102 protein-coding genes and 1 tRNA gene (1 of these 103 running past the window's edge) are annotated in these 115,343 nt (G+C 38.2%); 44 read left to right on the forward strand and 59 right to left on the reverse strand.

Annotation, left to right across the window (positions count from 1 at the left end; all coding sequences use genetic code 11):
- Positions 1 to 158 precede the first annotated feature (158 nt).
- From ACE1ET_RS16485 to ACE1ET_RS16510, 6 genes are all read left to right on the forward strand, one after another.
- Positions 159 to 410: a type II toxin-antitoxin system ParD family antitoxin gene (locus tag ACE1ET_RS16485; protein WP_375729523.1), complete on the forward strand. Its 252-nt coding sequence runs from the start codon at positions 159 to 161 to the stop codon at positions 408 to 410.
- Positions 403 to 702, forward strand: coding sequence for a type II toxin-antitoxin system RelE/ParE family toxin (locus tag ACE1ET_RS16490; RefSeq protein ID WP_375729524.1), 300 nt, complete (start codon positions 403 to 405; stop codon positions 700 to 702). The genes ACE1ET_RS16485 and ACE1ET_RS16490 overlap by 8 nt, the downstream gene beginning before the upstream one ends.
- A gap of 182 nt (positions 703 to 884) precedes the next feature.
- Positions 885 to 2,663, forward strand: coding sequence for a hypothetical protein (locus tag ACE1ET_RS16495; protein WP_375729525.1), 1,779 nt, complete (start codon positions 885 to 887; stop codon positions 2,661 to 2,663).
- Between the two features lie 195 nt (positions 2,664 to 2,858).
- Positions 2,859 to 3,416, forward strand: coding sequence for a toxin-antitoxin system YwqK family antitoxin (locus tag ACE1ET_RS16500; RefSeq protein WP_375729526.1), 558 nt, complete (start codon positions 2,859 to 2,861; stop codon positions 3,414 to 3,416).
- Between the two features lie 148 nt (positions 3,417 to 3,564).
- Positions 3,565 to 4,161 carry a DJ-1/PfpI family protein gene (locus tag ACE1ET_RS16505; RefSeq protein ID WP_375729527.1) on the forward strand — a complete coding sequence of 199 codons (597 nt, stop codon included), beginning with the start codon at positions 3,565 to 3,567 and terminating at the stop codon, positions 4,159 to 4,161.
- A gap of 85 nt (positions 4,162 to 4,246) precedes the next feature.
- Positions 4,247 to 4,690 carry a hypothetical protein gene (locus ACE1ET_RS16510; RefSeq protein ID WP_375729528.1) on the forward strand — a complete coding sequence of 148 codons (444 nt, stop codon included), beginning with the start codon at positions 4,247 to 4,249 and terminating at the stop codon, positions 4,688 to 4,690.
- Positions 4,691 to 4,724: 34 nt separating this feature from the next.
- Here ACE1ET_RS16510 and ACE1ET_RS16515 read toward each other — a convergent pair whose 3' ends face one another.
- Positions 4,725 to 5,495: a TIGR03915 family putative DNA repair protein gene (locus ACE1ET_RS16515; RefSeq protein ID WP_375729529.1), complete on the reverse strand. Its 771-nt coding sequence runs from the start codon at positions 5,493 to 5,495 to the stop codon at positions 4,725 to 4,727.
- Positions 5,496 to 5,508: 13 nt separating this feature from the next.
- Positions 5,509 to 6,783 (reverse strand): putative DNA modification/repair radical SAM protein, encoded by a 1,275-nt coding sequence (locus tag ACE1ET_RS16520; protein ID WP_375729530.1) that lies wholly within the window; start codon positions 6,781 to 6,783, stop codon positions 5,509 to 5,511.
- A gap of 118 nt (positions 6,784 to 6,901) precedes the next feature.
- On the opposite strand from ACE1ET_RS16520, the gene ACE1ET_RS16525 reads away from it, so the two are divergent.
- The 3 genes from ACE1ET_RS16525 (at position 6,902) to ACE1ET_RS16535 (ending at position 10,543) form a co-directional block, all read left to right on the forward strand.
- Positions 6,902 to 7,693 carry a S24 family peptidase gene (locus ACE1ET_RS16525; protein ID WP_375729531.1) on the forward strand — a complete coding sequence of 264 codons (792 nt, stop codon included), beginning with the start codon at positions 6,902 to 6,904 and terminating at the stop codon, positions 7,691 to 7,693.
- A 126-nt stretch (positions 7,694 to 7,819) separates the two neighbouring features.
- Positions 7,820 to 9,265 carry a Gfo/Idh/MocA family oxidoreductase gene (locus ACE1ET_RS16530; RefSeq protein WP_375729532.1) on the forward strand — a complete coding sequence of 482 codons (1,446 nt, stop codon included), beginning with the start codon at positions 7,820 to 7,822 and terminating at the stop codon, positions 9,263 to 9,265.
- A gap of 24 nt (positions 9,266 to 9,289) precedes the next feature.
- Positions 9,290 to 10,543, forward strand: coding sequence for a mandelate racemase/muconate lactonizing enzyme family protein (locus ACE1ET_RS16535; RefSeq protein ID WP_375729533.1), 1,254 nt, complete (start codon positions 9,290 to 9,292; stop codon positions 10,541 to 10,543).
- Positions 10,544 to 11,152: 609 nt separating this feature from the next.
- Here ACE1ET_RS16535 and ACE1ET_RS16540 read toward each other — a convergent pair.
- The 4 genes from ACE1ET_RS16540 to ACE1ET_RS16555 form a co-directional block, all read right to left on the reverse strand.
- Positions 11,153 to 11,227, reverse strand: a tRNA-Pro gene (locus ACE1ET_RS16540).
- A gap of 100 nt (positions 11,228 to 11,327) precedes the next feature.
- Positions 11,328 to 11,858: an RNA methyltransferase gene (locus tag ACE1ET_RS16545; protein ID WP_375729534.1), complete on the reverse strand. Its 531-nt coding sequence runs from the start codon at positions 11,856 to 11,858 to the stop codon at positions 11,328 to 11,330.
- Between the two features lie 46 nt (positions 11,859 to 11,904).
- Positions 11,905 to 12,924 carry a 2-oxoacid:ferredoxin oxidoreductase subunit beta gene (locus ACE1ET_RS16550; RefSeq protein ID WP_375729535.1) on the reverse strand — a complete coding sequence of 340 codons (1,020 nt, stop codon included), beginning with the start codon at positions 12,922 to 12,924 and terminating at the stop codon, positions 11,905 to 11,907.
- 8 nt (positions 12,925 to 12,932) lie between these two features.
- Entirely contained in the window at positions 12,933 to 14,777 is a 1,845-nt protein-coding gene (locus ACE1ET_RS16555; RefSeq protein ID WP_375729536.1) for a 2-oxoacid:acceptor oxidoreductase subunit alpha, read from the reverse strand.
- A 300-nt stretch (positions 14,778 to 15,077) separates the two neighbouring features.
- Here ACE1ET_RS16555 and ACE1ET_RS16560 point away from each other — a divergent pair, with 300 nt between their 5' ends.
- On the forward strand, positions 15,078 to 16,775 hold the full coding sequence (locus ACE1ET_RS16560) for a chloride channel protein (RefSeq protein WP_375729537.1): 1,698 nt from the start codon (positions 15,078 to 15,080) through the stop codon (positions 16,773 to 16,775).
- Here ACE1ET_RS16560 and ACE1ET_RS16565 read toward each other — a convergent pair whose 3' ends face one another.
- A complete protein-coding gene (locus ACE1ET_RS16565; protein ID WP_375729538.1) occupies positions 16,776 to 17,330 on the reverse strand; it encodes a flavin reductase family protein in 555 nt (184 codons plus the stop codon).
- 301 nt (positions 17,331 to 17,631) lie between these two features.
- On the opposite strand from ACE1ET_RS16565, the gene rplU reads away from it, so the two are divergent.
- The 3 genes from rplU (at position 17,632) to serS (ending at position 19,584) form a co-directional block, all read left to right on the forward strand.
- Positions 17,632 to 17,943 (forward strand): 50S ribosomal protein L21, encoded by a 312-nt coding sequence (gene rplU / locus ACE1ET_RS16570; protein ID WP_375729539.1) that lies wholly within the window; start codon positions 17,632 to 17,634, stop codon positions 17,941 to 17,943.
- A gap of 17 nt (positions 17,944 to 17,960) precedes the next feature.
- Entirely contained in the window at positions 17,961 to 18,224 is a 264-nt protein-coding gene (rpmA, locus tag ACE1ET_RS16575) for a 50S ribosomal protein L27 (RefSeq protein ID WP_375729540.1), read from the forward strand.
- A gap of 88 nt (positions 18,225 to 18,312) precedes the next feature.
- The gene (gene serS, locus ACE1ET_RS16580) at positions 18,313 to 19,584 is read left to right on the forward strand and encodes a serine--tRNA ligase (RefSeq protein WP_375729541.1); all 1,272 of its coding nucleotides are present in this window, start codon (positions 18,313 to 18,315) and stop codon (positions 19,582 to 19,584) included.
- A gap of 72 nt (positions 19,585 to 19,656) precedes the next feature.
- Here serS and ACE1ET_RS16585 read toward each other — a convergent pair whose 3' ends face one another.
- On the reverse strand, positions 19,657 to 21,054 hold the full coding sequence (locus tag ACE1ET_RS16585) for a DNRLRE domain-containing protein (RefSeq protein ID WP_375729542.1): 1,398 nt from the start codon (positions 21,052 to 21,054) through the stop codon (positions 19,657 to 19,659).
- A gap of 196 nt (positions 21,055 to 21,250) precedes the next feature.
- Between ACE1ET_RS16585 and ACE1ET_RS16590 the strand changes: the two genes are divergently transcribed.
- Together ACE1ET_RS16590 and ACE1ET_RS16595 are read left to right on the forward strand one after the other, a co-directional pair.
- A complete protein-coding gene (locus ACE1ET_RS16590; protein ID WP_375729543.1) occupies positions 21,251 to 22,093 on the forward strand; it encodes a hypothetical protein in 843 nt (280 codons plus the stop codon).
- Positions 22,090 to 22,908, forward strand: coding sequence for an N-acetylmuramic acid 6-phosphate etherase (locus tag ACE1ET_RS16595; RefSeq protein ID WP_375729544.1), 819 nt, complete (start codon positions 22,090 to 22,092; stop codon positions 22,906 to 22,908). Before ACE1ET_RS16590 ends, ACE1ET_RS16595 begins: the two co-directional genes overlap by 4 nt.
- On the opposite strand, the gene ACE1ET_RS16600 is transcribed toward ACE1ET_RS16595, so the two are convergent.
- The 8 genes from ACE1ET_RS16600 to ACE1ET_RS16635 all read right to left on the reverse strand — a co-directional run bounded on the left by ACE1ET_RS16600 (position 22,898) and on the right by ACE1ET_RS16635 (position 31,981).
- Entirely contained in the window at positions 22,898 to 23,644 is a 747-nt protein-coding gene (locus ACE1ET_RS16600) for a LytR/AlgR family response regulator transcription factor (RefSeq protein ID WP_375729545.1), read from the reverse strand. The two genes, ACE1ET_RS16595 and ACE1ET_RS16600, sit on opposite strands and share 11 nt — an antisense overlap.
- Positions 23,645 to 23,650: 6 nt before the next feature.
- On the reverse strand, positions 23,651 to 24,694 hold the full coding sequence (locus ACE1ET_RS16605; RefSeq protein WP_375729546.1) for a sensor histidine kinase: 1,044 nt from the start codon (positions 24,692 to 24,694) through the stop codon (positions 23,651 to 23,653).
- A gap of 3 nt (positions 24,695 to 24,697) precedes the next feature.
- The gene (locus ACE1ET_RS16610; protein WP_375729547.1) at positions 24,698 to 25,429 is read right to left on the reverse strand and encodes a LiaF transmembrane domain-containing protein; all 732 of its coding nucleotides are present in this window, start codon (positions 25,427 to 25,429) and stop codon (positions 24,698 to 24,700) included.
- Between the two features lie 117 nt (positions 25,430 to 25,546).
- Complete coding sequence (locus ACE1ET_RS16615) at positions 25,547 to 26,122, reverse strand: thioredoxin family protein (protein ID WP_375729548.1); 576 nt, start codon at positions 26,120 to 26,122, stop codon at positions 25,547 to 25,549.
- Between the two features lie 153 nt (positions 26,123 to 26,275).
- Positions 26,276 to 27,190 (reverse strand): homoserine O-acetyltransferase MetA, encoded by a 915-nt coding sequence (metA, locus tag ACE1ET_RS16620; protein ID WP_375729549.1) that lies wholly within the window; start codon positions 27,188 to 27,190, stop codon positions 26,276 to 26,278.
- Positions 27,191 to 27,340: 150 nt separating this feature from the next.
- Positions 27,341 to 28,636, reverse strand: a complete 1,296-nt coding sequence (locus tag ACE1ET_RS16625) for an O-acetylhomoserine aminocarboxypropyltransferase/cysteine synthase family protein (protein ID WP_375729550.1) — start codon at positions 28,634 to 28,636, stop codon at positions 27,341 to 27,343.
- A gap of 299 nt (positions 28,637 to 28,935) precedes the next feature.
- Positions 28,936 to 29,157 carry a hypothetical protein gene (locus ACE1ET_RS16630; RefSeq protein ID WP_375729551.1) on the reverse strand — a complete coding sequence of 74 codons (222 nt, stop codon included), beginning with the start codon at positions 29,155 to 29,157 and terminating at the stop codon, positions 28,936 to 28,938.
- A gap of 115 nt (positions 29,158 to 29,272) precedes the next feature.
- Positions 29,273 to 31,981 (reverse strand): right-handed parallel beta-helix repeat-containing protein, encoded by a 2,709-nt coding sequence (locus ACE1ET_RS16635; protein WP_375729552.1) that lies wholly within the window; start codon positions 31,979 to 31,981, stop codon positions 29,273 to 29,275.
- A gap of 421 nt (positions 31,982 to 32,402) precedes the next feature.
- On the opposite strand from ACE1ET_RS16635, the gene gap reads away from it, so the two are divergent.
- Both gap and ACE1ET_RS16645 read left to right on the forward strand, forming a co-directional pair.
- Positions 32,403 to 33,401: a type I glyceraldehyde-3-phosphate dehydrogenase gene (gene gap, locus ACE1ET_RS16640; protein ID WP_375729553.1), complete on the forward strand. Its 999-nt coding sequence runs from the start codon at positions 32,403 to 32,405 to the stop codon at positions 33,399 to 33,401.
- Between the two features lie 189 nt (positions 33,402 to 33,590).
- Positions 33,591 to 35,855: an aconitate hydratase gene (locus tag ACE1ET_RS16645; protein ID WP_375729554.1), complete on the forward strand. Its 2,265-nt coding sequence runs from the start codon at positions 33,591 to 33,593 to the stop codon at positions 35,853 to 35,855.
- Between the two features lie 70 nt (positions 35,856 to 35,925).
- Here the strand turns inward: ACE1ET_RS16645 and ACE1ET_RS16650 are convergent, their stop codons facing one another.
- A complete protein-coding gene (locus tag ACE1ET_RS16650) occupies positions 35,926 to 36,945 on the reverse strand; it encodes a branched-chain amino acid aminotransferase (protein WP_375729555.1) in 1,020 nt (339 codons plus the stop codon).
- Positions 36,946 to 37,146: 201 nt separating this feature from the next.
- Between ACE1ET_RS16650 and sppA the strand changes: the two genes are divergently transcribed.
- Genes sppA through ACE1ET_RS16665 form a run of 3 tightly spaced genes read left to right on the forward strand, consistent with a single transcriptional unit; the run spans position 37,147 to position 40,792 of the window.
- Complete coding sequence (sppA, locus tag ACE1ET_RS16655; protein WP_375729556.1) at positions 37,147 to 38,907, forward strand: signal peptide peptidase SppA; 1,761 nt, start codon at positions 37,147 to 37,149, stop codon at positions 38,905 to 38,907.
- 12 nt (positions 38,908 to 38,919) lie between these two features.
- Positions 38,920 to 40,011 (forward strand): tetraacyldisaccharide 4'-kinase, encoded by a 1,092-nt coding sequence (gene lpxK, locus ACE1ET_RS16660; protein WP_375729557.1) that lies wholly within the window; start codon positions 38,920 to 38,922, stop codon positions 40,009 to 40,011.
- Entirely contained in the window at positions 39,983 to 40,792 is an 810-nt protein-coding gene (locus tag ACE1ET_RS16665) for a purine-nucleoside phosphorylase (protein WP_375729558.1), read from the forward strand. The genes lpxK and ACE1ET_RS16665 overlap by 29 nt, the downstream gene beginning before the upstream one ends.
- 6 nt (positions 40,793 to 40,798) lie before the next feature.
- Here the strand turns inward: ACE1ET_RS16665 and ACE1ET_RS16670 are convergent, their stop codons facing one another.
- On the reverse strand, positions 40,799 to 42,208 hold the full coding sequence (locus tag ACE1ET_RS16670; protein ID WP_375729559.1) for a CCA tRNA nucleotidyltransferase: 1,410 nt from the start codon (positions 42,206 to 42,208) through the stop codon (positions 40,799 to 40,801).
- A gap of 153 nt (positions 42,209 to 42,361) precedes the next feature.
- Here ACE1ET_RS16670 and trxA (ACE1ET_RS16675) point away from each other — a divergent pair, with 153 nt between their 5' ends.
- Positions 42,362 to 42,718, forward strand: a complete 357-nt coding sequence (gene trxA, locus ACE1ET_RS16675; RefSeq protein WP_375729560.1) for a thioredoxin — start codon at positions 42,362 to 42,364, stop codon at positions 42,716 to 42,718.
- Between the two features lie 26 nt (positions 42,719 to 42,744).
- Complete coding sequence (trxA, locus tag ACE1ET_RS16680) at positions 42,745 to 43,257, forward strand: thioredoxin (RefSeq protein WP_375729561.1); 513 nt, start codon at positions 42,745 to 42,747, stop codon at positions 43,255 to 43,257.
- A 53-nt stretch (positions 43,258 to 43,310) separates the two neighbouring features.
- Here trxA (ACE1ET_RS16680) and hisIE read toward each other — a convergent pair whose 3' ends face one another.
- Genes hisIE through purU form a run of 6 tightly spaced genes read right to left on the reverse strand, consistent with a single transcriptional unit; the run spans position 43,311 to position 47,438 of the window.
- Complete coding sequence (gene hisIE, locus ACE1ET_RS16685) at positions 43,311 to 43,907, reverse strand: bifunctional phosphoribosyl-AMP cyclohydrolase/phosphoribosyl-ATP diphosphatase HisIE (RefSeq protein WP_375729562.1); 597 nt, start codon at positions 43,905 to 43,907, stop codon at positions 43,311 to 43,313.
- Positions 43,908 to 43,922: 15 nt separating this feature from the next.
- Positions 43,923 to 44,678, reverse strand: coding sequence for an imidazole glycerol phosphate synthase subunit HisF (gene hisF / locus ACE1ET_RS16690; protein WP_375729563.1), 756 nt, complete (start codon positions 44,676 to 44,678; stop codon positions 43,923 to 43,925).
- 2 nt (positions 44,679 to 44,680) lie between these two features.
- A complete protein-coding gene (gene hisA / locus ACE1ET_RS16695) occupies positions 44,681 to 45,409 on the reverse strand; it encodes a 1-(5-phosphoribosyl)-5-[(5-phosphoribosylamino)methylideneamino]imidazole-4-carboxamide isomerase (protein WP_375729564.1) in 729 nt (242 codons plus the stop codon).
- Between the two features lies 1 nt (position 45,410).
- Positions 45,411 to 46,010 carry an imidazole glycerol phosphate synthase subunit HisH gene (gene hisH, locus ACE1ET_RS16700; protein ID WP_375729565.1) on the reverse strand — a complete coding sequence of 200 codons (600 nt, stop codon included), beginning with the start codon at positions 46,008 to 46,010 and terminating at the stop codon, positions 45,411 to 45,413.
- A 2-nt stretch (positions 46,011 to 46,012) separates the two neighbouring features.
- Positions 46,013 to 46,558 (reverse strand): TlpA family protein disulfide reductase, encoded by a 546-nt coding sequence (locus ACE1ET_RS16705; protein ID WP_375729566.1) that lies wholly within the window; start codon positions 46,556 to 46,558, stop codon positions 46,013 to 46,015.
- Position 46,559: 1 nt separating this feature from the next.
- Entirely contained in the window at positions 46,560 to 47,438 is an 879-nt protein-coding gene (gene purU / locus ACE1ET_RS16710; RefSeq protein WP_375729567.1) for a formyltetrahydrofolate deformylase, read from the reverse strand.
- A gap of 226 nt (positions 47,439 to 47,664) precedes the next feature.
- Between purU and ACE1ET_RS16715 the strand changes: the two genes are divergently transcribed.
- The 3 genes from ACE1ET_RS16715 to ACE1ET_RS16725 all read left to right on the forward strand — a co-directional run bounded on the left by ACE1ET_RS16715 (position 47,665) and on the right by ACE1ET_RS16725 (position 50,670).
- Positions 47,665 to 48,801, forward strand: coding sequence for an aldose epimerase family protein (locus tag ACE1ET_RS16715; RefSeq protein WP_375729568.1), 1,137 nt, complete (start codon positions 47,665 to 47,667; stop codon positions 48,799 to 48,801).
- Between the two features lie 222 nt (positions 48,802 to 49,023).
- Positions 49,024 to 49,968 carry a mechanosensitive ion channel family protein gene (locus tag ACE1ET_RS16720; RefSeq protein WP_375729569.1) on the forward strand — a complete coding sequence of 315 codons (945 nt, stop codon included), beginning with the start codon at positions 49,024 to 49,026 and terminating at the stop codon, positions 49,966 to 49,968.
- Positions 49,969 to 50,232: 264 nt separating this feature from the next.
- Positions 50,233 to 50,670, forward strand: a complete 438-nt coding sequence (locus tag ACE1ET_RS16725; protein ID WP_375729570.1) for a hypothetical protein — start codon at positions 50,233 to 50,235, stop codon at positions 50,668 to 50,670.
- Positions 50,671 to 50,772: 102 nt separating this feature from the next.
- Here ACE1ET_RS16725 and leuB read toward each other — a convergent pair whose 3' ends face one another.
- From leuB to ACE1ET_RS16750, 5 genes are read right to left on the reverse strand one after another with little or no spacing between them, the layout of a single operon-like run.
- On the reverse strand, positions 50,773 to 51,843 hold the full coding sequence (leuB, locus tag ACE1ET_RS16730) for a 3-isopropylmalate dehydrogenase (protein ID WP_375729571.1): 1,071 nt from the start codon (positions 51,841 to 51,843) through the stop codon (positions 50,773 to 50,775).
- Positions 51,844 to 51,871: 28 nt separating this feature from the next.
- Entirely contained in the window at positions 51,872 to 53,392 is a 1,521-nt protein-coding gene (locus ACE1ET_RS16735; RefSeq protein WP_375729572.1) for an alpha-isopropylmalate synthase regulatory domain-containing protein, read from the reverse strand.
- A gap of 31 nt (positions 53,393 to 53,423) precedes the next feature.
- Entirely contained in the window at positions 53,424 to 54,020 is a 597-nt protein-coding gene (gene leuD, locus ACE1ET_RS16740; RefSeq protein WP_375729573.1) for a 3-isopropylmalate dehydratase small subunit, read from the reverse strand.
- Positions 54,021 to 54,071: 51 nt separating this feature from the next.
- The gene (leuC, locus tag ACE1ET_RS16745) at positions 54,072 to 55,472 is read right to left on the reverse strand and encodes a 3-isopropylmalate dehydratase large subunit (RefSeq protein ID WP_375729574.1); all 1,401 of its coding nucleotides are present in this window, start codon (positions 55,470 to 55,472) and stop codon (positions 54,072 to 54,074) included.
- 26 nt (positions 55,473 to 55,498) lie between these two features.
- Complete coding sequence (locus tag ACE1ET_RS16750) at positions 55,499 to 56,992, reverse strand: 2-isopropylmalate synthase (RefSeq protein WP_375729575.1); 1,494 nt, start codon at positions 56,990 to 56,992, stop codon at positions 55,499 to 55,501.
- 652 nt (positions 56,993 to 57,644) lie between these two features.
- Here ACE1ET_RS16750 and ACE1ET_RS16755 point away from each other — a divergent pair.
- The 3 genes from ACE1ET_RS16755 to ACE1ET_RS16765 are packed head-to-tail and all read left to right on the forward strand — an operon-like array spanning position 57,645 to position 60,451.
- Positions 57,645 to 58,646: a bile acid:sodium symporter family protein gene (locus tag ACE1ET_RS16755; RefSeq protein ID WP_375729576.1), complete on the forward strand. Its 1,002-nt coding sequence runs from the start codon at positions 57,645 to 57,647 to the stop codon at positions 58,644 to 58,646.
- On the forward strand, positions 58,643 to 59,941 hold the full coding sequence (locus ACE1ET_RS16760; protein ID WP_375729577.1) for a 1-acyl-sn-glycerol-3-phosphate acyltransferase: 1,299 nt from the start codon (positions 58,643 to 58,645) through the stop codon (positions 59,939 to 59,941). Before ACE1ET_RS16755 ends, ACE1ET_RS16760 begins: the two co-directional genes overlap by 4 nt.
- 57 nt (positions 59,942 to 59,998) lie before the next feature.
- Entirely contained in the window at positions 59,999 to 60,451 is a 453-nt protein-coding gene (locus ACE1ET_RS16765) for a CoA-binding protein (protein WP_375729578.1), read from the forward strand.
- Here ACE1ET_RS16765 and ACE1ET_RS16770 read toward each other — a convergent pair whose 3' ends face one another.
- The 9 genes from ACE1ET_RS16770 to ACE1ET_RS16810 form a co-directional block, all read right to left on the reverse strand.
- Positions 60,452 to 61,186, reverse strand: coding sequence for a head GIN domain-containing protein (locus ACE1ET_RS16770; RefSeq protein WP_375729579.1), 735 nt, complete (start codon positions 61,184 to 61,186; stop codon positions 60,452 to 60,454).
- 106 nt (positions 61,187 to 61,292) lie between these two features.
- On the reverse strand, positions 61,293 to 62,345 hold the full coding sequence (gene queA, locus ACE1ET_RS16775) for a tRNA preQ1(34) S-adenosylmethionine ribosyltransferase-isomerase QueA (RefSeq protein ID WP_375729580.1): 1,053 nt from the start codon (positions 62,343 to 62,345) through the stop codon (positions 61,293 to 61,295).
- Between the two features lie 64 nt (positions 62,346 to 62,409).
- Positions 62,410 to 63,102, reverse strand: a complete 693-nt coding sequence (gene truB, locus ACE1ET_RS16780; RefSeq protein ID WP_375729581.1) for a tRNA pseudouridine(55) synthase TruB — start codon at positions 63,100 to 63,102, stop codon at positions 62,410 to 62,412.
- Positions 63,102 to 63,887, reverse strand: coding sequence for an undecaprenyl-diphosphate phosphatase (locus tag ACE1ET_RS16785; RefSeq protein ID WP_375729582.1), 786 nt, complete (start codon positions 63,885 to 63,887; stop codon positions 63,102 to 63,104). Before ACE1ET_RS16785 ends, truB begins: the two co-directional genes overlap by 1 nt.
- A gap of 15 nt (positions 63,888 to 63,902) precedes the next feature.
- On the reverse strand, positions 63,903 to 64,160 hold the full coding sequence (locus ACE1ET_RS16790) for a DUF3098 domain-containing protein (RefSeq protein ID WP_375729583.1): 258 nt from the start codon (positions 64,158 to 64,160) through the stop codon (positions 63,903 to 63,905).
- A gap of 17 nt (positions 64,161 to 64,177) precedes the next feature.
- A complete protein-coding gene (locus tag ACE1ET_RS16795) occupies positions 64,178 to 65,056 on the reverse strand; it encodes a cell division protein FtsX (protein WP_375729584.1) in 879 nt (292 codons plus the stop codon).
- Between the two features lie 30 nt (positions 65,057 to 65,086).
- A complete protein-coding gene (locus tag ACE1ET_RS16800; RefSeq protein WP_375729585.1) occupies positions 65,087 to 67,564 on the reverse strand; it encodes a YfhO family protein in 2,478 nt (825 codons plus the stop codon).
- Positions 67,565 to 67,714: 150 nt separating this feature from the next.
- Complete coding sequence (wecB, locus tag ACE1ET_RS16805; protein ID WP_375729586.1) at positions 67,715 to 68,794, reverse strand: non-hydrolyzing UDP-N-acetylglucosamine 2-epimerase; 1,080 nt, start codon at positions 68,792 to 68,794, stop codon at positions 67,715 to 67,717.
- Positions 68,791 to 70,086: a glycosyltransferase family 4 protein gene (locus ACE1ET_RS16810; protein ID WP_375729587.1), complete on the reverse strand. Its 1,296-nt coding sequence runs from the start codon at positions 70,084 to 70,086 to the stop codon at positions 68,791 to 68,793. The genes wecB and ACE1ET_RS16810 overlap by 4 nt, the downstream gene beginning before the upstream one ends.
- A gap of 138 nt (positions 70,087 to 70,224) precedes the next feature.
- Between ACE1ET_RS16810 and ACE1ET_RS16815 the strand changes: the two genes are divergently transcribed.
- Genes ACE1ET_RS16815 through ACE1ET_RS16825 form a run of 3 tightly spaced genes read left to right on the forward strand, consistent with a single transcriptional unit; the run spans position 70,225 to position 72,842 of the window.
- Positions 70,225 to 71,373, forward strand: coding sequence for a glycosyltransferase (locus ACE1ET_RS16815; RefSeq protein WP_375729588.1), 1,149 nt, complete (start codon positions 70,225 to 70,227; stop codon positions 71,371 to 71,373).
- The gene (locus ACE1ET_RS16820) at positions 71,354 to 72,193 is read left to right on the forward strand and encodes an alpha-1,2-fucosyltransferase (RefSeq protein ID WP_375729589.1); all 840 of its coding nucleotides are present in this window, start codon (positions 71,354 to 71,356) and stop codon (positions 72,191 to 72,193) included. The genes ACE1ET_RS16815 and ACE1ET_RS16820 overlap by 20 nt, the downstream gene beginning before the upstream one ends.
- A 10-nt stretch (positions 72,194 to 72,203) precedes the next feature.
- Positions 72,204 to 72,842 carry an O-methyltransferase gene (locus ACE1ET_RS16825; protein ID WP_375729590.1) on the forward strand — a complete coding sequence of 213 codons (639 nt, stop codon included), beginning with the start codon at positions 72,204 to 72,206 and terminating at the stop codon, positions 72,840 to 72,842.
- Between the two features lie 506 nt (positions 72,843 to 73,348).
- Here ACE1ET_RS16825 and ACE1ET_RS16830 read toward each other — a convergent pair.
- The 6 genes from ACE1ET_RS16830 to ACE1ET_RS16855 all read right to left on the reverse strand — a co-directional run bounded on the left by ACE1ET_RS16830 (position 73,349) and on the right by ACE1ET_RS16855 (position 82,634).
- A complete protein-coding gene (locus ACE1ET_RS16830; protein ID WP_375729591.1) occupies positions 73,349 to 74,347 on the reverse strand; it encodes a glycosyltransferase family protein in 999 nt (332 codons plus the stop codon).
- A 30-nt stretch (positions 74,348 to 74,377) separates the two neighbouring features.
- Positions 74,378 to 75,358 carry a glycosyltransferase gene (locus tag ACE1ET_RS16835; protein ID WP_375729592.1) on the reverse strand — a complete coding sequence of 327 codons (981 nt, stop codon included), beginning with the start codon at positions 75,356 to 75,358 and terminating at the stop codon, positions 74,378 to 74,380.
- Positions 75,359 to 75,683: 325 nt separating this feature from the next.
- On the reverse strand, positions 75,684 to 76,484 hold the full coding sequence (locus ACE1ET_RS16840; protein ID WP_375729593.1) for a sulfotransferase: 801 nt from the start codon (positions 76,482 to 76,484) through the stop codon (positions 75,684 to 75,686).
- Between the two features lie 269 nt (positions 76,485 to 76,753).
- A complete protein-coding gene (locus ACE1ET_RS16845; RefSeq protein ID WP_375729594.1) occupies positions 76,754 to 78,211 on the reverse strand; it encodes a lipopolysaccharide biosynthesis protein in 1,458 nt (485 codons plus the stop codon).
- Between the two features lie 407 nt (positions 78,212 to 78,618).
- Positions 78,619 to 80,343 carry a (E)-4-hydroxy-3-methylbut-2-enyl-diphosphate synthase gene (gene ispG / locus ACE1ET_RS16850; RefSeq protein ID WP_375729595.1) on the reverse strand — a complete coding sequence of 575 codons (1,725 nt, stop codon included), beginning with the start codon at positions 80,341 to 80,343 and terminating at the stop codon, positions 78,619 to 78,621.
- A gap of 44 nt (positions 80,344 to 80,387) precedes the next feature.
- A complete protein-coding gene (locus ACE1ET_RS16855) occupies positions 80,388 to 82,634 on the reverse strand; it encodes a RelA/SpoT family protein (RefSeq protein ID WP_375729596.1) in 2,247 nt (748 codons plus the stop codon).
- A gap of 1,026 nt (positions 82,635 to 83,660) precedes the next feature.
- Here ACE1ET_RS16855 and ACE1ET_RS16860 point away from each other — a divergent pair.
- From ACE1ET_RS16860 to ACE1ET_RS16870, 3 genes are all read left to right on the forward strand, one after another.
- Positions 83,661 to 84,164: an RNA polymerase sigma factor gene (locus ACE1ET_RS16860; protein ID WP_375729597.1), complete on the forward strand. Its 504-nt coding sequence runs from the start codon at positions 83,661 to 83,663 to the stop codon at positions 84,162 to 84,164.
- Positions 84,165 to 84,167: 3 nt separating this feature from the next.
- Entirely contained in the window at positions 84,168 to 86,093 is a 1,926-nt protein-coding gene (locus ACE1ET_RS16865) for a T9SS type A sorting domain-containing protein (RefSeq protein ID WP_375729598.1), read from the forward strand.
- A gap of 243 nt (positions 86,094 to 86,336) precedes the next feature.
- A complete protein-coding gene (locus ACE1ET_RS16870; protein ID WP_375729599.1) occupies positions 86,337 to 86,720 on the forward strand; it encodes a hypothetical protein in 384 nt (127 codons plus the stop codon).
- 46 nt (positions 86,721 to 86,766) lie between these two features.
- Here ACE1ET_RS16870 and ACE1ET_RS16875 read toward each other — a convergent pair whose 3' ends face one another.
- The 8 genes from ACE1ET_RS16875 to ACE1ET_RS16910 form a co-directional block, all read right to left on the reverse strand.
- Entirely contained in the window at positions 86,767 to 88,047 is a 1,281-nt protein-coding gene (locus ACE1ET_RS16875) for an MFS transporter (RefSeq protein ID WP_375729600.1), read from the reverse strand.
- The gene (locus ACE1ET_RS16880) at positions 88,031 to 89,341 is read right to left on the reverse strand and encodes a SpoIID/LytB domain-containing protein (RefSeq protein ID WP_375729601.1); all 1,311 of its coding nucleotides are present in this window, start codon (positions 89,339 to 89,341) and stop codon (positions 88,031 to 88,033) included. The genes ACE1ET_RS16875 and ACE1ET_RS16880 overlap by 17 nt, the downstream gene beginning before the upstream one ends.
- A complete protein-coding gene (locus ACE1ET_RS16885; RefSeq protein ID WP_375729602.1) occupies positions 89,338 to 90,351 on the reverse strand; it encodes a DUF4922 domain-containing protein in 1,014 nt (337 codons plus the stop codon). The genes ACE1ET_RS16880 and ACE1ET_RS16885 overlap by 4 nt, the downstream gene beginning before the upstream one ends.
- Positions 90,323 to 91,783: a glycosyltransferase family 2 protein gene (locus tag ACE1ET_RS16890; protein WP_375729603.1), complete on the reverse strand. Its 1,461-nt coding sequence runs from the start codon at positions 91,781 to 91,783 to the stop codon at positions 90,323 to 90,325. Before ACE1ET_RS16890 ends, ACE1ET_RS16885 begins: the two co-directional genes overlap by 29 nt.
- A 1-nt stretch (position 91,784) precedes the next feature.
- The gene (locus tag ACE1ET_RS16895) at positions 91,785 to 93,329 is read right to left on the reverse strand and encodes a glycoside hydrolase family 10-like protein (protein ID WP_375729604.1); all 1,545 of its coding nucleotides are present in this window, start codon (positions 93,327 to 93,329) and stop codon (positions 91,785 to 91,787) included.
- A 102-nt stretch (positions 93,330 to 93,431) separates the two neighbouring features.
- Positions 93,432 to 95,441, reverse strand: coding sequence for a helix-hairpin-helix domain-containing protein (locus tag ACE1ET_RS16900; protein ID WP_375729605.1), 2,010 nt, complete (start codon positions 95,439 to 95,441; stop codon positions 93,432 to 93,434).
- A complete protein-coding gene (locus ACE1ET_RS16905; protein WP_375729606.1) occupies positions 95,411 to 96,208 on the reverse strand; it encodes a PorV/PorQ family protein in 798 nt (265 codons plus the stop codon). The genes ACE1ET_RS16900 and ACE1ET_RS16905 overlap by 31 nt, the downstream gene beginning before the upstream one ends.
- A gap of 12 nt (positions 96,209 to 96,220) precedes the next feature.
- Positions 96,221 to 96,922 (reverse strand): ComF family protein, encoded by a 702-nt coding sequence (locus tag ACE1ET_RS16910; RefSeq protein ID WP_375729607.1) that lies wholly within the window; start codon positions 96,920 to 96,922, stop codon positions 96,221 to 96,223.
- Between the two features lie 66 nt (positions 96,923 to 96,988).
- Here ACE1ET_RS16910 and ACE1ET_RS16915 point away from each other — a divergent pair, with 66 nt between their 5' ends.
- From ACE1ET_RS16915 to mtnP, 4 genes are read left to right on the forward strand one after another with little or no spacing between them, the layout of a single operon-like run.
- Complete coding sequence (locus ACE1ET_RS16915; RefSeq protein WP_375729608.1) at positions 96,989 to 97,858, forward strand: metal ABC transporter solute-binding protein, Zn/Mn family; 870 nt, start codon at positions 96,989 to 96,991, stop codon at positions 97,856 to 97,858.
- Between the two features lies 1 nt (position 97,859).
- The gene (locus tag ACE1ET_RS16920; protein ID WP_375729609.1) at positions 97,860 to 98,612 is read left to right on the forward strand and encodes a metal ABC transporter ATP-binding protein; all 753 of its coding nucleotides are present in this window, start codon (positions 97,860 to 97,862) and stop codon (positions 98,610 to 98,612) included.
- Positions 98,605 to 99,414 (forward strand): metal ABC transporter permease, encoded by an 810-nt coding sequence (locus tag ACE1ET_RS16925; RefSeq protein ID WP_375729610.1) that lies wholly within the window; start codon positions 98,605 to 98,607, stop codon positions 99,412 to 99,414. The genes ACE1ET_RS16920 and ACE1ET_RS16925 overlap by 8 nt, the downstream gene beginning before the upstream one ends.
- Entirely contained in the window at positions 99,411 to 100,151 is a 741-nt protein-coding gene (gene mtnP / locus ACE1ET_RS16930; protein WP_375729611.1) for an S-methyl-5'-thioadenosine phosphorylase, read from the forward strand. The genes ACE1ET_RS16925 and mtnP overlap by 4 nt, the downstream gene beginning before the upstream one ends.
- Here mtnP and ACE1ET_RS16935 read toward each other — a convergent pair.
- A complete protein-coding gene (locus tag ACE1ET_RS16935; protein WP_375729612.1) occupies positions 100,148 to 100,732 on the reverse strand; it encodes an HNH endonuclease in 585 nt (194 codons plus the stop codon). The two genes, mtnP and ACE1ET_RS16935, sit on opposite strands and share 4 nt — an antisense overlap.
- Positions 100,733 to 100,816: 84 nt before the next feature.
- Between ACE1ET_RS16935 and ACE1ET_RS20665 the strand changes: the two genes are divergently transcribed.
- From ACE1ET_RS20665 to ACE1ET_RS16945, 3 genes are read left to right on the forward strand one after another with little or no spacing between them, the layout of a single operon-like run.
- Positions 100,817 to 101,269 carry a DUF2851 family protein gene (locus ACE1ET_RS20665; RefSeq protein ID WP_473774480.1) on the forward strand — a complete coding sequence of 151 codons (453 nt, stop codon included), beginning with the start codon at positions 100,817 to 100,819 and terminating at the stop codon, positions 101,267 to 101,269.
- 16 nt (positions 101,270 to 101,285) lie between these two features.
- Positions 101,286 to 102,074: a DUF2851 family protein gene (locus ACE1ET_RS20670; RefSeq protein WP_473774481.1), complete on the forward strand. Its 789-nt coding sequence runs from the start codon at positions 101,286 to 101,288 to the stop codon at positions 102,072 to 102,074.
- On the forward strand, positions 102,071 to 103,096 hold the full coding sequence (locus ACE1ET_RS16945; protein WP_375729613.1) for a potassium channel family protein: 1,026 nt from the start codon (positions 102,071 to 102,073) through the stop codon (positions 103,094 to 103,096). Before ACE1ET_RS20670 ends, ACE1ET_RS16945 begins: the two co-directional genes overlap by 4 nt.
- A gap of 9 nt (positions 103,097 to 103,105) precedes the next feature.
- On the opposite strand, the gene ACE1ET_RS16950 is transcribed toward ACE1ET_RS16945, so the two are convergent.
- The 3 genes from ACE1ET_RS16950 to ACE1ET_RS16960 form a co-directional block, all read right to left on the reverse strand.
- The gene (locus ACE1ET_RS16950) at positions 103,106 to 104,185 is read right to left on the reverse strand and encodes an LptF/LptG family permease (protein ID WP_375729614.1); all 1,080 of its coding nucleotides are present in this window, start codon (positions 104,183 to 104,185) and stop codon (positions 103,106 to 103,108) included.
- Positions 104,186 to 104,194: 9 nt separating this feature from the next.
- The gene (gene tgt, locus ACE1ET_RS16955; RefSeq protein ID WP_375729615.1) at positions 104,195 to 105,325 is read right to left on the reverse strand and encodes a tRNA guanosine(34) transglycosylase Tgt; all 1,131 of its coding nucleotides are present in this window, start codon (positions 105,323 to 105,325) and stop codon (positions 104,195 to 104,197) included.
- A 123-nt stretch (positions 105,326 to 105,448) separates the two neighbouring features.
- The gene (locus ACE1ET_RS16960) at positions 105,449 to 106,456 is read right to left on the reverse strand and encodes an aspartate-semialdehyde dehydrogenase (RefSeq protein WP_375729616.1); all 1,008 of its coding nucleotides are present in this window, start codon (positions 106,454 to 106,456) and stop codon (positions 105,449 to 105,451) included.
- Between the two features lie 115 nt (positions 106,457 to 106,571).
- On the opposite strand from ACE1ET_RS16960, the gene ACE1ET_RS16965 reads away from it, so the two are divergent.
- The 3 genes from ACE1ET_RS16965 (at position 106,572) to ACE1ET_RS16975 (ending at position 111,712) form a co-directional block, all read left to right on the forward strand.
- Complete coding sequence (locus ACE1ET_RS16965; RefSeq protein WP_375729617.1) at positions 106,572 to 109,301, forward strand: lamin tail domain-containing protein; 2,730 nt, start codon at positions 106,572 to 106,574, stop codon at positions 109,299 to 109,301.
- Between the two features lie 227 nt (positions 109,302 to 109,528).
- Positions 109,529 to 111,052, forward strand: a complete 1,524-nt coding sequence (gene gpmI, locus ACE1ET_RS16970; RefSeq protein WP_375729618.1) for a 2,3-bisphosphoglycerate-independent phosphoglycerate mutase — start codon at positions 109,529 to 109,531, stop codon at positions 111,050 to 111,052.
- A gap of 60 nt (positions 111,053 to 111,112) precedes the next feature.
- Positions 111,113 to 111,712, forward strand: a complete 600-nt coding sequence (locus tag ACE1ET_RS16975) for a DUF3109 family protein (protein WP_375729619.1) — start codon at positions 111,113 to 111,115, stop codon at positions 111,710 to 111,712.
- Positions 111,713 to 111,818: 106 nt separating this feature from the next.
- Here ACE1ET_RS16975 and ACE1ET_RS16980 read toward each other — a convergent pair whose 3' ends face one another.
- From ACE1ET_RS16980 to ACE1ET_RS16990, 3 genes are all read right to left on the reverse strand, one after another.
- On the reverse strand, positions 111,819 to 113,492 hold the full coding sequence (locus tag ACE1ET_RS16980; protein WP_375729620.1) for a nucleoside kinase: 1,674 nt from the start codon (positions 113,490 to 113,492) through the stop codon (positions 111,819 to 111,821).
- Positions 113,493 to 113,624: 132 nt separating this feature from the next.
- A complete protein-coding gene (locus ACE1ET_RS16985; RefSeq protein ID WP_375729621.1) occupies positions 113,625 to 114,578 on the reverse strand; it encodes an N-acetylornithine carbamoyltransferase in 954 nt (317 codons plus the stop codon).
- A gap of 121 nt (positions 114,579 to 114,699) precedes the next feature.
- Positions 114,700 to 115,343 carry the 3' portion of a glutamate-5-semialdehyde dehydrogenase gene (locus tag ACE1ET_RS16990; RefSeq protein WP_375729622.1) on the reverse strand. The gene runs 607 nt beyond the window's last position, so only the last 644 of its 1,251 coding nucleotides appear in the window; its start codon lies beyond the right edge, outside the window — the gene reads right to left on this strand; it ends in the stop codon at positions 114,700 to 114,702.

The raw sequence follows: 115,343 nt of genomic DNA on the forward strand, positions 1-115,343 counted from the left end.
AGGCTGCCTCTTTTGTCCTGACAGTTCCTTTCCCATCGGAAAGAAACTGCCACGACACCATACCGCGGGAACGTTGTGTAATTTCATAAAATACAATTCAAGTTAAAAGGACTTGATAATTATACCAAATATTGGTACTTTTGTAAAAATTGACAGTTATGAATAAAAATACATCTATAACACTCGGACAGCATTTTGATTCTTTCGTTCAAAGCAGTATTTCGAGAGGAAGATATAAAAATGTTAGCGAAGTTGTCAGAGCTGGCTTACGTTTACTTGAAGAAGAAGAAAGTAAAGTAATCGCTTTAAAAAATGCAATCCAGGAAGGATTATATAGCCCACGAATTGAAGACTTCGACTTTGACAGTCATTTAGAAAAATTAAAAGCTGAAAGTAAGAAAAATGGCTAAAGTAATTTTTAGAGAAAAAGCCATTAATGATTTATCCGATATTTGGAATTACACTACATTTAGATGGTCTGAAAATCAAGCTGACAAATACTATGACGCAATAAAATCAGCTTGTAAGGAAATTGGAACAAATCCTAATCTTGGGAAAAAATATATTGAAATAAGTCGTGAATTATTAGGTTATAAATCTGGAAGACATGTTATTTTTTATCACGCAATCTCAGACAATGAAATTGAAGTTATAAGAATTTTACATGAGCAAATGGACCTGAAAAATAGACTAAAAGAATAAAAACTACACCTAACACGCTGTCATACTTCATGGCAGTTATATTTAAATAAAATACTTAAACGTCCGCGTTCTGCTGCATTCGTCTGACAGTACACAGCGGGAACGTTGGCAACCATTTAAATGAAACAGTGCAATTTTAAAATAACGTTAAATATAATTTTGATTATAGTTTTCTGATTAATATGAAATTCTATAGATTACTATACTTATTCGTCTTTCTGGGATTTTTAAGCTGTACTTCCAAAAAGAATAATGAACCTACTAATGATTATGGAAACTTAAAGATTAGAGGTTGGAACATTTTGTCAAGTGAAATTGAAAAAGGAAAAGTAGCCCTCAATTCTGCTGAATACTATAACATCAATCATTTACAACTTTCTCACGAATTGATAATGGATTTAAAAGATGTGAGAAAAAAGAAAAAACTAAAGGCAACTTGTAAATTGATTAAAAAAGCACATCGATCAGGTATTCAAAGTGTATTGGTATGGGATCATGCCATATATAATCTTGATTACTATCCAGATAAATTTAAAAACAAAGAAGGCTTAATCAATTTAGACGATCCTGAGTTTTGGAAATGGTTTAAAAATGATTACAGGTCAATGCTGGATTGTATACCTGATTTGAACGGTATAGTTCTTACGTTTATAGAGACAGGTGCTCGCATTGAAAATCAATATTCTACAAAATGGACAACAGATTCAGAAAAGCTGGCAAATTTAGTAGACTCAATTGCAAGCGTTGTAATTGACGAACGGAACATGCAACTCTATATTAGAACATTTATGTATTACAAAGAAGAATTGAATGCTTTGATAGATTGTGTCAATTTGATTAGAAATCCAAAGGTTAAAATTATGACCAAAGAAGTCCCTCATGATTTTTTCCTTACCCATCCTGTTTCTACATTTATAAAAAAATTTGATAAGGAAGTGATAATTGAATTTGATTTGGGTCATGAATATAACGGACAAGGAGTAATTGCCAGTATCTTACCTGAGGTAACAATTAATAGATGGAAATACTATGCAAAACAAAAAAATGTAATTGGATATATTGCTCGTACTGACAGATACGATAAATCCCAAAACATTGGCAGGCCAACTGAAATAAACATTTATGCGCTTAAACGAATTTCTGAAGATACTTCACTCTCAGCAGAGGTAATAACAGAAGAATTTATAACTCAAAAATATGGAGAAAAACTAGTCCCATATTTAAAAGATGTCTTCCTTGAGACAGATGATATAATAACCTCTATATTTTATACTTTAGGCCTGCATACAAATTCTCATAGCAGGCTCGATTTTGATTACCAAAGCAATTATTCCAGGCATTGTAGTGGGAAATGGTTAGACAATCCAACTGTTAAAGTTGAGCATAATGTGAATAAAAAATTTCACTACTGGAAAGATATAATTGAGCATTTATCTCCTGCAAGATATAAATCAAAAGAGATAAGCCCTGGAATACAATCTATTCTATTTAGAGAAGCACCTTGGGTAATTGATAGCAATTGGGTTAGTCCTAGCGAAAAGATGAATAAAGAATATCTTAATTATATTATTCGTGAAAAGGAATTTGGAGTGGAAAAAGCCAAATGGGCTGTGAACAAAATATTAAGTGCAAAACCATATTTTACCTCTAAAAGTGATTATAAAGAACTGATTTCTTTATATGAAAGAACATTATTAACAGCAAAATTATATTATTATTCGTCTAAAGCTTATTTTGGTTTTAGATGCTATCTTAATGAAGGTGAGTGTAAAGAGCTGAATTTAATAATTAAGGATGGATTATCGGGTATAAAATCGACATGTGAAGAAATGAATAAGTATCCAAATAAAGGGCATCATGGACAATTTTACTGGATTAAGGACATTGATAGAGCGAATAAATTGTATAAAAATATTACAGAGGGTTGGGGTACTTATGATAATAAGAAATTTGATTTATAAAAAAAAACGGGTGGCAACACGCGGTCATAGTGCATGCGGTTCTTTTAAACAAAACATATCAACGTTCGCAGTTGTCACTTTCGTCCTGACAGTTCCTTTCCCGTCGGAAAGAAACTGCCACGACAGCATACCGCGGGAACGTTGTGCCGCATACTACCCCATCCTTTATTAAGTTAAAATTTAAAATATACAAATATGAAATTTATTATTACTCTGATTCTTAGTTGTTCTTTAACGATTTCATATGCTCAAAAATTAAAGCATAAAGAATATTATGATAACGGAAATCTTAAAGTGGAATATTCCGGGAAAAAAGAAAAACCTGACGGAATTGTAAAGATTTATTATCCGACTGGAGAACTCCAAGGAGAATTAATGTTTAAAAAAGGTAAACAGTCTGGAATATCAAGAATCTATTACCAATCTGGTAAAATTCAGAAAGAAATGATATTTAAAGATGGCTATCAAGTTGACACTATGAGAATATATTATGAGAGTGGTCAATTACATGAATTGAGTATTCTCAAAAATGGTAAAAAAAATGGTTCTTATAAAAGCTACTTTGAAAATGGACAACTTGAAATTGAAGGATACACCAAAGACAATTTGATTCATGGATACTGTATTTATTATAAAGAAAATGGAGATATATGGAAAAAAGGTGAATACGATATGGGAACTCCGGTAGGCAATTGGATTGAATATGACGAAAATGGTGTTACTTCAAAAAAATACCCAAAACCCGCTGAATAAAGTACGACGGCACAACACGCAGTCATACTGCATGGCAGTTATTTTAAATAAAAACAATTTAACGTTCGCGGGCAGCTGCTTTTACCATGACAGCCTGGCGCGGGAACGTTTGCCAAGATGAGAAAACAATAGCAAACTATTATCACCAATGAAAAATAAAAAAGTATTACTATTTCTTTCACAAGGATTTGAAGAATATGAAGCCGGAGTATTCACCGACGTTATTGGTTGGAGCAGGGAGTTAGGAATTGAACCTGTTGATATGATAACTACAGGACTTAGACCAGAGATTAAATGCAAATGGAACTTAATAGTCCGCCCTGAGATTGAATTTGACAAAATAAATATCGAAGATTATGATGCACTGGCAATTCCAGGAGGTTTTAAAAATTCCGGATATTATGAAGATGTCTTCGATGAGCGGTTTCAGCATATGATACGTGAGTTTGATAATGACAAAAAAATAATTGCCGCGGTTTGTGCCGCAGCGGTACCAGTGGCAAAATCAGGTGTTTTAAAGAATAGAAACGCTACCACATACGATTTATCGGACATATATGGACGAGAATACCTTGCAGATTTAGGCGTAAATGTGCAAAACAAACATATCGTGATTGATAAAAATATTATAACATCGACCGGCCCCGCAACAGGTTTAGATGTTTCGTTTAAATTGTTGGAAATGTTGACATCAACCAAAAATGTAGATGAAGTAAAAAAATATATGAGATTTACGAATAAATGAAAATTGCCAGACTCAAACATGGGGTATAGTGCATACCGACAAACAGTTAAATTATTAGCTTATAAATTCCTTGAAATCATATACTATGAAAACAAAAACTTTTTTATTACTCCTCACCTTATCTTTTTCACTGCATTGTTTCGGAACGGAACCTACTTCATTAGTTCAAAAGGATGTTTTACTATATTACAGCACAAACTATTCCCTGATGCAGGATTCCGTTATAAATACCGATAATGAATTATTGCTTCGAAATGCAGGTCTTGAGCTGATCAAAGCAGAAAGAAAGTTATACCTGGGCGTATCATTTATGGCATTGGGAGGAGTAATTTACCGAATAGGACAAGGAGATAAAAAAATGAATGTACTGGGGATAGGTCTTGGTGCATTTGGGGCGCTATTTTCTCTTGAATATGTATACCACGTTGGTAATGCCGGAAGAATTTTAAATGGGATAGGGACAAAAGCCGGCAGTGGCTTACGTATAAAAAGCGATGAAAACGGGATTGGCCTTGCATTTAGGTTTTAACGGGACACTAGTGAATACATTTATCTTTTAAAGATTATCCAGATTGCTTTTCAGGAAGATATTTCCAGAACCTTTTAGGCAAAAACTGCATATGGAGTCTGGGATTAAGCCTTTCCCTGATGCATATAGCATCGAAATAGGTTTTCCAGAGTGTCTGAAACAGTTTCTCGTCTTCAGCCATAATGTGTTCATCAATCTTTCCGGAAACAGGATTCACTGCACTTTCACTAAACGTAATTTCCTGCGTTTCTTTCATATCATAGTAAAATCCGTAATTACGTCCTGTATCGTAAATTACCCATTTCTGATCGGTAAACCGGTTTTCAAAATGGCTGATAGTTAACGGTAATACATTGTACTTCGGATCAAAAGAAGCATAATATATATCGTCAACTGTCTTCTGGAACCGGACAAACATTAAGATCCGCTCAGCTTCGCGGCCCACCATTTTATTTACCTTGTAAATTTTCAGCACAGACTCATCCCTAAAATCAGATTCAGTATTTGATGGCGATGCAAATGCTCTTTTTATGTAATTTAATAGTACCTGTTCAATATCAGTTTGCTCTGACAGAAAAACCCTGAATAACATCTCACAACTTACACCGGATATTTTTTTATGCAAGCCTGTCCAAACTCTTTTGGCTTTTTCCCTGTCGCTGATAACTTCGTAATCCGGAATAAAAATCTGCATCTGCTCCGGTTTTTTCCCAATAATTACTTCAGGAAATATTTTGAGATCGAAACAGTCGAACACAAGGGTAAGAAACCCTTCAAAAGTACCATCGTAAGTCCATATATTCATAAGTTCATCCTCATCAAGTCAGATTATCGGTAAACAGCTTCAGCTGTCCTGCAAATTTGTCCTTCTTCTTGTTCGGTTCATTTTTAAGAAACAACTGCTTCATATTTTCTGGCTTAATCTCGTTAATAGTAGGTGAACCAAGCTCATTACAGCTTATAAAATACTGTGCCCGCTTCATTACCACACCCATTTTTTTAAGCTGACCCGAATGAATTCTGCCATACCTTCTTGAAGCAATAATAAGTTTAGCAGATTTTACGCCAATTCCCGGCACTCTCAGAATCATTTCATAAGGCGCCCTGTTGATGTCTATCGGATATATTTCAGGATGCCTGATAGCATAACTCAGTTTTGGATCAATATCCAGATCCAGATCGGGATGATTGTCATTTACAATCTCATCCACCTGAAATGCATAAAACCGGATCAGCCAATCGGACTGATACAAACGATTTTCCCGCACCATATACGATTTACCTGCTGCCGGTAACCTACTGTCATTTGTGTTCACCGGAACATAACCCGAATAATATACACGCTTCAATTTTTGCTCGGTGTAAAGTACCGAAGCCAGATTAAGGATCTGTTTATCGTTATCGGGCGTGGCTCCAACTATCATTTGCGTACTCTGACCGGCCGGCACAAATTTTGGGGTAGAACGGAATTTTCGTATTTCATCCTTATTCGCAAGAATGCCCTGATGAATGGATTTCATCGGCGTAAAAATGCTGGAATAATCCTTTTCCGGCGCGAGTAATTTCAGATTTGTTTCTGTGGGAATTTCAATATTTACGCTGAGCCGATCCGCATAAAGGCCTGCTACCCGAATAAGCTCAGGACTTGCTCCCGGAATACTTTTCAGATGTATATACCCGTTAAAGCGGTGAACGTTACGTAACTCCTTAGCCACCCTCACCATTAACGACATGGTATGATCCGGACTTTTTACAACTCCGGAACTTAAAAAGAGACCTTCAATATAGTTTCTTCGGTAAAATGAAATGGTAAGTTCTGTAAGTTCCTCCACAGAAAGAGATGTTCTCTCCACATCATTGCTTCTGCGGTTTATACAGTAGGCACAGTCGTACATACAGTAATTGGTCATCATTATTTTAAGCAACGAGATACAGCGTCCGTCCTCTGCAAAACTGTGACAAATTCCCCACGGAGAAGCATTCCCAATACCGTTGGCTGTATTTCTCCTGTTGCTTCCGCTTGACGCACAGGACACATCGTATTTGGCTGCGCCGGAAAGAACTTCCAGCTTTCTTAATACATCATCCTTCATTATTGAACTTGTTTGGGATCTTTCGGATCAGACTGCTTGAATCCTAACCGGATTTTACCTAAATTTGTTATCAAATTTACTAATTATTTTAGTATACTAATAATATTAGCAATATTTTATGGACCATTTTTTAGGATCAAACATTAAACATTTACGCAAGATCAGGAATCTGACACAGGATCAGTTTGCAGACAAAATGGCTGTTAAGCGCTCCCTTATAGGATCTTATGAAGAAGGCAGAGCTGTGCCCAAACTGGCTGTTTTAAGGTCTATAGCGCTATATTTCGATGTAAGCATAGACAATCTTGTAAACAGGGACTTAAGTCTGGAAGAAAATACAGATAACCTTGCTCATACTCCTGACATTGGAGGAAAAGGTTTGCGGGTTCTGACCACTATTGTTGACCGCGACAACAAGGAACAAATCACACTTGTACCGGTCAAAGCATCTGCAGGATATACAAGAGGTTACACCGACCCGGATTTCATTGAAACACTGCCAAAATTTAACCTTCCGTTACCCGAGCTCCAAAACGAAAGAACTTACAGGGCTTTCCAAATAAAAGGCGACAGCATGGAACCCATTCCATCCGGTGCATATATTATTTGCGAATATTTGCAGAACTGGAAAGAAATAAAGGATGGACGTACGTATATACTGCTCACATACGACGACGGCATCGTTTATAAAAGGGTATACATGCAGGATAACTCAACACTGCTCCTAAAGTCCGACAATCCGGAATATGATCCCTACACCATGCCGTTGAACACGGTTATGGAGGTTTGGAAAGCGCTCGGCTATATCTGTTTTTCTCTGCCGGAACCAGATGATACGAGCCTGAGGAAACTCACCTCAATGGTGTATAAAATGCAGGATGAACTGGAAAAACTAAAAAAGAAAGAGTAACGAATTACCTCGCTTCGCTCCGTGATCCCGTTTGGGGAGAGATGCTCATAAAACTGTTTTGTTTACAACAAAAAATGTATTATTTTATCTGACTAATTTCATGTCATTACATATTACTTTTTTGCCATGTCTAAAAATATATCAAAACAAGCGGGTTCCATTTCAAGAAGAAACTTTGTAACAGCAACCGGAACTTTGGCTGCCGGAATAATGCTGGCACACCCTGCATCCAACTTGTTTGCAAGAGGCGGTGTTCAGAACTTAAAGAAAAAAGTTGCCCTTGTCGGAACAGGTATCAGAGGTATTAAAACGTGGGGTAAGTTCTTAACGGGAAATTACAGCGATGTGGTAGAATATGTCGGATTATGCGATATAAACCCGGGAAGAGTTGAATATGCAAAAAATTTTCTGGGATTAGACTGTAAAACCTTTACCAGTTTCGACGACATGATCTCTTCTGCTAATATTGATCTGCTGATTGTGACCACAGTTGATGCAACTCACGATGAATTTATTATTAAAGGATTAAATAAGGGGATAAATGTTGTCACCGAAAAACCGATGACTACAGACGAGAAAAAATGCCAGGCTATAATCGAAGCCGATAAAAACAGCAGTGCAAAACTGATCATGGGATTTAACTATCGTTATGGTCATCTTTTTACAAAACTAAAAGAATTGCTCTTGGAAGATCATATAGGGAAATTAACTTCTGTTGATTTTAACTGGTACCTGAATACGTATCACGGTGCTTCATATTTTAGGCGCTGGCACGGAGAACGCGATAAAAGCGGGACTCTATTGCTGCATAAATCATCGCATCATTTCGATCTGCTAAACTGGTGGATTGGCTCGGATCCTGTTGAAGTGCATGCCTTTGGAGGTCTGGAGAAATATGGAAAAAACAACGCCTTTCGGGGAAAACGTTGTATGACATGTGATCATCAGGATTCCTGTCAGTTTTTTTGGGATATGAGAGAAGATAAAAATCTAATGAAACTTTACTATGAAAATGAAAAATATGACAACTATATAAGAGATAACTGCCTTTGGAGAAATGAAATTGACATTTTTGATAAAATGGCTGTCCAAATTAAATACGCCAATAATGTACAGGTAAGCTATTCTCTTTCAGCCTATTCTCCATACGAAGGATTCAGAATTGCTTTTAACGGGTTGAACGGCAGGCTGGAAACCTGGGAAGGAATTCCATCTATGGAAAGTATTCAGGAAGATCAGTCACAGTTGCACGAAAAAGAAATGAGCCAGAATTCTCATACAATGGCCGGGTTAAAATTCCATGAAATAATCATGCAGAAAAACTTTAAAGATTATAAGCGTATAGAATTCCCATACATAAGAAGTGGGCATTGGGGAGGCGATAAGCTTATGTTTGATGCAATATACAGGAACCAGATTATTGATCCCGACCTTCATCATGCCGCAAATGTGCGCGATGGATCAATGGCTGTTTTAATTGGAATAGCAGCCCGTAAAAGTATCGATGAAGACCGGGCCATTAAAATTGCCGATTTAACAAGTCTGGTTCCCCGCGAAAATAAATGGATATAAGCATCCCCTAACTAATTGATTCCAATGGAAACTAATAGGAGAAATTTTATAAAAACAGCTTCAGCTGCTGGTTTGATCCTACCGTTTACCTCCTGCTCTGATTTGGGAGCAAAAACCGGCGAATTCGAAGAAGAAAAGCTTACAGAAATATGCAATAAACCTGTGCTGAATGTAACCTCGTTGAATCAACCCGTTATTATAGAATCAATGGAGTTACTTAGATTAAACGATACGTATTTCGTGCGTACAAGATCCAAAGATGGCGCAGAAGGGATTTCTGTAACAAATAAAAAAATTGATGTGTTGTACCCTATTCTTCTTAAATTAATCATCCCATTTTTCATCGGAAAAGATGCCCGCCAAATTGAAACTCTGCTTGACGAATTATACGTATCCAACAGCAATTACAAAATGCAGGGACTGGCGTTATGGTGTTGCGTTGCCTGGGCAGAAGGCAGTATTATAGACCTGTTGGGAAAAACCGCCGGGAAACATATCAGTTACTTCTTCGGAAACAGGGTAAGGGAAGCCGTACCCATATATGTTGCGAGTGGCAACAGAGGTACAACACCTGTGGAAGAGATCGATATATTACAGCAAAAAATCGCAGAAACCGGTGCAAAAGCAGTAAAATTCAAAGTTGGCGGAAGAATGAGTCGTAACAAAGATTCAATGCCCGGACGCTCTGAAAACCTGATCGAACTATCCAGAAAGATTCTTGGAGATGATATCACCATTCAAGCCGACGCAAACGGTTCCTATGGTGTAAAAAAAGCCATTGAAATTGGCAGAAGGCTTGAAGCGATTAATGCCTATTTATTTGAAGAACCTTGCAGATTTGATAATACCGATGAAACAAAACAAGTGGCAGATGCATTAAAAATACCCATTTCAGGAGGTGAACAGGAATCCAGTGAATACCGCTTTCGCAAAATGATTGCAGATAATGTTCTGCAAATTGTTCAACCCGACTTACATTATTACGGTGGTTTTATTCGTACTACCAGGGTTGCACGAATGGCAGAGGCAACAGGCAAGCCCATAACAATCCATATTTCGAACCGGAATGCAGGTTACGCCGAAATGGTCAACTTTAGTAGCTTCACGCCAAATATTGGTCGTTTTCAGGAATTAAAAACCGGAATGGAAGCTACGGCAGATTTATTTGAACCAGTCATTCAGGTTAAAAACGGATTGCTTAATGTTCCTACAGCTCCTGGTTTAGGAATGGCTCACGCCGAATATGCATTAAAAAAAGCAGTACCGATTAAAAGCTGATAACCTGAACGAGCTGCATACAAAATTTGTATTTCCCAATTAAATCCTCTGCGTTTAATATTTTAAACCCGCTGATTTTCAATGTCGGGACTAAGGAATTACCTCGCTTCGTTCGGTGATCCCGTTTGGGGGAAGATGATCAAAAAGCCGTAAGCACTACGTGCTTTGCTTTTTTTTGTTATACCTGCTCGCTGAAACAAGTTTCGCTCAGAAGGAATTACCTCGCTTTGCTCGGTGATCCCGTTTGGGGGAAGATGATCAAAAAGCCGTAAGCACTACGTGCTTTGCTTTTTTTGTTATACTTGCTCGCTGAAATGAATTTCGATCAGAAGGAATTACCTCGCTTCGTTCGGTGATCCCGTTTGGGGGAAGATGATCAAAAAGCCGTAAGCACTACGTGCTTTGCCTTTTTTGTTATACTTGCTCGCTGAAATGAATTTCGATCAGAAGGAATTACCTCGCTTCGTTCGGTGATCCCGTTTGGGGGAAGATGATCAAAAAGCCGTAAGCACTACGTGCTTTGCCTTTTTTTGTTATACTTGCTCGCTGAAACAAGTTTCGCTCGCAGTATAACAAAAAAAGCCCTTCACATCTGTGAAAGGCTTTTTGTCGAGGTGGAGGGATTCGAACCCCCGACCCCCTGCTCCCAAAGCAGGTACACTAACCGGACTGTGCTACACCTCGAAAATTTTAGCTCTTATCGTTACAAAAGCGGATGCAAAACTATAACTTTTTTTTATTTCTACAAACAGAATTACACGATAGTAATGAATAAAATCACATCTTACTGTTTAAGAGATAAATAGAAATGCCAGATTACAATTCCCGCCGTAATAGAGACATTTAAGGAATGTTTGGTTCCAAACTGAGGAATCTCAAGACAACCATCTGATGAATTCACAACTTTCTGCTGCACTCCTTTTACTTCATTTCCCAGAATCACTGCGTATTTTTCACTTCCTGAAGGCTCAAATTCATCAAGGCTTATGCTGCCCTCTGCCTGCTCAACAGAATACACCGTATATGCTTTATTTTTTACATAGTTCACTGCATCGAGCGTATCTTCAAAGTATGACCACTCTACAGCATCTTCTGCACCCAAAGCCGTTTTATGAATCTCTGTATGCGGAGGAGTTGCTGTAATGCCACATAACACAATCTCTCTGATCCTGAAGGCATCAGATGTACGAAATACGGAGCCTACATTATTGAGGCTCCGTACATTATCTAAAATAATAATAAGTTCTGCTTTTTCGGCTTCCTGAAATTCTTTAACCGATATGCGGTTCAGTTCATCAATTTTCAGTTTTCGCATATGCTAAGTTTTTGCAAAGATGAACGTTTTGAACCTAAAATAAAAACTATTCTACTTCCCAAACACTGCCTGCACGGGCAAGCTCTTCAAATTTTGAGATCTTTGAAACAGCCTGAACATCTTTTATCTGCTGCACAAGATTATCGTCGTAAGTAGATGCTTTAACTGCACGTATAACACCCAGAGCAACAGGATATTCAGGATATTCCATATTAGCCAGTACGCCATGCAATATTGAATCACGCTCATAGGCATCATGTACCAGAATATCATCCAAGGTCACCCCGTCTTTACCAATCTCAACCACTTTCAACTTCATGCTACAGTCAAGCATAAGCCCCTTTTCGTTGTTTTGACCAAACAACATGGGCTTTCCATGCTCCAGCAATATTGTACGGTCCGCCCTGTGTGCTTTATCGGTTATAGCGGCATGCGTATCGTCATTAAATATCACACAATTCTGGAGCACTTCCACAACCGATGTCCCTTTATGTTCTTGCGCTGCAACCAACACATCATGAGACAATTTCAGGTCGGTATCGATTGAACGGGCAAAGAATCTGCCGCGTGCTCCCAATGCCAGTTCTCCCGGACGGAATGGATATTCGATGGTTCCGAACGGAGAAGTTTTTGAGATAAAACCTTTTTTGGAAGTCGGCGAATACTGTCCTTTAGTTAACCCATAAATCTGATTATTGAAAAGAATAATATTGATATCGACATTTCTCCTTACTGCGTGTATAAAGTGATTTCCCCCGATAGCCAAGGCATCACCGTCCCCGGAAATCTGCCATACTGTTAAATCAGGATTTGCAATTTTAACACCTGATGCAATTGCTGCAGCACGTCCGTGAATGGTATGAAAGCCGTAGGTATTCATATAATATGGCAAACGACTTGAACAACCAATACCAGAGATAACAGCGACATTGTCCGGATCAATACCGATGGTAGCCATTGCCTTATGTAGCGTATTAAGGATTGCATGGTCACCACATCCCGGACACCATCTTACATTCTGATCACTTTTATAATCCTTAGGGGTGAATGTTTCTTTAATCTCCATAATAGCTATTATAAATATTTTTTAATTTCATTTTTTATATCCTCAACGGCCAACGGTAAACCTTCAATTCTGTTGAACTGATGATAAACCGGACCCGGTATAGTCATGCGCAGATAATCCACGAATTGTCCCTTGTTAATTTCGCAAACCACAATTTTCTTGTATTTCTTCATGATGTCCACCGTGTTCTTTGGCAAAGGCATAATATAATTAAAGTGCGTATATGCCACTTTTATGCCCTCTTCATGCAATTCTTCAAAAGCGGTGGTCAGATGACCATAGGTTCCTCCCCATCCTACCATCAGAATATCAGATTCCACATCACCAAGAACCTTCTGCTCTGGTATAAATTCGGCAACCTTCTGTACCTTTTCCTGTCTGATGTCAACCATTTTCTGATGGTTAGCAGGATTATGCGAAATAGCACCTGTTATAAAATCTTTTTCCAGACCTCCAACACGATGACTGAATCCCGGTGTTCCCGGAGCTGCCCAGTAGCGGTTCAGCCTTTCCGGATCACGCTGCATTACCTTCCACGACTCACGCATTTCGGGTGTAACAACCGGAACTTTAATATCTGGAAGTTCTTCCATTGATGGAATACGCCATGGCTGTGAACCGTTAGCAAGAAATCCGTCTGTCATTAAAATAACCGGTGTCATATGCTCCAGAGACAGTTTTGCAGCCATAAAGGCATAATGAAAACAATCTGATGGTGTGCTGGCCGCAATCACAATGGCAGGGCTTTCACCGTTTCTGCCATACAATGCCTGACGAAGATCGGACTGCTCTGTTTTGGTGGGCAATCCGGTTGATGGCCCTCCACGCTGAACATCTACAACCACTAGAGGTAATTCGGCCATTACAGCCAGACCAATTGCCTCGCTTTTGAGTGCGAGACCAGGACCCGAAGTTGTTGTTACAGCCAGATCTCCGGCAAAACTTGCCCCTATAGAAGTCGATATTCCCGCAATTTCATCTTCAGCCTGAAATACTTTCACGCCAAGATCTTTTCTACCCGAGAGTTCCTGCAGAATTTCCGTTGCAGGCGTAATGGGATAACTTCCCAAAAACAATTCTTTTCCACTCTTTTCTGATGCAGCGAGAAAACCCCAGGCCACGGCCTGATTTCCGTTAATATTGCGATATGTTCCTTTTTCCTTTTTCCCGGTTCCAACCATGTAGGATGGTGTCATTGCCTGGATATTTTCTCCATAGTTAAATCCATCCTGCAAAACCTTAATATTTGCCTCAGCAATCTCAGGTTTTTTCTTAAACTTACGGTGGAGCTTTTTCTCGATATATTTTAACGGCTGATTGAATAGCCAGGATACCAAACCAAGGGCATACATGTTTTTACTGCGTAGTACGGTCTTGTTATCAAATCCAAACTCTTTTAAACTGTTGGCAGTCATTGTGGTAATCGGAGCTTTTACAATATTAAAATCGCCCAGATGATCCTCCACAATGGGATCCATGGTTTTATAACCGGCTTTCTCCAGATTCTTCTCCGTGAATGCATCCACATCGAGAATAATGGTTCCTCCCGGTTTTAAATATGCTTTATTGGCTTTAAGAGCAGCCGGATTCATTGCAATCAGTACATTAGCAACATCACCCGGTGTATGAACAATTTTTTTTCCAAGATGTACCTGAAATCCACTCACACCACCAATCGTTCCCCTTGGTGCACGTATGTCAGCCGGATAATCAGGGAAAGTTGATATATCATTTCCCAATTCTGCTGATGATTCGGAAAACAGCGTTCCGGTCAATTGCATTCCATCACCGGAATCACCAGAAAACCGAACAACAACGTCCTCTAACTCAATTGGTTTTACGCTTTTAGGCATTACTCAATATAATTTTACAGATTATAACATGTTACTTTTCTCAAAAAAACGATGCAATTAAATGAAAATTCTGCATTTAAAATATTAATTAAGGAATACTTTACAACATATTTTGTTTTTTATATATATTCTTAATTAGGAAGTTACGAATATTAACAACATCCAACGTTTGCAAATATCTTTTGAAATAGTATTTTTATATTACCAATGACTGTAGAAAAAACACATCATAGCTTCAGCCGCAGACTATGGAAAAAATTTTTTATTTGGCGGCTGAAGCATATTAGTGACCGGCAATTTATGGCTTTTCTAAGTGTATTTGTCGGAATACTTACCGGTGTTGGCGCTGTAGTCATTAAAAAATCCGTTCATTTTATTCACTCGAATATTCATCGGTTTGAAGCCGGAAACTGGTGGTATATATTTATGCCATTAATTGGGATAGGGATCGCCCTGTTATTCATGAAATATATTATCAAAAGACCTGTACGACATGGGGTTCCAAACGTGCTTTACGCCAAGGGTAAAGCCAAAGGTTTCATGCGCGCTCACAACATGTATTCTTCCATTGTAACCAGTGCACTTACTGTAGGATTTGGTGGATCGGTAGGTCTTGAGGGTCCAACGGTTTCAACGGGTGCTGCGATAGGTTCAAATGTTGGTCGTTTCCTTCATCTCAGATTACGTGAAGTGATACTCCTGCTGGGATGTGCTTCGGCCGGTGCCATGGCAGCAATTTTCAAAGCACCGATTACAGCTATTGTTTTCGCTCTTGAAGTCATCATGCTTGACCTCACCATGGCATCTATCATTCCTTTGCTTCTGGCGTCTGTATCCGCTGTTCTGGTTTCTTATTCCCTGACTGGACAGGATGTATTGTATCCGTTTACTGTAGAAGATGGTTTTGTTTTGAAAGATATTTCCTACTATATTCTGCTTGGTGTTGTAACCGGTTTTGTTTCCGTGTATTTTAAACGCATTTACGTGTTTATTACCAGCATCTTCGAAAATATGAAAACAAAAATCAAGCGACTGATTGTTGGAGGGCTTGTTCTTGGCGGGATTCTGGTTATTTTCCCATCACTCTACGGTGAAGGTTACGAAGTTATCAACTCCTGTCTGAAAGGGAACCTTGAATACCTGTTTACCGATACAATTTATAGCTCATTCAAAGGGAATCTTTATCTCACCGTTGCAGTTTTAGTTGCGGTAGGACTTACCAAAGTGATTGCTACAACAATATCATTCGGGGCTGGTGGTGTAGGTGGCATATTTGCACCAACACTTTTTGTCGGTGTGCATATCGGACTGGCTTTTGCACTACTGGCGAACCAACTGGGACCTCACACCATAAACATCAATAATTTTGCCCTGATGGGTATGGCCGGAATGATATCGGCAGTTTTACATGCCCCTTTAACCAGCATCTTTCTAATTGCTGAACTTTCAGGAGGGTACCAGCTCTTTGTCCCACTTATGATCACTTCGACACTATCGTTCTTTATTGTACGGCTATTCGAAAAGCATTCTGTTTATACCTACCAGCTTGCCAGCAGAAAGGAACTGATCACTCACCACAAGGATCAGGCTATATTATCGATGATGGAAGTTCACAAACTCATTGAAACGGACTTTGCAACAATTTCGCCTGATGCCACGCTGGGAGATTTGGTTCATGTGATTGAAAATGCGCACCGGAATTTATTCCCGGTTGTGGATGATGAAGGCAAATTACATGGCATGGTAAAAATGGATGATGTCAGAAAAATCATCTTTAAACCAGAATTGTACGATAAAGTGAAAGTCAGCGAATTAATGTATATGCCGGAACACTTCATAAGCCCCGATGACAGGATGGAAGATTTGGTGGATAAGTTCAGCTCGTCAGCCAGGTATAACATTTGCGTCATTGACAACGGTAAATACCTTGGATTCATTTCAAGAGCCAAAGCATTTACCGCCTACCGTTATCAGATGAAACGGCATTCACAGGAGTAATTACAAACTGTTTATTTTCCAGGCATCAGCATATTCTTTTCCGATTGTCCGGTATTTATTGTCAGGCATTGTCAGAATGATGCTTTTCATTTTATTATAATCAGGATTTCCGTTGGTCAGCATTTCCGGATCACACCATACAGAAGTTATTTCACCAACAATCCATAAATTTGAAGGCAGAATTATCTTTTCGACCAGCTTGCATTCAAGATTCAACGGTGCGTTTTCTATAAGCGGTGATTTTTTCTGGTTTCCGAAAGTATAGTTAAATACGTCTGATTTATCCGTTCTTTTGGCAGACACCATACCCACATAATCCGTTTCTCTTGTCAGGTTCTTTCCAGGGATATTTACACTGAATTCTTTATTTAAAAGTACTGCATCACCTGTTAGCCTGTGTTTACTTATGGCAAATCCAATCATTGGAGGATCAGCATTTACACGTGACATCCAGGCAATTGTGGAAAAATTGGGTTTCCCCTGAAACATGGTCCCAACAATGGCAATAGGCATTGGCAGGTACACATTTAAATCAATATTCTTCTTTAAACCCATAATAATGATAATTTTGCAAGTAAAATATAATGTTGTGACAGATTTAAAATAAATCCTTTAAATATAGAAAGTTTTTTCCATGTTCTGCCAGGAAGCAAAAGGAATGATTAATTTATCTTAAAAGAAATTCAACCAAATTAAAATTTTAACTACATTGTGCTTCCAAAAATAAAATAGTTTATTACTTTTGCAGCCCAAATCTTTTTGATCTGGAACAACGAATCTTCCAACGGGGCTCTTAAAAAGAGATCGAAACGCATGATCCGCCTCCTGGATTTAACAATAAAAATGTAATTAAATTATGTACGCAATTGTTGAGATAGCAGGTCAGCAGTTCAATGTAGAGAAAGGAAAAAAAATCTACGTTCACAGACTTGAACAGGAACAAGGAGCTGATCTTGAATTCGACAGAGTATTATTAGTTGACAACGACGGAAAAGTAAAAGTAGGAACTCCGGTTGTTAAAGATGCAAAAGTTAAAGCTAAGGTACTCGATCATGTAAAAGGCGATAAAGTTATCGTTTTTAAGAAAAAGAGAAGAAAAGGTTATAAAGTGAGAAACGGACACCGTCAGTATTTTTCACAGATTGAAATCACAGAAATCGAAGCTTAACTCCAAAATTATAAATTATGGCTCATAAGAAGGGAGCAGGTAGCTCAAGAAACGGACGCGAATCGGAAAGTAAACGATTAGGCGTTAAAATCTTTGGTGGTCAGTTTGCCAAAGCAGGTAACATTATTGTTCGCCAGAGAGGTACAGTTCACCATCCTGGTAAAAATGTTGGAATTGGTAAAGACGATACACTTTTTGCATTGGAAAGCGGTATTGTTGTATTCAAAAAGAAGCAAAACGACAAATCTTATGTTTCTGTAGAACCTACAGTAACTGAGTAACAGAAAAAAATTTTAATGATATCAGATCTCCTGAAATTTTTACCTTTGCGTAAAAATCAGGAGATTTTTTTATTAAACACATTTTTACATGTTGACACTTAAATATATTTCCGAAAACAGAGATGAAGTTATAGACCGCTTGCGGGTAAAAAACTTTGATGCTCAGGAATTGGTAGACGAAATCATTGCCGCAGATAAAAAACGCCGTGAACTAAAAAGTGCTTCCGATGATGCCCAGGCTGAAATGAACAACCTGTCGAAACAGATCGGACTACTTTTTAAAGAAGGGAAAAAAGAGGAAGCAGAGAATGCAAAATCAAGAACTGCCGAACTAAAGGAAAATATTAAGTCGTTAACTACAGAACTTGGAGAAATCGAGGTCCTGATTCAAAACAAACTGGTTCTTCTCCCCAACCTACCACACAACTCTGTTCCAAAAGGAAGGAATGAGGAAGATAATGAAATCATTCGTCAGGGTGGTGCGGTTCCGGAACTTGAAGCCAAACAACCGCACTGGGATCTTATCAAACAATACGACATTATTGACTTTGAGCTGGGAACCAAACTTACGGGAGCAGGTTTTCCTGTCTACAAAGGCAAGGGAGCCAGGTTGCAACGTGCGTTAATCAACTTCTTTCTCGACGAAGGAGAGAAAGCAGGCTACAGGGAAGTTCTACCTCCAATCGTTGTAAATGAAGATTCCGGATTCGGGACAGGGCAGCTTCCTGATAAAGAAGGCCAGATGTACCATGTTACTGTCGATAATTTTTATCTGATTCCGACGGCTGAAGTTCCTGTCACCAATATTTACAGAGATGTAATAATTCCTGAAGAACAACTGCCTGTTAAAAATATGGCATACACGCCATGCTTCCGTAGAGAAGCCGGATCATGGGGTGCACACGTTAGAGGTCTCAATCGTTTACATCAGTTCGACAAGGTTGAAATAGTTCAGATCCAGCATCCTGACAAAAGTTATGATACGCTGAACGAAATGGTAGCCCATGTGGAAGGAATCATTACAAAGCTGGGACTGCCTTACCGTATTGTTAAACTTTGTGGTGGAGATATCAGTTTCACCTCTGCCCTTACATTCGATTTTGAAGTTTATTCGGCAGCACAGGAAAGATGGCTGGAAGTAAGTTCAGTTTCAAACTTTGAAAACTACCAGGCCAACCGATTGAAATGTCGCTATAAAGGGAAAGATATGAAAAAACCGGAACTGACTCACACTCTGAATGGTAGTGCTCTGGCTTTGCCACGTATCGTAGCAGCCTTGCTTGAAAATAATCAGACTAAAGAAGGCATCAAAATTCCGGATGTTTTAATTCCGTACACTGGGTTTTCTCTAATAGACTAACCGAATAAATATTATAAGATACAAAAATGGGACGGCCGGTCGGTCGTCCCATTCCTTTCTACTTCACTACTTCTACGGTAAGGTGTAGTATATTTTAATACTTGGTCTCATCTGCTCATAATCATAATCACTTGAAGCAAAAGTTATGCCACCGGGTACATTTTCAGGATAATGTTGCAGCATAAATCCGTAAACCGGTGTATTTATCTGCCAGGATTTCTTAATTAATTCTGTAATATCATACACCCTGAGCGATGAACTCATCCAGGGTCTGTAATCCAGGTACATCATAACATCATCAATTGTTTTGGGTTGATTCTGCCATGTAACCTCGTGTTCATCCCATGGTTCCACCACAGCTTTCAGTACCCCAATATTCATGGTATCCATGTTTTCATCAAACGGAACCTCAACAACGCCCAGTAAATGCAGTGATAATTCTATTTTTTGAATAGCGGCAGATTTAGGCAGAGCATTATCAAAATCAAACCGCATTAAACTGCGTTTGGTTCGCATTACGGCAAGAATTGGTTCGCTTAAAAACGATGCTGACAATTCTTTTGAGTCTCCGAAATTCTCTGCAGAATTCAAATCCGTAATCAACGCATCATCTGTTGAATCAGGTGAGGTCCTGATAATTATCTCATGATAGTAATTTGAATTACCAACCGTTATCATTAATGGACTATCTTCCGTAGCCCGGAACAGTTGTTCGTAGTTAAATTCCAGTGTAGCACTATACATTTCGGTTTTCACCCTAAAAATATATGTTCCTGACTTATCTCTAAGTACGATTTTATTTTTACCTGCGGTAAAGTCAAACTTGTAGACATAGCCATCGGGATCTGTAATAATAACTCTTGCAGGTACCAGATTGAGTGGTCTTTCTAACAATGGATTATCTTCATAAACCAAGGCATAAAATACCAACGGATTTATAATTTGGATCCCAAAACTGATATACCCAAACTGATCCGGTGTCTGGCCGTTTACAGGTATAACCTCCACTTCTAAATTGGATTCTGCTCCCGGAACAATCTTAAAGTCAATGGGCAACGGATGATTCACCAGGTAAGCCAGTTCAGCACCATATCTGGGTGAAGCATAAACCACTTCTCCACTGGAATTTACCACCATGAACTCTGTCAGAAAATAATGACCTTCGTTTAGTTCAATCTTTTCACTTATATATTGATTGCCAAAAACATATAAAGGCAAAATCTTTTTGTCAATAATAACATTACTGTCGCCATCGGCAATGGAAATTAAAAGATTTAAACGCGTAGCAGACGTTGAATCATCAAATGCTGCTGATTTAAGCACAGTATTAAGCTCCTCACCAAGAACTGAAAAACCAACTTTTCCTGTCCTTATATCCTGAGATGGTTGCCTTTCACATCCTGCAAAAAGCATTAAGACCAACATCAGCAGTAATGCAGATTTTCCTCCGAAGCATAAATATGACTTCATAATAATGAACTTTAGGTTAACTTTTGTCTTAAGAAATTTACGGAACTAATTATTCTATTTATACAGACGAAAATGATAATCAAATGGTTGCATTAAGCTCTACTTTCTTTTGCATTGATGACTTTTGCACACGGAATAAAAAATTTTTACAATTTATTCTGGATAAGATTAGCATAGGATTGCTTATTTTTGAGGCATGATCCTGATTGCAGACAGCGGCTCCACAAAAACATCCTGGGCGGTTATAGCCCCCAACGATGTTAAATTGATCACCACCCCGGGAATTAATCCGGCGCTACATCATTCCCATGCTATTGAAAGCGTTATTCAATCTGAGCTACTCCCGGCTTTGGGAACTTATAAAAACAAAATAGATCTGGTAGCGTTTTACGGAGCCGGCTGCAATACGTACGGCTGCAAAATATTATCAGACATTTTACGATCAGTTTTCAACTGTGAAATAGGCTGTAATTCAGATTTGGCAGGAAGCGCCATTGCTACTATTGGAAAAGACGAAGGCATTGTATCCATATTAGGCACAGGTTCAAATTCAGGATTATTTATCAACGGAACTTTGAAAGAACATGTACCATCACTCGGATACATTTTGGGAGACGAGGGAAGCGGATCATATTTGGGCAAACAACTCTTGGCTGACTTTTTTAAAAAACAGTTACCACAAAAACTAGCGATTGACTTTGAGAACTTATATCACCCCATTGAATCAGAAGTAATCAGTGCCGTTTATCGCAATACAAAACCCAATCAGTACCTGGCATCTTTTGTTCCCTTTATCGTTTCTAATATAACTACGGAATACTGCCATAACCTGGTAAAAAGTTCCTTCATCCATTTTTTTGAACGCAATATTTGTTCCTATACAGATTATCAAAACTATCCGTTATCATTCACAGGATCTGTTGCATTTGGGTTCAGAAAAATACTCCATGAAACAGCAGAAGAATTTGGAATGAAAACCATTCATATCCTGCAAAATCCAATTGAAGGCATGATACATTATTACAAACAACAACTATGACAAACAGCATCACAGAATCCGATTCTTTTCATAAAAATCTTGAAACCAAAAGTGTCAGCGAATTACTTGAACTTATTCACGAAGAAGACAAGAAGGTATTGCCTGCCGTCGAAAAGGAGATTCCCAAAATCAGAGAATTCGTGGAAGAACTGGTAATGCGCATGAAACAAGGCGGACGACTGTTTTATATTGGTGCAGGAACCAGTGGAAGGCTTGGCGTAGTAGATGCATCAGAGATTCCTCCGACTTTTGGCGTTGGCCATGGTGTTGTAATCGGCCTTATTGCCGGTGGCGATGGCGCCATAAGAAAAGCCGTAGAACATGCCGAAGATGATGAAGACCAGGGGTGGAAAGACATTTTAAATTACAATCCCAATAACCTTGATACCGTTGTTGGGATAGCAGCATCCGGCAGAACTCCCTATGTAATCGGGGGCGTAAAAAAAGCCCGGGAAAACGGACTGCTGACAGGCTGTATCACCAGTAATATTAATACAAAACTTGCCGAAGCCGCAGAATATCCTATTGAACCGATTGTGGGGCCGGAGTTCGTTACCGGATCAACCCGGATGAAAAGCGGAACGGCTCAAAAACTCATTCTGAACATGATAACCACTACAACGATGATTCAACTGGGACGCGTACGGGGCAACAAAATGGTAGATATGCAACTTACCAATCAGAAGCTGATTGAACGTGGCACGCGTATGATTCTAAATGAGCTGCAGATAAATTCAGAACAGGCAAAAAGCCTTTTGTTGCTTCATGGTTCAGTGAGGGAAGCTATCGATTCGTACAAAAAAACTAAAAATTAAGCACTTCTTTCAACCTTTTAGCACCACTCTTACTGGTTTTAATATTTTCACCACATTTTAATTGCAGAATAAACGTTTCCTTTTCGTAACGTTCCATTCGCTTAATTTGCTGTGTATTTATGATATATGACCTGTGCACTCGGATAAAATCATTTTCGGGCAGGTTGTTTTCAAAATAATTCATGGTAGCTTTTTTCAGAAAACGCCCCCGGACCGTATAAAACATCACATAATCATCTTCTGCCTTGATATAATGAATATCTTCAACCGGAATAATTTCAATCTTTGAACGATCCTTTACCACAACACGATTTAAGGTTTCACTATTATCCCGGATATCCTCCAGAAGTTTTTCTACTTTCTGAGGTTCTTTCTGCTGTAATCTTTCATTTGCCTTTTCAAGAGCCTGATTAAAACGTGCAGGAGTATAGGGTTTCAACAAATAATCGATGGCGTTCTGCTCAAAAGCCTTTAATGCATACTGATCGTAGGCAGTAATAAAAATCACATGTGGTTTTTCCTGATCCTCCAACAGTTCCAGCATTTCAAAACCGGTAAGTTTAGGCATTTGAATATCCAAAAAAACAAGATCCGGTGAGTGGTCCTTAATGGCCTTGAATCCGTCGAAACCGTTATTACACTCGTCAACAATCTCATATTCTTCCATCTGTGACAAGAGCTTTTTAACTAATTCCCTGGCGGGTTGTTCATCATCAATTATTACACAACGTATCATATTTTCTTAAATTGGAATTGTAATTACAGCTTTAAATGTATTTTTTTCTTTAATGGTTTTCAGCAAACCTTTTTCATTAAATACAAGTTCTAACCGGTCTGAAACATTTTGCAAACCAACACCTTCTCCTTTTCTCGGAACAGCTTCAGGATCAAAGGTATTACAAATTTCAATATAAAGCATATTATTTTTAAACTGTGCTACTGTTTTGATGACCACCGGATCGAGACTCTCATAAACGCCATGTTTGATAGCATTTTCATAAATAGGCTGAAGGATCATCAAAGGCACCTTAACATCACAAACTGCCTCATCAATTTCCTCTTCCATGATCATTTTATCCCCAAATCTCAAATGCTCCATATCCAGAAACTTACGGCAATTCTCCAGTTCATCACAAAAGGTCACAAGTCCTTCATCTCCCCTTCTTAGCGAATATCTTAAATAATCTGACAGTTTCGCAAGCATATTACTTGCCCTGTCAGGATCGTACCCTATGAGATAATTTACAGAGTTTAGGCTGTTAAATAAAAAATGAGGATTGATCTGTGCCTTTAAAGCATTTAGCTCACTTTCACGCACAAGCCGCTGCATTTTTTCCTCATTCAGTTTTTTCTCCCTGTTTTCACGGTAAATTAATATAAGGTAGCATGTACCAAATAAAACAAGATAATAGGATAAGCCAATGGCGACCTGTTCTGTAGTTATATAGGTTTTAAATACTTTGGCAGGATATATTGTAGCAAACAGGTTTATAATATACGTTGTTGAAAAGATCCATATCCCGACAACAATAGTTGCACCGAGAATCTGACTTGAAGCGACACTCCAGGAATCTGCCTTTCCAGGACGATTATAGACTGTAAGCGGCCATACCAGCAAACCCAGGAACGAAAAAATAACTGTAGACGCCACGGCATCTACAGTTGCATGCTGGATTGGATAGTGTGTTTCAAAATAGAGCCAGAGAAGGTGAATAACACCTACTATAATCCAGACTCCAAAATAGATTATTGTATTGATCCGGCTATTTAGGAAGGGATGGCCCATGATTTAAATCGATTTAATTTCTCCTCCTCCGAATATTGCCACTCCTTTTATAATCAGCGTACTTTCAGTATCCCTTATCCCATCAAACCGTTTTGGCCTCAAGTCCTTAAATCCGCCCAGTATACCGGTAACCTCTAATTTAACATTCCAGTTGGCAGGAATAATGAGTGTATTACCACCAAATATGTTGGTCAGCTCAATCACCTGTATCCCGGGAGCTAATCTGGCACCCGTCAGATCAATTTTGGAGCCACCGAAAATAGCAGTTGCCTCACCACCTTTAAATGACTGGCTGTCAATTTTTACATCACTCCCCCCAAATATCGCCACATTATCAAGTATATCAGTCGAAGAAATGTCTTTATAGTTTCTGAATCCCGGTCTTCTGACGGTTCGGTTCAACACCATACTTAAACCAATAAAAATAACCAGTATTGGCCAGAATATCTGCCATAAACGAATTGAGAAATCATATATATCGTTTAACAGAAAAAATCCACCTATTAAAATAAGTATGGACCAACCAACACCCTGTCCTTTATTGCCAACCAAACCAATTAAACCAATAGCAATCAATAAGACCTGCCATGAGAAGAGATAATCCGCAAATTCCGGATTTAATTTTCCTAAATTTCTAAGGAGCCATAAAACTCCAAAAAGAATAGCAACTAATCCGAAAGCTATTTTTCGCCTGTTTGCTGCTTTTAGATACTTTATTGTTTCATGTGTTTCCATAACTCGTCTTCTTATACAATTAATTACAGTTCAAATATAAAACCATATATGGCATGGTTCCAATAATTAATCGGTAAATGGGGATTTTTTAGATGGTAAATGAAGCACACATGAAATTTAAAATGGCGAGATGCCTGATTTCCATTTTATATTACATCCGGAACTTGGATTCTGATCTTCTTTAGGAATGACCTTTCCATCGAGTACCTGATCCAAAGCATCTGCTAAATCTGTTCCGGTTGGTTGCATCCCGTTTTTATGGTTCGATTCATCAAACCTGCCATGATAGACACAATTGGCCTCCTCATTAAAAATGTAAAAGTCCGGTGTACAGGCTGCTTTATAGGCCTTTGCAACCTGTTGGGTTTCATCGTACAGATATGGAAAAGGAAAATTAAATTCCTCAGCTACAGTTTTCATATTTTCAGGAGAATCATCCGGAAAGTTCTCCACGTCGTTGGAACTGATTGCAATAAAACTTACACCCTCAGAAATATATTTGTTTGCAAATCGGACAATTTCTTCACGAATATGCTTAACGTATGGACAATGATTGCAAATAAACATCACTACTGTTATCATTCCTGAACCAAGATCGGAATAAGAATAAAATTTACCCGATGTTACTTCCTCTAATTTGAATTCCGGAGCTTTCTCTCCCAATGAAAATTCCTGCGAAAATGTAAAACTCATAATATGTATTTTTATCGTACTTCTGTATATTCCAGTTTCTGTAAAATAAAATCACAAAAACTTAACCAAATACGCTTATTTAAATGGAATAACATATCAAACCGTGAAGCGGTTTAATATAACAGACTAATTAACACTTAAATGAGATAATTACTATTCTGAATCAAGATCGTAAGGCGTTTCCTGATAAACATAGTAATTTAGCCAGTTGCTAAACAATAAATTGGCATGACTTTTCCATCGCACAACCGGTGGCTGAGACGGATCATCATTCGGATAATAATTCTTTGGCATTTTAATATCGAGGCCTTTCAAAATATCCCTTTTATATTCCTGATCCAGGGTATTTGGAGAATATTCTGTATGACCGGTTATAAAAAACTGACGCCCGTTTTTCCCCATAACAAGATGTACTCCGGCTTCTTCAGAAGTAGAAATAATTTCAAGTTCAGGAACTTTTTTAATGTCCTCTTCCCTTACCTCAGTATATCGTGAATGAGGTGCAAAAAAGAAATCATCAAACCCCCTGAATATTGGAAGTTTTGAATCCGAATATGTATGTCTGAACACACCCGATCTTTTTTCATTCAACATGTATTTCGGGATTCCGTAAAAATGATATAAACCGGCCTGTGCGCCCCAGCAAATAAACAGGGAAGATGTTACATTATTAACAGACCAGTCAAAAATTGTTTTAAGCTCATCCCAGTATTTTACTTCTTCAAAAGGCAAATGCTCCACCGGAGCACCCGTAATAATCATACCATCATATTTTTTATGCTTAATGGTATCAAAATCATGATAAAAGGCTTTCATATGCTCAACCGGGGTATTCTTGGGTTTATGCCCCTTGATCCGAAGAAAATCCACCACAATCTGCAAAGGCGTATTACTCAGCAATCTTATCAGGTCCGTTTCTGTAGTAACCTTTAAAGGCATAAGATTCAGAATAACAATACGTAACGGACGGATATCCTGCTGACTTGCCCTGGACTCATCCATTACAAAAATGTTTTCTTTTTTTAAAGCCTCAATAGCCGGCAGTTTATCTGGCAGATTTAATGGCATAATTAAAAATATTTAGCAGTCCGCAATATTGCGGACTGCAAAAATAGTGAACTTAAACCGATTAGATTAAAAATAATCACATTTTTCAAGATGCATATTCACCGGGTGACACTGCATTTTCCATAAAATTTAGTCACCCGGTGACTAGATTCAGATTTTTTGAAGTGCCTGTTCAATATCTGCTTTGATATCATCAATATGCTCAATGCCAACCGATAACCTAAGCTGGTCCGGCAAAATTCCTGCGCTCAATTGCTCCTCATCACTAAGTTGCTGATGCGTGGTCGAAGCCGGATGAATAATTAATGTTTTGGCATCACCAACATTGGCAAGATGGCTGATAAGTTCAAGACTATCAACGAACTTTGAAGCTGCTTCCTTCCCCGCTTTCAATCGGAATGTTAACACACCTCCAAAACCATTTTTCAGATATTTTTTAGCCAGCTCATGATACTTACTACTTTCCAATCCCGGGTAATTTACGGCTTCTACTGCAGGATGATTCTCAAGCCATTTAGCAATCTCAAGTGCATTCTGAACTGTTCTTTCCAAACGCAATGAAAGTGTTTCCAACCCCTGGATCAAAAGGAAGGAATTAAAAGGGCTGATAGCTGTACCAAAATCACGCAGTCCTTCCACGCGTAAGCGTATGGCATATGCAATATTCCCGAACGGACCGTCTGCGCCAAACACATCATTGAATACCAAGCCATGGTATCCTTCGGATGGCTCCGAAAATTGTGGAAATTTTCCATTCCCCCAATTGTAATTACCGGCATCAACTACAACACCACCTATTGATGTCCCGTGTCCACCAATCCATTTTGTGGCTGATTCTACAACAATGTTAGCACCATATTCTATTGGCCGAAGCAGATAACCTCCAGCACCAAACGTATTATCTACAACCAGCGGAATGTCATACTTTTTCGCAAGAGCACCTATTTTTTCCCAATCCGGTACATTAAAGTTCGGATTTCCCAGGTTCTCTACATAAATTGCTTTCGTTCCATCATCAATAAGCTTCTCCAAAGATTCAGATGTATCGTCCTTTGCAAATCTTGCCTCAACGCCCAAACGTTTAAAAGACACTTTAAACTGGTTATGCGTTCCGCCATATAAAAACGGAGAAGTAACAAAATTATCTCCTGCCTGCAGAATATTGTTGAGGGCAAGAAATTGAGCAGCATGTCCTGATGATGTTGCAACAGCTGCCACTCCACCTTCCAGTGCCGCTATTCGCTTTTCGAACACATCCGTTGTTGGATTCATTATACGGGTATATATATTCCCGAATTCCTTAAGCGCAAATAAATTTGCACCATGTTCTGAACTATTGAATACATAAGAACTTGTCTGATAAATAGGAACCGCCCTGGAATTAGTAGTCCCATCCGGTTCATGCCCAGCATGTAGCTGTAATGTTTCAAAGTGATAATTAGCCATGATTATAATATAATTTGAAGTTAGATATACAAAAATGTAAGAAAAGATATACTATGGATATTGAAAGAGGGACCCTCCTTCACTGAATTAAATTAGCGCATGAGCATGCGCATTCGCATACACATACAGTCATCTGTACTGATACAGTTGAAAGTTGAAATTATATAATCTGTATGTGTTTTCATATGGGCAAAATAAATGAAGATTTGTTAGTTTGCCAAACAAAAGTTTTAAAAATTTAGAATTTTAACAATTTAGACCAAATAAATATAGTGTTGCCGCGCATAAAAAAACAGGAACTAGTCCTGTTTTGTATCTCTGTATTTTTTTATACCATATGCCGTTGCCAAACCTAAAAGCAAAAGTACTCCACCGCCCACCGGTGCACCCGGTCCGGGAGGCAAAGGCCCCGGAGCTCCATATATTGTAGTAGGTGGCTTTTTACCTTTATCAGGCAGGTCAGCTGCCTTAACTATCCCAAATAAAGAGATGAGTATTAGCAGCATTAGTATTTTTTTCATCCAAACTTTCATTCACACAAAGCAATAACCTTGATTGGACCCTTCTAAATCCTCGCCAAAAGTAGAATAATTTAATTTAACAAAAAAATAATTTACTATTAGCTTCATATTAGATTTATCTTAAAAACAATCGTTTTGTAAAGCGCTTATTGTTACTCTCATAATTAACAATGACAAACTGAGGCTGAATATCACTTACTCCAATAACATTGTCAATACTATTAATTGGCTTTTCAAGCAATACTTTCCCAGCCACATCATAAATTCTCACATTACCAATTTTATACTTTTCAGAAGTATTAATATAAAGATTACCAGTATTGGCATACATCAGGACTTCATCCACCTGCTCTTCTCCAATTGCGGTTGAACTACCTACCACATGCACAATCAGTCTGCTTTTCTCTACTAACTGATCCATGTAAATATTTATTGTATCATCATCATTCAAATTGTAAAATGTTCCATCCTGCTTATCCTCCAGAACATATTCAAAATCTCCCATGGAATCATCAATTTTAAATGCCAGTTTATAGGTATCAATTTCAGGCACAGAAACCATTAATGGCACCTCCTGGGTTGGATAATCGTAATAAGAGAAGCTGTTAATTGATAAATCCGTATTTCCTTCTGTAGTATATATCTGAGGGGCTACATTTGAAAGATTCTTCAATTTGTATGCGTCATACTTACCTTCAAACAGTAATCCTGCATCTTCCTTATGACGAATATATGTTTCGTCATAATATTTTTCACCATCCCTGAAAATAGTTGTTTTCAGATAGTGTTTATCCTCAAGTGTTGCATTTTTAAACTTAACATTTAAGTCTATTGACAGCAATGAACTTGACATAAGCAATGTACCTCCTGTTTGATTAGCTTTTGCAAAAAAGGCCTGCACCTGTGGAACTTTTTCAGTTGTTCCATCAATTGGATCACTTGGTATTACAAAATAATTTTGAAACGCATTACTATAAAAATACGAAGCCTGATCCACATAGGTCACATCAGCGCCGACCCATGAAAATGGGGCCAGATATGGATTTGATATCAAATTCCACCCCTTATCCGCATCAGATCCTGTAGTTGTATAAGATAAGGCAAAGTTTTTATTTGGGGTCACCACAGTACCAACAAATACAGCTTTTTGTGGCACGTCGCACCAAACAATATACCCTGTGCCACCTGTCAAATTTCCGGAATTCACTGATTTCCAAACATAATCACTATGTCCGTTTGTTGCCCTTTCAACCTCATCATGGTAAAACACCCAATAATCCCCGGCGCTGTAAGTATAAGCAGAACCTGACCAGGTAGAAGTTCCTAATGATGCTCCCGGTATTATAGTAGCAACATCTATATTTTGTACAGGAATACCCAAAAAATTCCATTGCCCTCCAAAAAGATATTGCTCAGTTTCTATAGTCCCAAAAAAAGTATTTGCGTTCAAAAACTGACCTGTTCCCGTAGAATTGCTCATTAAATATAGTTTTTTCGCTCGGAACAAACTTGAGTTTTTAAATGCACCAAAGTTACCGATAACAACATCCACTGTAGATAAGTTCGTTAACGCTGAACTAACCGGATAATTGGTATTAGAACAATTATCAACAATAACATATGAATTTAAACCTGATGGTATTGCACCTGATGTCCAGTTTGAAGCCGTTTGCCAACTGGTATTAGTCGCCCCGGTCCAAACATTAACGGAAGAGGTTGTTTCAATTGCCCCTAATTCCGACCTGCTCCTTCTCGTAATACCATTCTGATCATCAACAGGAAAATTATTTCTTGCGCGTCCGGCAGCAACACGTATTCCATAATCCGTGAGATCCAGAGTTGGCACTGTACCGCCATTATTATATGCAAATGTAGATGTTACAATATCATAAGGATAAGGCTCGTAATAGTTATCTCCATTATACGTAATTCCTCCTGAAATTACTTCCAATAAGTTTCGGTCTCCTCCTATAACGATCCCAACTGATCCCCCAACGTCATATGATGAGTTATCAACTATAAGATTATTATACTGCGTTACGCTAATACCAGAGCTATTAACATAAAAGCCTCCGGAACCGTTATGAGCGATTGTATTGTTCTTCATCAAAACAGAAGTTCCACCAAGGCCAGCTGTCATATATATAGAACTATTTCCGGTTGCATGGTTTCCAAATGTACTGTTTGTCATATTAAGATTTCCACTCCCGTCTTCTATATCGTAGTACAAAGCAGTACCGTTTCCACTACAGGAATTAGAATTAAAACTTGTTTTATTTATCGTACAGGCAATTCCTGTCCCTCCCCAATCATTTCTATGGTACATGCCTCCCCCATTGCTTCCTGCAGTGTTAGCATTAAAATACACGCGCTGTAAAGTTACAGTTCCGGAAGTTATATATAATCCACCACCATCTGTAGTTGCAGAACAATTTGAAATTTCTACATCACTAAGCGTTAAATAATACGGAACATATGCATATACACCTCCACCATCTGTACCTGAACCATTTGTAACAGACAAAGACTCTATGATTAAAGCTTCAAATACATCAACATAAAAAACCTGATTTGTTCCTCCGCCGTCTAAAATTGTTACTCCGGGCCCGTTCCCCATAATTGTAAGCTCCATTCCGCCAAACGGATAAAGAGGAGATGTAATATTATAAGTTCCTGATGCTAATTGTATTGTATCCTGGTAACCTGCCCCATCCATCGCAGTTTGTATATTTCCTCCTAAAGGCACATTTATGACAGCAGCGTTTACTGGTTTACCTAATAAAAATCCAAATAATACCCCAAAAATTATTAATAGCCTTTTCATAAGACGGTTATTTGTTAATCTCACAAAGTTAACAAAATATTAACAATGACAAAACTAATTCTGAATATTTTCTGATTAAAACATACAAAAAACTATATATGTTCACAATAATTATGACAAAGGTATATTTTTAATATATTTGTGCACATTAAGATTGCAATTTTAACGTAAACAATTTAAGAAATGAAAAAATTATTGGTTTTTGCTGCGGTTGTTCTGGTAATTGTACTTTCTTCCTGTAAAACTTCCGAAACTTGTCCAAAAGCATATAGCGAAATCTTACCATCAGAGTTAGCCGAATAACTTCCTTTCATATTTTAACTCTTTTTTCATATTACAGTCTAACAAATATTTGATATTATGGACTGTAAATTATAATTTTGCGCCGGAAAAAAATACGAACTATATAAATTTTTAAGCAATGATTAAAATTGGTATTAATGGATTCGGACGTATCGGTCGATTCGTTTTCCGTGTAGCTGTTGCTACAGAAGGTGTTGAAGTTGTAGGTATCAACGACTTAATTGATGTTGACTACATGGCCTACATGTTAAAATACGACTCAACTCACGGCAGGTTTAAAGGCACTGTTGAAGTAGTAGATGGCAATCTTGTTGTTAACGGAAAAACAATTCGCGTAACTGCTGAACGTAATCCTGCAGATTTGAAGTGGGATGCAGTAGGTGCAGAATACGTGGTTGAATCAACCGGTCTTTTCCTTACTGATGAAAAAGCTCGTGCACACATCACTGCCGGTGCTAAAAGAGTTGTAATGTCTGCGCCTTCAAAAGATGCTACTCCGATGTTTGTAATGGGTGTTAACAATGACACTTATGCAGGTCAGGATATCGTTTCAAACGCTTCATGTACTACTAACTGTTTAGCTCCTATCGCTAAAGTTCTGAATGACAAATTCGGTATCGTTGAAGGTCTTATGACAACAGTTCACGCTACTACTGCAACTCAGAAAACGGTTGACGGTCCTTCTATGAAAGACTGGAGAGGTGGACGTGGTGCTGGTCAGAACATTATTCCTTCTTCTACAGGTGCTGCTAAAGCTGTAGGCAAAGTAATTCCTCAGTTAAACGGTAAACTTACAGGTATGGCTTTCCGCGTTCCAACTCCGGACGTATCAGTTGTTGACTTAACCTGCCGTTTAGAAAAAGGTGCTACTTACGAAGAAATTTGTGCTGCAATGAAAGAATATTCTGAAGGTGCAATGAAAGGCATCCTTGGTTATACTGAAGATGCAGTTGTATCTAACGACTTCGTAGGGGAATCCTGTACTTCTGTATTCGATGCAGGTGCCGGTATCAGCCTGAACGACAACTTCGTTAAAGTTGTATCATGGTATGACAATGAAATGGGATATTCTACAAAAGTTGTTGAGCTGATTCAGCACATGGCAACAGTAAAATAATTCCAGATTACAATATTAATTAAAAACCTGATCAACATTTGATCAGGTTTTTTTGTATCTATTTGTTCCGGCATTAAACGCTTTTAAATTTGATTTGTTATATCAGTTAGACCTGATAAAAGGAGGTCTTTTAACTAAAGTTTTTAATTTTACCTTTGCATTACTTACTTTAAAACAAAATTTTAAATTATGGTTTTCGATATTGATATGATCAGGAAAGTTTATGCTGGTTTTCCAGAAAAAATTGAGGCTGCAAGAAAAGTTGTTGGGAAACCTCTGACACTTGCTGAAAAAATACTTTATGCACACCTGTGGGATGGCAAAACAGATACAGCTTTTGTACGTGGAAAGTCTTATGTTGATTTTGCGCCGGACAGAGTCGCAATGCAGGATGCTACAGCACAGATGGCCTTACTTCAGTTTATGCAGGCTGGGAAAAAGAAAGCAGCAGTTCCTTCAACAGTTCATGCCGACCACCTTATTCAGGCAAGACTGGGAGCTGATAAGGATCTTCAGGAAGCATTAAACAAAAATAACGAAGTATTCAATTTTTTATCATCAGTATCAAATAAATATGGAATAGGTTTCTGGAAACCCGGAGCCGGAATCATCCATCAGGTTGTACTGGAAAATTATGCTTTCCCCGGTGGCATGATGATTGGAACTGATTCACACACTGTAAATGCAGGTGGTTTGGGAATGGTTGCTATAGGTGTTGGAGGAGCCGATGCCGTTGATGTAATGGCAGGAATGGCATGGGAACTGAAATTTCCAAAACTTATCGGCGTAAAGCTGACAGGTAAACTCAACGGCTGGACTGCTCCGAAAGATATAATCTTAAAAGTTGCCGGAATTTTAACTGTTAAAGGCGGAACCGGGTGTATTGTTGAATACTTCGGTGAAGGTGCACAATCCTTATCATGTACAGGTAAAGGAACCATTTGTAATATGGGTGCTGAAATTGGTGCAACCACATCAACTTTCGGATATGATGATTCCATGAGAAGATATCTGAAAGCTACAGGAAGAGAAGAAGTTGTTGAAATGGCAGATGAGGTAGCTGAACATTTGACCGGTGATCCTGAGGTTTACGCTAATCCGGACAAATACTTCGATGAACTTATAGAGATCAATCTTTCAGAACTTGAGCCTCACCTTAACGGACCCTTCACGCCGGATCGCGCAACTCCGGTTTCAAAAATGAAAGAGGTTGTAAAAGAGAACGACTGGCCACAAAAAATTGAATGGGGTTTGATTGGATCGTGTACCAACTCATCTTACGAAGACATCTCGCGTGCTGCATCTATAGCACAACAGGCAGTAGATAAAGGACTGGCCCCAAAAGCAGAATTTGGAATCAATCCGGGATCTGAACAAGTGAGATATACTGTTGAACGTGATGGCTATATCGATATCTTTAAAAAGCTGGGCACAAAAATATTTACAAACGCCTGCGGTCCATGTATCGGACAATGGGCAAGAACAGGTGCCGAAGAAGGAAAGAAAAACTCTATAATACATTCTTTCAACAGAAATTTTTCTAAAAGAGCCGACGGAAACCCGAATACACATGCATTCGTTTCGTCGCCTGAAATTGTAGCTGCTGTTGCCATTGCAGGAGATCTCACATTTAATCCTATTACGGATTATCTGACTAATGACAAAGGTGAAAAGGTAAAATTTGATCCACCACACGGATGGGAGCTTCCTCCAAAGGGATTTGACGTGGAAGATGCCGGCTATCAGGCTCCGGCTAAAGATGGTGGCGATATAGAAGTTGTTGTAAAACCGGATTCAGAACGACTTCAACTTCTTACACCTTTTACCCCATGGGACGGAGAAAATCTTTCGGGGGCAAAACTATTAATCAAGGCTCAGGGGAAGTGTACAACAGATCATATTTCAATGGCAGGACCTTGGTTGCGCTATCGTGGTCACCTTGATAATATCTCGAACAATATGCTTATTGGTGCAGTAAATGCATTTAACGGTGAAACCAACAAAGTAAAAAGTCAGCTTACCGGTGATTATGGAGAAGTGCCCGCAGTACAAAGACAATACAAAGAAAAGGGCATTCCTACAGTAGTCGTTGGTGATCATAACTACGGTGAAGGTTCGTCCCGGGAACATGCTGCAATGGAGCCGCGTCACCTTGGCGTAAAGGTTGTATTGGTAAAGTCATTTGCGCGTATTCACGAAACAAACCTGAAAAAACAGGGTATGCTTGGAATAACATTTGCAGATGAAGCGGACTATGACAAGATACAAGAAAATGATGTGTTCAACTTTATTGATTTAAAGGATTTTGCTCCGGACAAACCATTAACAGTTGAGGTAGTACACGATGATGGTTCAAAAGATGTGATCAAAACAAATCACACTTACAACGCACAACAGATTTCATGGTTCAAGGCAGGATCTGCATTAAACCTGATTAAACAACAATCGAAATAATCATTGCGCAATGCATAAAAAAAGGGTTTCGTATATACGAAACCCTTTTTCTTTATCTTCTAAACATAGTTTAATCTATCACAGTCACCCAACCGTAATTATCAGGTTCCAGACCATTCTGAATATCTCTGAGTTTTTTATACAGTTTCTCTGAAACCGGACCTGGCTTGCCATCCTTTGAATACACAAAAGACTTATTTAAATCTGCATCGTCTATTCTTGCGATAGGACTGATTACTGCGGCCGTACCACACATACCAACTTCACTAAATGATTCCAGCTCTTCATATGGCACTCTTCTTCTAACAACTTCAAGTCCCATATCTTCAGCAATCACCATCAGACTTTTATTGGTTATTGATGGTAAAATGGACTTCGATTCCGGGGTAATATACTGGTTGCTTTTTATTCCAAAGAAATTAGCCGGTCCGCATTCATCAATGTATTTCTTTTCTTTTGAATCCAGATACAATACCGCGCTATAACCTTCGCTATGCGCCTTCACGCCAGATCGCATGCCTGCAGCATAATTCCCGCCAACCTTAAGATTACCAGTACCCTGAGGAGCTGCACGGTCAAATTCCCGCATAATAACCACAGGCGTAGGCTTGAAGCCCTCCTTAAAATATGGCCCTACCGGCGTTACAAAAACCATGAATAAATATTCATTGGCCGGTTTTACACCAACCTGAGAACCCGTGCCAATCAATAACGGGCGTATATATAATGCTGCTCCCGAACCATAAGGAGGAACATAATCTCTGTTCAATTCGACAGCCTTAACCACAGCTTCCTGAAACAATTCTGAAGGAACTTTTTCCATCAGAATTCCATCGGCGGAGCTTTGCATCCTTTTTGCATTTTCATCCATCCGGAAAATACGAATTTTCCCATCCTCTCCCTTGAAGGCCTTCAACCCTTCAAATGCCTCCTGTCCATAGTGCAGACAAGTGGCCGCCATATGTAATTCTATTTTATCGGAATCGTGCACCTCCAGCTCTCCCCAGGCTCCGTCACGATAATAGCAGCGTACGTTATAATCGGTTTTAATATAACCGAAATTTAAATTCGACCAATCTAATTTTGCCATACTTTTGGAAAAATAATTTGAGAAAGCGAATGTACTAATTTTAAGTGATAACTTTAATGAAATTTATCATAAATTGCACAAACGACACCTAAATGTGCAATTACAATAGTTTTAAGTCTAAATCCGTGTAAATAAACTTAAAAAGTATATTTTTGTTCTTAACAACTAATCAACCCCGATTTATAACCAAAATATGAAGTTATGAAAGACTTTTTTAAATACGTATTAGCATCCTTTACGGCACTTTTCGTGTTCTCAATCATTGGTTTCTTCCTTACATTAATGGTAATTGGTGGCATTGCAGCAATGGGTGAAAAAGAGGTACAGGTGAAGCCAAACAGTGTACTTAACCTGAAGATTCAGGGCCAGATAGTAGAGCGAAAGATTGACAACCCTATCGAAGATCTGATTTATTCTGAACAGGATCAAATAAGGATGATGGGACTTAATGAAATTCGTTCTTCCATTTATAAAGCCAAATTTGATCCGAATATCAAGGGTATATATCTGAATCCCGGTTTATTCTCCTGTGGAATCTCAACAGTAGATGAAATCAAGGATTATATTGAAGATTTTAAAACAACCGGCAAGTTTGTCATCGCCTATTCAGGTAATTATTCTCAGTTGGGATACTACCTGGCCGCTTCAGCAGATAAGGTTTATATGAATCCTCAGGGCATGCTTGAATTAAGAGGTTTATCTGCCAATTACACCTTTTTTAAGAAGGCTATGGATAAACTGGGAATTGAGGCTAATATTTTCAAGGTAGGGAAATACAAATCAGCTATTGAACCATTTATAAATGACCAGATGAGCAAATACAGTAAAGAACAAAGCGAAGTGCTGGTGAATTCGCTTTGGGGAACACTGAAAGACAGACTGGCTAAAGACAGAAATATAACTGATAAGGTACTGGATGATTTTGCTCAGGAGGGAATGATGTTATCCAATCAGGAAATGACAGTATCATCAGGTTTGATAGATGATTTAAAGTACACCGACCAGATCGTTGCAGAATTAAATGACTCCTGTGGCAGAAAGGAAACGGCTGAGCCTAATTTCATTTCGTTACAGAAATACACAAAAGCAAATGTTAAAACTGACAAAGAATATTCAAGAAATAAGATCGCATTTATTTATGCTGCCGGAGGTATTGATGATGGTTCAAACGATGGTATAAAATCCGGCGAACTTGCCGCATCCATCAGAAAAGCCAGAACAGATTCAACCGTTAAAGCCATTGTTCTCAGGGTCAATTCTCCCGGTGGCTCCGCATATGGTTCGGAACAAATCTGGCGTGAACTTGAGTTAGCAAAGGAAGGAAAACCGCTTATAGTTAGCATGGGAGATGTGGCTGCATCAGGTGGCTATTACATTTCATGCAATGCCCATACAATATTGGCACGTCCTTCAACCATTACCGGATCAATCGGTATTTTTGGCATGATCCCGAATTTCAAGGGGCTGACTGACAAAATCGGGGTAACATTCGATGGGGTTAAGACCAATGAATATGCCGACCTGATGAGTGTTGTAAGGCCTATGACCCAAAGCGAAAAAAACATGCTACAGGCCTGGGTAGAAAGAGGCTATAATACTTTTCTTACCCGTTGTGCAAATGGCAGGAACAAAACGATAGAAGAAATAAACGAAATTGGGCAGGGACGTGTGTGGAGTGGAGAAGATGCAAAAAATATTGACCTTATAGACAAGTTTGGCGGAGTGAATGATGCGATTAACCTGGCAGCCGAGATGGCCGGTCTGGAAAGTTATCGTTTGGTCGAACTTCCTGAACAAAAAGATTTTTTCCAGCAGTTGATAGAGGACCTTTCAACAGAAGTCAAGACCAGTATGCTTGAAATGCGGATGGGCGAAAATTACGAGATCTACAAAAAATTAATTCATTATAAAGGGCTTTCAGGTTTACAGGCCAGAATGCCATACGAATTGAACATTCAATAAGCAATCGGATTTATGCCCGACAGGAAGAAACTTGCTATATTTCTCTGGCCGTTTTCTCTTTTGTACCAAATAATTGTTACATCACGTAACCTGTTATTTGATTGGGGAATCATAAAATCAGAGAAATTTGATATTCCTGTCATATCCATTGGAAATATTACAGTTGGAGGAACCGGAAAAACACCACATACCGAATACCTTATCCAGCTATTACAAAACAGATTCTGCCTGGCTGTTCTAAGCCGGGGATATAAGCGTCAAAGCAAGGGATTTGTATTGGGATCACGCAAATCCACAGTAAAGGATATTGGTGATGAACCCCTACAAATAAAACGTAAATTCCCAAAAATAACTGTGGCAGTAGATGCCAAACGCAAAGAAGGGATTCAGACTCTTTTAAACCTGGGAGAAGAAACAAAAAAACCGTACGATGTTATTTTACTGGACGATGCCTATCAGCACAGATATGTTGTTCCGGGTCTCTCTATATTAATTATTGACTATAACAACCCGATTGACGAAGACAGAATTTTACCTGCGGGGAATCTACGCGAACCAGAAAAAGAGAAACACAGAGCGAACATTATCGTCGTTTCAAAATGTCCTGAAAATTTAAAACCAATTGATCTCAGGATCCTTAAAAAACGTTTTAAAACATCTTCACATCAAAGCCTGTATTTTACGGGTTTAAGGTACAGCGAGCCACAATCCGTTTTTAATCATACCAGGTTATTTGAAAGTATAAATGAAAATTCTACGGCATTAATAGTTACGGGAATTGCAAATCCTGATATTTTTAAAAAACATATTGACGGCGTTGTCAAAAAGTCGGAGCTACTTGAGTTTCCGGATCATCACCAGTTTACCCAAAAGGACTTTGACACTATTTTAAAACGTTTCAGAGAAATTGAAAATTCTGACAAGGTTATCGTAACAACTGAAAAAGATGCCATAAGACTGATTGAAATTGAACAAATTATACCGAAAGAAATTAAATCAATATTATATTATATTCCCGTCAGAGTTGAGTTACTTTATAACGGGAAAAAGGAATTTGATAAAACTATTTTAGATTATGTTAGCCAAAATAAAAGAAACCGCTGATTTCCTGAAAAAAGAAGAGTTTGTATCTGACGTTGCCATTATTCTGGGAACAGGATTGGGTGGTCTCGTGAATGAAATTAAAATTGAAAAAACCATTCCTTACGATAAAATTCCGAATTTTCCGGTATCAACTGTTGAGGGACATGAGGGAAGACTTATTAAAGGAAAAATCAATGATAAAACCGTGTTGGCCATGCAGGGTCGCTTTCATTATTATGAAGGATATGACATGAAAGAAGTGACTTTCCCGGTGCGTGTTTTTAAATTTATTGGAGTAAAAACCCTGATGGTTTCCAATGCATCCGGTGGTTTAAATCCCGATTTCAAAGTCGGTGATATTATGGTTTTAAACGATCATATCAACCATTTCCCCGAACATCCGCTGAGAGGAAGAAACTATAATGAACTCGGCCCCAGATTCCCGGATATGAGCCAGGTATATGATCCTGAACTTATTAATACAGCTTTTGATATTGCGAGTAAAAATAATATCCAGTTAAAAAAGGGTGTATATGTGGGAACCTCCGGTCCAACTTTTGAGACACCATCGGAATACATGTATTTCAGAAAAATGGGAGCTGATGCTGTGGGCATGTCCACTGTTCCGGAAATTATTGTAGCGCACCATATGAGTCTGCGCTGTTTCGCCATTTCTATCATAACAGACAGTGGTGTTCCCGGGGAAATTGTAGAAGTTTCGCACGAAGAGGTACAACATGTTGCCGCAGCGGCAGAACCAAAAATGACTCAGATAATTAAAGGTTTGGTAGATTCACTTTAACAATCCTTAGCGGATGGGTTCCAGGCCCATCCCCTCAGCGATCTTCAGCATATATTTTCTGGCTTCATCGTATTCGTTAGGGATAATGCCGTCCAGGATGGCGTCTTTTATGGCTGATTTTATATCGCCAACTTCCTTACATGGTTTCAGATCAAACGTATCCATTATCTCCTCGCCGGTAACCGGTGGTTGAAAGTTTCGAATTTTGTCCTTTGACTCAATTTCTATCAATTTATCGCGTACCAGTTTAAAATTATTCAGGTACTGCTTCACCTTCGCCTCGTTCTTTGAAGTAATGTCGGCTTCACAGAGGTTCATCAAATGATCGATATCATCACCTGCCTCGAACAACAAACGCCTCACCGCAGAATCCGACACGGTATCCTCTGCCAACACAATTGGTCTCATGTGGAGATTTACCATCTTTTGTACGAACTTCATTTTTTCGTTCAGTGGCAGTTTCATGCGCCTGAAAATATTCGGGATCATTTTTGATCCCACAAAATTATGGTTGTGAAAAGTCCAGCCAAGATTATCATCAAAACGTTTGGTTCTGGGTTTTCCTATATCGTGTAAAATTGCAGACCATCTTAGCCACAGATCGTCGGTAACCTTCGACAAATTGTCCAAAACCTGTAAAGTATGGTAAAAATTATCTTTGTGAGCCACACCTGATTTTGCATCCACACCTTTCATGGCTGCCAGTTCCGGAAAAATAAGCTGCAAAAGTCCCGTTCTTTCCAATAATACAAATCCTGCGGATGGTTTTGATGAAAGCACGATCTTATTTAACTCATCTACGATCCTTTCTTTGGAGACAATACCAATCCTTTCTTTATTCTTTTGAATAGCGTCAAAAGTTTCCGGATCTATTGAAAAATCCAGCTGGCTTGCAAATCTTACAGCCCGCATCATGCGCAAGGGATCATCCGAAAATGTGATATCCGGATCCAACGGGGTGACAATTCGTTTATTTTTGATGTCTGTCAGACCGTTAAACGGATCTAACAGCTCCCCAAAATTTTGCTTGTTCAGTGAAAGTGCCAGTGCATTAATGGTAAAATCACGCCTGTTCTGGTCATCTTCCAGAGTTCCACTTTCTACTACAGGCTTTCTACTATTCCTGCTGTACGACTCTTTTCTGGCTCCAACAAACTCAATCTCCAGATTATTAAGTTTTATTTGTGCAGTCCCGAAATTCTTAAATACATGCACACTGACATTTTGTCCTAATCTTTTTGCACATTGCTCTGCAATCCTGATCCCGTCCCCCAGTACAACAACATCAATGTCCTTCGAAGGCCTTTCAAGGATTATGTCACGCACATAACCACCTATCACAAAGCATCTCACATTTTCCTCTTCCGAAATGTCCGAAATTACTTTAAAAACCCTATGTTTGAGATATCTTATCATTTGTTAATCCATGAACAACGAAACAGATGATATTGTTTCAGCTTAAAAGGTGACAAAATTAAAAGATATTTTTTAATATAGATGTCAGCAAATTTTTTCTGGCACATATTTTGATATATAGATTTTTATATATTAATTTAAAAAAAATTTACGATGATTGAGCATTTAACAGACGAGACATTTAAATCAAAGGTTTTCAACTGGGTAGAAAATAAAGATTGGAAATTTGAAGGAGAAAAACCTGCAGTAATTGACTTTTATGCAGATTGGTGTGGGCCATGTAAGATGGTAGCTCCTATTCTGGAAGAACTGGCCGATGAATATGCAGGCAAAATTGATATCTATAAAGTTGACACGGAAGCTCAAAGGGAAGTTTCTTCTATATTTGGTATTCAGAGTATTCCTTCAATTTTGTTTGTACCGGTAGACGGACAACCACAGATGGCTATGGGTGCACTGCCAAAAGATACTTTCAAAAGAGCTTTTGAAGACGTATTCAATGTAAAATAATCCTTTAAAGGAACAAAACAACAAATATGAAAAAGAGTATTAAAAGCCTGGCAATAGCATTAGTTTCAGGTTTCGTTTTGATAAACTTCTCTTATTGCTCGAACAAAGCAAAAGGTGAAACCAAGGAGAAGAGTGAGGTGATAGATGCACTGCCTAACGAAGAGGCAAATGCAGGTGTAATCCATTTAACATCTGAAACATTCAGGGATCAGGTTTTTGATTACGTTAATAGTAAAGAATGGAACTATAAGGGTGACAAGCCTGCTATACTTGACTTTTACGCTGACTGGTGTCAGCCATGTAAAATGTTAGCACCGCACCTGGAAGCTATTCAGAAAGAATATAAAGGCGAGGTTCAGATTTATAAGATCAATACAGATGAAAACCGGGAAGTAGCCGGTGCTTTTGGAATTCAGAGTCTGCCTACTATTGTTTTTGTTCCCAAAGAAGGACAACCACAGGCTGTTATGGGTTACAGACCACAGTCAGATCTGGAATCAATTATTACAGAAGTACTTAAAGTTGAAAAACCAGAATAAGAATAAAGTAAAAAATTAAAAATCCGGTTTAAACAACCGGATTTTTTTATGCGTTATTTTTTATGGCGTTTTCTGAGTTCTTTAGCAACGTCTTCAATCCTGTAACCCTTATATGTCAGCATGACAATCAGGTGGTACATTAAATCTGCTGCCTCCATTATCATTCCTTCATCGGTACCGTTAACGGCATCAATAATTACCTCAGCCGCTTCCTCTCCAATTTTCTGGGTTATTTTATTAATCCCACGATTGAAAAGTTTAGTTGTATAAGATCCCTCCGGCATCTTTTCTTTGCGCTTCTCAATAAAATCCTGAAGCTGCTTGATAAACATAATGTCCTCACTGTTCTTTTCATTCCAGCAGGTATCAGCACCTGTATGGCACACAGGACCTTTTGGTTTTACCTTGATCAGTAAAGTATCATCATCACAATCGGATAAAATACTGACAACTTTAAGAAAATTACCGCTTTCCTCACCTTTTGTCCATAATCTTTGCTTTGAACGGCTGTAAAAAGTAACCAGTTTTTCATCAACTGTTTTATTATACGCCTCTTCATTCATATAACCAAGCATTAATACCTTGTTGGTTTTTGAGTCCTGAATGACCGCAGGAATGAGGCCGTCACCTTTTGCAAAATCAAGTTTCATGTTATTGTTATTAAATTATAATCTTACTGGTATTCCTTTATTATGCAAATATTGTTTTAAATCTTTAATTGCAATCTCTTTATAGTGAAAAATACTGGCTGCCAGACCGGCATCAGCTTTTCCCTTTGTAAAAGTATCAACAAAATGGTCCATTGTACCTGCACCTCCGGATGCGATAACCGGAATTGATAAATTCTCTGAAAGAGTTCTGAGCGCATCGTTAGCAAAACCATTTTTCGTCCCGTCATGGTTCATACTGGTAAATAATATTTCACCTGCTCCGCGCGATTCAGCTTCCTTTGCCCAGGAGAACAACTCCTTATCGGTTGGAATTCTACCTCCATTAACAGTTACAGTCCAGTGATTGTTTGCTTCCCTTGCATCGATAGCACACACCACAAACTGATTCCCAAAGTTTTTTGCCAGATCACTGATCAACTGAGGATTTCGCACAGCAGATGAATTTACAGAAATTTTATCAGCACCCGCATTAAGTAATGCTTCAGCATCTTTCAATTCGCTGATTCCACCACCAACGGTAAACGGAATATTAATATGATGTGCAATTCGTCCAACCAGATCCACAAAGGTTTTTCGCCCTTCGTGCGTTGCCGTAATATCCAAAAAAACCAATTCATCAGCACCTTGTTGCGCATACAAAGCGCCAAGCTCCACAGGATCACCCACGGCCTTAATACCCACAAAGTTTATTCCCTTTACAGTCTGACCATCTTTAATATCAAGGCATGGTATAATGCGTTTTGCTAACATATTTATGCATTTAATATATAGCGATTAATTTCCGCCAGAGAAATTTTACCCTCGTAAATCGCTTTTCCGGTAATTACTGCCGGCACATTATTTTCTTCAAGTTCAGTTATATCTTTAAACGAACTTACACCACCGCTTGCAATCAGATATAATCCTGGTATTTCATGCAATAACGATTTATACAACCCGGTTGAAGGCCCCGTCAGCATTCCATCCCTGCTTATATCGGTTGATATAACTTTACGGATTCCCTTTTCAACATATCGCTTAATAAACGATCCGATTTCCATATCGGTATCTTCTGTCCAGCCGGTTACAGCTATTTTGTTGTCTTTGGCATCAGCCCCCAAAATAATTTTTTCACCGCCATATGCATCAATCCATTTCTGAAAAGTTTCAGGATCTTTAACAGCAATGCTCCCACCGGTTATCATTGCCGCGCCTGAATTAAATGCAATTTTCAAATCGTCGTTTGTTTTCAGTCCGCCTCCAAAATCAATGACCAGATTAGTTTTTGAAGCAATCCGCTCCAGTACTTTCCAGTTTACAATATGTTTTGCTTTGGCGCCGTCCAAATCAACCAGATGCAAACGACTTATTCCGTTCGCCTCAAACTCCAGTGCAACCTCCAGTGGATCTTCCCTGTAGGTGGTCATTTGGGAATAATCTCCCTGGCTCAACCTCACACATTTGCCATCAATAATATCTATTGCCGGGATTATTTCAATCATTTTACAACGCTAAAAATGCTTTTAAAATCTTTTCACCTACCGATCCGCTTTTCTCAGGATGAAACTGTGTAGCGTAGAAATTATCTTTCTGTAAGGCAGAACTGAACGAAACAATATAGTCTGTAGATGCAGCCGTTTCGTTTGACAACTCAGCATAATAGGAATGCACAAAATAAATGTACTCTCCGCTAATTTCTTTCGGTATAAAACTATTTTCAGGAACCGAAAGGCTGTTCCAACCCATATGAGGAACCTTGGTCACATTCTCCATTCCCGATTCTGGGCGAAACAATTTTACCTTATTTTCAAAGATTCCGAGGCAATCCACATCATTCTCCTCAGAATGGCTGCACATAAGTTGCATACCAAGGCAAATCCCTAAAACAGGTTGTTTCAGTTCTTTTATAAGCTGATCCAATCCGTTTTTTTGCAGGTAAGCCATGGTTGTACTGGCCTCACCCACGCCTGGGAAAATAACCTTATCGGCGGCTTTTATTTTGTCATGATCGGCAGTAATTTCAGCTTCAACACCCAAACGGCTAAGTGCATGATACACCGATCGTATATTTCCTGCATTATATTTGATAATGACAACATTCATTTTCACTGCTCAAGAATTTCTGCAATTTTTTCTTTCATGGCATCAAACTCCTCCCTGTTGAAGAGCCTGGTCAGGTAAACAATTTTGCCGGTTTTATCGATAATCACATTTCGTGTTACTCCGGCTTCTTTTAGCGCAATCCTGGCAAAAATATCTGCTCCAGGATCCAACGCCAACGGATATGTAATCCCAACTGTTTTTCCAAACTCCTGAACCTTATCAAGAGGCTCATCCCGATCCACACCAGCAAGGAAAAAATCGTTCCTGGATTTATATTTCTGCCAAATCTCACTTTCGATAAAAGGCATTTCTTTTCGGCATACACTGCACCAACTGGCCGTAAACTGGAGCATCACGACCTTCCCCCGAAGTGATGCAAGAGAAACGGTATCACCACTTACTAAATGAAGTACTAAATCAGGAGCCATTTGTCCAACTTCCACAATATAGCCTCTGTCATCTTTCGACACTACTTCTCCGTTTGAAACTTTAATACCAAGTCCAACGAATAATACGATCAAAAACGCGTATGATAAAAATGTTCTCATTCTAACTAAATACTACTGTTCTGTTTTTATACACCAATACTTTCCTTTCCAGATGCTTTTGTACGGCCCTTGATAACACAATTTTTTCAAGGTCTCTGCCCTTACGTACCAGGCTTAAAACTGAATCTTTATGGGTAATCCTAACCACATCCTGTTCAATGATCGGACCGGCATCCAAATCTGAAGTAACATAATGACTGGTGGCACCAATAATTTTCACCCCCCTCTGATGTGCCGCATGATATGGCTTGGCTCCCATAAAAGCCGGCAAAAATGAATGGTGAATATTTATAACCCGCTCAGGATAATTCCCAATAAAATCTGCCGAAAGAATCTGCATATACCTGGCAAGTACAATAAAGTCGATCTCATTTTTCTTCAGTAAAGCCAGTTCAGCTGCCTCCACTTCATCCTTGGTTTCTTTTGTCACAGGAAAATGGTGGTAGGGTAGTTTAAACTGTTCTGCCACATGCGCAAGATCATCATGATTGCTTATAATCAACGGAATCTCCACATCCCATTCGCCGGCAGCATGACGCGCCAGTAAATCGTAAAGGCAATGCGGCATTTTAGACACCATAATTGCCATTCGTGGTTTTCTGTCGGAAAAATATATCCGCCACCAGGTAAGATTGTATTTGATTCCAAACAATGTTTCAAAATAATCCTTCACCTTTTCCTTTGGGATCACAAAACCTTTCAAGTCCCACTCTATACGTGTGTAAAATATACCCTCCTCCCTGTCAACATGCTGATCAAGGTAAAGAATATTTCCGTTATTTTCGTTGATAAATTCAGTAATAGCAGCCAGAATTCCCTGCTTATCCGGACAATGCATCAACAATACCGCTGTCTCCCGTCCGTTTTTATCACCAACCATCTTCTTTAACTTTATTATTGGTTTGCAAAAATAACCAAAAGCATTTAATAAGTAGTAATAATTACGCTAACAGTTGTAAAACAAACATATTAATCACTCATCAATTATTTTTCACGCCATGAGTAAAGATGTATTAAGCCTTGTATTACCATAAATTTGATGTTTGATTACATCAAAAAACATAGTATCTTAGCTACTCAAATTAAATACAACAAATTCCAGTATTATGAAAACACTTTTTAAAACAGTATTCATTTTAACAGCTATAGCATTAATACATTCCTGCGCGCCCAAAGCCCCGGCTAACAAAGCAGGAATTGATCCTCAGGCTTTCAATAAAGTGGTGGACGGGAAACAGGTTTCGCTTGTAACACTGACCAATAAAAACGGTCTGGAAATGACAGTTACCAACTTCGGCGCTAAGGTTGTAAGCCTTATGATTCCCGATAAAAATGGTGAATTTACAGATATCGTTTTAGGATTCAATAATATTGATGACTATATGACATATGAACCATATTTCGGAGCAGCCATAGGTCGTTACGGAAACAGGATTGCGAACGCTGAGTTCACCTTGAATGGAGAGGTATATCACCTGTCAAAAAATGATGGCAACAATAGCCTTCATGGTGGTAAAAAAGGATTCAATGCTGTTGTATGGGATATGGAAAAAGTTAATGACCATACCGTTAAATTCACCTATGTTTCAAAAGATGGCGAAGAAGGATATCCCGGCGATCTAACAGTTCATATGACTTACCAGCTGACTGACAATAATGAATTTAAAATCAATTACGAAGCAACAACAGATAAACCAACAGTTTTAAACCTGACACATCACAGTTTCTTTAATTTGCATGGCGAAGGTGACGGAACAATTAATGACCTGGTTTTATACATTAATGCAGATAATTTCACTCCGACTGATTCAGTTTTAATACCAACAGGCGAAATTATTCCTGTTGCCGGAACACCTATGGACTTTACTACGCCAACGGAAATTGGTGAACGCATAAACGATGACTATACGCCATTGATACTAGGGCACGGATATGATCACAACTTTGTTTTGAATCAGCCTGAACCAAAAGCAATGGTATTAGCTGCCAGTGTTTATGATCCGGTCAGTGGTCGTTACATGGAAGTACATACAGACGAACCAGGAATTCAGTTCTATGGTGGTAATTTCCTTGATGGAACTGTAATTGGTAAAAGTGGAAATGCCTATAACTACAGAACCGCATTGTGTCTGGAAACACAGCATTTTCCAGACTCACCAAACAAACCAAACTTCCCGACAACTGTATTAAACCCGGGTGAAACCTATACACATACCTGTATTTATAAATTCGATGTAAAATAAATCTCTCATTAACATATAAAAATAGCCCTCTATTGAGGGCTTTTTTTATCCTTAAAACTGCGTAAAGCTTCTACAAAATTCATATTATTTCCACAATCATATCATAATTTCCCATAACGTCCAATGCTGGCACTCTTTATTTATGCCGATTAAGCCGCAATACAATTAATTGGCATAATATTTAAACATATCCATACCATATACAAACTAAAACTTAATAGCATGGATAAATTATTCACATCTGATTTCTGGGAAAAAGTAATAAGTACATTATCAAACTGGGTCATAACAGAACTCCCTTCCATTGTAATTTTGATTGTCTTGCTTATCATTTCACTCAAAGTAATGGCATTTTTCATAACAAAACTGAGAGATATTCTGGCAAAACGTGCGATAAACCAAACACCTGATGAACCCAATACAGAAGCAGAAAAACGTTTAAATACATTAATGGGAATTCTTAGAAAAGGTGCTTCCGTGATTATCTGGGCTGTTTTTATAATGATATTTCTGAAAAAAATAAATATAGACATAGGTCCAATTTTAGCCGGTGCAGGTATCCTTGGTCTCGCGGTAGGCTTCGGAGCTCAGGAATTGGTACGGGATTTCCTGTCCGGATTTTTTATCTTGCTTGAAAATCAGATCAGAACCGGAGATGTAGCCATCCTAAACGGCACGGGTGGCTTGGTTGAAAAGATTGAACTCAGAACTATAACCTTACGTGACATGGCAGGTGTGGTTCATGTGTTTCAAAACGGTAAAATTAACTCCCTATCAAACATGACAAAAGAATGGTCGGCTATGGTTTTTGATATTGGCGTTGCTTACAAGGAAGATCTGAATCAGGTTATGAAAATCATGAAGGAAGTTGCGGAGGACCTGAAAAATGATAAGGAATTTGAAGATAAAATACTTGAACCGATGGAAATATTCGGACTCGACAGTTTTGGTGACAGTGCACTTGTTGTGAAAGGGAGAATTAAAACCAAACCTATCCAACAATGGACAGTTGGACGTGAATACCGTAAACGTCTGAAAGAAGCTTTCGATACACAAAATATAGAAATCCCATTCCCTCACCAGACTATCTACTGGGGTGAAGAAATTGATCCGCTAAGATTAACAATGGAGAAAGCAGAGGAACATGCAAAATCAGCCAGAAACTGAAACACGAATGCCTATATAATTTTGAAAAGGAGCCACAGAGCTCCTTTTTTACTCTGATTATCATTTCACCACGCGGCTTAACATTTATTTATAGTGATTCAATGCAAACGATAGGTTAATCCAAATTACACAATTTAAATACTTTTCTCCCTCTCCGATTTTAATATTATTTAATTTTATTGTTTATTTTTTGTTAATTTTAATTTATTTTTTCTTATATTTACAATAAATATAAAACAAATTATTATCGAAAAAACTTTTACTATGAAATCCAATATCCTATTTACGTTTGTTCTGATCACACTTCTGTTCTCCCTTAGCAGTCTGGGAAGCAACAGAAATAAAGCAGAAGCTAATGATACAGCTCCGGTCGAAGAACTGAAAGCAAATGCATTAACGCCAAAGGCGACATATATTCAGGGAGAGCTTGAAGTGATTACAATGGAAAGTGTTGAGACGCATTCTGTTCGTGTTTCTGCTTTTCCGAATCCCATCAAACAGAATATTACCTTACTTACTTTTGGGAAAAATAGTGAAGATCTCAGATTCCTCCTTAAAGGACAGGATAAGACATTGCTTGAGAAACAGATTAAAAACTCAAAGGAAAGTATAGAAATAAAAGATTACGAATTTGAAACATGCTATCTTTCAGTCTACAAATCAAATGAGCAAATCAAAAAATACAAGATTATAAAGCATTAAAGTTTACCTTGTTGAATGGTTGGATTCAACAGGTTTTGGGTGATTACAGTTACATTAAAAAAGCTGCCTTCCCGGGCAGCTTTTTTTCATATTTTTCTTCGCTTAAGCTCTTTTTATAAAACCAACAAGCCAGTCACCCACTTCTGAAGTTTTTGCGGCCTTCGATTTATCATTAGCAATATCTTCCGTTACAACTTCGGCATCCATCGATGCATTAACAGCCTGCCTGATCAACGCACCTTCATCCATAAGATTAAATGCATATTCAAACATCATAGCTGCCGAAAGAACAGTAGCAAGAGGGTTTGCAATGTTTTTACCTGCAGCCTGTGGATAAGATCCGTGAATTGGTTCAAACACACTGGTATGAATACCAATAGAAGCAGATGGCAACATACCAAGCGATCCCGTAATTACAGATGCTTCATCTGTCAGGATATCACCAAACATATTTTCAGTCACCATTACATCAAAATTTTTCGGCCACTGAATAATCTGCATTGCAGCATTATCAACAAACATAAACTCGGTTTTGACATCAGGATATTGTGGTGCAATCTCCTGTCCGACTTCCCTCCACAGACGAGAAGTTTCCAGCACATTTGCCTTATCAACAATTGTCAGCTTCTTATTGCGTTTCATAGCATATTCATATCCCAGATGGATGATGCGTTCTATTTCTTCACGCGTGTAGGTATTCGTATCATATGCAGTATTCCGATCTTCTGAGCGCCCTTTCTCCCCAAAATAAATTCCGCCAGTCAGCTCCCTGATACACATAAAATCCGCATTTTCAACCAGATCCTTACGTAATGGTGACTTATGAATTAATGACGGGAAAGTTACTACAGGGCGAAGGTTCGCATACAAACCGAGCTTTTTACGCATTAACAGCAGTCCCTGCTCCGGTCGTACAGTTGCCTTTGGATTATTATCAAATTTCGGATCACCAATAGCGCCAAACAATACTGCATCTGAGTTCATACATAGCTCATGTGTGGTATCAGGATATGGCTCCCCAACTTTATCAATTGCCGAAGCACCTGTAATACCAAATTCATACGTTAATTCATGACCAAATTTTGCACAAACGGCTTTTGTCACTTTCAATGCCTGATCAACAATCTCAGGACCTATCCCGTCACCGGGAAGAACTGCAATGTTTAATTTCATTTTTAATATTCCTTTCTGATTTAATCTCTTAAAATGTTTCGATGAGGTTCAGCATTTTCATGGTTGCTTTAATAGCTGCCTCTGACTGGTCAACATCCAACCCACGGGTTTTAAACTCCCTGTTGTTATATGACCATAGAATAGTGGTTTCAACAAGTGCATCAGTTCTACCTCCGGGAGGAATAGATACCGAGTAATCCATTAATACGGGATGTTCCTTTTTAAGCCTTTTATAAATTTTCCACACTGTTTTCATAAAAGCATCATACTGACCATCTCCGGCACTGTTATCTTCGTAAGTTTTATCGTAAATCCTGATTTTTACATTGGCGATTGGCTTCAAACCATATGTCAGAGACAGAGAATAATTCAGCACCTCAATATTACTTTCATGTTCACCACTTTCCAGAACGTCAGCAATAATATAAGGCAGATCCTCTTTTGTTACCCGTTCCTTTTTGTCTCCCAGTTCAATTATCCTCTGAGTCACCCTCTTCTGCGAATCCAGATCCAGATCAATCCCCAACTCCTGAAGATTTTTCTGAATACTTGCTTTACCTGATGTCTTCCCAAGCGCGTAAGAACGTGTTCTGCCAAACCGTTCAGGTAAAAGATCGTTATAATAAAGATTATCCTTATTATCACCATCCGCATGAATTCCGGCACATTGGGTGAACACAAATTCACCAATAAGCGGCTTATTGGCAGGTATCCGAATCCCGGAGAATGTCTCAACCATTTTACTCACCTTGGTGATTCTGGACTCGTCCAGGTTGGTCTCTACTTTTAACTGATCATGTAATACCCCAATTAAACTCGATAACGAAACATTACCTGCCCGTTCTCCCATTCCGTTTACGGTTCCATGCAAACCACTCACCCCGGCTTTTACAGCACTAAAAGCATTGGCTGCTGCCAGATCGTAATCGTTATGCCCATGAAAATCGAAATGTAAATCAGGATAACGCTCAATCATGTTGCTGCAATACCCGTAGGTCTGATCCGGATTCAGAATTCCCAAAGTATCCGGCAACATGAACCTTTCAATGGGTTCATCTTTTAATCCAGCCACTAGCTGAAAAACGTACTCCGGTGAATTTACCATACCGTTTGACCAGTCTTCCAGATAAAGGTTAACCTGTATTCCCTGAGATACGGCATAAGCAATTGTATCCTTAATATCGGCAATATGCTGTTCAGGTGTTTTTCGCAATTGCTGGGTTACGTGCCGTAATGACCCCTTGGCAAGCAAATTCAGCACCTTACCACCGGCATCACGAATCCAGTCCACCGAAATTTTACCATCAATAAACCCCAAAACCTCTATTGAATTTAAAAACCCATGCTCTGAGGCCCAGCCGGTAATTCGTTTAACAGCGTTAAATTCCCCTTCTGAAACCTTTGCCGAAGCTACCTCCAGACGATCAACCCTGACCTCCTCAAGCAGTATCCTTGCAATGGTTATTTTTTCATTTTGTGAAAACGATACGCCTGAGGTCTGTTCTCCATCCCTCAGGGTAGTATCCATAATTTCAACCTGCTGTTTCATGTTTTATTTGTTTGCCCGATTAATATGAAGATCAATAAAAACTTGATACTTCCCAGGTCTTTATTTTATCCATATTGCTGAGCAGATAGTCAATGTCATCATAACCGTTCAGCAAACAGTTCTTTTTATATCCGTTTATTTCAAAGGCTTCGCTTTCCCCGGTTGCATCAATGGTAATAGTCTGATCCGGAAGGTTAACAGTAAGAGAAGCTTTGGGATCCATATCTACAGCTTCAAAAATTTTACTTAAAAACCCTTCACTTACCTGAACAGGAAGAACTCCGTTATTTAATGCATTATTTTTAAAGATATCTGCAAAGAAACTTGAAACCACAACTTTAAATCCGTATCCGGCAATTGCCCAGGCAGCATGTTCACGACTGGAACCACTACCAAAGTTTTTTCCACCAACAAGAATCTGCCCTGAATAAGTAGGATCATTCAACACAAAATCCGGTTTTGGTTGGTCGTTGCTGTCATAGCGCCAATCCCTGAAAAGATTGTCACCAAATCCGTCGCGGGTTGTAGCTTTCAGAAAGCGGGCCGGTATAATCTGATCGGTGTCCACGTTTTCAATCGGCAAAGGCACACACGATGATTTTACAACATTTATTTTTTCTATAGCCATTTTAATAATTTTTTCTTGTGAAATAATCAGAGATAATGAATGCTTGTTTCATTAATCCATTAATTCTCTCGGATCTGTAATTACACCTGTAACTGCTGCTGCAGCTGCTGTAAGCACACTCGCCAGCATTGTGCGGGCACCTGGTCCCTGACGTCCCTCAAAGTTTCTGTTTGATGTAGATACAGAATATTTTCCGGCAGGGATCTTATCATCGTTCATGGCAAGACAAGCCGAACAACCTGGTTGTCGCATTAAGAATCCTGCTTTTTCAATGATTTCGATCAAACCTTCTTCCTGAGCCTGCTTTTCTACCTGACGACTACCAGGCACAATCCATGCAACTACGCCCGGTGCTTTTTTCTTACCGTCAACAAATGCAGCAAATGCACGAAGATCTTCAATACGACCATTTGTACATGATCCCACAAAGACATAATCAACCTTCTTACCTTTCATGTTTTCGCCGGGCTTATAGCCCATATAATCCAAAGATTTCAGGTAAGTTTTCTGTCCGGACTTATCAACTGTTTCAAGCGTGGGAATTGAACCTGAGATACCAACTCCCATTCCAGGATTAGTACCATACGTGATCATTGGTTCAATATCTTCAGCTTTGAAATTATATTCTTTATCGAATACCGCATCATCATCAGATTTCAGCGTTTTCCAGTAAGCCAATGATTTCTCCCACTCTTCACCTTTAGGACCAAATGGTCTGCCCTTCAAATACTCAAAAGTAGTTTCATCCGGCGCAATTAAACCGCCGCGTGCTCCCATCTCAATACTCATATTACATACAGTCATACGTGCCTCCATAGTCAGGCTGCGGAATGCGCTTCCGGCAAATTCAACAAAATAACCTGTAGCACCACCTGTTGATATCTGTGAAATAATATAGAGAATAATATCTTTCGACGTTACTCCCTTTGAGAGTTTACCTTCCACATTAATACGCATTCTTTTGGGTCTTGGCTGCAGAATGCACTGACTTGCCAGAACCATTTCAACCTCGCTGGTTCCAATTCCAAATGCAATTGTTCCAAAGGCTCCGTGAGTAGAGGTATGACTGTCACCACATACAATTGTCATACCGGGTAAAGTGTAACCATTTTCAGGTCCTACCACATGTACAATACCGTTACGATCATTTCCAAGACCATAAAGTGTAATTCCAAAATCATTACAGTTTTTTGTGAGTGTTTCCACCTGATATCTTGAAATCGGATCCTTAATTGGTTTATCCTGATCCCAGGTTGGTACGTTATGGTCCGGCGTTGCAATAGTTTTCTCCGGTCGTAAAACCTTCAGACCTCTCTCCCTTAAACCATTGAATGCCTGTGGGCTGGTAACTTCATGTGCAAAATGACGATCGATATACAACTGAGTCGGTCCGTTTTCGACCTCTGTCACAACATGAGCATCCCAAATTTTATCAAAAAGTGTCTTTCCCATTTTTATATTAAATTATTTCTTCCTTATTAATTAAATTTATTCAACGCATCGATATATGCTTCAACAGATGCTGTAACAATATCAGTATTAGCACCGAAACCATAATAAATTTTGTTGTTATATTTCAGCTGCATATGAACCTTTCCAATATCATCACTTCCTCTTGTTATTGCCTGAATCAGGAACTCTTCGAGAAGCGCATTTTTCTTAACGATCTCTTTTACAGCTTTTATTGCAGCATCAACCGGACCATTGCCAGGTTCAGTAGATGAATATATTTTACCTTCAATATTCAGCCTAACCGTAGCCATTGGAATTGTGGTTTTACCACTTACCACCTGCAGAAAATCAAGCTTAATATTTTTCTGCCCCTGAGCTTTCTCACCCATCAGAATAGACAGATCCTCATCTGTAATATTTTTCTTTTTATCTGCCAGATTCAAAAACTCCTGATATACTTTATCCAGTTCCTCCTGTACCATGGTATAACCAAGTACTTCAAGTCTGTGCTTTAATGCCGCACGTCCTGAACGCGCTGTAAGAACTATAGAAGATTCGTTGATCCCAACTTCAACCGGATCAATAATTTCATAATTCTCACGATGTTTCAAAACACCATCCTGATGAATTCCTGAAGAGTGCGCAAAAGCATTCCGCCCTACAATAGCCTTATTCGGCTGAACCGGCATATTCATTAAAGAGGAAACCATACGGCTGGTCTGGAATATTTTCTTGGTATCTATTTCAGTTTTTAAACCAAGATCGTGACTTTTCAACGTCATAACGACTTCCTCAAGAGAAGTATTACCAGCACGCTCTCCGATTCCGTTAATAGTTACCTCCACCTGACGTGCACCATTCATCACACCACTGACTGTGTTAGCTGTTGCCATACCTAAATCGTTGTGGCAATGTGTTGAAATTATTGCTTGTTCAATATTTGACACATTATCAAACAAAAACTTAATCTTCTCACCAAACTGAACGGGCAGACAATATCCGGTAGTATCTGGAATATTAACCACTGTAGCACCGGCAGCAATTACAGCTTCAACTACCTTTGCAAGATAAACATTGTCTGAACGACCTGCATCCTCTGCATAAAACTCAACATCTTCGACAAATTTCTTAGCATACTTTACCGCTTCAACAGCACGTTCTAAAATTTCATCTTCGTTAGAATTAAGTTTATACTTAATATGATAAGGTGACGTTCCGATTCCCGTATGAATCCTTCCCTTTTTAGCATATTTAAGTGCATCGGCAGCAACCTCTATATCCTTCTTTACTGCACGGGTTAAAGCACAAATTGTAGGATTTTTTACGGCTTTGGAAATCTCCACAACAGATTGAAAATCGCCAGGACTGGAAACCGGAAATCCCGCTTCAATAACATCGACTCCAAGTTCTTCAAGTGCTTTGGCCACTTGAATTTTCTCAATCGTGTTCAACTGACAACCAGGAACCTGTTCACCGTCTCTCAACGTTGTGTCAAAAATATAAACTCTGTTATTATCCATGATTTGTTATTTGTTTCTTAATTTGAAAATTGTTAATAATTCACTTTTGAAATAACTTATTCCACACCCCACAAGGGGAGTCGTAAATTATTACCGAACTCACCAAACCGGAATATCTGCTTAATGAATATTAATTCTGTTTTTAACTGTTTTGTCCTCATCATAATATCAATAGGGTCAAGACCTCCCATTTAATACAAACCTCTTAAACAATCGAAAAGGCCATCCTGTTGAGAATGGCCCTATATTATACAACATACATTATCCACCATTCTCAACTCTTAAATCCAAGAATTAGAATATCAAGTAGAAGGCTGATAATGGTTATTGTTTGTTTCATTGTTTACATTTAAATTTTGCGTTGCAAATATACGGATTGTAATAAAAAGACCAAATATTTTTAATAATTTATATCAATAAATATTGTTTTGATTATAAATTATAACATTAACACGCTTCAATTGTTTAAAGATTACTGCTTTGCAATAAAAAAATGTAATCAACCTGTTTACTAACAAACCCTACTACAAGAGCCATTATGGCACTGAGCAATGTAAATGATAAAACGGTATATTTAAACCGATATCCAAATATTTTTATATCTTGATATTTTTTATGATTTTTGTTTTCTGACTTTCACAATTTTCAAAGGATGGAAGAATCACTTAGGCAACTGGATAGTGTAGTTTTAAACTTTAATGCCAAATCCGTTGATATCATGAATATTGCGTTGGCATTAATCATGTTTGGCGTTGCACTGGGAATTAAGTTTAAGGATTTTAAAGAATTATTTTATACTCCCAAACAGGTTATTACCGGTGTAATTGCACAGTTCATAGCACTTCCGGCATTTACATTTGTGCTGGTTGTAATTCTAAAACCAACCCCTACAGTTGCGCTTGGCATGATCCTCGTTGCAGCATGTCCGGGAGGAAATATTTCAAATTTCATTTCAGCTTTGGCCAAGGGAAATACTGCTTTATCGGTAACACTTACAGCCATCGCGACATTGGCCGCCATATTTATGACCCCGTTAAATTTCTCGTTTTGGGGAAGTATGTATATTGATTATTACAGCAAAATAGCTGCAGAGGGACTTCTGAGACCGATTGAGATTGACATTTTCCAGATATTTAAAACAGTCTTTATACTATTGGGAATTCCCCTTATACTAGGGCTCATTTTTGCACATTATCTTCCCAAAATGACCCAAAAGATTAAATCACCACTCCGTATTATCAGTATTATCATTTTCCTGGGATTCGTTGCCGGCGCCTTATTTGCAAATTTCGATCATTTTCAGAATTACATTCACCTTATATTCCTTATTGTCCTTATCCATAACGGACTGGCGCTACTAACAGGATTCAGCATTGCTACAATTGCAAAAGTTAACCGACCAAGCAGGCGTGCCATAACTATAGAAACAGGCATTCAGAATTCAGGATTAGCACTGGCCCTGATTTTCAACCCAAAGATCTTCCCTCCGGAACTTCAACTGGGAGGTATGGCAATGATTGCTGCCTGGTGGGGAATCTGGCACATTATTTCAGGATTAACTATCGCTTTCTTTTTATCCAGAAAAGATATACGGAATGAACCGTCACAATGGACTCCGTCCTTTCTGTATGTATTCAAATCCAAAAGGAAATGATCCATCAAACCTCTAAACTTTACGCTCTTTTTAAACGGTATGTAAAATTTACGCATCGACTTTTCTACAAAAAGATTTATGTATCGGGTCTGGAAAACATTCCTGTTGGTGATCCTGTAATCTTCGGGCCTAATCACCAAAATGCACTAATGGATCCTTTGGCAGTACTTTTAACTACTCCACTTCAACCTGTATTTCTTGCCCGAGCAGATATTTTTAAAAGCTCAATTAACAGGCCAGTCCTTCGGTTTTTGAAAATTTTGCCGGTCTACAGAGTCCGCGATGGAATAAAATCACTTAGAAATAATGACTCAACATTTAATGAATCCATCGGCGTACTGGAGGCAAAAAAACAGCTCGCATTATTCCCGGAAGCAAGACATCACGGACAGAATTTTCTTTTACCTTTAAAAAAAGGGATCCCCAGAATTGCCCTTATGGCAGAAGAAAAACATAACTTCAATCTCAATCTTAAAATCGTTCCGGTTGGCATACACTATAGCAATTATTTTGGGTTCAAGGCCGATATTTGGGTAAACTATGGGAAACCAATTATGGTAGATGAGCTGAAAACATCATATGGAGAAAATCCTCAGCAGACACATATCATTTTACGGGATAAAATTGCAGAAGGGATAAAACCACTCATACTAAACATTGAAGACACCGAACGTTATAGCGAAACCGAATTATTACTAAACCTGGAAGAAACGGTTCAGAACAAAAAACACACCCGGGATTACCTTAGGTCTGCCCAAACCTTTATCAGAAACCTTACGGATTTAAATTCAGAAAAAAAAGACTCACTTTTAAGCGAGGCACATTCGTTACTGGAAAAGCTTAGAAGTTTATCCCTTTGCCCTTCAGATCTGTCTGTTTCTAATAAGCCAAAGTTTCTCACATATTTAGAACTTATTTTAGGATTACCTCTCTGCATTGCGGGCTATCTACCTACAAAGTTATTCACAGTACCGCCGTGGTTTTTATACCGCAACCTTAAGGACCGGCAGTTTGAAAGCTCTTACAAATACATGTTTATGCTTTTAGGTGCACCTGTATCATATGCATTATTCGCATTCGTTATTTCTCCTTTAATCCTTTCATCAGATATCCGGATTTCGATCCTCGTTTTTTTTGCTTTATTTTTCATTGGATCATATACATTAAGGTACCTGAACCTATTAAAAGTAACGTGGAGATATTTTCTTATTTCCCGAAAGATAACCGTTTTAAAAGAAGACATTAACAACCTGAAATCCCAGTTAAAAATTTCTTTATCGGAACGGCAAGAATAATTTTGAAATGTTAATTTAAAAATTGAACTTTGTAATATACACAACCCTTGAATTACAATGACCAAACTTGAATTAATTAAAGATTTTCTGGCTAAAGATTCGCCTATTGCAGTTGCAGGCGTTTCCAGAAATCCCAAGAAATTTGGGAGACAGGTTTTCGATAAGCTTTTAATCCTGAATTATCAGCTTTTCCCAATCAATAAATTCTGTAATAAAATAGGAAACATCAATTGCTATCCCGATGTAGATGCCTTACCTTCAGGCATTGACAAACTTTTAATTCTTACGCCAAAAGAATTTACCGATGAGATAGTTGAAAGAGCACATAAAAAAGGCATCAAAAAAATATGGGTACAGCAAATGTGCGACACCGACAATACGTTAAAACTTGCAGATAAGCTTGGATTAAAGTTGATTGTAAATGAATGTATTTTTATGTTTGCTGAGCCCAAAGGGATTCACAGAATTCATAAAACCTTCAAAATGATATTCGGCACATTGCCCAAATAATCATTTATCACCTTCGTCTTTTATTAGATCTTTTCCAAAGGCAGGATTTGGTTTAATTTCTTTTATTTCGCCACCAAGAGAAGTTTTGAAATTCTTTTCTGTGGGATCACCCTTAACGTTAATCGTACTTCCCACACTGGCTTTGGCCTCAATTGAATCGGAGGAAAATACATTAACTGTTGACCCGGAATTACTTTTAACCATTACATTACCCGTTTTAAGTTCAAACGCATCTATTTTACCTCCCAGATTAGCTGATGCATCAAACTTCCTGGCCTTTCCATAAACTTCTATAGTTGAAGCGCCACTGGTAACCGCAACAACCTCATCAGCCTCTGATTCAGCCTTAATTACACCACCTGTTATAGTATACAACTTAACCTTTTCACCCCACAACGGACGAACAGTTTCTATATATGCCCCTGTATTGGCTTCTACATACTTAACCTGCTTGTATGACACCTCTACCATTACTGTAACATCCTGAAGCAACTTAGCTTTCATCCTCACCTTCAATGTCATATCTTCAACTTCTGTAATAACATCTTCCAAAGCAGCACCTTTCACTTTAACATGTGCCTGTTCCATGTCGTCATAAATAAGTTTTACATTGATGCCGTGAGCAGCAATAACCCGGTTAAAAGGATCCAGGTTTCTTGTTTCTTCCAAAGTTTCCTGAGCATTGACTGCAGACACAAAAAAAATTAAAAAAAGCAGAGACAAAAACGATTTCATATTTTTAAATTTAATAACAACAAAACTACAAAGAATAAGACAGATTAACACATAAAAATACCCGGTCACAAAAAACGTGCCGGGCATTTAATATCCTGTAATAACATCAAATAATCAGCATTGCATCACCGTAAGTTCCAAAACGGTATTTCTCCTTTACGGCCATGCTATAGGCATCCATTACCTGCTCGTAACCTCCGAATGCAGCCACCATCATCAACAAAGTGGAATACGGCATATGAAAATTTGATACCATTGAATTAGCTACACTAAAATCGTATGGAGGGAAAATAAATTTATTCGTCCAGCCCTCATAGGGTTTCAGAAATCCATCTGTACTTACCGAACTCTCCAGAGTTCGCATTACGGTTGTTCCGACTGCACAAACATTCTTTTTAAGCTTTTTAGTCTCGTTAACCTTATCCGCTACTTCATCAGTTATAATTATTTGTTCTGAATCCATTTTGTGTTTTGTCAAATCCTCAACATCAATTTCCCTGAAATTTCCTAAGCCCGCATGCAAGGTAACAAATCCAAACTCAGTACCTTTAATTTCAAAACGTTTCAGCAACTCTCTGCTAAAATGCAAACCCGCTGTTGGAGCAACCACAGCTCCTTCATGTTTGGCAAATATAGTCTGATATCTTTCCTCATCATCCGGCTCAACATCTCTTTTAAGTATGTGTTTTGGAATTGGCATCTCACCTAAACCAAAAAGTTTTTCCTTAAATTCATCATAAGGACCATCATACAAAAACCTCAAAGTTCTTCCCCGTGAAGTAGTATTATCAATCACCTCAGCGACCAGGCTGTCATCATCACCAAAATATAACTTATTACCAATTCTTATTTTTCTGGCAGGATCCACCAAAACATCCCACAATCTGTTCTCCCGATTCAATTCACGTAACAAAAACACCTCGATTTTAGCACCGGTCTTTTCTTTATTACCATATAATCTGGCAGGGAAAACCTTTGTATCGTTAAATATCAACAGATCCTTATCATCAAAATAATTAATGATCTCCTTAAAAACTTTGTGCTCTATCTTACCGGTTGTTTTGTCCAGAACCAGCAAGCGGGATTCGTCACGATTATAAGCTGGATGTAATGCAATAAGTTCGGTTGGCAATTTGTACTTAAACTTAGAAAGTTTCATATTCTCCTATTCAATTTTTAATACTACTCACATATAAACAACAGGTGCTTTATACGTAAAGTTTTTATATATGTTCCAAATTTTCTGTATTTTTTTCAAACTCTTCCAAAGAAAGGGCGTCAGCTATGGTATAATCACCTACACGCGTGCGCTGTAAACCAATCAAGTGACCGCCGGAATTCAGCTCCCTGCCAATATCCCGGGCTAAAGCCCTGATATATGTCCCTTTACTGCAAACAATACGAATGGTAAGCACGGGCAACTCAAATTTCAGAATTTCAATTTCATCGATCACAAGAATTTTGGGTCGCATTTCCACTTCCTCACCCTTTCGGGCATATTTATAAGCCCGTTTTCCGTTAATTTTTACAGCTGAATATTCCGGTGGAATCTGTTGAATTTCTCCCTTGAATTTTTCCAGTGCCTGTTCTACTAATTCTTTTGTTATATGTTCGAAAGGATATGTTCGATCAATTTTTGTTTCCAGATCAAAAGATGGCGTGGTCTCACCGAGTTTAATGGTGGCTATGTATTCTTTAACTCCCGCCTGATAAAATTCGATTTGTTTGGTGGCTTTCCCGGTACAAACCAACATTACTCCGGTTGCCAAAGGATCCAAAGTCCCGGCATGACCAACTTTAAGTTTTTTTACTCCCAATTTATTTTGTAACCTGATCCTGATTTTCTTTACAAGATCAAAGGAAGTCCATCCCAAAGGCTTATCAAGGATTATTACTTCACCTTCAATATAGTTCATCAAACGATACTTAACTGATATCCTGACGCCAGCAAGATCAATATGACCACACCAACAATAATCCGATAATAACCAAATGCCTTAAACCCATTTTTGGTTAAAAATGAAATAAACGATTTTATGGCAAGCATGGCTACAATAAAAGCAATTACATTACCAAATATCAGAATTCCAATATTATCGACAGTAATGGATTTATAATTTTCCAGCAATTTGTATCCTGAGGCAGCAAACATGGTGGGAACAGCTAAAAAGAAAGAGAATTCAGCAGCATTTTTCTTTGTAAGTTTTTGCGTCATACCTCCTATAATTGTTGATGCCGATCTGGATACACCCGGAATCATAGCTATTACCTGAAAGAAACCAATTATTAATGATTTTTTATACGTTACTTCCTGATTCTTTTCTTCATCATTATGTTTGAACCAGGAATCAACAAATACAAGAATAATACCTCCCAGCACAAGTGAAACAGCGACAACAACTACATTTTCGAGCAACTCATCAATAACATCACTGAATAACAACCCAAAAACAGCAGCCGGCAAAAATGCCACGAATAATTTATAGTAAAATTTCAGGCTCTGAAAAAACTTTTTCCAGTACAGAACAACGACACTCAGTATTGCGCCAAACTGTATATTTACGATGAAGGCCCGTACAAATTCCGAATTCTCAATACCCAAAATATTCTGAGTAATAATCATATGCCCGGTTGATGAAACAGGAAGAAATTCTGTTAGCCCTTCAACAATTGCAATAATCAACGCTTCTATCCAACTCATGTAATATTTCTCCTACTATTCCACGTCCCGTTTTGGGCGTTTCATAATGGCATAGATTTCAAAAATAAATCCGCCAATGATTAAAATCGGTGCCAATGTAATTCTTCTGAAACTGTATAATTCTTCTCCGTTAAATACATTTGGGTCAGTACTTCCTCCTCCTGACATTAATATATACCCCAATATGATTACCGCCAAACCAATCAGCATCAACACATAATTATGTTTTGATAATGGAAGATTTCCTTTTGAATTAATTTCTGAATTTTTCACTCCCTTGTATTTTAAATTTAAAAATAGAGTTCATCCGAACGTAATCTCAAATATTTATTTAACGCAAAATATGCCGACATCTGAGAAATTATTATACCAATTAACAATACCAAACTATATACCATTGCAATTAAATCAAGATCCTTCAGGCTAATAATTGCACTCAACTCATTCTGAATAGAATAAATAGCAGCTGTCAGTAACAAAATAGCTAATACTGCAGCAATTAAACCATCTAAAATTATCCGGTTCACAAATGGCCTCCGAATGAAAGATCTGGTTGCTCCAACCAACTGCATGGTATTAATTAAAAAGCGTTGTGAATAAATGGCCAGACGAATAGTATTATTTATTAATGCAACACTAACAATGAATAACAGCAAACAGAATAACAGCAAAACTACTGTTATTTTCCGTACATTTTCATTCACAAGACTTACAAGATCCTTCTGATAAATAACTTCCTTAATTTGCGGATATGCTTTGAATTCATTTTCTATTATAGTAAGGCTGTCCGGATTGGCATATTCAGCTTTTAATTTGACCTCGATTGAAGCTAATAGAGGATTATATCCTAAAAACTCAATAAAATCCTCTCCCAACTCTGCCTGCAATTCTTCGGCAGCCTTTTCTTTATCAATGTACTGAGTAGATTTTACATATTCCGTGGCATCAAGATATTTTTGTATCCGGTGAACATCCACGTCCTTTGCATCATCCTTAAGTATGATAGAAAATCCTATATTTTCACGCACATAATCAGAAATCTGATCTCCACTGAAAATCAGTATTCCCATTATGCCAATCAAAAAGAGAACCAAAGTAATACTGATGGTAACGGTAAAATGCGAATTTACCACACCAACTCTTTTCCTTCTGATTCTTTTTTTTGTCATACTCTTCTTTAAAGGCTCAAAAATACGAAATTAATTCTTTTTGAAAAGTTCTTTTCCGATTGCACCCAAAAGCAATAAAATCAATAATAAAGACGAAGCAAGCGATACTTTATTGCCTACGGAATAAGACTTTGGTTCAAATTTAAATTCAATAACATGCTCTCCTGCATGAACCGGTAATGCCCTAAGCACATAATCTGCATTTATGTGATCAACAGGCTGACCATCAACAAAAGCATCCCATCCCTTCGGATAATAAATTTCAGAAAATACTGCCAACTGATCCGTTTTGCTAGTGGACTTGTATTTCAGGTAATTTGCCCTGTATTCTTCCAACGTAATTGTGGCCGTTGTATCCTTCACAAAATCGTATCCTCCTAACGCATCAGAATACGTTTCATTAACTACAGCTTCCTGATCAGGTCTGATATTCTTCATGGACTGAATTTCGGCATCGGCATCCGGGACCATATCAATCTTTGTCACAAACCATGCATGACCATATGCATATTTATTATATGCCGGTGCTGACTGCGGACTAAGAATAACATACTTCGTATTTAGCATATTAAGTATTGGTGTATGTTTAAACACATCCAACTGTTCTGTTCTGATATTTTTTGCAATGTACTGTAAATCATTATACATCCGATGTTCAATCAATTCCTGATAACGCCTCATTTTTGCAGCATCGTAACCACCAATAGAGAAATGATAATTGGAAGTGGATGCATCATTAAATGTTGAAACGGATAAATTAAGCACCTTAAAATCAGGATCCTTGTCTTTTAAAATTGCCTTATCTGCATATGTCTGCTCGTAACCAACTCCTGGCTTATAACGCACCAGATCTTTATTGCTCAAATAGCGTTGATCAACAAACCATAAATCGGCTACAACAAGAACTGCAAACAATGCCAGGAAATATTCCATCTTCAACTTTTCATTCATCCATGCCCATATACCAATAAATGCAATTGCAATAAATATGAAAGCACGAAATGCATCAGACCGTAAAGCATGAACACGTCCGCTACGTAACAACTCTACTAAACTGGCCGGCAGTTTATCATCATAAATCCCCGTATAATTTCCTGCAATTGATGGAATTATAGCAAAAACAAGCGCCAGACCACCTGTCAAGCCAAAACTCCAGTACATAGCCTTATTCAACTTTTGTTTATCATATTCTCCTTTTATCAAAGCATTAATTCCAAGCAAAGCCATCAATGGCATAGTAAACTGAGCGATGACCATTAACATTGTTGCGTCGCGAAACTTATCATACATTGGAAGATAGTCAATAAATAAATGCGACAAAAACGGGAAGTACTTCCCCCATGAAAGCATTATTGACAATGCTGTTGCCACCAACAACCACCATTTATATTTTCCTTTGACAAGAAATAACCCAAGAATAAAAAGGAAACATATAACTGCACCATGATACATTGGTCCATCAGTCGATGGCTTTCCTCCCCAATAGAAAAAAGCACCAATCTGACGTTCTGCATCGTGCTGTGCCTCTTTAGCTGATGTTCCCGACTGCATGATTTGTTGCTTCAGACCCGGTAAAACCTTTTTAGTAAATTCAGATTCCGGCTTATAATCCGCTGATCCGCCCCCCCTGAAATCAGGGATCATCAAAGCAAAAGTTTCAGCAATACTATTACTCCATGAAAGAATATAATCTTTATCCAATCCTCCTGTAGCGACAGACTCATCCTTGGTCAATTCTGATTTACCACGGGTAGAATATTTTAAATACTCATATTGCGTATACAGCCTTGAAAAATTACTCCCAAATGCCAACAATACAACTACCAACAACAAACCTACATTCTTCAGAAATGATGCATAAGTTTTATTTTTTATGGTTTCAACCAATTCAAAAATGCCATAAATCAGAACAATAATTCCGGTATAATATGTCATTTGAGGGTGACCCGATAATATCATCAACGATAAAAATATTCCTGCCATTGCAGCCCCCAAAATCCTTTTCCCCCTAAATGTGAGAATGAACCCAGCTACAAAACCTCCCATATAAGCATATGTATGCACTTTACTCATATGCCCTGCCTGTAAAAGCACAAATGTATTTGTAGTAAATCCAAAGGCGAGTGCACCAATCATACTCAGCCAGGGGTTTACACCAAATGAAATAAGAAGAATATAAAATGATATCATCGCAATAATCAGATAGCTGGAGGGTCTTTTCCCAAATTCTATTATTCTCTTAACAAACCGGGTAAGATTTGCTTTATATCTGGTGGAAATAAAATATGTTGGCATTCCTGAGAATACTGCATTTGTCCAGAGCGGTTCTTCTCCGTGCTCCTTCCTGAACTTTTCAATTTCACTTGCTTTAGCCGTAGCAACCTTGGTATCATGTCCCATTAATGACTTACCTTCAAGTAATCCAGGGAAATAAGCATATGAGATAAACACAAAAATTATTACCGGAAGACCGTAATTCAGGATTTTCTTAATTAGTGAATTATTCATTTTCAAATATTTGAATTAAGGATAAGTCTTTTTATTAGTGATGATAAGACTGGATATCTGGTTCGTTGCCAAAATTAAATTAATAATGAGACAAATACATATATCACAAAGCAAAACATTAAATTTTTACCTTAAAAAATCTAAAAAACGCTACAATTTAAGAATTTCGTTTGCAATCTGTTGAGATGCATCACCATTACCATAAAGCTGATGCGTAAATTTCTGTTCCTTTTGCATCATCTCTTCTGTTGATCTCAGTATACGCGTTGTATCAGCTCCTGCCAAACAATTATATCCATTTTGTACAAGCTCCACCCATTCTGTTTCATCGCGCATAGTAACGCAGTATTTTCTGAAAAAGAAGGCTTCTTTCTGAAGACCTCCACTATCGGTCAATATGATTTCTGAATTTTTAATAAGTTCCAGCATATCAAAATACCCAACCGGTTCAATGACTTTAAACTTGTAATCCAGCTGCCTCTGCGCCATTATTTTTTTTGTTCTGGGATGGAGCGGAACAATTACTTCATTTTTTTCTGTCAAGGCATTCAAGGCTTCAACTATCGAAGTCAGCCTTTGCTCATTATCCGTATTCTCTTGCCTGTGAATTGTAGCAAGCAAATATGCTCTACTATTCAGAGCTAAATTATCCAGAATTTGTGATTTTTCTGCAGCTTTAGCACTGTAGAACAATGCGGCATCATACATTACATCACCCGTTCTGATTATTTTTGATCCAAAATTAGAGAAACCCTCTTCGCTCAGATTATTTACGGCGCTATCAGTCGGACAAAATAAAAGGTCGGAAATACGATCAGTTAAAATCCGGTTAATTTCCTCTGGCATAGCCATATTAAATGAACGCAGACCTGCTTCAACATGAGCGACTTTAATTCCCAGTTTTTTCGCTGCTAGCGCACCCGCTATAGTAGAATTTGTATCCCCGTAAACCATTAAAGCATCCGGCTTTTCTTTAAGCAGTATTTCTTCTATGCCCTCCAGCATTCTTCCGGTCATTGCACCATGTGTTAATGAACTGATACCAAGGTTATAGTCAGGATGTGGTATTTCCATTTCTTCAAAAAAAACTTCAGACATATTCTGATCGAAGTGTTGGCCGGTATGTATTATTACTTCTGACATATCTGCCTGACTTATGGCTCGGCTTACAGCTGCAGCCTTTACAAACTGCGGTCTGGCTCCAACAACCGTAATTATTTTCTTATTCATAATACTGATTCAAAGAGTTCAACCATTTTTTTTGTTAATTCAGATCGCTCATAAATTCTTATATTTTCACTTTTACAGGTTAGACTTTTATTCTTAAATGCCTTATAAAATGTGATTAAGTTTTTCTTCATTCCTTCCTGATCATCAAAATCGCTGATAGTTCCGGCACCCGTCTCATTTAAAATATGAGCTAAATCACCATCTACCGGCCCAATGGCAAAAATTGGCCGCCCGGAGGCCAAATATTCAAAAAACTTCCCTGTTAAAATCCCCTTTGCATTCGGAGTATTGTTCAAAGGCAAATAAAGAACAGCTGCCTTTTGTTCAGCAGCAATCACCTCATTGTGGGGAATATAACTTATGAAGTTCACATGCTTACTTAATCCGTATTTTCTAATATCCAGGGTAACACTAACATCATTTTTCCCTACAAGCATGAGCTCAAAATCTTCGCTGAAACCATCCACATTTTCAATACAATATTCCAGAGATGCCCAGAAAAACGAATGGTTTCTGTCAGCATTTATACTACCTACATGTACGATTGAAAACTTTTCGGGATATTTCACATGTTTTGTTGTAATATCTGCTTTATCATACCCATTGGTTATTACTTCGATTTTCCGGCTATAATGCCTTTGCAATCCCTTTGCCCAGTTTCTTCCAACAATAACAACCTCATCTGCATTTTTTAAAACTTTCAACTGAAGTTTATGATGCATCCTGTCAGCCCATCCTGACAATCTTAATTTATCGTAAAAATCAATATCGGTCCATGGGTCTCTGAAATCTGCAATCCATGGAATCTTTGTTCTTTTAGACACTTTTTCCGCTATGATATGCATGCTATGTGGAGGACCTGTTGATACAATAACATCAACCTTTTGTTCCTTTAACATTTTAACAAGGAATTTCACAGATGGCCTGATCCAAAATCGTTTTGCATCAGGAATAAAAAGATTACCTCTTATCCACAATGATACTTTCTCTGCAAATGAATTTCCTGTTTCTTCCTTTAAAAATCCTGCATTGATTTTTGAATTCTTGGATCTCCCTGTTAATTTTTTATAGATCTCGAATGGCTCCCAGATTTTTAGTTTAACAACCTCCACTTCATCAGGCACTTCATCAAGTAAAGATCTATCTTCCGCGGGAGCTTCAGGATTTTCAGGGGTAAAAACAACCGGGATCCAACCATTTTCAGGTAAATACCTGGTAAATTTCAGCCAGCGCTGAACACCGGCACCACCAGATGGTGGCCAGTAATATGTGATGATTAATACTTTTTTCATTTGTCAGGTACAAATAAAACAATAAATAATATTACTGTAAACAAATACAGATGACAATTACTTATGAAAATATTATCTTTGGACCATCCAACTAAAAAGGTTATTCTTATATTATTTAATTATCATACCATTTGAACTATGAACATCCTCTTTATTACACAATTATTTCCTGAAAAGACAGAAGGATGTTATACGAGTAATGCGTTAAGAGAATTTGTAGAAGAATGGGGTAGAATTGGACACAAAGTTCAGGTAGTTAGACCTCATTTCAAATATGAAGTTGATCCATTCCCTACTGAGCCCAATTTTGCAATTGGCAATAATATAAACGTAGAGTTTATAAAACCGCTCCGGATACCATTGATTAAATTTTCATTCTATAGCCAAAACAGAATTTTACAACATCTCATGTTTCAGCCGGATATTATAATTTGTCACCTTTACAATTCTTACTTCACATTTCCCAACTTGGCTTCGAAATTAAGTGTTCCACTTGTAATAGGGATACATATGTCTGACATTAAATTATCAAAGAACAAATTTTTTAAGTGGCGGCAAAAAAGAATTTTCAAAAAAGCGTCTGGACTTGCATGCAGATCTCATGGGTATAAAAAAAAATTTGACTCCAGTTTTCCTGAATTCAGAAAACTATCCTTTCTGGCTCTGTCAGGCATCCCTGAAAATTTTATAAAATCCGCCGCCCACAATACTAATTTGATAATCCCTGAAACAACTACTAACTTGGTAACAGTCTCGTCACTTATTAAACGCAAACAAATTGACAAGGTAATAATGGCTCTTAATAAACTGAAGGAGGTAAACTGGCATTACACAATCATAGGTGAGGGACCTGAACTTAACAATCTCAAGCAGCAGATAATATCATACAATCTTACAGACCGAATAACCTTCACAGGCAAGATACCCAGAAAATCTGTCCTTGATTATCTTATTAAAAGTAATATATTTATTTTACCAAGTTACGATGAAACACTGGGACTGGTTTACCTTGAAGCAATGGCACTTGGGAATATAACAATTGGAAGTATAGATGAAGGAATAGATGGGATCATTGAACATGGTAAAAACGGATACCTGTGTGATGCGACAAGTGATTTAAGTATTTATGAAAGTTTAAATCATGCTTTATCTTTACCCCCGGATGAATACAATTCGATTATAATATCCGCGAAAAAAACCATTTCTGAGTATTCAATTTCAGAACAGTCAAAACGCTACCTAAATAATTTAAAAAGGATATTAGAAGATGATAGTAATCAGGCTTAGAAGTGGACTAGGAAATCAAATGTTTCAATATGCTTTTTTTAAACAAATGCAGTTTTGGCATGGTGAAGCAAATGTAAAACTTGACATCGATACTTATCATTGGAAGGCACACAATGGTCTTGAAATTGATACGGTTTTCAATTTAGATTTAAATCCATATAAAATTTCATCTAACATATCCCTGAAATTAGCGGATGTTGGTTATAGTTTAAAAGATAGAATTGCTCGCAGAATAAGAGGGACCAGACATAAATCATATAAGTTCTGGAAAGACATGAATTATAATGACTACAAAAACATTAATACAGATTTATATCTGGAAGGCTACTGGAACGAAGAGAAATATTTTTTTGATGTTAAAGAAGATATAAAAAAAGCCTTTAAATTCCCAATTGATAAAAATGAACCGGATTTACTAAATGAAATCAGGAATTGCAACTCCGTTAGCTTACATGTCCGGAGAGGTGACTATATCAATTACCCTGATAATTTCCCAATGTGTACACCAAAATACTATGTTAACGCACTTGCGTACTTAAAATCCAAAATTAATCAGAATTTAAATGTATACGTTTTTTCTGATGAAATTGAATGGTGCAAAACTAATTTGGGCATGATCGAAAATATTACTTTTGTAAACAATAAAACAGCTCATCATGATATGATGATGATGAGTTTTTGTAAGCATAATATTATAGCAAACAGTACTTTTTCATGGTGGGCAGCATGGTTGAATAAAAATCCAAATAAAATAGTTATATATCCGAATGAATGCGACAGAACATATGGTTCTATGCCAAAGCATTGGATTAAATTGTAAATTAAAAAATATGATTAAGGATCTCATTAAAAGAAACATTCCTGATGAATGGAGGTACAGAATTGTTGAATTCAAATACAACAATTTTCCAGAGAAAATTATAAAAAAATGGGAGCAGGAAGGAAGGCCAATACCACCTCACCCTGTGGTTAAACAAAAAACAATTAAAGAATACCAAAGAAAATATAAATATAGTATTCTTGTTGAAACCGGGACTTATCTAGGTTATATGGTATCAGCTCAAAAAAGAAATTTTAATAAAATTTATTCTGTAGAGATAAGTGAGAACCTCTACAAAAGGGCCTATAGGAAATTTAAAAAATATAGTCATATAAATCTAATTTTAGGAGATAGTGGTGAAAAAATGAAAGATATTATTTCTGAGATTAATGAGCCTGCTATATTTTGGTTAGATGGTCATTATTCAGCTGGTATAACTTCAAAAGGAGAACTTAATTGTCCAATATGGAAAGAACTTGATGCCATTTTCGCCAAAGACCTACCTCATATATTTTTAATAGATGATGCAAGAGATTTTACCGGTAAAAACGACTACCCAACAATTCAGGAGATATCTGAATACTTTAAAAAGAAAAATCCTGAGTACAACATAAAGGTTGACAATGACATTATAAGGGTTACCCTGTAGAACCGAGTTAAAATTATTTGCATTTGGTTAAATATAATACATGCTTTTACGAATATAATCAGGGATATCCACGAGTAAAAGTTAAAAGAATAGAGCAGATTGGGTTAAGAACTAATTTACTCTATTTTCTCTTTTAAATTCAAGCATTGTTGATAAATTAAGTAACTATTACCATAGATTGGGCTTTGATCAGGCAAAATTTCCACATCACTCTTCACGATTTTGCGATAACGGTATTTTTACACTCCTTTTTTGAGAATTCAATCAGCCTGCGGTCAGAACAATCAACATAAGTCTTTAAGAACCTTAGTACTAGCATCCCACGTGAACTAAAAAACGAGTTCCAGTAAAAAGAAAATTCTTCGCGGGAAGATTTAAAATTATTTCTAAGGCTTATTCTTTATACTTTCACTGTTAAGGATTTAGAAAATTATGCCGCCTTTAGATGTTTTGGAGCTTTTGGGGAGATATTATTTAAATATTATACCCCCTCATCAAAGTCGTTGTTATAGACAAGATATCCTTTCACTTAATTTTCCGGCATAATTATCCCAGGAATTTTCCAGGATAAAACTGAATTGACGGCTCTTATTAATCATGCTATTAGATGTACCCATCAAACCTATTATGTCAGAATAATCATCGTATCCAAGAATTAATCCTTGTTCCGACAGCTCCTCAAATGCCCCTTTTTTAGGACCAATAATAGTGGCGCCATATCCCAGAGAAACAACCAACTGACCTGAATTAAGAATAGATGGGCCCTGATGTGGGAAAAACACAAATTTAGAATTTACATGTTCCTCAATAAGCTCCTCTTCGGTAATATAGCCCTCTTTAAAGCTGATATTTTCAGACAAATTTTCACAAACCTCTTCCCGGTAGTTAGGGTCCTCAACTTTGCCGGCAAGAAGGATTCTTAAATTAGCTAGATCCTTATCCTGTCTTACGTATTTTAAGAACTCTACTACTCCCTTGTAAGGTTCAATTCGTCCCCAAATCAAAATATCGTATTTGTAATCTTTCATTTTTTGATAAAAAAAACTCTCACTAGGACTTTCAAATGGATGAAATGAATAGAAATTTTTGGATTTCGAAGTCAAATAAAGACTTTTTGTAGTATGATGGACAATTAGGTCAGATTTTTTCTTTAGAAAATCTGTTAACCTTTTTGAGCCATAATTGTGTCCAACGTTATGCGGTTCCAGATTATGGAATGTCCAGATAATCTTTTTTCCAAACACTTTGGCCAAAGAAAGAAATAATACAATAATAATTAAGCGAATCATACCATTCTTCATTACGGGCTCATTCTCTATCCAGTTAAGAACAAATATATCTGTTACAAAAAAATATCGAATTAATTCCCGATAGGCTGGTTTGCGTTGTTTCCCTTTATTTGCAATATTGAAATATTTCGATAATGAATTTGCTAAGTTCGAAATATACATTCCCGAGTTAGCATTGGGAGTTGGAGAAATAAATATTTTTTTTTTCAGTTTCATTTAGTTGAATATATACCTAAATACAAAATTTTATATCCATCTTGATGGGAAGATCTTCTTTTTAATCATTTCAATCTTATGAAAAATTCTACTATTCTTAAAACGAATATAACACCAATAATGGAGTGTAGTTATTCTTGAAGCCACATTATTATGATATTCTGTCCGAATTTCGTAATACTGGTCTCTATCGATTACACCTTTAGCCAACTCCAATCGGTTAAAAAACCATATGATTAATCCCCGTCTTAAACTTCGGATATTTTTTTCTGTTCTTATATTTAACCAATTCAAAAAACTTAAATCAGCCTTTAACTTTCTTACTGTAATTATTGCATTATTCTTAAAGCGAGAAAGGTTAACCTCACTTGCCCGCCAATACACCTTAGCTTTAGGAATTGTTTTAATGGACGATTTCTCTGCTAATTGGAACCACATCGCATCATCAGAATTCCAAGCCAAGTCAAAGTTTGGAAATCCTCCTACCTCTGTAAAAGCCTTTCTGTTAAAAATATATTCAACTACATAACTTCTATATCTTGCCTTTATTTTCCCCAATAAAAAATCAACGGCGTTAAGTTCATCTGGGAAATATCTTTTTGCTTCGCTAATTTCCCCATTCGAATTAATTACATCCACATTAAAATGATATAATAAAGGGTAATTATTATCCGAAACATTTTTAAAGAATTCTTCCACACAATTTGGATCCATTACATCATCATCCGAAAACAGCCAGATCCATTCCTCATTATTGGTTAAAGAAATGCAACGTTCCCACTGAGCTATAAGATTTTCGCCACCTACATTTTCATTAAACTTTACATAGGTCATATTAATACGATCTTCAAATTCATTAACAATCGCTTCAAGGTTTTCTGAGGAATTATCATCTCCAATGTACAAATGAAAATCTTTATCAGTCTGATTAGCTATTGATTCCAGAGCCTCTCTAAAAAATCTGGCTTTATATGCAGGTATGACGATTGCAAGTTGATTCTTCCTAATCATAAATTCTAGTTATAGTCCTTTCTTGATATTGTGCATAATATTTTTTTATGAACAGGGGATTAAACACAACTTTATTTCTTATACTACAATCCTAAAAAGTTTATTACATACATTCTTATAACATTGACAGTATTATAAATATTTTAATGGACATGTTTTCAAATCGCTGAAAGTTCCTTAAACTGATATCCTATCAATACATCATCAAGAGATACTAAAACTCTTACAGCTATATTTCTGTTTCAACCATTTATGCTAAAAACATTTCTCCGTAAAAGTACCATGAAAGATTCACCTATTATTTCATAAGTAATCAAAAAATTGATTATTCGATAAAATTCCCATTTTCTTTTATTCTGCCCTGGAGATATTCAAGTTTTGAATATGTTGGGATATGGTTAATATTTGACTTAACATAGTCATTCTTAAAAATTTTATCAATTGGATACATTTCCAGATTGAATCCCCATTTCTTTAACCTTTCCATGATTCCATTTCCAGCATGGCTAATATTTTCAAAAGCTACAACTATTGAATTTGTTTTGTCTATCGAGGAAAGTATTTTTTCGTAATACAAAACTGTAATTCTCGCATATTGTATTTTATATTTTTCAAAAAGAAGTCTTCGATAAAAGCCTTTGTAAAAAAATCGATGAAATATTGATTTTTGGTATTTTATATCTCTGTTTCTAAGCTTTCTTTTGATTAAGGAATGAATAATACTTTTGTAATCTCTTAAAATTACAATTATTTTAATCTTAGGGAATAAGGTTACATAGTCCTCAGCAAACAAGCATGTTCGAGGATCCTTCCATCCCCAATCAGAATCAGACATCTGAACTTTTGTTAAGACCAACTCTTTCATTTTATCCTTTTCATCCTGGGTCAACTCTAGCCCACGTAAACCTTTAAGTTTTTGTAGTCCACCATAGGGTATATCATTTCTTTTTAGAATTTCTTCATGAAAATGCAAAAAATCCATATCTTCAAAATGACCATCCTTATTTGTTTCATGTGCTCCCATAAGATTCTGACCAATATTTAGTCCACATTTATTTAGCCACTGTCCAAGAAATGATGTTCCTGATCGATGCATTCCCAAAATGATCAAAATATTGCTATCCATAAAACATAATTTTTACATTTCCCAAAAACCAATTCAATATAATATGAATTTTCTTATTTAAATAATAATAAGCAAAGATCTCAAAACTGGAACGTTGTTTTAATACTTGCTTTAACAAAAACAATTTTAACTAACTAATATAAACAGATCAATACCAAAGCCATTTTAAATATTTGAAACAACATATTTATTCATCCGATTAAAACATTCCCATGCAGAAGAATATGATTACAGGCTAAAGTTGATATCCGTTACAATAATAACTTCTGTTATTTTTTTACATTCCATGAATTTATTATCATATCTTTTATTTCAACATATAATTTTTGATTAAAAATCAAATTTAGAAACAAATATATTACCGCACCTGAGATTACCTGCACAAGTAATAATAGAATAGAAATTTTAAATGCTTCACCTAAAATATAAACTCCAAATCCCATAAAAATTGCAAATATTAAAGCTAGAAAAATATCATTAACAAATTCTTTAATCGTGTAGCCGATGATCTTTTTAGCATAATAAAAAGCCCAAAAGAAACCAAGCAACTCAGCGATAATAATACCTAAAACAAGAATCTTTAAATCAACTTTAATAAATATGCCAACAAATAAAAGAGCCAGAAAAATTGAGTTCCGTAAAACACTGAACAATAATGCGAGGTCAAACTTTCCTAATGCTAAGATGTAACTATTAAGGGGTGCCTTTAATGTTGAAATTATACCCGCTAAGGATAAAAGTTGAAGAAAATAAATACTAGGAGCCCATTTTTCTGTTAAAGTTACTAAAACAAAAGGCCTGGCAATTGCAATTAATCCAACTAATGCAGGTAATGAAACTAAAGAAGTAAGGCTTACATTTCTCCTTACGGCATTTTTTAAACGTGGTATATCATCTTGCATCAAAGATTGCACGGGATACATTACACCTTGAAAAGTAGATCCAATAAAGGAACTGATACGTTTTTGTAATTTTTCACCTTGACTGAAAAATCCAACGTCAGCTGTAGAGAATAATTTTCCAATAACCAACGAATATATATTGTTACTAATAGCATTCAGGATTCCTGAACTAAAGATTTGTATACTTTTTTTAAATAGTTCCTTAAAAATCTTAAAGTCAAAACTAATCGAAGGTGACCACCGATTAATGACCCATACAATAATAGTATAAACCAAATTTAGAAGCAGGTTCATTATTACCAAAGACCAAACTCCAAACCCCAGAATTGCAATTACGATTCCACAAATAGTAGAAACCAAAATTGCAGAAAGTCTGGCTTTTGCTAAACTTCTGAATTTTAAACTTTTTTCCAGTATGGTTTGATGAATAAGACCTAAAGAAATAAATATTAGGTTTAATCCTAAAATTCTTGCGATCATTAATAGCTGCGGTTCACCGTAAAAATCTGCAATAAAAGGTGCTCCGAAAAAAATCGCTAAATAAAAGGCTATACTAACAACAAGATTAAAAATAAAAACAACATTATAATGATCATGGGTAATGTTGTTTCCCTTTTGAATAAGAGTGGCTCTAAAACCACTGTCGATAAATACCTGAGAAATTCCAAGAAATATGGCCATCATTCCAACCAAACCATAATCATTTGGGGATAAAATTCGAGCGATATAAATACCTGAAAAGAATTGAATCGCTTGTGTTCCGCCATTTCCTATAAGCTTCCAAACCATCCCTTTGGCTGCTTTCTGTTTTAAATTCTCTGCCATAAAATAATTTAACCCATCAAAAATAATCTTTCCTCTAAAACTAAACAGAATTATAAAGTCAAATTATAACCTTCAATGAAATAATTAATTAAATAGATTAAATACAAGTATTTCAAGAAGATAAATAATAAGTATTACAACTAAGCATCTATAATATCAACCTCTTTGATTCTTCAGCACAAAACTTTTGATTTATCACACAGGGAGTCAAGTGATAGCCTATCAGGTAGAATGATAATAAACTATTAATAAATAGCCGTCCAATTTCTTCATGAGTTTAATTAATCAGATATAAAAGAATCGTGGCAACAAATCCAATAACTTACACCAAATATATGACCAAACTGCCTCCCTGATAGAATGCTTAATTCCTAAACCCAATCTTAAATTTTATATTTCATCAATATTTAAGCTTCCACCCAATCCCTATTTTCCTTTATAAGGTTTATCAGTTTTTCCACGGCTTCTTCTTCAGGAATATTTTTTTCGATGCATGCTTTTCCTTTATAAAGGCTGATCCGGCCTCTTCCTGCACCAACATAGCCATAATCTGCATCGGCCATTTCACCGGGTCCGTTAACAATACATCCCATGATGCCAATTTTAAGGCCCTTCAGATGCGATGTTTTAGCTTTAATACGGGCAATGGTCTTCTGAAGATCGAACAGCGTTCTGCCACATCCCGGGCAAGAGATATAATCTGGTTTTGTCATCCGGTCCCGTGATGCCTGAAGGATTGAAAATGCTGTTTGAACCAGTGTTTCCGGTGTTTGATTTTCATCCTCAAGCCACAGTCCATCTCCTAAACCATCTAAAAACAGAATACCTGCATCTGTTGCTGCTTTAAGCATGAAAGTTTCTTTGTCTGGTTCGGCATACGATAATTTTAAAACCACCGGATTTCTAATGCCAGTTTCAAGTAACCTTAAACGCAAGCTTCTTAGTGCAGCATGGCTGTTTCTATTTTGAGTCGACAAAACTAAAACAGTGTCTTCTTTCAGGCTAACCAAATCAGATTTTTCAAAATCATCTTTCAATTCCACAAACGAAATCTCTTCGTTATCTGAATAAAGTTTGTTTTCCTTAAATATCAAATCTGGACGTAAATCACCTTTCAGTTCAACGGATCCAACCACAACCGGCACATTCTCACCTCCAACCTGCTTAACCGAATCAGAGATAACCTTTGAATACGAAAAAGGATGGTAAAAGGATGTATCAAACGTTCTCACGGGTTCGTGGCCTGCTCTTTTAGCTACATAATCAACCAGGGTCTTTGCCACAGGAATTTCCAGTTCAGGTTCCTCGCTTAATGAAACCCTGATCGTGTCTCCAATTCCATCCACAAGCAAAGCACCAATTCCAACAGCAGATTTAATACGGCCATCTTCCGCATCTCCGGCCTCAGTCACACCCAAATGAAGCGGATAATTCATGCCCTCATCTTCCATCGTTTTCACCAGCAATCTTACGGTATGAACCATAATCCTTGTATTGCTCGCTTTTATAGAAAGTACAATATCCTTAAACCCGACCTCGTTGGCAATGCGCAGGTATTCCATACACGATTCTACCATTCCTTCCGGTGTATCTCCGTACCGGCTCATGATACGATCGGATAAAGAACCATGGTTCACACCAATACGAATGGCTGTATCATTTTTTTTGCAAAGCGCCAGAAAAGGAAGAAATTTATACCTGATATTTGCCAGTTCTTCAATGTATTCCTTTTCAGTGTATTCTATCGTTTTGAACTGCTTGGCAGGATCCACAAAATTTCCAGGATTTATTCTGACTTTTTCAACCTGTTCTGCAGCAACTAGTGCAGCCCTGGGATTAAAATGGATATCTGCAACCAATGGGGTATTATAACCTTTTCGTCTGAGTTTTCTCTTGATATTTCCCAGATTCTCTGCTTCCTTTGAACCCTGAGCAGTTAACCTGACAAGTTCCCCTCCGGCCTCAATAATACGAATCGCCTGTTCTACACATGCTTCAGTATCATTGGTATCGGTATTTGTCATCGACTGAATCCTGATCGATGATGTGCCCCCAACAGTTAAATTACCAATTCTTACTTCGCTTGTTTTCCAACGGTGGTATTGTGTCAGATTAATATAATTGCCGGACATATTTATTGTTTTGTACAAAGGTAATTAAAGATTATAGACAGGAATTATTGCTTTTGTGTCAATTGAGATTGATCTATTCGCTGAACATTTGTGATTCCTTTTATCTTAACAAGTTTAAAGATAAGATTATTCACATCCTCAACATTATGTACATACAAATGAATGATCCCCTCAAATACCCCATCATGAGAACCAAAATGAACCTCCCGCATATTTACATCCTGATCTTCTGAAATTACCTTCGAAATCTGGCTTAAAATACCCTGCTTATCAATGCCATTAATTTTTATGATAGAAAGGAAAGAATGTAACTTATGTGAAATCCAGGTAGCATCAACAATTTGATTCCCATAATTGGACATTAGTTTTATGGCTTTTTCGCATTGCCTTTTGTGTAGAATGACGTTATCGCTTTCATCCACATAACCAATGACATCATCTCCCGGAATTGGGTTGCAACAGGTTGCAACGGTATAATCAATGTCAGATTTATCATCGGTAAGTTGAATGGACTTTCGCTTACTCATAGGCTGAGCTTCCTGTTTTTTCTCTGCTGGCTGCTTATTCTTTTTATTACCGAATTGTAATTTCCAGTATTTTACAATCTTACTTTGTGTTTTCTCTCTTAAAATTTCCTGCAGGTTATCAATGGAAATGTTTTCTCTTCCAATGCTGTGCATGAGTTCTTCCCTGGTTTCCAGGTCGAAATAGGTTTGTAATTTTTTTAGAATTCGTGCGTTGGTTGTCAGTTTTAGCTTATTGAGTTTATCCTCCAGTAATTTCTCACCTGCCTTAATAAACTTCTTCCGTTCGTTTTTGAAGATGGCTTTTATTTTGGATTTTGCCCGGGCGGTTGTCACAAAACTAAGCCATTCCTCCTGAGGCTTTTGTTTACTTGATGTAATAATCTCAACCTGATCACCGCTCTTTAGTTTATGGCTGAGTGGAACCAGATTATGATTCACCTTTGCGCCAATACACTGTAAACCCAGTTCTGTATGAATTTCAAATGCAAAATCCAAAGCAGTAGCACCCTGAGGAAGCACCTTCATTTCACCTTTAGGCGTAAAAACCATTATTTCCTGCGAAAACAGGTTGAGTTTAAAGTCGTTCATAAACTCAATGGCATTGCTCTCCGGTGTTTCTAAAAGTTCGCGGATTGTTTTGAGCCAGCGTTCCAGTTCCGTTTCACTTGATTCCGGGCCGGATTTATATTTCCAGTGCGCCGCATATCCTTTCTCTGCTATTTCATCCATCCGCTGACTCCGGATCTGAACCTCAAACCATCGTCCCATTGGTCCCATCACCGTCATATGCAATGCTTCGTAACCATTGGCTTTTGGCACACTGATCCAATCCCTTATACGGTCCGGCTTTGGCCTGTAAATGCTTGTTATAGCAGAATAAATATTCCAGCATTGTACCTTCTCGTCCAGATATGTTTTGGGTTCAAACACAATACGGGTTGCCATCAGATCGTATACCTCCTCAAAAGGAATATTTTTTTGCTGCATCTTTTTCCAGATGGAATAGACCGATTTTATACGCTTTTTGATGGCAAAATTAAAGTCGAGCATTTTCAGCCGTTCCTCGATAGGTTTTGTAAACTGACGAAACAACTCATCGCGTTCCTCTTCAGAATGGCTTATTTTAGATGCCAGATCGGCATAGGTTGCAGGATGTTCATATTTGAACGCCAGGTCTTCAAGCTCGCTTTTAATGTTATACAATCCCAACCTGTGACTCAACGGCGCATATACAAACAGCGTTTCTGCGGCAATTTTATATTGCTTATGCGGCGGCATGGAGCCAAGAGTTCGCATGTTATGCAGCCGGTCGGCAATTTTAATCAGGATCACCCTGATATCGTCCGACATGGTCAACAGAAGCTTCCGAAAGTTTTCTGCCTGAATGGAATCGGATTTAAATGTGGTTGCACCGGCAATTTTGGTCAGTCCGTCAACGATGGATGCAATCTTGGGATTGAACATCTGCTCCATCTCTTCAATCGTGTATTCCGTATCCTCAACCACATCGTGCAACAGTGAAGAAGAAATAGAAGTCGCGCCCAGTCCGATCTCTTTAGCCACAATCTCTGCAACTGCTATGGGATGCAGAATATAAGGTTCACCTGACCTGCGACGCATACCATCGTGTGCCTGATAGGCAAGTTGAAAAGCCTTTTGAACAATGGCAACATTCCCTTTGGGATTAACACCTTTGTAATAGTTCAAAAGATCCTCAAACCTGTCATTTATAATCTTTATTTCTTCCGGTTGAAAATCTGACATAACCCTTTTCTAAGCGCTAAAGTATGAAAAAAGATATATATATAACACTTGAAGTAAATAATGTTATTTCTTTCTTTTAAAAATTTAGTATTTAATAGAGAATCAGGTATCAAGTATCAGGACTTATGTCTTTACGTGATAAAATGTAAGGAAAGAACTTGACTAATGATTATATCTGATGAAGAGGACGACATTATTTGACTCACCCCAAACCGTAGTTCCAACACGTCACTACCAAGCCAACCCTCTCCTTCACTCCGCTCCTCTTCGTGACAAAGAGGGACCGTTTAGACATAAAAACCGGACTTTATTCTTCCAATTCTATTTATCTGATTCAATTCATTGATAAACACATACAATTTATTCAAAGCGCACCTCAATCAAATGCATCTGTCCAGGCACCCTCACTGGGACCGATTGAAAATCGGGGTTAGGGAGGGCAGATTATACTTTACGTACAGGTTTGAAAGAAACCAGGGTGGGTCAGGCAATTTGACTCACTCCAGACCTCAGTTCCAACACGTCACTTTCAAGACTGCCCTCTCTTTCACTCCATTGCACTTCGTTCGTGACAAAGAGGGACCGTTTAGACATAAAAACCTGACTTTATTCTTCCAATTCTATTTATCTGATTCCATTTATTGCTAAATACTTACAAATCTATTAAATTCCCACCCTAATCGAATGCATCTGTCCATGCACCCTCACTGGGACCGATTGAAAATCGGGGTTAGGGAGGGCAGATTATACTTTACGTACAGGTTTGAAAGAAACCAGGGTGGGTCAATTATATTTAACTCGGGGAGAAAGTTGGTACAAAAACTGAATAAAACTTTAACTCTATTCATTTCTAGTTTTAATCCTTAAATATTTTAGCACAGACTATAGTGTCGTTTAGCAGAACTTATTCGTGGATCGTAAATCATGTCTTGATTCTTGCATCTTGGTTCTTGAATCTAAAAAAATTACTTTTAATGTCACTTTTTTGTGACTTGTGGAACATATTACTGAGTTTGTTACTAAACAATGACGGATACCCAAAAGCAACATACCTTTTTAGCCTTACTGGAACCGGAGCATCAGGCCTTATCTGACTATTGCAGGGCTGTACAACGGAACCTGCATAATGCTGAAGATTTAATGAGTGATACCTTGCTCGTTGCTTTTGAGAACATTAACAAACTCCGTGACCGTTCTGCTTTTCGATCGTATCTTTTTGGAATTGCATGCCGGCTAAGCAAAAAAAGATACCGGAATGAGAAAAAATCGGGTGAATGGAATGATGAAAAAGCAAACAACCTTATTTCAAACGCTTCCTCTCCTGATGCAAACCTTGATGTTCAGGCGCTTTATAACGCACTTGACCAACTTCCTGAAAAACAAAAGAACGCACTGATCCTTTTTGAGATCAACGGATTTTCAATCCGTGAGGTCAGTGAAATTCAGAATTGTTCGGAAGATGCAGTAAAGCAGCGTTTAAAGCGTGGAAGAGAGAAGTTAGCCAAACGACTTGGAGCAAAAAACGAGTAAGCCATGCAAAAGGATTTAAACCACATATTTGAGCAGGCTAGAAATCAAAAGCCATTGATTCCTTTTCAACCGGAAAAGGTTGATAAAGCTATGGCTGATGCCAAAAGTCGCTGGCAACCACGGCTCCGATTTAACCATCAGGGATTACCTAAAAGCACCATCTTAAATCTTAAATTTTTTACCATCATGACCGGCATCGCATTATTAATCAGTATTATAACAATTTTTTCACCAATCCAACAGAAAACAGAAAACGAAACTCATTCAGAACCTCAAATAGATTCTTCGGAAGTTATCTCTGAACAAATTCCGGAAGATGAAATAATGAAAGTAGAAACTGAATTGGTTGAAGACGATTCAAAAAAAGATTTAGAACCAATTTCAGAAAACACTTTAACCCAAAATAACGCTGAAATAAATAATAGTACGAAAGAGAAAAAAAAGAGACTGACGTGTAAGATTGAAGACGTAGCCGAATTCAGAAAAACAGGAAGATTTACATATATGCCAGGATCAAAACTAGATTCTGCTATGTTGGAGAAAATACCTGTGTTAAATTCGAAACAGATAGAAAACCTTGGCTTTACTAATTTTATTAATGGAACAGTCTATTTTAACAAAGACAGCAGCGGTTATTACAGAACTTTAATATCCTCCGGATCTTACAATTTTGATTATCATCAAAAAATGAAACTAACGTTCTATATCGACAGTATACCTCAAAACACAAATAACAATTTCTATCCTGCATATGTGGTTTCGTTTAAGCCATTAATTTACAGAAAATTGGTAGAATTTCAGGATATAAAAAATATAGAACTCGCACCCGTTAAGCTACCTGCAGGTACAAATCATTACGCAAAGGTGGATTTAATCGCATTTTTTGTTCCAAACGAAAAATTTTGGAAGATTATTGAACATCAGGAACTAAAAACTAAAACCACCCCAATTGTACAACACAAGCTAATAGTAAAAAAATCAGCGAGAGAAGCAAGAAAAGATTATATTTCAACAATAAATAAAATAGTTCTTGACAGCACTGAACTTAAAAAATTTGGATTTATAAAACAAATTAAATCTGACACAACAATTTGGACCTATCATACAAAATATTTTTCAACATTATCCTTGAATTATTATGATCCAATTAAAAATTCCAGTTTCCGTAAAGATGGTTGTACCCAATCAATAAAAGAATTTAATCCAGATGGAACCTATAAATTCAGACCGCTTACAGGCCATAATTCCTACTATCATAATTATTATTACAATTTCCAAAACCTCACTGTTAATGAATTGGCTATTACTCCTCAATATGTATGTAATACAGATGGAATATTATTTTATGCAGATGGACTTGGCTTTTTTGATAAAGAAAATCTAAATACCGATTCCCTTATTTCAAATGTAAATGATTTAATTCCTATTTTAATATCATGGAGTACATTAGGTTGGAGTACTAACATCCCTGAACTGTCAAAAAGATACAAAGAAGACGGTTATATTTACTGGTTTGAACCCTCCGAAGAACTCTTTTCACGCCTTCCTGCTTCTATGGCCAATGAACTCCGCAAAGAGTATAACATAAACGTTTTGGGTATTACAGATGACAAAACTGAAAAAGTAGAATGCAAATTTTTCCAGGCCTATTGTACACCTATTCCGGGAGTAGGAATCATTGACCTTTTTCCCAATCCGGCAAACGATATTATTAACATTACCATACCGCATACCGAAGATAATGAACTCACCATTCAGGCTGTGGACTTGTCAGGAAAACGAACCGGCTTTCATAAAAAAATCAACTTGAATGGAACCGGTGAAGAAACTGTTGAGGTGAATATTGGAGAGCTTCAACCCGGCATGTACTTGTTTGTATTTTCAAACCAGGATGGCATGAGCCATAGCCTGAGGTTTATAAAGAATTGATTGATAATTAGCTTAATCTTAGTCACCGGGTGAATATTTACATAATATTTATAATCACCCGGTGACTATAACTGCTAATCCAAAGTAAAAACATTATATTTAATGTCACTTTTTTTGTAATTTGCAGAACATATTGCAGAGCTATGCACAAGGTAAATGGTAGCATTTACTTTAATATGTAGACAATTTTTTATAAAACCCGGAATTTAAACCACACAAAAGACAATAATAAAATTGACAGGTATGAAATATATTATTCTAACGACATTTTTATTGGGATTTATTTCTTTGAATTGCCTTTCCCAGCTAAAGAGTAATTTACATATCTCTTTATCAGAACCGAATTCGATAATTGATTTTCGTCCGTACAGCATGAGAACTCTTGATTTTAAGACGAATCAGCACGCAACAAAATCATTAATCTATGGCAAATACTTAAAGGTTCCGGAATTAAAAATCAATAAAGACTATGATTGTAAAAATAATTTTGATTTGACTGACAGACAATATTCATTTGATAATATGCCCTGTCTAAAACCAGACATAAATAGTAGAATGCCGATATTTAAGCCTGATTCTACAATCCAATACAAATTATTAATTAAAAGAATAAAAACCGACACATAATATTCTACGAATTGCAGCAATCCTATTCACTCTATAACTTTATTGATCACTCTTCTTTCATCCCGAATCTTGGATCGATATGCAGAAACCGAACCAGTAAAAAACCGGGAATTGTACAAAGCAGTACCCAGATAAAGAAATACTGATAACCGATCTGTTCCTGTATCCAACCGGAAATCATGCCGGGTAACATCATACCCAGAGCCATAAAACCGGTTGCAAATGCATAATGCGACGTACGCAATTCACCTTCACAAAAATGAATCAGATAAAGCGTAAAAGCCGTGAATCCCAGTCCATATCCAAATTGTTCAATAGCAATCAGAATACCGGTAATGGAAATATCTGAAGGTGGAAAGTAAGCGAGATAAACATAAGCCAGATTCGGAAGGTTCATCGCCATCACCATGGGCCACATCCAGTATTTCAAACCCTTTTTTGATGCCAGAATTCCACCAAGCAAACCACCACCTACCAATGCAAGTACGCCTACAGTTCCATATAAAAATCCTACCTGCTCCTTGTTGTACCCTAAACCGCCAACCGCAGGATCATCCATTAAAAAGGGTGCAGCAATTTTCCCAAGTTGTGCTTCGCCCAAACGATATAAAAGAATAAAAAACAGTCCTATTAGTATTTGCGGTTTTTGAAAAAAAGCGGTCCATGTTTTAAAATAAGAATCAAACAGATTAATCAGGCTTAAAATTTTACGTTTATCATCCAGATCAGGCTTTGGGAAAATTAACCAGTGATAAATAGCAATTCCGAAATACACAACCCCGGTTCCAACAAAAATCAGCGTCCATGCCATTTTAGGATTTGAAGTTCGATTGCCTAAAATCCCTGCTAAAATAACAATGCCACCCTGAGCTGCAATCATGGCAATGCGGTAGGCGGTGTTGCGAATACCTACAAAAAAACTTTGCTCCTTTTGGGTAAGACCCAACATATAAAAGCCATCGGCAGCAATATCATGAGTGGCAGAACTGAAAGCCAGCAGCCAAAATACAATCAGACTCCATTTAATATAATCGGGCAATTGCAGGGACAGACCAAGCACCGCAAAACCTGCTCCCATCAGAATCTGGGTCACCACAATCCAAAACCGTTTTGTGCTGATATTGTCTACGATCGGCCCCCAGAAAGGTTTGACTACCCATGGCACATAAAACCAACTGGTATAAAAGGCAATATCGGTATTCGACATGCCCAGATCCTTGTACAGAATAACCGACACCAGAATTACAACGGCATACGGCAGTCCCTGATTGAAATATAACGAGGGAACCCACGCCCATGGATTGACATGTTTAGTAGATTTTCTCAAGGCTGGTCTGTTTAAAATAATGGTTTAAAATTTCTTCGAAAGAATAACCTTTCTCTCCCATCACAGCCGCACCAATCTGGCACAATCCAACACCGTGTCCCCAACCAGCACCATGCAACTTAAACAGTGTTGATCCCCTAGTTTCGTCCGTTATCTTATCCACAACAAAAGCAGAACTCAGCAAATGTGACTCCGACAAGGCTTTGCGTATTTCCAGTTCCTTTCCTATTATAATTTCATTTTCCGATCCTACAATTTTCAACCTGAATATTCTTCCAGAGACTCCACGATCCAGGGGGATCAGATCAAGAATATCACCAATCTCTATCCCGATTTTTTTCTTTAACAACCGCTTTATTTCCAAGGCTGTCATTTCCTCTTTCCATCTGAAAAAAGCCGGAGTTTCACGGTCGTAGTCATTCAATACCTGATCCAGAATTTTGGTATCGCTTGTATTACAAAAAGCGTCCATATCCTTTAAGATAAATGCTTTGGCGCCTGCCTCATCAAAATAATTACCGGTATCAGTTCCTGTTCCGTCAAATACAGGTTGCAGATATGGCGGATTCTTTTCTTCCCAGCAGGTATCGAACCGTTCTGTTACACCTCCACAACATTTTGAAAACCGTGCGTCGCAAATTTCGTCTTCGTATTTCAACACCAAACCACATGTCTCTTCAATAGCTTTCAGCGCCTTTTCATTCGTAATCCGGGTTATGCCCTGATAACGCTGGCAGTGGTCGTCGGCACACACATCAAATCCTGAGTGATCCTCGCGATCGTACCATCGAATAATTTCATTTGAAGCGTCAGCAATATGCGTGTCCGGTTTATGTTTTTGGATCAACTGAGCAATTAACCAGCTCCTGGACATCACTGCATGAGCTTTCAGCAACGCATTTGAGGCGGTCGCACTCATTTCGGATGAGATAACACTTTTAAGATAATCTTCCAGTGTTACGCGGTTAATCAACCTGATCTTTCGGTCCTCAATTTTAAAACCGAGTTCTCCTTTAAATGTAAGATCCTCCAACCTTTCCCAATGAAATCCAATCCCAAATACCACATCTTTAACCGTAAAGGTGGCATCGTTTTCGGGTTTAAGGTTCAAACCATCCGGTTCAAAATAAAAATTACCATCAACAACAAGCCCTTTGTCACTGATGGTAATTTCAATATTATTTGTAAACGTCTTTTCCTTGTTCGAATAATTACCGTGCAAACAAACCTCTATTTTTTCAGCCAGCAACAAACCGACCTCAATAACAGGTTCACTTCCGGATTCAAATATCACGGCCAGATTGCTTTCAAACGTTTTGAAAACCGTTTAAGATCACTGTCAAATCCAATATCACTACGGGTAACTTCCATGTATGCCTGCCTGATTAATTCCGGAGTAGCCTTATCAAAGTCTTCTTCACGGGGAAGGATACAAATTCCTCCCATATCAACAGCAGCAGGACTAAGCAATAAATTATCGTCATGTGAGCTGTAATAACATTCCGGACGATGCTTGTCCCTTGGCATAATAATTACCTGCCACTGATCTTCGTTATGAGTGGTAATGATGTTCACCATCGGTTCACCGTTATCCTTGTTGGGCAAGGCATCCATTAAGGCGGCAAAAGCCATTTCAACTTCTCCGGCCCATGGTGATTTTATGACTATACCATTACGCAGATAATGTTTAAAAACTGATATATTTATTTTATCCGTTACAAAAAATGGCTCGGTATAGTTTAGTTTTGCGGCATCGCGTTCAACGGGCAAAATACCGGTAGTAACAGCCTGAAAATGGAAATGATCCGGAGCTGACGCCCCACATTTAGGACCATTATAAAAAATTGTCAGACAAGGTAACTGTTCGGCGAGTTCAAGCATATCATGAAAATATGGCCCGATTTCCTGTTGTGAATGCCCCATTAACGGAATGGTAAAATGATGATGAAAAATCGGATAAGGATTTACCGTAATCAGATATTTATCCTTAAACGGAACACCGACCTGCATTGGAGGAAGATTCTCCTCACATAGAAAACAAGGCCGTTCGCTAATAGATTTTTCATCAACTTTGGCACTGGTTGATTTTATACGTTCAGCATTATATTGCAGATATATTTTTACATCATCAATCTCAAGCGTTCGTATCTTCATTTTTTTCAGGCTCCGATAGTTTTTAGACGCCAGCTGCCAGACAAACTTTTGCTGATCCAAAAGCGCAAAAACCATTTCCTGAAACTGTTCTCCTCCTGCAAAAGCTTCCAACATCTCTTTTTCAGCAATATGTTTCAGTGTTTCTTTCATCCCTCTCTTTTTTCCTGTTACATGAAATGCGTTTATTTAATTCAGTTGTACGCAACCAGTCTTTGTACCAGTTATTTCTGTTTTCCTGATATACATTAAGACTGGCATCAGAATTTCCTTCCCATCGCCGGCATAGATATACCGGGTCATAGATACGTGATGTTTTATACCGGCCTGATACGGCTAAAACAACAGCATAGTCCTCACCATAACTGGTGTTTGGAAATCTGATATCACGCAGGACATTTGTATAAAAAGCACGCGGGGCACCCAATCCGTTAATACGAAGAGCGTTATTCGCACCATTTTCATCCGTCCATTCTTTATGATCAATAATACCAGGCGGTAGATCTTTCAGGTTGAAATCAACCATTTTATATGACCCGATTACCATAGCACAATGATCACGGTAAAAAGTACTTATAATTCGTTCTAAAGTTCGTTCATTAAAATAAAGATCGTCGCTGTCAAGTTGAACCAGAAATTTTCCACATTGTTCATGGTCTAATGCCTCGTTCCAGCATCCACCAATACCTAAACCCTTTGATTCAGGGATATGATGCACAACCCTTTTGTCTTTCTCTGCAATAGTTTGTATCACCTCTGTTGTGCCATCATCAGAATGATTATCCACTACAATGATGTTAAAATCGAATTCTGTTTTTTGTGATAAAACCGACCGGATAGCATCTGCTATGGTACTCACCCTGTTTTTCACTGGTATGACAACAGTCGTCTCAACCGGAAAATCATCCTCAAAAACAACTTCTATTTTATTCGGATCAGTTAATCCGTCAATCCTTTCCAGATGTAAGGTGCAAACGAGCTCCAATTCTTTCTGCCGCTCCTCAGCTTCCCTTTTTACATAATCGAATTGTTTTTCACCACTGGCCCTTACGTCTGTTCTGTCGCAAATAAATAATGGCTCCGGAATACGTGTTACCGGTCCCTTTCGCGAGGCAAACAACCTAAGCGAATAAAGAGATGAATACTCCAACTCCTCTGTAAATTCGCACCATTCTTCAAATGTTGATCTTTTGAACAACTGTACCACACCAAAGTCAAAATTATCACGCAGACTTCCGGGTTGATAATCAAGAACGGGTATTAAATCCTGATGCCCATCAGAACTCAACCAGTAATCTGAATAAACCATTTCAGATCCCTGTGAATGCATCACATTAATCATTCGGTTTAAACCATTGCCCACAATTTTCGGATTCTTCCTGTCTGCGATAATGGCCACAAATTCACTTTTTAAATATGTTCCAGCCTTTTTTAAAGCGTTTGTACAATAAGGATTTTTAAATCCAGAAAGCAAAACGACAGACTCGTTCCGGGGTTTCTCAGATATTGAGATTCTTACATCAATCAAATTATCATCTAGTCCAATACAAATATCTGAAAAAAAAATTAAATCTGTGCGTAACATATTACTGATTTATTACAACCGGATTACTGAGTTCACTTTCACTGTTCAACCTGTCAATCGTAGTAATCCTGTAGATATATTCTTCCTTTTTGAGTTTAAAAAACGGAATCTTTATTAAATACTCAGGATGTTTTACAACATCATAAATATACTTCGGATCATTAATATCTATTCTTTCGCCATTTTTACAGCGGTAAATTACGTAAAATTTGGGTTCAGAAAAACCCTCTTTTACAAATGGCTTATCCCACTTAAGTAGCACATTATTATCTTTAACCTTTCTGGCCTGAATATTCACAGGTGTAAATGGCTCATCACCTTTTATCCATTTAATCTCTGGCATTAACGCCTTATTCCGGTAATATGCATTTTTCAGAAATTGAGTAAACCCGATAGTTTCGTTGAAAAAACGTGAACTACTAAACCATATACTTCCTTTTAAATCAGGATTTTTTCTGACATACCTTATCTGCCTCGGGAATTCAACCGGATTTTTCCATGCTTCATCCGCACCTTCCTGTGTCAGTCTGTATAAACCATGACCGATAAACATATTCCGGTTGAATGCATGCTCTCCCCACCAGTCAGCCAGAGTTTTAAAATCTGCTTTGGGATGATCGAACTGCCAGTAAATCTGGGGCACTAAATAATCCACCCATCCCAGTCTGATCCATTTTATAACATCGGAGTATAAGCCGTCATATGCCGTAGTTCCGGCATTTGTATCGGAGCCGTCCGGGTCATCCTGCTTATTTCGCCAAACGCCAAACGGACTTACCCCAAATTGCACCCAGGGCTTTATATCTTTTATATCACGGTTTATTTTAAAAATGAATTCATCAACATTATTCCGCCTCCAATCGGATATTCTGTCAATGGAGTAGCCATTATTATATTTCTCAAATGACACTGAATCAGGAATCTCTTCACCTGGTATAGGATAGGGATAAAAGTAATCATCAAAATGAATTCCGTCAACATCGTAGCGTATCACCACATCCTTCACAATCTCAGACAAAAAATCCCGTACTGCAGGAATCCCCGGATCGAGATATGTTTTGGTTCCGTATTGCCAGCCCCAGTCAGGGTGTTGTTCAAAAATATGACCTTCAACAAGTTTATCTTCCGGTTTTTGTTTTACCCGAAAAGGATTCATCCAGGCATGCAATTCCATTCCACGATTATGACATCCTTCAATAAAATAATCGAGAGGATCGTATAAAGGATTTGGAGCTTCTCCCTGAACACCTGATAAATACTGCGACCAAGGCTCATAATTTGAACGATATATGGCATCACTAACCGGCCGGATCTGCAAAAAAACAGCATTCAGGTTCAAGGATTTAAATTCATCCAGTAACTGATCGATTTCCTTTTGTTGTTGCCTTGCGTTAAGTCCCGGTCTTGATGGCCAGTCAATATTCAGAACGGTAGCCACCCAAACGCCACGCATTTCTCTTTTCGGAGAATCCTGCGCAACACCCATACTACCAACCAAATAAGTAAATAAAATAAAAATTAACCTTGCCGTGAGGTTTTGTTTCATCCTTGAGTGCCTTTTTGAAGAAAGCAAATATAGCGAAATCTTACATAGAGAAAAGGGACACGTACGAATTTAATTGACAGGTTTTAAACAACTTACTTATTCCTAAAACTTAAATCTTATCTGAAATCGCAGATCTGTTTTTATATTATCCTGTATTTCTGTCACCCCACTGCTTACACTTTCCCTGTCTCTGTAAACAAAGCGACCACACTTAACATACAGTATTGTATGTTTTGATATTTTATAATTAACATTCATCAAAAACCGCAACCCCTGCCCGTAATAAACAGGGACTGAAAAAGCATACAATACGTCCGGTTCATAAACATACACACCGGTATTATATGAGTCTGTACTGAAAAATGCAATTCTGCCTGTAATTCCTAAACCAGGATGAGGCATTTTCACTTTGACATCCTGAAGGAACATCCATCCATTCTCAGGTGAACCTGAATACGTATTGGTAACATAATCTATTCTGCTTTGCAATGATAATCCCTCCAGCACATCAGATTTAAGGCTTAACCTGACGGACATCTTATCAAACGGTTCAACCGCATTGAAGATGCCATTCGAATAATTTTTCTCTTTCTGCTCATATTTAAACCTCACATTTAGATTTGTTGTCCGGGTCAAGATCCAGGATACTGCTGTAAGATTTTCAAAGCCCGAAGATGGTGCATCTACATTAAACCGTGGAGCATAAAACCGAAAAACATCCAGATAACTCTGCACCTTTACACCAGCAAACGGTAAAACTTCAACACCCAGATAAATCCCCTTTTCGTTGTCACTTTTTCCCGTTTCAGAAAACGGCGAACTGTACACCACCTGATAGCCTGAAGGAAAAGACCGGGCTACCAATGACAATGAAAAAATACTTGATGGATAAATATTTAGCCCCAACAAACCTGCCAGTTTTCCATTAAGATCTGCCCCCAATTCTCCCCAACCAATTATCGAATATCCGGAATACAGAAAATCAGCAGACAAACCTTTATAGTACCTGCTGTTATAATTTTCGCTTACAACCGATACCGGATAATCATAAACAATCGTATGAAAAGAGGCGCCAATTTTTATCTTGCTGAATCCTTTGCTTAAACGCATCCCAAAAGCTGATTGCTGCAAATTTGCTTTCCTGTTGTGCTCTGATTCAGTTCTGTGATAACCTGTTTCGCCCACCGATGTCACCAATAACTGTTCATCAGTTTTACGAATAGTCGCATCTGGTTTACGGTATGAACCAAATACCGAAAACTCAGAATTCAATACATTTAGCGTTGCAGCAGCTCCCTGAAAATAATTGTACTCCGATGCTGATGAATGTCTCGTAAACACAGGTCCTGATTTTACTCCATTCATTATCATGGACGATTTACCAAAGCCAAAATTCTGCCACAGGTTTAGTCCCTGCCCGAAATTAACCCGGTAGTTCCCGATAATCATATGTTTCAATTTTCCTGTGTCTTTATGTTCCAGGTAATATGCTAAATATTCTGGGCGTTGCAACCGTGTATCCCAAAACATTTCACCGGCATCCTTTTCGTATACTAATCCCGCCTTATACTTCCCTGCTTCAGTTTTATGTTTTAACAGTAATTGAACAGGAGAACCGACAAAGCTACCATCAACAGTTCCCTTTAAAGGTTCTGCGGTTCCTGATATTCGAAACAAAGATTCATGCTTTATAAATACTGTATCCTTTTTGTTGTATCTTCCATAAGTAAGATTTTCAACCTTACCAACTTTTACAATATGCATCAACCAACGCACGGTCTGCTCATCAAAACCTTTAACAGCCAACAATTCATAAATTGAATACAGTTCGCCGTACTCATAAATATAATGATGCAAATTTTCGATCTCATACAAGGTCAGAAACCTGATTCGTTCAAGTTCTTCTTTTGTGGCAGAATTCAGATTCAGAGGATGCTCTGCTAATTCATACATGTGCTCTATCCAATCCTCAGGAAGTTCATCGTCACTTTTTGCGGCAATATCCTCTATTACCTCTTCAAGTGTTGATCCAAAATCCTGGGAGGTGGTATCTTGGGCCAAAAACCAAACCAAGAACAATATTAAAACCCGTAGCTTACAGAGCAATTCCATATTTTTCCGATTTGTCTGATTACTGAACAGGAGATTCCTGGATGTAAATTCCATTTTGAATACATCACTCCCGCTGAAACAGCTACAGGATTACCCGCAACTCCTGCTAAAACTTTAAAATCTTTGATTAATTCATAGCATACCCCTCCACTAATATTTGGAACCTGCCCATTTTTCGCGGAAATTTCGGTGAGCACATCGAATGAATCTGAAATCTTCCAGTCCAGACCAAATCTGTACATAACAGGAACCTGAATCGTAACATCATCCTTAAATTTTGCGGAAGGAATATTGATCAGATTAAAACCAAGGTTCAGCTTATCCGATGGTTTCGCATACAGGCTCACATCGGCAGAAAACGAATACAGTTCCTGAGTTTCCGGATCAGGCCTGAAGGCCAATAAATTAAACTGCACTGCACCACCAAATTTCTCGCCGAAAGCCCGTGAATAGCCAATACTAAACCTCATTTCGTGATACACCGAATAGCCATAGTGCTGAAAAGAAGAAAACACCGTTCCTGTCTGAACCGGGTAAACAAGGCCGACAGAGCTGACAGAAAGCTCCTTTAGTCCAAACCGCGATTCGTAATTAACTCCTATTTCCGGGTTACTGTAAAAAGCCGTAACTGACGGATTATTAACTACTGCCCAGAAACTGTAACCGGCAACAGACGTATTTGATACTGTTCCGACCGGAAAATAAAAATCAGATGCCTGCACCGTACTGCAAAACGCAATACTCAGCAATAAAACGTATTTATTCATATTGTAGGTTTTTCAGGCAAATGCAAATGTCATTACACTTACCCGGGTATTCATAATTCCAACAAGGGGCAAAGCGGCTGCTTCAAGCGTTGACCCGGTAGTAATCACATCGTCAACCAAAAGAACATGTTTGTTTTCCAACTGTTCCGGTGCCACTACTTCAAAAATTCCTTCTACATTTTCCCAACGCTGATACCTTCCTTTTTTTGTCTGGGTCGGATTAAATATCTTCCGGATCAACACATCGTTTAAAACAGGTCTTTGCAAAACATTACTCATACCTTTTGCAAGACATTCACTCTGGTTATAAGACCTTTTTCTTAATTTTTTCGGGTGCAACGGAACCGGAATAATTACATCAACGGTATTAAATCTTCTGTTGTCCCTGATACTTTGTCCCATAAGCTGGCCCAAATAATCACCTAACTCGTTCTGACCGTTGTATTTCAATGCATGCAACAAATGCTGCACTTTACTTCCTTTTTCAAACCGGACAAAAGCCGTAGCAGAATAAATCCGGCTCCTTCCCCAGAAAGCCTGCTCCACCGGATTACCTTCCATCACATCAAAATGCGTTTCGGGTAAATCGTATTCGCACGAGAGACAGATGTATTTTTCATTTCCCATCAATGGTCCGGAGCAGGCAAAACAAAGGTCAGGAAACAGCAAAGCCGTAAAATCCCTGAGATAATTTGAGATTAAATTTTTTTTCATTGTTTTAGGTTATAATTTTGCAACAAACAATGTAAAGGGTTGTTATAAAGTTACAATTTTTTTCAAATGATGAAAAGCCGGCTTTTTTCACTTATCATTTTACTCAGCATAATAACGTTCTTCACAGGTTGTACTGCAAAAAAAGAACAAGGCATTACCATGTCTGTTTCTATTTTACCGCAAAAACAATGGCTGGACATTTTAACGGGTAAACAAGTTCATGTAAATTGTCTGCTGCCACCTGGCAGCAATCCTGCGACCTACAGTCCAACACCCAAACAAATGAAGGAGATGAATCAGTCGGTTTATTACTTTTACATTGATCAACTCGGATTTGAAAATGTTTGGTTGCCGAAATTCAAAGATTTGAATGAAACAACGATGTTTATCAATACTACTGCCGGTATTGTTAGGCTGGAAGGGCATCATCATAAAGGCTCTGTGGAAGAACATGAAGAATCGGATCCTCATTTATGGGTTTCACCCAAAGAGGCCAAAAAGATGGTTGAAATAATGTATGCGATGCTGGGATACTCTAAATTATTTAACCAGTCAACACTTGACAGCAATTATGTTATTCTGCAAAATGACCTTAACAAACTGGATTCTTTATTCAAAGATGCAGCGTTAAATGCGCAACAAAAAACATTTGTGATTTATCATCCGGCATTGGCATATATAGCCCATGATTATGGTTTTGAACAGATTTCGATTGAAAAGGAAGGCAAAGAACCAACAGCTGCTTACATAAAGCAATTGATCGATGAAGTCAAAAGCAAAAAGATTAAATACATTTTTATCCAGAAACAGTTTGACAAGAGCAATGCTCAGGTAATAGCCGAAGAATCAGGAGCCGAATTAATTGAGATCGATCCACTGGGATATGATTATATGGCTGAATCTGAAAAGCTGGCAAACTATTTAAAAAATCTCTAGCATGGCAAAAATTCTGGAACTTAGTCATATCAGCGCCGGGTACGATAAAAAAAGAGCGATTGAGGATATCTCTCTAACCATCAGTCAAAATGACTTTATTGGTTTTATCGGCCCCAACGGAGGTGGAAAAACGACCCTGGTTAAGGTTATTGTAGGGCTGCTACAACCCGAAAGAGGAACTTTGCAGGCTTACCGGAATAACAAAGTATCGGACAGGCTGAGGGTTGGTTACCTGGCACAAAAAAACCAGATTGATCATCAGTTTCCCATTAGAGTAAGAGAAGTTGTATCATCAGGCATCATAAAAAAATGGAACATGAGGTACAGCAGGGAAGAATTGAGGAAGACTGACGAACTACTTGAAAGACTACACCTGTCACATTTAAAAAGTGCATCAATCTCAGAGATTTCAGGTGGTGAAATGCAGAGGGCACTACTTGGCCGGGCTATCATTTCAGATCCGGACCTTCTTATTCTGGATGAGCCAAACACGTATCTCGATCAGCATTCTGAAGATATGTTGTATTCCATTCTTAATGAGCTGAACCAACACATGGCTATTATCCTTGTATCACACGATCTGGGAATTATTTCGAGCTATGTGAAAACCATTGCCTGCATCAATTATACCATGCACTACCATCCAAACAATGAAATTACCGAAGAAATGTTAGAAAGCTACCAATGTCCCGTTGAACTTATAACACACGGGAAAGTACCTCATCGCGTTTTAAAAGACCATCTTCATGAATGATATTCTGAACTTATTTGAATACCGTTTTTTTACAAACGCCATATGGGGAAGTCTGCTTGCCAGTATTTTATGCGGAATTATCGGAACATACATTGTTTCGCGCAAAATGGTTTTTGTAAGTGGGGGATTATCACATGCTGCCTTTGGCGGAATAGGCCTGGGATATTATCTGGGATTTAATCCTATTTTTTCAGGTGTTGCATTCGCGATACTGGCTGGTTTGGGAATAGAACATGTTTCACACCGGTTTAAATTCAGAAAAGATTCTGTTATTGCGGTTGCATGGTCAGCAGGAATGGCTGCAGGAATTTTACTGGTATCGCTTAAGCCGGGCTATTCTCCCGATTTGATGTCCTATTTGCTTGGTAACATCCTTACAATCACCTCCTCAGAATTATGGCTGATGGCAGGTTTGGTTATTGCAACAACACTGTTTTTTGTGTTATACTACAACACTATCCTTATTACTTCATTCGACGAGGATTTTGCCCGGGTCAAACATATTCCCGTTAATCTCATAAACAGCATTCTGATTATACTCACAGCAGCAACGGTTGTTATAACCATACGCGTTGTAGGTATTATACTTATCCTGGCATTGTTGTCCATACCGCAGGAAACAGCCAACCTGTTCACCCGGAATTTCAAAAAAATAATTATTGGGTCAATCATTATTGGTATTATTGCCACCTTAAGCGGATTGGTTATTTCGTATTATTTTGATCTGATAACCGGACCGGTAATTATATCAGTGCTGATAATTTTTTATGCCGTTGCACGGTTAATAAAACACTTATTATGAAACCTATTGCTATTATTGGCGGATCCGGACTGGAAAATCCGGACATACTGTTTAATGCCAGGGAAGAACGTTTTAATACACCGTATGGTGACGCATTATATACCAGTGGTAAAATTTCCGACAAAGATGTAATCCTTATCTCAAGACATGGCAAAAAGCATACTATTTCACCGACTCATGTTAACAACCGTGCCAACATCTGGTTATTGAAAGAGCTTGGGTGTTCAGGGATTATTGCAACAACAGCCTGTGGCAGTCTTCGCGAAGAAATTCATCGTGGTTCATTTGTGGTTCCGGATCAGTTTATAGACATGACACGACACCGGCCTACCACCTTTTTTGATACGTTCAAACCCGGAGAAATGCATCACACACCAATGGCGGATCCGTTTGACAACATGATACGTAAATTACTGATGGATTCCTGTGAGAATTTTGATATAGAATACCATACCAAAGGAACAATTGTTACGATTGAAGGTCCCAGATTTTCCACAAGAGCAGAATCAAATATGTTCAGGTTGTGGGGTGCAGATATCATTAACATGTCTACGGCTCCGGAAGCTATTCTGGCTAATGAAGCCGGACTGCCTTATGCACCCATAGCCATGGCAACAGATTACGATTGCTGGAAAACAGACGAAGAACCTGTTACCTGGCAGGCAGTAGTTGAAATACTTAAAAAGAACACTGAAAACATGATAAAGATACTTACAACTGCAGTTGCAGACTTCTAATCTTTATCATCCACTGTTATGTGTTTCCAGTTTTCACCCTTTTTAATACGGTTTACCTGAACTTCGGTAATACCAAACTCTTTGGCAAGTGTATGCACTTTTGTCTTACCTCTTTTCAGCTTTTTCTTTAACCGTATCACATCTGATTCACTCAGTTTTGCACGACGAACCAAACCCAATGTCCGTTTATGCCCTGCAATAACTTTCGGATTTTCCTGATTGTGCTTAACCAGTTCAGAGCGGGTAACCCATTTAAGATTATCGGCTCTGTTATTACCCTTATTATAATCGACATGACACACAAAATCGTGCTCAGGTGATGGTTTCGACACAAATGCCAATGCTACGAGTCTGTGCACTGATTTAGTACGCAACTGATTATCGGCACCTTTAAACCTGAAGTAATGATACCCTGTACCATCCTTTCTCTGGTTTGAAGTACTCAGAATTTTCCAGTCATCATGTTTCGGTTTCCAACGACGAATCCTTCCTAAGTTAGACACCTCATACTTTTCGTCCGGATGAATATTTTCAAACCATACTGGTTTCCATTTTTCCCCTTTAATATCCTTTGCTCCCATAATACACTAATTTGATTATCAACGCATTTATACAAAATAACTAGACTTTTTGTATATTTACCTCATACTCTAATCGATAAAACCATGAAAGAAGAACTACTCCAATTTGCCTGGCTCTATAAGCTTTATACGCAAGTGGAATTATTAACTGACACTAATGAGAGAATAGAGGTTATTGATCCGGGTCAGCTAAACCACAATAGCGGGCCTGACTTTTTTAATGCAAAAGTCATCATAGACGGCACCCTGTGGGTGGGGAACATTGAAATTCATGCTTTATCCAGCGAATGGATCAGGCATAAACACAATACTAACAGACAGTATAACAATGTTATCCTGCATGTGGTTCATTACAACGACCAACCAACGTACAATGAGCTCGGAACCCGTATTCCAACACTTGAAATGCAGATTTCATCCTCTCTTCTAAACGAATATAATTCCTTACTAAGACAGGTAACCGCCATTCCCTGCGGAAAAAACCTGTACAAGATAAATGAAATATATCTAATCTCATGGCTCACTACAAAAGTATGATACGATATGTGATTTATTGTTAAGAAATCAAAACAACTGGAATGAGACCTTTTATGTTCTGCTTAGCCGAAACTTTGGATTCGGGATCAACAATGAACCGTTTGAACTTTTAGCTAAATCATTACCCTTTAATACGATCCTGAAACATGCCGACAACCCGTTCCAGGTTGAAGCATTATTATTCGGCCAGGCAGGTTTCCTCGATGAAATACTCGCTGAAGATGATTATTATAACGAACTTCACAAGGAATATCTTTTTCTTGCTAATAAATATAAACTTACGCCACTTGAAAAACATATCTGGCGATTTATGCGTTTGCGTCCCAATAACTTTCCCACAGTAAGAATAGCTCAGTTTTGTAATCTACTGACAAAACAACACGGCATGCTATCCAAAATTCTTGATGCCAAAACTATAAATGAGATTCATGACCTTTTGGATGCAGAAGCCAACGATTACTGGACATATCATTTCAGATTTAATGTTGCATCAATATCTTCTCGCGAGGTCAAACGCCTGGGAAATGCCTCTAAAACGCTGATTATTCTGAACACAATTGTTCCCTTCCTGTTCGCATACGGAAAATCAACTGATGATGAATCCATTATAAGCAGAGCATTAAACTTGCTGGAAAAAATTAAACCTGAAAAAAACAGCATTATTAAAAGGTGGATAGCGCTGAATATTAATCCTGAGAATGCATTTCAATCGCAGGCTTTAATATATTTGTATAATAATTACTGCAAAGTAAAAAAATGCTTATCTTGTCAGATAGGACATCAAATCTTAACTAAGAAAGGATGAAGCGTGTAAAAACGGTTGTCGGTTTTAAAGACGTATTCATAACAGTTGTGCTTGTACTCGGTCTGTTTGTGATTGGGACTACAGGTTATATGTTTATTGAAGGTTATTCCATAACCGATGCCCTTTACATGACCGTTATAACAGCCGCCACGGTAGGATACAGAGAGGTAAGCCCGTTACATGATACAGGAAAGTGGTTTACCATGTTCATCATCATCTACAGTATATTTGTTATTGGTTACGCTGTAACTCATTTCACAAGACTGTTGCTTGATGGTTATTTCAGACAAAAAATAAAAGACTATAACGTGAAAAAGCAGATTACAAAACTCAAAGATCATGTGATCGTTTGCGGTTATGGCCGTAACGGTTTTCAGGCCGTGGAAGAACTGGCCGATCACCACATCGATTTTATTGTGATTGAAAAGCGTGATAATGTAGTAGAGCGGATCCGCGAAAATCCTGAGCGATTATTCATTCAGGGTGATGCGGCTTCGGAAGAGGTACTGAATGAGGCGCAGATCATGAAAGCAAAAGCATTGATCACAGCCCTCCCAAATGATGCTGACAATATTTATGTGGTACTGACTGCCAGGGAAATGAACCCGACCATAAAAATTATCAGCAGGGCATCGGATTTTAAATCAGACATGAAGTTGCGCCGTGCAGGTGCAGATAATGTGATAATGCCTGATCGTATTGGCGGCCAGAGGATGGCCAAACTGGTAGCTCAACCTGATGTTGTTGAATTCTGGGAATACGTTTTGCTGCAAAGTGCAAAGGATGTAAGTCTTGAAATGGTGCCTTGTGAATTGATGTCAGACAATGTTCCCGGAACCAAAATTAAAGATCTTGGTTTGCGCGATAAAACCGGTGTAAATATTGTTGGGGTCAAGACCGAAGAAGGAAGCTTTGTATTCAACCCTTCGGCTGATTTCGAGCTATCACAAACGGACCAGTTATTTGTTTTGGGATCACCCCTGCAGATTAAGAAAATGAAGGAAATATTAATTGCGCAATAATCACACCTCCTATTTAGGTGCGTATTTATAGAGGAAGGCTGCAATAAAAATATAAATAATGTTAGGCAGCCACACGGCAAGCAGCATATTCATCTCTCCGTTAATTGCAAATGTTGTTGATACTGTTGAAAAAAGGATATAGGAGAAACTAAGCATCAGGCCTAACCCCATATGCAAACCTGTTCCACCTTTAACTTTCCTGGAAGATATTGAAACTCCTATCAGTGTTAAGATAAAAGCTGAAAATGAATTGGCAAACCGGTTATATTTTTCAATAACGAACTCTTCCACGTTACCTACACCACGATCTGTTTGTTTTTTGATATATTTCTCAAGCTCATTATTAGTAAGGGTTTCGTAGTACCTGTCGTAGGTATAAAAATCCTGTAAAGTCAGGTCCAGCGTTGTATCTATTTCTTTTCCATTTACAACATCTTCTTTCCACGGTTCAAAATTCCTGATTTCGTAACCTTCTAATTTCCATTTCCCGGTTTCCTCATCAAACTTACCGGTTCTTGCCTGCAACCTTGATACCAAATCCTTTCCGTCAAACTTTTCCAGATAAATATCGCGGGCAATTTTACTTCTAAAATTAAAGTTTCTGATAGAGATAAATAATCCGGGTTCTATTTCAACATGAATGTTCCTGGTCTCTTCTATTTTGCGCTTCTTGTAGTAATTGTCTTCAAAGACTATTCGCTTCATATTGGCAGGTGGAATAACGTAGCTGCTGAGAAGAAAACTTAACAATGCAATAAAACCTGCACCGATCATATAAGGCCTTAAAAGACGCTTAAAGCTCACACCACCTGCAAGGATCGCTATAATTTCAGTATCGTACGCCAATTTTGACGTAAAATAAATAACTGAAATGAAGGTGAATAAAGGACTGAAAAGATTGGCAAAATACGGTATAAAATTCAGGTAATAATCAAAAATAATAGCTTTTACAGGGGCATCGTTCTGAAGAAAATTATCCAGCTTTTCCGAAAGATCAAACACCACAGCTATCCCAATAATAAGAAGGATTGCCAGGAAATACGTCCCCAGAAACTTTTTAATGATGTATATGTCAATCTTCTTTAACACCCGAAACTTTTATAATCTAGTTGTTACCTTTTTCATCATCATGGTTTTCCACGATGCGAAGTCACCTATTATTATATGTTTTCTTGCTTCCTTTACCAACCAAAGATAAAACGCCAGATTATGGATGGAAGCAATCTGCATTCCTAAAAGTTCTTTGCTCACAAACAAATGGCGCACATAAGCCCTGGAATAAATCCGGTCAACAAAAGCTGTTCCGTTTGGATCAAGCGGAGAGAAATCATCACTCCATTTTTTATTCCGCATATTCATAATGCCCTCGCTGGTAAATACCATTCCGTTCCTGCCATTCCTTGTTGGCATCACACAATCGAACATATCCACTCCTAAGGAAATACCCTCAAGAATATTCGCCGGCGTTCCCACACCCATAAGGTAGCGCGGCTTATCTTCCGGCAAAACCTCATTCACCACACTTATCATTTCGTACATAACCTCAGCCGGCTCCCCAACCGATAACCCACCGATTGCATTTCCTTCACGATTCTTGGATGCAATAAATTCAGCACTTTTTCGCCTCAGATCCGGATAACCAGCTCCCTGTACAATCGGGAAAAATGTTTGCGAATAGCCGTATTTCGGTTCAGTACTGTCAAATTGGGCAATGCCCCGATCCAACCATCTATGGGTCAGATCCAACGATTTCCTGGCATAGGCTTTATCAGCATCTCCCGGAGGACATTCATCCAATGCCATGATGATATCCGCACCTATCGTACGCTGAATATCCACAACATTTTCAGGTGTAAACAAATGTTTCGACCCGTCTATGTGCGATCTGAAAATAGCACCTTCCTCTGTCAGCTTCCTGTTGTCTGCCAACGAAAACACCTGGTAACCGCCACTGTCTGTCAGTATAGGTTTCTTCCAACCATTAAACTTATGCAATCCTCCAGCCTGTTCAATAATCTCAAGCCCCGGACGCAGATACAGATGATACGTATTCCCAAGAATAATCTGTGCCTTCACTTCATTTTCAAGCTCGGGAATATGTACAGCCTTTACACTTCCAACTGTTCCTACCGGCATAAAAATAGGCGTTTCTATTTCACCGTGGTCAGTTTTTATTATACCGGCTCTTGCACTGCTCTGTAAATCAGTTTGTATGAGTTGAAAATCCATAGATGTTGCAAAGATAGAAGAATAACGAAAATTTTAACGTGAGAAATGCTTTATGTATGTTAAAATAAAACATAAAAAAAGCTCCGAATGTAATCGGAGCTTGATACTATATAAATACGTTTATTATAACAAGTTATTATTAACCAGATACTCAGCAATCTGAACAGCATTTAATGCAGCACCTTTTTTAATCTGATCACCAACGCACCAGAATGTCAAACCTTTTGAATTTGTAAGATCTTTTCTTACCCTGCCCACAAATACGTTATCTTCGCTGGCACAGAAAAGCGGCATCGGATATTTTTTATTGGCAGGATCATCCATTAACGTAATACCATCAGCTTTACGGAATGCATCAAAAGCCTGTTCCAGGGAAATCTCGTCTTCAGTCTCAATCCAGACAGCTTCAGAGTGGTTACGCATTACAGGAATACGCACGCAGGTAGAACTCACATTCACATCTGAATGCATGATCTTTTTGGTCTCGTTGTACATTTTCATTTCCTCTTTGGTGTAACCGTTATCTGTAAACACATCCACCTGAGGAATGATATTCATGGCCAACTGATACTGAAATTTTTCAACCGTTGCCTCTTCTCCGTTGGCAACCTGCTTAATCTGGTTTTCAAGTTCAGCCATTCCCATAGCCCCTGCTCCACTGGCAGCCTGGTAGGTTGCCACATGAATTTTTTTAATATGAGAAATGTCTTCCAGCGGCTTCAGTGCAACAACCATCTGAATAGTTGTACAGTTTGGATTGGCAATGATATTTCTTGGACGGTCATTCACATCTTCAGGATTCACTTCGGGAACTACCAACGGCACATCTTTATCCATTCGGAAAGCACTCGAATTGTCTATCATCACCGTTCCATGCTTTGTTATAGTTTCGGCAAAATCTTTTGACGTTCCCCCGCCTGCAGAAACCAGAGCTATATCAATACCTTTAAAATCGTCATTGTGTTTGAGTTCTTTTACAGTCAACTTTTCACCCTTGAATTCATATACTTTTCCTGCACTACGTTCACTACCAAACAACACCAATTCATCAAGAGGGAAATTTCTTTCGTCAAGAACATTTAAGAATTCCTGACCTACGGCACCACTCACACCGACAATTGCTACTTTCATAATTTGTTTCTTTTTTAAAAGTGACTTAAATTGTAAAAAATTACTCAAAAAAACCTACTAATTTGGATTTGCAAAATTAGTGTTTTTTTCGATACCTGAACAAATGAAAAAGATTATGAAAATCAAATGTTTAATTTGGTTGCATATATTATTTGCAACCCCCCTGTTTCCACAATTTTCATGGAGTGGAGATACTAAAGATTTTACGTTTAATGACAACATGATCCGGTTAAATGCAGAAGCAGTCAGTGCAGAGAAAATCATTTTTACCACATCCGACGTAATTAACAGTGCAACGTGGGAAGTAACAGTTGAAATGCAATTCAATCCATCATCATCCAATTATTGCCGGATTTATCTTGTTTGCGACCAGAATAATCCGGTATTGATTCGTAACGGATATTTTGTGGAATGCGGATCAACGGATGACGACCTGAAACTTTACAAACTCAAAAACGGCATCGAAACGATTTTGATTGATGGGGCAAACAACAGGCTTAATAAGACAGAAAATGTCTTTCAGCTAAAAGTAACCAAAAGCAAGATCGGAGTATTCACACTTTACTATAAGGATGAGAGCTTACAGAACTTTCTGACAGAAGGATCGGCAAAAGATCTTTCCATAGAGCGATCATCATATTTCGGATTGCAATGCGTCTACACGTCAACCCGTTCAAAATTGTTCGGATTCAGTGATATATCAATATCGGGAGAAGCCTATATCGATTCTGTATCACCACAATTTGACAGTGCCCAGGTTTTCAATAGTCGCACTATTCATGCTTATTTCAATGAACCAATCACACTAAACAGAACAGAAATCAAGGTAAATTACCAGGAAGTACCTGAAGATCACATCTCAGCTACAAGCAATAAACTTGAAATTAAATCAACTGAGAAGCTGAGTGGTTTTATCGAAGTTCAGATTAATAATCTTGAAGACTGCTGCGGCAACATTTTTTCAGGTACTGTTCTAACACATTACACGGAACCCAAAATTGAATTTGCAGAAATAACGGATTCCCAAACTGTAACAATGCGCTGCAATTATCCGCCTGATGTAAATCTGGCAACAACCGATAATTTCACCCTTGGTCTGGACAGCGTTTTACTTTTTTCAGGCCCAGATCCTAAAACAGTTTTAATAAAACCATTTCATAATCTGATCCCGGATAAAAAATACAATTTCGCCTTTATTGACTTACCGCTCCTTAATGGGGATACGATTCCTGCGTTTGATACCATCTTGTCTTATCATATTCCAGTGATGTTCGATGTGGTAATCAACGAAGTTTTGGCTGATCCGACACCGGCATTGGGGTATAGCAGTGAATTCATTGAACTGTTTAACCGATCCGGTTATTCCATCGATATTTCGGGCTGGACTATAAAAATCAACGATACTGAGTTTCCTGTTCCTGACAGATTGCTTACGTCACATTCTTTCCTGGCGCTTTCGGATTATAATCTCAGGATCAGCAATCAGATCATCAGCAGCAAGTTTCCATCCATTCCAAATGATAAATGTACAATTGAACTGTATAACGAAAACGGACAAACCATCGACTACCTTGAATATAAGAGCGAACTACATCAGGAGCCGTTTAAAAAAGAGGGCGGCTGGTCGCTGGAACGTATTGATCCGAACAATTTCCAGACGGATAGAAACTGGTGTTCCTGTATCAGAAATGACGGTGGAACCCCGGGACAAGTAAACAGTGTTGATATGGTAAACGAAGATTACCTTCCACCCTACGTATGCAATATCTTTCCGGTTCAGGAAAATGAAATCGAGATCACTTTTAGTGAACCTGTTGATATCTCAACAATTCAAAATATGACGATGTCGAATGGCATCAAATCAGTGTTATCTCAACATGCCAACATAAAATGGAATATCATCTTATCCGAAACCCTGAAATCCGACAAACTGTGCTGCATTGAGTTTAATGAAATTTGTGACTTCAATGATAACATGACAAACGGTGTCTTCAACATTGCAATGCCAGATAATATTGAAACGGGCGACCTGATTATCAACGAGCTAATGATCGATCCTTTTGAGAATGAGCCGGAATACATCGAACTTTATAACACTTCGGGAAAATTTTTAAACAGCAGCGACATTCGGGTCACTAAACGAAACGAAGAAGGTCTGCTGGAACCATTAATTCCAATTTGCTCAGAACCCTTTCTTATTCCACCCGAAAGTTATGTTGTGATATCGAACTTTGCCTTAACAGATTTTGGCCATGAATTTCCTAAAATAAATTACGAAGTAACTCATATGTTCAGTTTACCAAACGATGAAGGATCTGTGATATTAACAACTGCAACCGGATTCATTCTCGACGAAGTTGCCTATTCAAAGACATGGCATCTGTCCTCATTAAAAGACACAAAAGGAATTTCACTTGAACGTATATCTCCCGGACAACCTTCATCCAATCCTGACAACTGGACTTCGGCAGGTGTTGCTCCTTCATATTCCAGTCCCGGAGCAATCAATCGGCAAAACAAGGAAATAGAAATCTTAAATGATGAACTCTTTTCTTTCTCAGATGAATACTTTACCCCAAACGGTGATGGAGACCGGGATGTATTGCAATTTATGGTTCAGCACGAAACAGAATATACTGTCAGCATAGATATATTTGATCGTAATGGAAGACAGGTTAAAACAATCTGTAACAATACTCCCGGGATCAATGCAAATATTTTTACGTGGAACGGGACAGATGGAAACGAATCTCTTTGTGAAGGAGGAATTTATATTGTGCTCTTTACTTTGAATTCAGCTACAAGATCAGAACAGATCAAGAAAGTTGTTACGCTAAGTAGATAAACCGAACTGTGAAATAAACTTAAAAATATTTTGCGTATAACATCATACATATCAATCTGATAAACCCAAACTTACTGGGACTAAAGAAACAGGGCTGTTTTGTGTTATATTTTTTTACGCGCCAAACATTATATGACACTGAATGTTATTAGGATAGTGCAGATTTTTGGCACGAAAACACTATTTTTGTGCCCGATTTGAGACGAGAATAATAAAAACAAAATAAAATGAGTAAGAAAGCAATTTTGGTCATACTGGATGGCTGGGGATTAGGGAATCACTCTAAAAGTGATGTGATTTACAATACGCCTACTCCAAACTGGGACAAACTGATTAGTACTTATCCAACTTCACAACTTCTGGCTTCAGGCGAGAATGTTGGTCTGCCGGACGGACAGATGGGGAACTCTGAGGTTGGGCACCTGAATATTGGTGCAGGTCGTGTAGTTTATCAGGATCTTGTAAAGATTAACAAAGCCTGCCGCGAAAACACCATTAAACAGAACGAAGAAGTTGTAAAGGCATTTACCTATGCCAAGGAAAACAACAAAAAGGTTCATTTCATGGGACTGGTTTCGGATGGTGGTGTTCACAGCTCGATGGATCATTTGTTTAAGCTAACAGAAATTGCCAAAGATTATGGCATTGAAGACACATTTGTTCACTGCTATATGGACGGTCGTGATACAGATCCGAAGAGTGGTAAAGGATTCCTGAAACAATTGGAGGATCACTTAGCGGCCACAACCGGCAAAATTGCTTCTGTAATTGGCCGTTATTATGCGATGGATCGTGATAAAAGATGGGAACGTGTTAAAGAAGCCTATGACCTTGTTGTAAATGGCAAAGGAACACCTACCACAAATATTCAGGATGCCATAGCCAAAAGTTATGCAGATGGCGTGACTGATGAATTTATCAAACCGATTGTCGCCGTTGATGCCAACAATAATCCGGTTGGTAAAATTGAAGAAGGAGACATGGTAGTATTTTTCAACTTCAGAAATGACAGGCCGAAAGAGCTCACCATTACGCTGACTCAGCAGGATATGCCTGAGCATGACATGAAAACACTGCCGTTATATTTCTGCACAATGACCCCTTACGATGCTACTTTCAAAGGTCTGAAAGTATTCTTTAACAAGGATAATGTAACCGAAACACTGGGTGAGATTGTAGCGAAAGCCGGTAAGGCACAGTTACGTATTGCCGAAACTGAAAAATATGCACACGTAACCTTTTTCTTCTCGGGTGGTCGCGAAGCAACATTTGAAAATGAAGACCGTATCCTGGTCAATTCTCCAAAAGTTGCCACATATGATCTGCAGCCTGAAATGAGTGCTTACGAAGTAAGAGACAATGTGGTAGATGCTTTGAACAGCAAAAAATACGATTTTATCTGTCTTAACTTTGCCAACGGTGATATGGTAGGTCATACCGGTGTTTACGAAGCCATTGAGAAAGCAGTAAAAGCAGTAGACGAGTGCACCAACGATGTGATCAATGCAGCGGTTAATAACGATTACGAAGCAATCATCATTGCTGACCATGGCAATGCCGACAATGCTGTGAATGAAGATGGTTCGCCAAACACAGCACACTCTTTGAATCCGGTTCCATTTGTATATGTTACGCAGAACAAAGATGCGAAAGTTAAAAACGGTATCCTGGCAGATGTGGCTCCATCGTTGTGCAAAATTATGGGCATCGAGCAACCTGCTGCAATGACCGGAAAATGTCTGATAGACTAAACTGATAATGATTAAAACATATAAGAGGTTGCCTCCAGTAAGGCACCTCTTTTTTATTTTATGAAGGAAGACGTAAATATGCTGCAAATAGGAGATACACTCATCAGTCTGGATCTGTTTGAAAAGCGATTTATCTGCGACCTGCCAGCCTGTCACGGCAGTTGCTGTGTAGAAGGGGACAGTGGTGCTCCCCTAACGCATGAGGAGAAACAGATCATTGAAGATCTGCTTCCGGATATCTGGGATGATTTATCGCCTGAAGCCCAGAAACTGATTAAAAAACAGGGTGTATCCTACGTGGATGGGGATGGTGATCTGGTCACGTCCATTATTAAAGGTAAGGAATGCGTATTTACATATTTTGACGAAAACGGCACCTGTAAATGCGCCATTGAAAAAGCTTACAACGAAGGCAAAACAGATTTTAAAAAGCCTGTATCCTGCCATTTATATCCGGTGCGTGTAAAAAAATATCCAACTTTCCAGGCCGTAAACTACGACAAATGGGAAATCTGTAAACCGGCACTGGATCTGGGTGAGAAACTGGGTGTCCCCATTTATAAATTTGTAAAGGATGCCCTGATCCGGAAATTCGGTGAAGCCTGGTATAACGAACTAAATATTGCAGCAGAGGAACTGGCGAAGCAAAAAGATAAGTGATTTAATAATATTAAAAATCCTCCGTCCCGATGCAAGCTCCGGGACACCTCTCCCGAGGTCTCGGGATAAAAAGGAGGAAGATTAAACAACCTTAAAACCCAGTTTACTAATACCTAAAGCTGCTTCCCCCTAAAAATTCCCGGATCAACGATGTTGGTGGAATTTCCGAATCGCGGATGGATTTAAAATAGCGAAGAAAATCCAGTAAGCGAATCGCTTCGGCATAATGCGGACTGTCCTGGCGCACTTCGCGCAAAATTGGCTCAGCATAGCGTTTTAACACAGCGAGTTCAAAGAGCAGAGCCGAATTAAACATAATATTGGCATTCTCCTGGTAGGGATAAATCCATTTATCCTCACCACTTCGCACACTTTCCCAACGAGAAATAGTCTCGGTAGCGCTGTATCCCCGATAACGGTTATCCCGGATAATTCTCCGGATCAGACGGTTATCAGAAGTCGGAATCCAGTTATGATTGTCCAGAGAAATAGTGGTCAGTGCCGACACATATATTTTAAACTTGAATTTATCATCAATAGACCGGGTTAGCTCAGGGTTCAAACCATGGATACCTTCAATTATCAGCACATCATCCGCTTCCATTTTCATTTTATCACCTCTGAAATACGATTTCCCTTCTGTAAACGAAAACTGTGGCAATTCCACTTCTTTGCCATCCAGAAGATCCCGCATCTGCTGGTTGAACAGATCAAGATTTAAAGCATACAGCGATTCAAAATCCAGTTGTCCGTTTTCATCCAACGGTGTTTTTTCCCGGTCCACAAAATAATTATCAAGCGACAGCCCAACCGGATTAATACCGGCCACCATAAGCTGTAATGACAACCGTTTACTGAAGGTTGTTTTGCCGGAAGAAGAAGGCCCGGACACCAGAATAATCTTCACCTCATCCTTACGTTCTGCAATAAGATCGGCAATGTGTGCCACTTTTTTCTCATGAAATGCCTCCGCAACCTTTATCAGATCTCTTACCTTACCATTATCTGCCGCCTCGTTCAGATCGCCTACATTCTGCAGTTTCATCACGCCGTTCCATTTGGCATATTCCCCAAAAATATCGGTTAGTTTGGGCATGTCCACCACAGGCTCCAGCTTATCAGGATTGGTCCGCATGGGAATCCGGATCAAAGCACCATCGTGATATTTTACCAGGCTGAAATTATGAATATAACCGGTGGACGGAACCAGGGTGCCGTAATAATAATCAACGGTATCCTCAAGCGTATAATATGGCGAATAGACCCAACCGAGGGTTTTCAGTAACTTAACCTTATCGCACAGGTCCTGCTCTTCGAACAATTGCAACACTTTTTCTGTCTCTTCCTCATGTCGCACAAAGGGAATGTCAGCATTCACGATTTCCTGCATTCTGCTTTTTATCTTCGCGATAATCTCTTCTGTCAGTTCCTGAATTTCACCGTTTATCTTACAGAAATAGCCATTGGAAACGGCGTGTTCTATGCGTAAACCGGATTTAGGATACAACTCCTTTACGGCCTTATGCAGAACAAAGGCCACTGATCTCACAAAAGCCCTGTGCCCTGCCAGATGTGTAAAATCCACAAACTCCACTGTTTTAGGCTTAAAAACCCTGAAGTTCAACTCCTTGGCTTCATTATTTACCAATGCACAAAGCGGTTCGTTATCCAGCTTTACATCCAGATCCCGAAAAATATCAATTAGTGTTGTACCCATCGGGTAGTTTTTACGGGTGCTATTATTAAGGCATTTTACGGCAACGAGGCTATTCTTCATCATATCGTATTTTTTCAAAAGGATTCAAATCAAACATCCAAAGGTAAAGAATTAAGGTAGATTCTTAATCCGATTAACCGAATAAAAACAAAAAAGGGCCCTTTAAGAGCCCTCGTTCCTGATAATTTCTTATGGCTATAATTCCTGCAACATTCTTCGGATAACAGTCTGAGCCGAAACAACACGGTTTGCCGCTTCCTGTATCACGATAGAATTAGCCGATTCAATCACCCCGTCCGTTACAATCATATTTCTGCGAACCGGAAGGCAGTGCATAAATTTTGCGTCATTGGTTAACGCCATTTTACGTTCGTCAATAGTCCAGCTCCTATCCTGGTTAAGAATTTTACCGTAATCCTGATCATTAAAGGCTGACCAGTTTTTTCCGTAAATAAAATCAGCCCCTTCAAATGCTTTGTCCTGATCATACTCTACCCGGGCATTCCCAACAAATTCGGGAGCCAGTTCATACCCCTTAGGATGCGTAATCACCACATCATAGTCCATTGCCTGCGTCCATTCGGCAAATGAATTGGCAACGGCCTGTGGAAGCGCTCTTGGATGAGGTGCCCAGGATAAAACGACTTTAGGCCGTTCAATATTTTTGTATTCTTCAATGGTCACAACATCGGCAAAAGCCTGCAGGGGATGCATGGTTGATGATTCCATACTGACTACCGGAACACCGGCATATTTAATAAACTGACTCAGGATGACCTCGTTGTAATCTTCCATCTTGTTTTGCAACCCGGCAAAAGATCGAACCCCTATAATGTCGCAATAGCTTCCGATAACCGGAATGGCTTCCAGAATATGTTCCGGTTTATCGCCATCCATAATCACGCCCCGTTCTGTTTCAAGCTTCCAGGCGCCCTGGTTAATATCCAGTACGATCACGTTCATGCCGAGATTCATAGCTGCTTTCTGTGTGCTTAAACGGGTTCGCAGACTGGAGTTAAAAAACAACAACACCATGGTCTTGTTTTTTCCAAGACTCACATCGGTGTATGGATTTTCTTTGACTATAAAAGCTTCTCTGACAGCACTTTTAAGACTACCAATATCTTTAACGGAAGTAAATTGTTTCATTGTTTATTTATTAGATACAAGATTCAAGACACAAGACATAAGATATATAAGACAAAATAATTATGTTGCGTCAGTACTCTTATTGTTGATATTTCTTTTTATAACTTTTACAGAATGAAAACTATTTTGGTCTGACCTGACCATTTCCCTTCACAATCCATTTGTAACTCGTCAGCTCTTCCAGGGCCATCGGGCCGCGTGCGTGCAGTTTTTGCGTGCTGATCCCTATTTCAGCTCCCAGGCCAAACTGAGCACCATCGGTAAAAGCTGTTGATACATTGGCATAAACCGCACCGGCGTCAATCACCTTCAAATACCTTTCAATGGCTTCCTGATCTTCACTCACGATACATTCACTGTGTTTCGAGGTGTGATCCGAAACATATTCAACCGCATTTTCGAATGAATCGACCGTTTTTACAGCCATTTTGAGCGACAAAAATTCAGTTCCAAAACTTTCAGGAGTGGCTTCTTTCAGCAAATCTGCCGGATAACTTCCCTTAAGTTCAGAATAGGCTTCCGGATCAGCATAAATAATTACTTTTTCGTTTTTCAACTGATCGCAAATTTTTGGAAGATCCCCCAGCTTATCCTTATGAATAACCATGCAGTCCAAAGCGTTACACACACTTGGGCGACGGGTCTTCGCATTAAACACAATATCGGCTGCTTTTTGAATATTGGCAGCTTTGTCAACATAGGTATGGCAGATGCCTGCTCCGGTCTCAATAACCGGGATAGTGGCATTTTCACGTACATAGTTGA

Origin of the sequence: Quyinboa mangrovi (genome assembly GCF_042219825.1) — a bacterium.
Classification (GTDB): Bacteria; Bacteroidota; Bacteroidia; order Bacteroidales; family UBA5342; genus JBHJHP01.

Bases quoted from the DNA above. Each gene is read 5' to 3' on its own strand.
- ACE1ET_RS16645 (WP_375729554.1), top strand. From the start codon at position 33,591: ATGGTTTTCGATATTGATATGATCAGGAAAGTTTATGCTGGTTTTCCA.
- ACE1ET_RS16980 (WP_375729620.1), bottom strand. From the start codon at position 113,492: ATGATGAAGAATAGCCTCGTTGCCGTAAAATGCCTTAATAATAGCACC.
- ACE1ET_RS16820 (WP_375729589.1), top strand. From the start codon at position 71,354: ATGATAGTAATCAGGCTTAGAAGTGGACTAGGAAATCAAATGTTTCAA.
- ACE1ET_RS16825 (WP_375729590.1), top strand. From the start codon at position 72,204: ATGATTAAGGATCTCATTAAAAGAAACATTCCTGATGAATGGAGGTAC.
- trxA (WP_375729560.1), top strand. From the start codon at position 42,362: ATGATTGAGCATTTAACAGACGAGACATTTAAATCAAAGGTTTTCAAC.
- ACE1ET_RS16515 (WP_375729529.1), bottom strand. From the start codon at position 5,495: ATGAATATATGGACTTACGATGGTACTTTTGAAGGGTTTCTTACCCTT.
- ACE1ET_RS16800 (WP_375729585.1), bottom strand. From the start codon at position 67,564: ATGAATAATTCACTAATTAAGAAAATCCTGAATTACGGTCTTCCGGTA.
- ACE1ET_RS16585 (WP_375729542.1), bottom strand. From the start codon at position 21,054: ATGAAGTCATATTTATGCTTCGGAGGAAAATCTGCATTACTGCTGATG.
- ACE1ET_RS16600 (WP_375729545.1), bottom strand. From the start codon at position 23,644: ATGATACGTTGTGTAATAATTGATGATGAACAACCCGCCAGGGAATTA.
- ACE1ET_RS16500 (WP_375729526.1), top strand. From the start codon at position 2,859: ATGAAATTTATTATTACTCTGATTCTTAGTTGTTCTTTAACGATTTCA.
- ACE1ET_RS16590 (WP_375729543.1), top strand. From the start codon at position 21,251: ATGATCCTGATTGCAGACAGCGGCTCCACAAAAACATCCTGGGCGGTT.
- ACE1ET_RS16925 (WP_375729610.1), top strand. From the start codon at position 98,605: ATGAATGATATTCTGAACTTATTTGAATACCGTTTTTTTACAAACGCC.
- ACE1ET_RS16665 (WP_375729558.1), top strand. From the start codon at position 39,983: ATGTTAGCCAAAATAAAAGAAACCGCTGATTTCCTGAAAAAAGAAGAG.
- ACE1ET_RS16505 (WP_375729527.1), top strand. From the start codon at position 3,565: ATGAAAAATAAAAAAGTATTACTATTTCTTTCACAAGGATTTGAAGAA.
- ACE1ET_RS16625 (WP_375729550.1), bottom strand. From the start codon at position 28,636: ATGGCTAATTATCACTTTGAAACATTACAGCTACATGCTGGGCATGAA.
- mtnP (WP_375729611.1), top strand. From the start codon at position 99,411: ATGAAACCTATTGCTATTATTGGCGGATCCGGACTGGAAAATCCGGAC.
- ACE1ET_RS16565 (WP_375729538.1), bottom strand. From the start codon at position 17,330: ATGGGTTTAAAGAAGAATATTGATTTAAATGTGTACCTGCCAATGCCT.
- trxA (WP_375729561.1), top strand. From the start codon at position 42,745: ATGAAAAAGAGTATTAAAAGCCTGGCAATAGCATTAGTTTCAGGTTTC.
- ACE1ET_RS16870 (WP_375729599.1), top strand. From the start codon at position 86,337: ATGAAATATATTATTCTAACGACATTTTTATTGGGATTTATTTCTTTG.
- ACE1ET_RS16935 (WP_375729612.1), bottom strand. From the start codon at position 100,732: ATGGGAGCAAAGGATATTAAAGGGGAAAAATGGAAACCAGTATGGTTT.
- ACE1ET_RS16920 (WP_375729609.1), top strand. From the start codon at position 97,860: ATGGCAAAAATTCTGGAACTTAGTCATATCAGCGCCGGGTACGATAAA.
- queA (WP_375729580.1), bottom strand. From the start codon at position 62,345: ATGAAACTTTCTAAGTTTAAGTACAAATTGCCAACCGAACTTATTGCA.
- gap (WP_375729553.1), top strand. From the start codon at position 32,403: ATGATTAAAATTGGTATTAATGGATTCGGACGTATCGGTCGATTCGTT.
- ACE1ET_RS16770 (WP_375729579.1), bottom strand. From the start codon at position 61,186: ATGAAATCGTTTTTGTCTCTGCTTTTTTTAATTTTTTTTGTGTCTGCA.
- ACE1ET_RS16860 (WP_375729597.1), top strand. From the start codon at position 83,661: ATGACGGATACCCAAAAGCAACATACCTTTTTAGCCTTACTGGAACCG.
- gpmI (WP_375729618.1), top strand. From the start codon at position 109,529: ATGAGTAAGAAAGCAATTTTGGTCATACTGGATGGCTGGGGATTAGGG.
- ACE1ET_RS16855 (WP_375729596.1), bottom strand. From the start codon at position 82,634: ATGTCAGATTTTCAACCGGAAGAAATAAAGATTATAAATGACAGGTTT.
- ACE1ET_RS16750 (WP_375729575.1), bottom strand. From the start codon at position 56,992: ATGGATAATAACAGAGTTTATATTTTTGACACAACGTTGAGAGACGGT.
- ACE1ET_RS16735 (WP_375729572.1), bottom strand. From the start codon at position 53,392: ATGAAACAGCAGGTTGAAATTATGGATACTACCCTGAGGGATGGAGAA.
- leuB (WP_375729571.1), bottom strand. From the start codon at position 51,843: ATGAAATTAAACATTGCAGTTCTTCCCGGTGACGGGATAGGTCCTGAG.
- ACE1ET_RS16650 (WP_375729555.1), bottom strand. From the start codon at position 36,945: ATGGCAAAATTAGATTGGTCGAATTTAAATTTCGGTTATATTAAAACC.
- ACE1ET_RS16865 (WP_375729598.1), top strand. From the start codon at position 84,168: ATGCAAAAGGATTTAAACCACATATTTGAGCAGGCTAGAAATCAAAAG.
- ACE1ET_RS16705 (WP_375729566.1), bottom strand. From the start codon at position 46,558: ATGAGAACATTTTTATCATACGCGTTTTTGATCGTATTATTCGTTGGA.
- hisH (WP_375729565.1), bottom strand. From the start codon at position 46,010: ATGAATGTTGTCATTATCAAATATAATGCAGGAAATATACGATCGGTG.
- ACE1ET_RS16965 (WP_375729617.1), top strand. From the start codon at position 106,572: ATGAAAATCAAATGTTTAATTTGGTTGCATATATTATTTGCAACCCCC.
- ACE1ET_RS16890 (WP_375729603.1), bottom strand. From the start codon at position 91,783: ATGTTACGCACAGATTTAATTTTTTTTTCAGATATTTGTATTGGACTA.
- ACE1ET_RS16895 (WP_375729604.1), bottom strand. From the start codon at position 93,329: ATGAAACAAAACCTCACGGCAAGGTTAATTTTTATTTTATTTACTTAT.
- ispG (WP_375729595.1), bottom strand. From the start codon at position 80,343: ATGTCCGGCAATTATATTAATCTGACACAATACCACCGTTGGAAAACA.
- ACE1ET_RS16910 (WP_375729607.1), bottom strand. From the start codon at position 96,922: ATGAAAAAAAATTTAATCTCAAATTATCTCAGGGATTTTACGGCTTTG.
- rpmA (WP_375729540.1), top strand. From the start codon at position 17,961: ATGGCTCATAAGAAGGGAGCAGGTAGCTCAAGAAACGGACGCGAATCG.
- ACE1ET_RS16725 (WP_375729570.1), top strand. From the start codon at position 50,233: ATGAAATCCAATATCCTATTTACGTTTGTTCTGATCACACTTCTGTTC.
- ACE1ET_RS16945 (WP_375729613.1), top strand. From the start codon at position 102,071: ATGAAGCGTGTAAAAACGGTTGTCGGTTTTAAAGACGTATTCATAACA.
- ACE1ET_RS16530 (WP_375729532.1), top strand. From the start codon at position 7,820: ATGTCTAAAAATATATCAAAACAAGCGGGTTCCATTTCAAGAAGAAAC.
- ACE1ET_RS16720 (WP_375729569.1), top strand. From the start codon at position 49,024: ATGGATAAATTATTCACATCTGATTTCTGGGAAAAAGTAATAAGTACA.
- ACE1ET_RS16485 (WP_375729523.1), top strand. From the start codon at position 159: ATGAATAAAAATACATCTATAACACTCGGACAGCATTTTGATTCTTTC.
- ACE1ET_RS16845 (WP_375729594.1), bottom strand. From the start codon at position 78,211: ATGGCAGAGAATTTAAAACAGAAAGCAGCCAAAGGGATGGTTTGGAAG.
- serS (WP_375729541.1), top strand. From the start codon at position 18,313: ATGTTGACACTTAAATATATTTCCGAAAACAGAGATGAAGTTATAGAC.
- ACE1ET_RS16960 (WP_375729616.1), bottom strand. From the start codon at position 106,456: ATGAAAGTAGCAATTGTCGGTGTGAGTGGTGCCGTAGGTCAGGAATTC.
- ACE1ET_RS16810 (WP_375729587.1), bottom strand. From the start codon at position 70,086: ATGAAAAAAGTATTAATCATCACATATTACTGGCCACCATCTGGTGGT.
- ACE1ET_RS16835 (WP_375729592.1), bottom strand. From the start codon at position 75,358: ATGATTAGGAAGAATCAACTTGCAATCGTCATACCTGCATATAAAGCC.
- ACE1ET_RS16795 (WP_375729584.1), bottom strand. From the start codon at position 65,056: ATGACAAAAAAAAGAATCAGAAGGAAAAGAGTTGGTGTGGTAAATTCG.
- ACE1ET_RS16830 (WP_375729591.1), bottom strand. From the start codon at position 74,347: ATGAAACTGAAAAAAAAAATATTTATTTCTCCAACTCCCAATGCTAAC.
- ACE1ET_RS16510 (WP_375729528.1), top strand. From the start codon at position 4,247: ATGAAAACAAAAACTTTTTTATTACTCCTCACCTTATCTTTTTCACTG.
- truB (WP_375729581.1), bottom strand. From the start codon at position 63,102: ATGAACTATATTGAAGGTGAAGTAATAATCCTTGATAAGCCTTTGGGA.
- hisF (WP_375729563.1), bottom strand. From the start codon at position 44,678: ATGTTAGCAAAACGCATTATACCATGCCTTGATATTAAAGATGGTCAG.
- ACE1ET_RS20665 (WP_473774480.1), top strand. From the start codon at position 100,817: ATGAAAGAAGAACTACTCCAATTTGCCTGGCTCTATAAGCTTTATACG.
- ACE1ET_RS16555 (WP_375729536.1), bottom strand. From the start codon at position 14,777: ATGCCTAAAAGCGTAAAACCAATTGAGTTAGAGGACGTTGTTGTTCGG.
- ACE1ET_RS16605 (WP_375729546.1), bottom strand. From the start codon at position 24,694: ATGGGCCATCCCTTCCTAAATAGCCGGATCAATACAATAATCTATTTT.
- ACE1ET_RS16900 (WP_375729605.1), bottom strand. From the start codon at position 95,441: ATGGAATTGCTCTGTAAGCTACGGGTTTTAATATTGTTCTTGGTTTGG.
- ACE1ET_RS16785 (WP_375729582.1), bottom strand. From the start codon at position 63,887: ATGAGTTGGATAGAAGCGTTGATTATTGCAATTGTTGAAGGGCTAACA.
- ACE1ET_RS16815 (WP_375729588.1), top strand. From the start codon at position 70,225: ATGAACATCCTCTTTATTACACAATTATTTCCTGAAAAGACAGAAGGA.
- ACE1ET_RS16525 (WP_375729531.1), top strand. From the start codon at position 6,902: ATGGACCATTTTTTAGGATCAAACATTAAACATTTACGCAAGATCAGG.
- ACE1ET_RS16560 (WP_375729537.1), top strand. From the start codon at position 15,078: ATGGCTTTTCTAAGTGTATTTGTCGGAATACTTACCGGTGTTGGCGCT.
- sppA (WP_375729556.1), top strand. From the start codon at position 37,147: ATGAAAGACTTTTTTAAATACGTATTAGCATCCTTTACGGCACTTTTC.
- ACE1ET_RS16550 (WP_375729535.1), bottom strand. From the start codon at position 12,924: ATGGAGATTAAAGAAACATTCACCCCTAAGGATTATAAAAGTGATCAG.
- leuD (WP_375729573.1), bottom strand. From the start codon at position 54,020: ATGGCTATAGAAAAAATAAATGTTGTAAAATCATCGTGTGTGCCTTTG.
- ACE1ET_RS16520 (WP_375729530.1), bottom strand. From the start codon at position 6,783: ATGAAGGATGATGTATTAAGAAAGCTGGAAGTTCTTTCCGGCGCAGCC.
- ACE1ET_RS16545 (WP_375729534.1), bottom strand. From the start codon at position 11,858: ATGCGAAAACTGAAAATTGATGAACTGAACCGCATATCGGTTAAAGAA.
- ACE1ET_RS16490 (WP_375729524.1), top strand. From the start codon at position 403: ATGGCTAAAGTAATTTTTAGAGAAAAAGCCATTAATGATTTATCCGAT.
- purU (WP_375729567.1), bottom strand. From the start codon at position 47,438: ATGGTTGGTGATAAAAACGGACGGGAGACAGCGGTATTGTTGATGCAT.
- tgt (WP_375729615.1), bottom strand. From the start codon at position 105,325: ATGGATTTTCAACTCATACAAACTGATTTACAGAGCAGTGCAAGAGCC.
- ACE1ET_RS16905 (WP_375729606.1), bottom strand. From the start codon at position 96,208: ATGAATAAATACGTTTTATTGCTGAGTATTGCGTTTTGCAGTACGGTG.
- ACE1ET_RS16765 (WP_375729578.1), top strand. From the start codon at position 59,999: ATGACCAAACTTGAATTAATTAAAGATTTTCTGGCTAAAGATTCGCCT.
- ACE1ET_RS16535 (WP_375729533.1), top strand. From the start codon at position 9,290: ATGGAAACTAATAGGAGAAATTTTATAAAAACAGCTTCAGCTGCTGGT.
- ACE1ET_RS16610 (WP_375729547.1), bottom strand. From the start codon at position 25,429: ATGGAAACACATGAAACAATAAAGTATCTAAAAGCAGCAAACAGGCGA.
- ACE1ET_RS16885 (WP_375729602.1), bottom strand. From the start codon at position 90,351: ATGAAAGAAACACTGAAACATATTGCTGAAAAAGAGATGTTGGAAGCT.
- ACE1ET_RS16630 (WP_375729551.1), bottom strand. From the start codon at position 29,157: ATGAAAAAAATACTAATGCTGCTAATACTCATCTCTTTATTTGGGATA.
- ACE1ET_RS16595 (WP_375729544.1), top strand. From the start codon at position 22,090: ATGACAAACAGCATCACAGAATCCGATTCTTTTCATAAAAATCTTGAA.
- ACE1ET_RS16915 (WP_375729608.1), top strand. From the start codon at position 96,989: ATGATGAAAAGCCGGCTTTTTTCACTTATCATTTTACTCAGCATAATA.
- hisA (WP_375729564.1), bottom strand. From the start codon at position 45,409: ATGATTGAAATAATCCCGGCAATAGATATTATTGATGGCAAATGTGTG.
- ACE1ET_RS16985 (WP_375729621.1), bottom strand. From the start codon at position 114,578: ATGAAACAATTTACTTCCGTTAAAGATATTGGTAGTCTTAAAAGTGCT.
- ACE1ET_RS16755 (WP_375729576.1), top strand. From the start codon at position 57,645: ATGGAAGAATCACTTAGGCAACTGGATAGTGTAGTTTTAAACTTTAAT.
- lpxK (WP_375729557.1), top strand. From the start codon at position 38,920: ATGCCCGACAGGAAGAAACTTGCTATATTTCTCTGGCCGTTTTCTCTT.
- ACE1ET_RS16495 (WP_375729525.1), top strand. From the start codon at position 885: ATGAAATTCTATAGATTACTATACTTATTCGTCTTTCTGGGATTTTTA.
- ACE1ET_RS16975 (WP_375729619.1), top strand. From the start codon at position 111,113: ATGAAGGAAGACGTAAATATGCTGCAAATAGGAGATACACTCATCAGT.
- leuC (WP_375729574.1), bottom strand. From the start codon at position 55,472: ATGGGAAAGACACTTTTTGATAAAATTTGGGATGCTCATGTTGTGACA.
- metA (WP_375729549.1), bottom strand. From the start codon at position 27,190: ATGCCATTAAATCTGCCAGATAAACTGCCGGCTATTGAGGCTTTAAAA.
- ACE1ET_RS16715 (WP_375729568.1), top strand. From the start codon at position 47,665: ATGAAAACACTTTTTAAAACAGTATTCATTTTAACAGCTATAGCATTA.
- ACE1ET_RS16670 (WP_375729559.1), bottom strand. From the start codon at position 42,208: ATGATAAGATATCTCAAACATAGGGTTTTTAAAGTAATTTCGGACATT.
- hisIE (WP_375729562.1), bottom strand. From the start codon at position 43,907: ATGAAACTTGATTTTGCAAAAGGTGACGGCCTCATTCCTGCGGTCATT.
- ACE1ET_RS16615 (WP_375729548.1), bottom strand. From the start codon at position 26,122: ATGAGTTTTACATTTTCGCAGGAATTTTCATTGGGAGAGAAAGCTCCG.
- ACE1ET_RS16635 (WP_375729552.1), bottom strand. From the start codon at position 31,981: ATGAAAAGGCTATTAATAATTTTTGGGGTATTATTTGGATTTTTATTA.
- ACE1ET_RS16760 (WP_375729577.1), top strand. From the start codon at position 58,643: ATGATCCATCAAACCTCTAAACTTTACGCTCTTTTTAAACGGTATGTA.
- rplU (WP_375729539.1), top strand. From the start codon at position 17,632: ATGTACGCAATTGTTGAGATAGCAGGTCAGCAGTTCAATGTAGAGAAA.
- ACE1ET_RS16840 (WP_375729593.1), bottom strand. From the start codon at position 76,484: ATGGATAGCAATATTTTGATCATTTTGGGAATGCATCGATCAGGAACA.
- wecB (WP_375729586.1), bottom strand. From the start codon at position 68,794: ATGAATAAGAAAATAATTACGGTTGTTGGAGCCAGACCGCAGTTTGTA.